We start from the raw sequence: 113,643 nt of genomic DNA on the forward strand, positions 1-113,643 counted from the left end.
AAATTTTCAATTGCCTTCTCACTCCCTCCAGCGATGAGGATGTCGTTGTCGCTGACAACGAAACCTGCACTCAGATCGGTTTTCAACTCATCATCTCTCTCGACAGCGATCACTGTACACCCGGTTTGTCTGCGAAGATCGACATCGCTGAGACTTTCTCCGACGAGAGACGGTGCTTTCGAGCGAATGAACTCGAAATTCACCTGTGGGGTGACGATTTCGACTTTGTCGATCAGGTACGATGCGAGTATCTCGCCAGTAATCGTCGGAAGTGATAAGACGTAGTCTGCACCAGCGTTGTACAATTTCCAGACAGTGTCTGGATCGTCTGCGCGAGCGATAATTTCGATATCGGGGGCCAACTCCCGGATGACTAGCGTCGAGTAAATTGTCGTCGTATCATCGTCCAAGGAAAGCACGATGGTCTCTGCGTTCTCGATGTCCACCTTCTCGTACGTTTCGGGGTCGGTAGCATCTCCGACCACGTCGACCGCATCCCGATTTTCACGGTCGATTATACTCGCTGAAATACCTGATTCCTCGAGCGTCTCAGCGACGGACCAGCCGACAGTGCCGTACCCGCAGATAATGACGTGAGAGGGGTGGTGATGCGTCGGAATTGATCGGGCAGTTAGACTATCGAAATCGCTGTGTTCGCCGGCGACGAGAAGAATTGTATTCTCTTCGAGAACCGTGTCCGGGTCCGGCGAGATAACGAACTTCCCGCCGAGCCATACCCCGATGATCGTGAGGTCGGTTTGGCCAAAAATATGCGCCTCTCTGATCGTTTGCCCCGCCAGATCGCTCTCCTCTTCGACTAACAGCTCTGTGATCTCGTAGTCATTTTCGACGTGAATGACGTTCCGAAGTTTCTCTGCAAAGGAGGTTGTCGCTCGTCTACCGAAGGCGTCTCCGAGTTGTTGACGAGCCAGGACGACCTCATCCGCGCCTGAATACTCGTGATACGATGCCGTCTTGTAGTCTCGGACGACGCTGATAATTCCCAGATCCGGATTGATCCGAAGCGCCGAGAGGATAACTGTCGGATTGGCTTCGTCGTTGACGTCCGCGACGAGGGAACGGGCGTCGGTTGCATTGGCGGCACGGAGGGTTTCGATCTGTTCTGGGTCTCCGTGAATCGCATCGATACCACTCTCTGCGAGTTCCGTAACGAGGTCTGGATCCTGTTCGATGAAGACGCATGGTATCCCGACTTCGTCGAGTTCTTTTCTCAGCACATCGTCTCGTGCCGAATGTCCACAGATAATGACGTGGTCGGTCAAGTCACTCGTCGTCGGTGGCTCGGTTTTGAGCCCTTGTCGGAGAAGTGGGATAGCGAACAAAGGGAGGCCTAAGAATACGAGCAAAACACCCGTGACATTCATCCCGATAACCAGGAAGTTCAATACAGTGCTTTCCCACGGTGCATGGCCGCCGAATCCAGCGGTGGTAAGCGATTCGATAACGACCTGAATCGACTTGTATATCGGAATCTCCTGCCCCTCGAACGTCAGCATTGCCCACTGGTAAATGACAGAATAGGTGAGTATGATGGCGGCGACAGCTGTAAGCGCCAACCCAATACGCCGTCTCCAATCTTCCATACGAACTCCACTCTCGAACGCTTCAATAGAACTTCTGAATAAGTATGGCTGACCGGCTGCTGTAAATTAGTTGCCTGAGCAAATTACTGACAACTGTATTGCCCATGTAGGAACGCATCCCTCCACTACATCCACCTAAGTCGCTCGGCAGACAGTGGGTCTCTACGATTGGAGGTGTATTGTACAGAATGCACAAAACCTTTAAACACTGTCGGCACATACGTCATCGTGATGGCAACTGAGACCCAAAACGACTCATCCGATCCGTCGGCCGACGAACCACTCCACATCGAGAGCGAAGCCCACCTCGAGGACGTCGTGGACGATCACGATGTCGTCCTCGTGGACTTCTTCGCGACGTGGTGTGGCCCGTGCCAGATGCTCGAGCCCGTTCTCGAGAAACTGGCGGCAGAGACCGACGCCGCGATCGCGAAGGTCGACGTCGACGAACACCAGCAACTCGCGGGTGCCTACGGCGTTCGCGGCGTGCCGACGCTCGCGCTCTTCGCGGACGGCGAGCAGGTCGAACAGCAAACCGGCGCGCTGCCGGAGGATCACCTTCGCGACCTGATCGAGCGCCACACCGAATAATGGAGGCGACCAACACCGAGGCCGTCCGCGACGTCGTCATCGTCGGCTCCGGTGTCGCCGGCCTCTCGGCAGCCGTCTACGCCGCCCGGGCGGACCTCGAGCCGCTCGTGCTCGAGGGTCCGGAGCCCGGCGGTCAGCTCACGCTGACGACGGAGGTCGAGAACTACCTCGGCTTCCCCGACGGCGTTGGCGGAATGGAACTCGTCCAGCGAGGGAAAGAGCAAGCCGAGCGCTTCGGCGCGACGTTTCGCCACGGCGTTGTCGAACGCGCCTCGCTCGAGGAGTCGCCGTTCGCCCTCGAGTTGTCTTCGGGTGACGTCCTCGAGACTCGCGCGCTCGTCGTCGCGTCCGGCGCGAGCGCCCGCTGGGTCGGCGCGACGAACGAAGACGAGATGATGGGCTACGGGCTCTCGACGTGTGCGACCTGTGACGGCGCGTTCCACCGCGGCGACGACGTGCTCGTCATCGGCGGGGGCGACAGCGCGATGGAAGAGGCGCTGTTTCTCGCGAAATTCGCCGACAGCGTCACGGTCGTCCACCGCCGCGACGAGCTCCGGGCCTCGGATATCATGGCTCGTCGCGCACGCGAGAACGAGTCGATCGAGTTCCGCTGGAACGCGGAACTCAGCGAAATACACGGCTCGCAGGAAACGGGCGTCACCGGTGCGACGCTCGTCACCCATCCGGCGGGTCATCCGAGAGCGCGACTCGAGGACGGGAAGTCCGTCGAAACCGAACGCGTCGACGTCGGCGGCATCTTCTACGGCGTCGGCCACGTCCCGAACACGGCGTTCCTGGCGGAAACGCCGGTCGAGCGCGACGAGACGGGCTACCTGCGGACGGAGCCCGGAACGGCGACGGAAACCGCCGTCCCCGGTGTCTTCGGCGCGGGCGACGTGATGGATCCCGACTACCGGCAGGCGATCACGGCCGCCGGAACCGGAAGCATGGCCGCGCTCGACGCCGAATCGTGGCTCGAGGAGCGAGCGCTCGAAGACGAACCGACTCCCGCTGCGGCACTCGAAGCGAGCCAGTAACCGACGGTCGGCTCAGTGCCCAGAACGCGACCGTCACCGCTCCGGTAATCTGTCTTGTACAAATGATACAATTTTTCTACTGCCGACCGCTCGTCACCGAATGAATCCTCTCGCGCTCGAGTTCACGGCGAGGGCTGTTCGCCCTCGAGGTTCTCGGTGAACGTCTCCCGGACTTTTTCGACTTTGGGAGCCGCGTGCATCGTACAATAGGCGTCCTGTGGATTCTTCTCGAAGTAGTTTTGGTGTGCTTCTTCGGCTTCGTAGAACGTCTCGAGTGGCTCGATTTCCGTCTCGATACCCTCGTAGAGCCCCTCACTCTCGAGTTCCGCGGCGAAGGCCTCGGCGGTCTCGAGTTGCTGGTCGCTGTGGGCGTAGATGGCCGAGCGATACTGCGTGCCCACGTCTGGCCCCTGTCGGTTCAACTGGGTCGGGTCGTGGACCGTGAAGAACACCTCGAGGAGTTTCTCGTAGCTGATCTCGGCGGGATCGTACTCGAGTTGGATGACCTCCGCATGACCCGTCTGGCCGGTACAGACTTCGCGATAGGTCGGGTCATCGGTGTGGCCACCGGCGTACCCGGAGGTGACCGACTCGACGCCCGCGAGCTCTTCGAACGCCGCTTCGATACACCAGAAACAGCCGCCGCCGAACGTCGCTCGTTCCATACGCTTTCCTAAGCGGTCCCCGAGGAAAGGTGTGACGGGTTAGCCAGCCGCCGCGTTTCGATTCGACCGATGCGAGGAACCTCGAGGCTGAAAGCGTAGGCGTGTCCGTCTGGACCAGCAACTGCAGGGGACGCGTACATATCGCTCACTAGTGGGAGACATTGAGTACTCGAGCCGTGTGGCCCACTGAGAGGGACGAGACGCCCCGACGGTCTGTTCGACGAACGAGGTTCGTCACAGCTCTAGTTTCAGCTCCCGTACCTACCGCGCCAACCGTGCGCCCGTCGAACGCCGCGGAGAGTCTCTCACTCGGTTTTCGTCCGCCCGAGCCACTCGAACACAGTAAATCACTATGAGCACTATACCACGTCGCAAACTCCTCTACGGACTCTCGGCTTTGACAGGAATCGGGTCGCTCTCTCTCGCGACGAGAGTGGGCCTTCCGTCGATATCGGATTCGGATTCGGACTCGGACTCGAGTTCCGGAGCTCGAGGAGGCGAGTTCGATCCGGCTGTCGACGGCTTCGGCTTCGACAACTTTTCGACGCCTTCCGAGCCACCGGAGCCGAGTGCGCTTCTCTCTGCCCGCGACGTTCGAGAGTATCTGATCGCATCCGAGAGTTCAGTCGTCCAACCGGTCGAAGCGAACGCCGGGTTCGATCGATCGATCGGAGCGATCGCTGACGAACTCCACGCGAACGCCAACCGGTTATTCGGGATACGAGGGTTTTGCTTCGGGATCGCGATGGCGTCGCAGTGGTACTTCGAAGCGCCATCGGCAGTCCCCGTCGAGCACGACTCGGTCAGCGAGATCACCGACGTCGACGAACCACTCGAGGAGTCCAGTTCGCCAGTCCGGGACGACATCGAACGCTTCCACCGAAGCCAGTTTCTGTACCCCGAAACCTGGGCCGAACGGTGGGTGCTTCTTCGACCGGAGTTCATCGACTACCAGCAACAGGCGAGCGAGATTCGTTCGGCGATCGACACGGTCGGATCAGCGGGGGTAACGATCAGCGGAAGTGAGGTCCTCGACGGTCATTACCTGCTCCTCTACGACTACGACGCGGACGATGACAGCATTACGTTCACCGCGTACGATCCGAACGACGACGCCGACGAGCACGCCGAGTTAGACGAGCCACACACGATCGGTATCGATACGACCCGTGGAGAACCGCTCATGGGAACGTACGAGGGGGAGTACGACCGATTTCTCTTCACTGATACAGATCGCTCCGTTCGACAGAACGTCGAGTCGACGTAGACGCAGTCTCACCGAGCGATTTCTCGAGTCCGACAGTGCGTTGTGCGAGTCAGTCCTCGACCGTCCAGCACAGTAACGCCCCGTCGTCGATCCGCTCGACGCGCTCGAGCGCGAGCGACGGAAAGTCTTCGACGAACCCCGCGCCGTCGGCGAGCGTCGGTGCGTCGCGCCCGCCGATGACGGTTCCACCGACGTACGTTCGGAGTTCGTCGACCAGTCCGCACTCGAACAGCGAGAAGATGAGTTCGCCACCGCCCTCGACCATGAGTCGCTCGAGGCCCTCCTCCTGGAGCGTGGCGAACGCACGGAGGAGGTCGACTCGGTCGTCGCCGGCACTCACGAGGGTTGCGTGGTCTGCGAGATTCGCTCGTCGGTCCACGGGAGCGTCGTCGCTCAGACAGACGTACGTCGGGGCCGCGTCGTCGAGAATAGCGGCGTCTACTGGCGTCCGTCCGCTCGAGTCGACCACGACCCGAGCAGGCTGTTCCGGTCGGTCGTTTTCGACCCGTCGCTCGCACAGGGCTTCGTCTTTGACTGTCAGGTGTGGATCGTCAGCGAGAACAGTTCCGACGCCGACCACAATAGCGTCGCTCTCGGCTCTGAGTCGGTCCATGCGGGCGAAATCAGGCTCACCGCTGATCGCAACCTGCTCGCGGCGTCTCGAGGAGAGTTTGCCGTCCGCGCTCGTGGCGGCGTTGACGACGACGTGCATACGCCTTGCTGCGTAGCGGTCCCTAAAGAAGCTACTGCGGACGCGATGGCGCTGTCGTCGGACTATCGCTGGCCGTTGGTGACAACCTGTGAACGGTCCCTCGGTTAGACCACTTCGACGTCACCGATCATCGTCGACTGGTGGGGCTCACAGACGTACTGGGTCATCTCGTCGGTCACTTCGTCGATCTCGAGCGTCTGCGTTTCTCCTTCGTCGCCCATCAGGTCGGTCTCGTAGCCGTCGACGACCTCGTCGTCATCGTCTCGAATCTCGATGTTGTGGTCGACGCCGTCGATGTTCTCCCACGTAATCTCGTAGGACTCTCCTTCTTCGAGGGTGAGCGTCGGGTTCTCTTCGTCGGCGATTTCGTCCGGTGCGACGCCAGTCCAAGCTTCCGTTTCGCCGTCGAGTTCGATCTCTCCCGGCTCGATCGGTTCGCCGTTTCCGTTCTCGTCGTCGTTCTCGTCGTTACCGTTCTCGCCGTTGCCGTTCCCGTTATCGTCGTTACATCCCGCCAGGGCTGCTGGAAGGGCGGCGACGGCACTCAGCTTGAGTATTCGCCGTCGGGTTGGTGACTCGTCTGGTGACATGCTGTATACACGTTATCCGCGCCATTTCCATAACCTGCTGCCTGGCACTCTCAGGGCTGCAAATTCCGGCATTTCGCTGTTCCAGATGGTGGTCCGTGTTGTGTAATACCACTCACCCGAAGCAGTACCGCGTTCGGCCACTCGTTTTCCTCACCCGCTCGCTCCGTTGCGCGAACGCTTTTTAATCCCCCACCCGAAAAGCCACTGATGGAACTCGATAAGCATGCTGAGGATCTTGCCTCCGACCTCGGTGTTGACAAAGAGGAGGTTACCGCAGACTTGCAGAATCTGGTGGAGTACAGCGTCCCCATCGATGAAGCCAAGCAGAGCCTTCGGCGCAAGTACGGCGACGGCTCGAGCGATGGTGGCGGTGCTCCCTCGAGCAAGGATCTCGGTGATGTCACGCCCGAGGACGGAAACGTCACCGTCACGGGCGTCGTGTTGACGGCCGGAAAACGCTCGATTCGCTATCAGGGCGACGACCACGTCATCGTCGAGGGTCGCCTCGCCGACGAGACCGGTGCGATCGATTACACCGCCTGGGAGGACTTCGGTCTCTCGTCGGGCGATACGATCACGGCGGGGAACGCGGGCGTCCGCGAGTGGGACGGCGAACCCGAACTCAACCTCGGCGAGAGCACGTCGCTATCCTTCGAGGAGGAATCGCTCGACGTCCCGTACGACTCCGGCGGCGAGTCCCAACTCGCCGACCTCCATACCGGCGACCGTGCCGTCACCGTCGAAGTCACCGTCACGGACTGTGAACGCCGGACGATCGACGGCCGCGACGGCGAGACCGAAATCTTGAGCGGCGTCTTCGGCGACGAGAGCGGCCGACTGCCGTTTACGAACTGGGATCCAGCACCCGAAATCGAAGCCGGCGGGACGGTTCGCATCGAGAACGCCTACGTCCAGGAGTTCCGGGGCGTCCCCGAAGTCAACGTCTCGGAGTTCTCGAGCGTCACGTCACTCGAGGGCGAGATCGACGTCGGTGCCGACGCGACGACGATGGACGTCGGCGACGCCGTCCGAACGGGTGGCATCTACGACGTCGAACTCAGCGGCAACGTGATCGCCGTCCGCGACGGCTCCGGGCTCATCCAGCGCTGTCCCGAGTGTTATCGCGTCGTCCAGAAAGGCCAGTGTCGAACCCACGGCGACGTCGACGGCATCGACGACATGCGGGTCAAAGCGATCCTCGACGACGGCACCGGTGCCGTCACCGTCGTCCTCGACGACGACCTGACCGAACAGGTCTACGACGGTACGCTCGAGGACGCCCTCGAACAGGCCCGCGAAGCCATGGATCAGGAAGTCGTCGCCGACACGATTCGCGACCGAATCGTCGGCCTCGAGTACCGCGTGCGCGGCCACCTCTCGGTCGACGAGTACGGCTCGAACCTCGACGCCGAATCCTTCGAGGAGCAAAGTGACGACCCGACGGCCCGTGCACGGGCCTTCCTCGAGGAGGTGGACGCATGAGCGCCAACGACGACGACGGCGAGGATATTCCCGGCCGAGAGATCGCCTACCGGCTGTTCGCGAAGGAGTACGACGACGCGTCGTTCTCCTACGCCGAGAGCGACGAGGAACGCGCGCCGAATTACGTCATCTCGCCGACGGGGGCGCGACTCAACCGCATCTTCGCCGTCGGCACGCTGACGGAAATCACGTCGGTCAACGACGAGATGGTTCGCGCCCGCATCGTCGATCCGACGGGTGCCTTCGTCGTCTACGCCGGCCAGTACCAACCCGACGAACTCGCCACCCTCGAGCAACTCGAGGCTCCCGAATTCGTCGCGGTGACGGGCAAGGCTCGAACGTTCCAGCCGGACGACTCCGATCAGGTCTACACCTCGATTCGTCCGGAGAGCATCGCGACGGTCGACGCCGACACCCGCGACCGGTGGGTCGTCAGCGCGGCCGAACAGACGCTCGAACGCATCGGCACGTACGCCGCCGCAGCCGACGTGGCCGCCCACGGCGACGAATTGAGCGATGCGCTCGCGGCCGTCGACACCGACGCTGGCCTCGCCGCGGGCATCCCGCTCGCCCAGGACCACTACGGAACGACGCCCGCCTACCTCACAGATCTTCGCGAGTGCGCCCTCGAGGCCGTCGAAGTCGTCGCGGACGAGCGCGACCAGGTCGGCACGCACGATTTGCAGCCGAGTGACTCGAGTCCCGACGCCGACGTGACGTTCGCCTCGCTCGCCCCCTCCTCGAGCGTCGACCTCGAGCGACTCGAATCGCTCGCGGGCACCGACACTGCCGATGGAACGCAACACGAAACGGCGGAGAGCGAACTCGAGGCCGATGGCGAGCCCGACGCCGAGGTGGCCGTCGCCGGCGAGAGCGAGTCGATCGATTCCGGATCGGCCGCCGGCACAGCAACCGCGACGGATCGGGAGGCTGCCTCTGAAACCGAATCCGACGCAGCCGACGAAGCTGCACTCGAGGCCGAATCCGACGCAGCCGACCCAGTCGAGGAGGCGCCACTCGAAACGGACGCCGAGACGACCGACGATTCGATCGAGGGCGACGACACCGTCACGGCCGACTCGAGCGACCCGTCCTCGGAATCCGAACCCAGCGATGCCGAGCCATCGAGCGGAGGTGCTGACGCTGAGGCGGATCCGGACGACGACCTCGGCGATTTCGACGCTGGCGACTCCGGAATGTACGAGATGGACGACGACGAGCGCGAACAACTCGAGGAGGAGTTCGGCACCGAGTTCACGACCGGCGGTGAGGTCGACGATCCCGGTGAGGCGGATATCGACGTCCCAGAACCCGAGGACGACGGGACTGACGACACATCCAGTGAATCCACTGCAGAGAGCGTCGACGCGTCGCCTGACGACGATGACGACATCGGCGAGCCACCGGAATCTGGACTCGAGACGGCGTCCGAACCCGAACCTGACCCAACGGACGAACTCGAGGAGGGAGCCGACGCTGCTGAGACCGAAGAAGAGACGGCGACGGACGCAGCCGACGCTGCCGACGCTGATGAATCTGTGAGTGAGGACGAACTCGCTGGCGAGGACGACGACCCCGCCGACGACGTCGACCTGCAGACGGCCGTCGTCGAGACGATGGAAGAACTCGACGACGGCGACGGTGCCGACCGATCGGAACTCGTCGAAACCGTCGCTGACGAGACGGGCGTCGCCGAAGGCGACGTCGAAGACGCGATTCAGGACGCGCTCATGGGCGGGCAGTGTTACGAACCGGACGACGAGACGCTCAAGGCGATCTAACTCCGTTCTCGAGCTTACTCATGTCCGACGAGTCCCGTCGATCCGCCGTGGCCCGCGTCGAACCGGTTCCCGACGAACCGGCGGCGATTGCGACCGTCGGTGACAAACGCGCACTGCTCGTCGCCGACTATCACGCTGGCTACGAAGCCGGATTGCGCTACGAACGCGGCGTCACGGTTCCGAGTCGGGCCACAGAGCGCCGCGAACGCCTTCTCACGCTCCTCGAGCGAACCGATCCCGACCGACTCGTCGTACTTGGCGATCTCATGCACTCGATTGGCGACCCAGGCGGGGCCGAACGCGGCGAACTCGAGGTCTTACTCGAGTCAGTTCCGCGGACGATTCCCGTCACGGTGGTGAAAGGCAACCACGACGGGGCAATCGAGACGTGGCTCACCGAGGACGAAGCTGAGATCGAGACGAGCGTGACGGTCGTCTCCGGTGCCGGCATCGACCTGGGGGAGGGTACCGTCGGTGTCTGTCACGGTCACACCTGGCCCGCACCGGCCACGCTCGAGTGCGACGTGCTCTGTCTCGGCCACGAACACCCCTGCGTCCGCCTCGAGGACGACGTCGGCGGCAGCCGCGTCGAACGCACGTGGCTTCGCGGCGAACTCGACCCCAAGCCGTTCCGACCGCGACCCGAGTACGAGGGGCTCTCGTGGCTGAGCGACGAGGCTGTCGAGCCCCCTCGAGTCGTGGTTCTCCCGGCGTTCAACGACCTCGTCGGTGGAACCTGGATCAACGTCCCCGGCCAGTCGTTTCTCTCGCCGTTCTTGCCGGCCGGCATCGCCAGTGGCGAAGCCTATTTGCTCGACGGAACGCGACTCGGGCCGTACCAGTCGGTGTAGCGTGGAAGCAATGCTGGTAGCTGCCCTCGAGTAAGATCGGACGGCACCGGGCACTGCCACGCCCGGCGGTTACCGCTGTACCGTCTTCGACTCGATTCGATCACTCTCTCGCCACTGATAGTAGTGATAGGTCGTCCCGGCGATTTCTTTGACCGAGACACTCGCTCGGTCTGGAACGTCCGCGGGATACTCGTCTGGATCGGGTTCGCCTTCACTCTGCTCGTCACAGCCCTCTTTTGAACTCGCTTCGGCCGTGGCCACCTTCCACGCCGCGAGTTCCTCGAGGTAGTCGCTGGCCACGCGAAGCGTCTCGACGTCGCTGGACTCGAGCGCTGCCAGTCGTTCCCGGACGTCCTGCTCGAGGGCAGACGGCGGGCGGGGTCGATCGTTCGTCGTCATCTTGTCGTCGACGTTGTGTCCCAGGGCCCAAACCGTCGGCGATCCGTGGGTGTGCTCGTTCGACGGAGTGACTGAAGTCGACACCACGCCCGTACTCACAACTCGGTGACGATCACGAGTCGACGATTGTCCTGAAAATACCCTACTCAACCCGTTAATCGAATATATACACTGTCGACGTGTGATTTATATACCCGAATCGGGTCAGTGATGACAATAAGTTCACAAGAACACCGACCCGCTCCGCTCATCGATCCAATTCCAAGCGATCTCGATTCGACCCAGGCCAAACTGGTGTATCTCTATCTCGAGGCGACCGACGGCGCGACCATCGACGACCTCGGCGCGACGCTCTCGATGTCCAAGCTGTCCATTCTGAGCATCCTGAACACGCTCTCGAGTGCTGGCTACGTTAACCGAACCGACGGCGAGTACGTCGTCTCGTAATCCTCGTTCTGGGGCCCGAGTTCGACTCGCTCCTGTCCATCCGTTGGCGTCCAGCGAAGTTCCTCAGCGTGGCGTTTCAGGTTCGTCGACCAGTATAACCCTCTCGATTACTGTACTCCAGAGTACGGTACTACAGAGTATGATATTCTAAAGTATGATACTTCAAAGTATCATTCGTTGGGTTTGGTGGCGAGGTAGCCCTCGAGTATCAGCTATCGATCTGTTCCAACGAGTGAGATAGCCGACCGAATCGCGTGAGTGACCAGTGAGCGACGACCGAGCGAAACGCGAGCAAAATCGAAACCTGCGGTGAGCCGGGACGCCGTTAGAACGTCTCGAGGTAGCGATCGAGTTCCCACTCGGAGACGTCGATGAGGTACTCTTCGAACTCCTGTGATTTGGCCTCGACGAACTTCTCGCCGATGTGTTCGCCGAGTGCGTCGTAGATAACCTCGTCTTCCTTGAGGGCGTCGACTGCCTTTCCGAGATTCGAGGGGAGCGTCTCGATGCCGTACTCTTCGCGCTTTGCCTCGTCGAACTCGTAGATGTTCTCTCGAACCGGATCCGGCGCCTCGAGTCCCTGCTCGATGCCCTCGAGTCCAGCCTGAATCATGACCGCGAGCGCGAGGTAGGGGTTACACGAGGGGTCGGGCGAGCGGAGTTCGACACGGGAGGCCGCGGGTACACGGGCGGCCGGTTTGCGGATTAGCGCCGAGCGGTTGCGATCGGACCAGGCCACGTAGACGGGTGCCTCGTAGCCGGGGACGAGTCGCTTGTAGCTGTTGACCGTCGGGTTCGCGACTGCCGTAATCGCCGGCGCGTGCTCGAGGATGCCCGCGAGGAACGAGTGGGCGGTGTCGCTGAGGTTGAACTCGTCGTCCTCGTCGTGGAAGGCGTTCTCGCCGCCCTCGGTCATCAGCGAGAGGTGTGTGTGCATGCCCGAGCCGTTGATCTTCGGGATCGGCTTTGGCATGAACGTCGCGTGTAGGTCGTGTTGGGCGGCGATGGCCCGGACGACGGTGCGGAACGTGCCGACGTTGTCGGCCGTCGCGAGGGCGTCGTCGTACTCGAAGTTGATCTCGTACTGCCCGCGGGCGACCTCGTGGTGGCTCGCCTCGATTTCGAAGCCCATGTCCTCGAGGCCGTAGATGATGTCGCGGCGCACGTCGGCGGCGAGGTCTTTCGGTGCGAGGTCGAAGTAGCCGCCGTGGTCTGCGGTTTCGGTCGTCGCGTGGCCGTCTTCATCCTCCTCGAACATGAAGAACTCCGGTTCGGGGGCGGCGTTGACCGTGTAGCCCATCTCGTCGGCGCGCTCGAGTGCGTTCTTGAGCACGCGTCGTGGATCTCCCTCGAACGGTTCGCCAGTCGACGTGTTGTAGACGTCACAGATCATTCTGGCGGACGATCCCCCCTCGCTCTGCCTCCACGGGAGGACGGCGAACGTGTCCGGATCCGGAACCAGACGCATGTCCGACTCCTGAATGCGAACGAAGCCTTCGATCGACGAGCCGTCGAAATAGATTCCCTCTGCGAACGCCTTTTCGGCCTGTCGAGCCGGAACTGAGACGTTCTTTACCGTCCCCAGAATGTCGGTGAACTGCAATCGAAGGAAATCGATGTCCTTCTCCTCAATTTCGTCCAGTACGGTTTCTTCTGCCGTGGTCAGACTTCCACTTGTCATCTTCTACTCGATTAGGACATCGGAATCTACTATTAAAGCTCTACTGTTGTGGGCGAATATACCTAAATTAGAATAAAGGTGGACATATGTCGATCAACACTCTTTGATCGGATCAGGCGGGCTGACATCGCCCGTAAAATATCGAGAGAAAGTGGATGTTCGTCTGGGTGATGACGTATCGGTGTGACTGCCTCGGGAGCAAATCGTTCGTCTCGTCGACGAATTAGTACTGTTCCTCGAGTCAGTTTGCCGTCGCCGTCGCGTCACCGACGGCCACTCCGGTTGGATGCCGTTGCTCGATGACTCGTGAGTCCGATACCGACGGTCACTCGCCAGATGTGAAGCGTCGCCCTGAGCGCGTGGTGCCAGGTGAGCGGTGACTGCGTCGAGGATGGGTCGATCGACTGGTGCTCTCGACGCGACCGTTTCATGATCGTCGTCTCGCAGACGGGACAGACGAACTCGAAGTGGTGGGGTCGCGTCCACTGATCCCAGTCGCCGTCGACCGGACTCACGTGATCGCAGCCCCAACAGAACAGGGTTGATTTTCGCGTCGCTGGTCCGCGCTCGTCGGGCGTCGGTGCGGGCCGGGTCATCGCTCGACCGTACCGGTTTGGGGTACAAATTCACCGGCCACACTTCAGTACCTTCCACAGGGTATCCACCGAATTACGCGTGAAACGAGCCGAAACGAAGCGGCGAACGACTACTGAGCTACCCGCAGCCGTTGTCCGCGAGACGCGACCGAACCGATCATCGCTTCCGAGACTCGAGCGCGCTTTCGACGGATTCACGCGAACAACTCGCGTGAACGGTCAGCGACGAGACCGGATTTCGTCGACTCCCGGTCGCTACCGATTTCACGTTTCGCGTGCGAAGGCGTGTATGAACGAGACGCCACCCCCGATGCACCTCGAGGACGGTGACGCGCTCGATCGATTTCTCGAGAGACACGACGTCGCTCTAATCGAGTTGTACACCAGCGGGTGTGGGAAGTGCCAGGCGATGGAACCCGTATTGTGAAACGTCGCGCGTGAAACCGGCGTTCCGATCGGACTGGTCAATCCCGGGGATGACCTCGCCCTGCTCGAGCGATTCGACCTCGAGTCGGTTCCGACGCTGTGTTGTTTCGAAGACGGAACGGAAGTTGGACGGATCGCCGACGGCTTCCTCGCTACTGCGGAGGTCGTCTCCTTTCTCGAGAGCAACTTCCAGAAGCCGTCGACTCTTCGTGAACGAAGCTGGCGGCTCAAATCGTGGTGTTCGTCGTGCGGGGATGCTCGGGTCCAGTTCTGCCGGAGAGTCGTTACCCGGTTGGGTCTGCGTCGTCTGCGTCGTCTGCGTCGTCTTCGCTGCCTTCGCTGTCTTCGCCATCGTCAGCGTTCTCGTCCGCGTCTTCGCCCTCGTCCTCGAGTGCGAGCTCGCTCGGGTGGACCTCGCCTGCGAGGAACTGCTCGCCGAGGTCCGTAATCTCGTACATGCCGATCGCTTGTCGCTCTAGCAGGCCTCGTTTCGTGAGTTCCCGACATCGATACGCCGCGTCCGGGCCGCGACAGAGCCCTTCCTGTTCGATGTGTTTGGGTGCGTAGATGTAGCTCTCTTGCATTAACTCGAGGATGTCGTCGTCGACGGGGGTGAGCCATCCCTCGTCGTCGTCCCAGTCGTCGGTGTCGTCCGGTCGGTCGCCGTCGGGTGGATTCGTGTCGTCCATACTCTCCGAGTTACGTCGTGTCCTCACCGAACCCGAAGCAATCGTGCTACAAGATCCTGTTGGATCCGTTCACCGCGTTCTCGTACGGTCTGTCGTGATTCTGTCCCGGTGATCGCTCGACCAGGGTAGCGATCACTGGTAACACGGCACACCGATCCGTGTCACGGCCGCGATTCCGGCGGGGCGGCGTAGTCGAGGTGCACGTTCGGCGCAGTTGCGGGTGAGACGCCCGTAATCTGCTGATCCACGAACGTCACGTCGGTGAGTTCCCCCGTGAACTCGAAGCGAATCGTCCCCTGTTCGATCGTTCCTTCGACGGCCGAACCGGAGATGATCGTGACGTTGGTGTCGCCGTGTTCGTCCCGAAGGTGAATTTCGCCGTCGACGGTCAACTCGAAACTCGAGGGTGTGCCGTGACCGATGATCGTGAGCGTGTTCGTCGCTCGATCGGTCGCTTCTCGATTCGATCCCGTTGCGGCGATGGTTACCGTCGGTTTTCCCGGTAACGGGGCGACGACCTCGGCACCCACCGTCGCGGGTTCCTCGCTCGTGTTCGATTCTCCGTCCGCAGGGGGATCCTGATTGGGTTCCATATACTGGGACCACCCGAGTATATCTTCATAAGCCTTCTCACTGAACTAATGGTCGGGGCCGTTGAAATACACGATGTCGTGGTTGTCAGTTGTTCCCACGAACTGGTACCGTTCCGTCGTGACTCGAGGACTCCTTCGAGTCGCTCGCTCCGACCTCGAGTCAGCAATTTCATCGTAGCAGCCGTCGCTACCGTTTTATTCGACGAAAAAATGCTATATATGTATGAATTTTCTCACAAACGACATTCGGGATAAACGAACACGAAACACTTATGGATGAATCAGTAAAATAATCGGTATCACTAGCCGATGAGTCTCTCTCGCTTACTATCTGATCTCTTTACCGGATCGGAGACGAGTACCGACTCGCCCGCATCGACGCAGGATTCCGACGCGAGCGAGTCGACGCCAGAGAGCGAGACGACTATTATCTACGAGTGTCGAAACTGCGGGACGAACGTCTCAGCGGAAACGACGTGTTGTCCAGCGTGTGAGAGCGACGATATCGTCCGCTACACGATCGATTAATATTCGTCGGCATCGCATTCGGCCGGCACGTGATTCGAGAAGCGACAAAACCGCCATATACTCGAGTTGTACGGACTGCTGTGACGAGTTATCGGCACGACCACGACCCGTCCTGCGGTTGCGTCGGAACTGACTCACAGCAGTCCGTATCAGGGTGCTTCTCGATACTGTTCCGTGTTCGTTGGTGACTCGGTGTACTCGTACTCCGTCACCTCGAGGTCGGCGCTCTCTTCGGCGTCGAACCAGATCCCGAGTCCGAGTGCGATTATCCCGAGCACCAACGCGACGAAGGAGCCAATCGCTCCGGCGAAGCCGTCGTTGCCGCGCAGCGTCCGCACGACCGATCCGACCAATCCGGCGCTTCCACCGGCCACCCCGATCGATCCCGCGCCGTACATGACGACGGCTGGGTGAAACTCGGAGACGACGTACTTGGTTTTCAGTCGCCAGAGGAAGTTTCGAAGCAACAACATCGAGACGAACCGGATGAACGGAACGTAACGAATGCTGCTCTCTTCGTCCCCGTAGATCGCCGTCATCGGTACGTCAGCGACGCGGCGTTCGTGGACGTTCAAGTGCGCGAGGAGGTGATTGAGGAAGCCGTGCTCGTCCGTGATCCCATCGAGGTCCAGTGATTCGACCGTTTCGCTCGAGATTGCCGTGTAGCCGTTCTGGGGGTCGCCGATGGCCCAGTAGCCGGAGGCGAACTTCGAGAGCCCGGTGAGCAGGGCATTGCCGAAGAACCTGAACGCCGACATATCCTCGCGGTCGTCAGGATGGAGGAGTCGGTTGCCTTTCGCGTAGTCGGCGTCGCCGTCGACGACGGGGTCGATGATCCGATGGAGGATGTCGGGGTCCATCTGGCCGTCGCCGTTCATCACGGCGATGACGTCCATGCCGTCGTCGACGGCGTTTCTGTAGCCCGTCTTGACGGCTGCGCCGTAGCCGCGATTTTCCTCGTGTTGGATCGGAACGACTCGCTGTCCGTCACCGCCGTCGGTAACGGCCGGCTCGAGGTCCCTGGCGGCGGTGTCGTTGAGTCTCGAGGCGACCTGCTGGATAACGCTCCAGCTATCGTCCGGCGAATCGTCGTCGATCACGTAAATTCGGTCGACGAAATCGGGAACCGTCTCGATGACGGTCCCGACGAACGGCGCTTCGTTGTACGCCGTGACGACGACGCCGATTCGACTTCCCTTATACATCGTCCCCTCCGTGTCGGCCGTCGGTCGTCGGCTCGTCGGCCGAGGAAACGCTGGTCGTCGTTCGATCACCAGCCCGTTCGCTCACGCCACCGTCTGCCGTGAGCGATCGCTCGCCACCTAATTTCAGCTCGTCGCCCGCGAGGCCACCCGCCGGTGACTGTCCGTCGACTTTCCCCGCGAGCGTGTACACACGGTGGTCGGTCTCCGCCAGATCGAGGGCGTCTCGGCCGTCGACGATCACCATCGGCTCGAGGTCGTCCCACGAAATCGCGTCGAACTCGTCGTGTGGGGTGACGAGCACGGCGGCGTCGAACGATTCGTTCGAAAGCTCGTCGATTTCGAGCGCTCGAGCGCCGTACGCTTCTGGATCGACGAGCGGATCGATTCCGGCGACGTCGGCTCCGCGCTCCTCGAGCGCGTCGATCACGCCCAGTGCCGGCGAGGCTCGCGTTTCCTCGATGCCTGGCCGGTAGGTCACGCCCAGCACGAGGACGGATGCTCCGTCGAGATCGGCGTCCTCGGCTGTGAGCACTCGCTCGAGGCGGTCGACGACGACCGTCGGCATCTCGTCGTTGAGTTCCCGGGCGGTCTGGGTCACGGCCATCGGCTCGTCGTTCTGAGCCAGCAGGAAGTGGGGGTAGTAGGGGATGCAGTGGCCACCGACTCCAGGGCCGGGGTCGTGGAGCTGACACATCGGCAGGTCGTTCGCCGTTTGAATCGCTTCGCGAACCGAAATGCCGAGTTCGTCCGCGAGTCGGCCCAACTCGTTCGCCAGCCCGATGTTGACGTCGCGGTAGATCCCCTCGAACACTTTGACGGCTTCGGCCGTCGTCGCGTCGGAGACGGGGTGTACTTCGTTGCTCGAGAGTTCGTCGTAGAGGAGGGCGGCCGCGCGGGTGCTCTCGTCGTCGATGCCGCCGACGACCTTCGGGTACTCCCCGCGGATGTCCCGGAGCGCCGTCGTGGACGACGTTCGCTCGGGACAGAACGCGAGGCCGAACTCGTCGCCCGACAGGCCGCTCTTTTGCTCGAGGTGGGGCTGGATGACGTCACGACAACTCGTCGGCGGCAGCGTCGATTCGGCGACGACGAGATCCCCCGGCTCGAGGCCGGCGGCGATGTCGTCGACGACCGACTCGACCGTCGTCAAATCCGGCTGCTGATCGTCGTCTAGCAGCGTCGGGACGATGATGACGTGAATTCGGGCCATCGAGGCTGCCCGCTGGCCGTCCGTGGTCGCCTCGAGTCGGCCGGCGTCGACCTGGTCGGCGATCAGCGTCTCGAGACCCGGTTCGCCGACGATGTGGCTCTCGCCGTCCGCGATCCGCTCGACGACGGCTGGGTCGATGTCGACGCCGGTGACGTTTCCGAACCGTTCGGCGTAGACGCCAGCGAGGGGGAGCCCCATCTTCCCGAGGCCGTAGACGGCCACTGGAGTCTCGCCCGACGTGAGCAACTCGCGCTGTCGGTCGCTCGAACACGAGGCTCGATAGAGGCCGATCGCCGAGTCGTCGCCGTTCGTTCCGCTTTCGGCCGATCCGGTCGTTTCCTGCTCGGCCGTCTCTCGGCTCATTGCGCTTGCACCTCCCGTTTGGGAGTCTCGTCGTCGACGAGTGCAGAGATCGTCTGGACCGTCTCGAGGGCGGCGATCCCGTCTTCGGCCGTCACGACCGGTTCGGAATCGGTTCTGACGGCCTCGAGAAAGGCCTCGAGTTCGTGACGAAGCGGTTCGCCGTTGTCGACTCGTGGGCGTTCGATGACGCTCTCGTGGCGATAGCGTCGTTTCCCATCGTCGACGACGTACTCGGGGTAGGAGTTTCGGTGAATCAAGACGGATTGTTGGAGGTAATCGACCTCGAGAAGGCACTCTCGAGCGGTTACGGTGAGCCGACGGACTTTCTTTTGCGTGACGCGACTCGCCGTCAGCGAGGCCACCACGTCGTCGTACTGGAGTGTGGCGGTGGTGTACTGGCCGTCGTCGGTCCCCATCGCGGTCATGGCGTCAGGCTGGCCGTCGAGAATGGCTCTGACGATGTCGATATCGTGGACCATCAGGTCCGAGACGACGTTCCCGAGCGAGGTTCGCTCGAGTGGCGGGCCGAGGCGTTCGGCCTCGAGGCTGATGACCTCGAGGTCGTCGATCAACTCTGAGACCGTCTGGACGGCCGGATTGAACCGTTCGATGTGACCGACTTGCAAGACGAGTCCGGCGTCGGCTGCCTGTTCAGCCAGCGCTCGGCCTTCCTCGACGGTCTCGGCGATCGGCTTTTCGACTAACACGTGGACGCCCGCGTCGAGACACTTCGAGACGACGTCGTAGTGGACGCTCGTCGGCACGGCGACCGTGACGACGTCACAGCGCTCGAGGACGGTATCGAACGCGACGGCGTCGGTGTCGTACTCGCGGGCGACTCGCTGGGCGACCTCGTCGTCGTTGTCGCTGACGCACGCGAGGTCGACCGATCGCAGTTCACTGTAGACGCGCGCGTGGTTTTCGCCCATCGAGCCGACGCCGATGACGCCGGCGCTGATCGGTCGTGCGGAGGGTGTTCGGTTCATGAGTGGAAGTGGTCGTAAATCGCGTCGACGACGGTTCGTCGATCGGCCGCCGTAAGATCGGGATGGACGGGCAACGAGAGGACGCTCTCGCTCGCCCGTTCGGTCTGCGGAAGCGTCGCTGCGGCCGTACTCACCGTCTCGTAGGCGGGCTGTCGATGAATCGGCGTTCCGTAGTAGACGCCGGTGTCGACATCGTGGTCCGCCAGCGTCGACGCGAGGGCGTCTCGCTCGTCCGTCGAAATCGTGTACTGGTGGTAGACGTGACGGTAGCCCGCCGGTTCCGTCGGCGTCTCGAGTGCCAGCGATGCCAACTCGTCGTTGTAGTAAGCCGCGTGTTCCCTGCGGGCGCGGTTGAACTCGGGGAGTCGCTCGAGTTGGGCGCGGCCGATCGCGCCGGCCATGCTCGTCAGTCGGTAGTTGTGGCCGAGACGGACGTGGTCGTAGTTGCCGTCGGAGCCGACGTCTCGCCCGTGATTGACGAAACTCGCGGCGCGGTCGGCGACGTCGGCTCGATCGGTGGTGATCACGCCGCCTTCGCCGGTCGTCATGTTCTTCGTCGGATAGAACGAGAAACACGCCGCGTCGCCGAACCCGCCGACGCGCTCGCCGTCGATCGCCGCCCCGTGGGCCTGACAGGCGTCTTCGACGACGAACAGGTCGTGTTCGTCCGCGATCGCACAGAGGTCGTCCATCGGTGCGGCGAGCCCGTAGAGGTGGACCGGCATGATCCCGACGACATCGTCTCGGTCCTCGAGCACTCGCTCGACGGCAGCGGGATCGAGGGTGTACGTTTCGGGGTCGATATCGGCGAAGATCGGCGTTCCGCCGGCGAGTCTGATCGCGTTCGCGCTCGCGACGAACGAGAACGACGACGTGATGACGCCGTCACCCGCTTCGAGGCCGAGCGCCTCGAGCGCCGTGTGGAGGGCCGTTGTCCCGTTCGAGGTGGCGACGGCACGATCCGTGCCACAGTAGTCGGCGAACTCGTCTTCGAAGGCTCTGACTTCCGGGCCGTCGGCGAGCATCCCGCTCTCGAGGACGGATTCGACTCGCTCGAGGGCGTCCGATCCCAGGTCGGGGGCCGCGATCGAAACGGATTTCGTCGACTCGTCGGCCGGCGGATTCGCGTCACTCGAGCGGCCAGCGGCATCGTCAGCATCACCAGAAGCGTCGGATTCTGCGACGCCGCCGTCCGCTCGAGCGTTCGATCGGGCCTCACTCGTCTGCTCCGTTCGCTCGGGGTAGTCACCCCCTGAGCCGGGGTTCGTCCCGGTCATACGAGTTGGTTCGCCCCCTCGAGTGGCTTCGGTAGTGGACGTTCTTTCGCGGGCGTCCCGACGGCGAGCGTGTTCGGCGGAACGTCTTCCGTAACGACGGAGCCGGCGGCGACGAACGCGTTTTCACCGATCGTCACGCCGGGCAACAGCGTCGCGTTCGCGCCGATCGACGCGCCGTCTTCGATCGTCGGTCCCTCGAGGCCGTTGTCCGTTCTGATCGGGTACTCGTCGTTCGTCAAGGCGGCGCTCGGGCCGATGAAGACGTTGTCGCCGATCGTCGTCTCGGTCGGAATGTAGACGTTCGTTTGCAAACTGACATGGGAGCCGATCGTCGTTTGGCCGTCGATAACCGTCTTGGTCCCCACGAGCACGTCGTCACCGATCGTCGTCGCTTCTCTGACCAAAATGTCGTGTCCCGTCGTAAATTCGTCGCCGATAGTGACGTCTCCGTAGAGAATCGACCCGGCTCTGATGGTCGCGTCGTCGCCGACTCTCGTCGGCTCCTCGAACTCACCGTGACCGAGCGTCGTCTCGTCGTCGACCGTACAGTTCTCGCCACAGACGAACCGACTCATTGGCGTTCACCTCCGCCACTGTTCGTCGAGCCCGTCGCATCCTGTCGACTTGCTACGCATCGTAGATATCTCATTGATTCACCGATACCCGCGTGGGCAATCGTCCAAATACAGCCGGGAATACGGCTTTGTTATCCCCGGCCTGCGACGGCTGTAACCACCAACTATACCGATCTCACGCCGCAGTGTCTGTAACCCCCCTCGAGACAGCCCAAAATCGCCGCGTTCGGCCACTCGAGTTGGATACTCGAAAAGAAATATTGGATTATTCGTCAATCACGAGTCCCGACTGGTACATCTCCCTTTCGTCCGGGTAGACGAGAGATAGTAAAGTGCCATAGTCTGGCATTCGGTGTCGTGAGGTATCCAAACAGACCCGGGATGCGGGAATGGGAGTCATTTGGGAACCGCGAGGACGCTCATGTCTGAACACGAATTGTCACAAGCGCAGTTGTTCGACGTCTTTAGCAACGCCCGGCGACGCCGAACCGTCCAGTATCTCAAGCAACAGGGTCGACAATGTGATCTCGCACCGCTCGTCGAGCAGGTTGCCGCCTGGGAGAACGATGTCGACCCGAGCGAGGTCACGCGAACCCAACGCCGACGCGTGTACATCTCGCTCTATCAAACCCACCTTCCGATGCTCGAGGAACACGGGATCGTCGACTGGAACCCCGACGAACACGTCATCAGGCTCCTCCCGGGCGACGAGGTCTTCGATCCGTACCTCGACCACCGCCTCGAGAGTCAGCGACCGTGGCATCGCTTCTACGCGGTCGTCACGTCACTCGGCGTGATCGCGTTCGCACTCACCGTCTTCTCGGTCGGGCCACTGACGGTGACGGCCGCGCCGCTCGTCGCATTAGTCCTCTGTGTGCTCGTCCTCGCTGTCTCGGTCGTCCAGCACCTTTCCCGGCGACCGAAACTCGACCCACCACTGGCACTGTAAGTCCGAGCGAACCGACGACCCGTCCGACTGCCCTCGAGATACCACCGCTCCATTCTCCGTCCACAGTCGTCGATGCGACGAGTTTCCGTCTGAGTTACTCCTCTGGATTCGACTTCGGTTCGATTCCGGTTCGACTTCAGCGGTTCTTCGTGCCCTCCGCGTCGACCGCCACCAGCTTCGTCGAGAGTCACGTGAACGTCGCGATCAGCCTTCGTCTCCGAGTGGCCCGAGCGTCCGGTAGTCGCTGTTGCTAGGGAGTTGCCGTCGCTAGGGGCGTCGAAATTGCACGGACAGACGAACGCGAACCAAGAAGATGAACGCCGCGGGGCTCACGCGAGTCGCGAGCGCCTATCGAGCGATCACTCGAGCGTGACCCAGAAGTACGTGTCCTCGTCGGCGTTCTCGTTCGTCGGTTCGTCGGGCACCTCGTCGGCGTACAACAGGACGCTCATCCGGACCGTCTCACCTTCGTCCGCGGTCGGCGTCACGGTGAGTTCGTCCGTCCCGGTCGTTCCGTCGTCGAGGGTCGTCTCGAGTTCCTCGAGATCGCTTCGCTCTTCGACGCTGTCGTCTTCGACGACTTGCTCCTGGATCACGACCGTGTAGTCGGTCTCTTCGCCTTCCTGGTTGTCGATCGAGACGGTCGCCGTCACCGACTCGCCCGCCTCGATCTCGTCGTCGATCTCCCCTGCGACGAGGTCGCCGTCGTCGTCCTCGCCGTAGAGAGCTAACTCGGTGAATCCGCCCGTCGATAATGGGGCGAGGAAGGCAACGAGGAGGGCTCCCGCCGCCAGCCCGACTGCGAGAACGAGCACGATCGACGACGCCGTCGCAACGGCGCTCTCGTCTCGTCGAAGCTGTGAGAACGACTCGAGTGGCGAGCCGATAAATCGCTCCGGCTTCGGCGTTCGCAGTCGGCGGACGACGCCCAGTTGCGCCAGCACGACCGTGATGATCACGAGGCTTGCGGCGATCGGTTCGGTCGTGAGTCCCCACTGCGTAAACGGTAATGCGATGGCGACGAGCGGGACGATCGCGAGCGAGATCGCGAACGATAGCCCGAGTCGCTCGAGCCAATCGATTCCGCGGACGTAGCCTGACGGTCGGTGGGGGTCGGTTGGGTCGCCGCCCGCCGTCCTCGGCTGTCTCGACGTTCGCTCGGCGGCTGGAAAGAGCACCGAGACCAGCGCGTATCCCGGCAGGAACAAGGCGAGTGGGAAGGTTGCGAGTAGCCTGAGAACGCTCCCTTCGGCGTAGGAGGTGACGAGTACGTACGCTATCACGGCGACGATCGAGACCGCCGCCAGATCGATCGGGTACTGTCGGACTGCGCTGAACCGCGTCGGCGTCGTGGTTTCGTGACTCATCGCTTGACTCGGTAGTGATACTGGTCAGTTCGCCGCTTCGCCGGTGACAGGACGCCTCTCATTCTCGAATCGTTGGCTCAATGCACGCTCTCGGGTTTTGTTATGCCCGTATTACCGCGGATCCATCTCTCGATTGCCACTTCCCACAGCAGCGAGGCTCTTCCGGCAACCCACGAGTGACCTAGAAGTCGAGATACTGTTCTTCCCATTCACGACGCTCGTCGATTCGTTCACGACCACTGTCAGTGATCGCATAATAGTTCGTTCGCCGATCGAGTTGGCCCTTTTCGACCAGCTCTTTGTTGACGAGCGTATCCAGATTCGGGTACAACCTCCCGTGATTTATTTCCGAGCTATAGTACTTCTCAACCTCGTCTTTGACGGTCTGTCCTGACGGTTGATCAGCACCTGCGATTACGTATAGGAGGTCTCGTTGGAAGCCGGTCAGATCGTGCATTGCTCAATCACAAAGACCATTCCCCTGAGTAGATATTTGTTATCCGTATCATACAGCAGCGTTAGAACTCCTTTCAAAAGATGTTTCACGAATTAAAGTGGGTATTCGAGCGACTGTGTCTCGAACCAGTGGGTCCACTCGGTCCTGACAGTCGACTCACCCATTACGTTCGTGTACTCCGCTTTCGCTACAGATAGAGACAGGCTACGGCCGTGATACGCACTCGAGTCTCGAAATCAGTCGTCGATTTCCGACACCGAGACGTTGATCCCATCCCCACCGATCTGTACTTGAAGCGTGTCGATCGTCGCCTCGTACGCCGTCGTGTGTGAGCCATCGTCGTCGAACCGAACGCACTCGGCTAAGAGATTGCTCTCGAGAAGGTTGTTGATTCGTCTGTACACCGTTGCTGAGGAACTGTCCGTCCGTTTGGTGAGTTCTTTTGCTGTTTTCGGCCCATCTCGTGTCGCGACGAGGATTGTTCGCGCACACTCGTCCCCGAGGACGTCGAGCTGGGCGGACGGTTCTGGCGTCGATTCGGAAGGCGTGTTACTCGCTTGCATTGACATCGTCGAAATCACTCGGTTGTCGCAGATTGTCGCCGTCCACTCCTGTGAGCGGTGGCCTCGGCTCGGACCGACTGGCAGACCGACTGATTCTTTCGGCCGTTCCAGTACGTTCCAACACGACGATGAGTAAGCGATAGTGGTATTTTATAACGATGTACCTTATATCCCGAAATAAGATCATTCTCGACCGAAATTCTCCGTTTCTAGCTGGAAATGGGTGCTTTCGGACCGTCCCAATAGCGCTAATCGACTGTTTGATCGTGAACTGCACGAAAAGACACGTGAAGTCACCCAGAGGTTCACACTGTTCGCTCTCCCAACACGTCCCCACTTTCACGTCAGTGAAGGGGAGCGAGTCTCATCCGCAGGCGTGTCGTCGTCGCCAAATCGGCGACACTCGAGGGTCGGGTGAATCACTGGTTATCTCGGGATACAGACTGGAAAACCGCTATTTCGCGACACTCACCGAGACGTTTGAAGTGAACGGTCGTCGTCCTTTATTCGCGTTTACACTCGCTGTTGGAGTGACGCCCGGGCGAGGTCGGTTGCGGGACGCGACTCGTCTGGCCGCGACTCGATGGAGCGGCCGTCGCAGGTCACGGCCAGCCGAAACTCGTCGCCGTCACTCGTCCGAGTTCACTCCCAACCATGAAAACCCCCCAACACGACTGGAAACCGATGGAATCGTCGACTGCAGGTGCACGCTGTCGGAACTGCGGAACTCACGTCACCCAGCAGTTTGCCCGCGTCTTCGGTGACAACGGCGATGTGGTCCACGGCTGTCCGGGCTGTACGACCTATCGAGAAATGCAATCGGGCGGCCACCTCCCGCGTGAGTAGTTTACGTACACCCCCTCGAGTCGTTCCCGTTCCGTTCCATTCGTACCGGTTTCTCGCGTAACCCACGACGGTAGGGCTGGCTCTCACTCGTCGACGAGCTACCGCTCCTAGACGGCTAACCACCGTCCGAAACGAGCCACCAGACGAACCGTCTACCTTCGTCGGTGTACGGGTCCAATAGCGTACACCGCACGTCCGTTCCAGTCCGCTCGAATTCCGGCCTGAATGATTCCACATCGAACGAACAGCAGTGTATCCTCAGCTTACTTCGACCATCGCAGCGGTGGCTGTGACGGCTGGTGAATTCCCGAGACCTAGTCTGCAAAAGTTAAAGTTAGTGGTCTACGAACGAGCGAGGTGTATGGTAGCTGGTGGTGGACACTTCGTCAAAAATACGCGCTCTTCTTGATCGATGTCTGTTCAGACTAACCGCAGTGAGTCACTCGCAGAAAGCGAGGTGTTCCACATCCTCGGAAACGATAGACGTCGGGCTATCGTTCAACTGCTCGCCGAAGACGGTGGACAGGTCGACGTTTCCGACGTCGCCTCCGAGATCGCTGCAACCGAGACCGACACGACGCCAGTCCCGAACAATCTCTACAAGAGCGTCTACGTCTCCTTACAACAGACTCACCTCCCCCAACTGCAAGAAGACGACGTTATCGAGTACGACTCCGAGGCGAAGACGATCCAACCGGGCCCACACTTCGAGGACGTATTACAGTACATCAACGGCCACGGTGCAAGCGGCCCGACCGTCCTCCAGTTACACTTCGCCATCTGCGTCATCGGACTCGCCGTCATCGCGTTCGCCGGAATCGGTGCACCGGTCGTCTCGAGTATCGATCCCGTCTTCGCGAGCGTGATCGTCCTGTTAGTCGTCGCTGCCAGCAGTCTCTACCGATTACTGGCGTAAGGACAGTCGACCGTTCTCTCTCGTTCTAGTGTGCCCGCGACTTCTAGAGCGTCTCGTTCGGCGGCGAAAAAGGGGTGAATCGTCTGGTTAGCCAAGGGTCGGCTGCTTAGCTCGTTGCAACGACTGCTGGCTGTGGCTCGGCATAGTCATCGTCCGCAGGCCCGTCATCGACGGGCTCGTCCGCAGCGTCGACATCGTCTTCGACGCCATCGTCAGCGGGCTCATCGTCGACAGCATCATCTTCAGGGGCATCATCGACCGGGTCGTCGTCAGGCGCATCATCGACTGGATCGTCATCAGGTGCGTCCTCGAGCATCTCGTCGGCGTCGGAGATGAAGACGAAGAGCGTCGCCTGCTCGATCACGATGTCGTAGTCGTCGTCATCGACTTCGGGCGTCGACTCGTCGTCAGCCGGGCCGTCGTCGGCTGGTGCGTCATCGTCGTCCATCGGTGGGCCGTTCGGACCGTCCTCACCTGGCGGACCGTCATCGTCGTCCATTGGTGGTCCGTTTGGACCGTTATCGGCTGGTGGTCCGTCCTCACCTGGTGGGCCATCATCGTCGTCCATTGGTGGGCCGTCTGGACCGTTATCGGCTGGTGCGTCGTCATCCATCGCTGGACCGTTTGGTCCGTCGTCAGCCGGAGCATCGTCATCGGCTGGCGCGTCGTCGTCAGTTGGCGTGTCCGCTGGTGAGTCCATGCCGTTCGCCACGTCCTCATCGGTCACCGGAATGATCGTCACTTCGTCGATAGTCACGGTGAGTTCGACATCAGTGAGCGTGTAGCCGGCATCCTCGAGTTCGTCGGTCACGGCATCTTCAGGGACGTCGTCAGCGGCGGGGTCGTCGCTGTCGATTTCGACGTCGTTTGCGTCGTCCGCGCCGTTGTAGTCGTCGTTGTCGTCGACGCCGTTGTGGTCGTTGTCAGTGTCGTACTCGTTGTCAACGTCGTTATCGTCGACTCCGTTTACGTCGACGTCGTTGTCGTCGACATCGTTCATGTCCACGTCGTCACCGTTGGTTGGCATCTCGTCGACGTAGACGAAGACGAGAAGCTCTTCGACGAGCACGTCGATCGTGTCGTCGGGTGCGTCATCGGGGTCTTCTTCGACAGCATCGTCATCCGGGTCGTCGACCGGAGCGTCGTCGTCAGGGTCGTCTGCATCAGGTCCGTCCGCTACAGGTGGTTCTTCAGCAGGGTCGTCGACCTCAGGAGCGTCATCATCTACCGGTTTGTCGTCGTCATCGTCCGCTTTGTCATCATCGGGCTTCTCTTCGGCAGGTTCGTCGTCCTCAGGCGCATCGTCTACCGGTTTGTCGTCGTCATCTGCCTTATCGTCGTCATCTACCGGTTTGTCGTCATCGTCTGCCTTGTCGTCGTCATCTACCTTGTCATCATCTGCTTTATCGTCATCGGGCTTCTCTTCGGCAGGTTCGTCATCGTCAGGCGCATCGTCTACTTTGTCGTCATCATCTGCCTTGTCGTCTTCAGGCGCATCGTCTACCGGTCTGTCGTCGTCATCGACTTCGTCATCATCGACGTCCGCTGGTCGATCGTCATCGTCTGGCCGGTCTTCAACTGGGTCGTCGTCAGGGGCCTCGTCATCAGGGACCTCGTCGTCATCTACTTCGTCATCATCGACGTCCGCTGGTCGATCGTCATCGTCGACCGGATCGTCGGCTGGTGCATCCTCAGGGGCATCGTCCACAGGAGCGTCGTCATCGACTGGTGCATCATCGTCGTTCGGATCGACATCGTCACCGACTGAGACGACTGCCTGGTCAGCGATTGGCTCGCCATCCTCGGTAACGTACGGGCCGTCTTCGTCTCCGTCACTTTCGACGTAGTCGAACTCCTGGTTGTCGTTCGTATCGTGGTGGGCCATCGCGACGAGCGTCTCGTCCTCCTCGAGTGACTCGTCGAGGGTTACTTCGACGTCATCGTGCGTTCCCTCCTCAAGGTACTCCGAGGAGCCGATAACGCTATCGAGGACGTTTCCTGCGAGTACGCTGCTGTCGTGAATCGCGACGAAGCCACCGTCTTCGAGGGCGACCTCGTCGACGACGACCGTGTCGTCCTCGAGTTCTTGGTCGCTGAACGTCACGGCTGCGTCGGCATCGTCGTCAGGTGCCTCGTCGTCGAGGGCGTCGTCAGGCGCGTCATCGTCATCGACGTCGTCGACGTCGTCATCGTCAGGCGCATCGGGATCGTCGGCGTCGTCGTCGTCAGGCGGTCCGACCTCGTCCGCGTCGTCATCTGCGTCCGGTGGTGCATCGTCGGGTTCGTCGTCCGGTGCTATGTCCTCGCCCGCTTCTGAGTCGTCGTACCCATCGTCTTGCTCGTCGACGGTTGCAGGTGTGGCACCTGCGACCATCGCCCCGCTCGAGCAAATCATCATCAAGACGGTGAGTACCACGAGTAGCTGATTACGTGTAGTCATGTCTGTGCCGGAAGGCATCGGCTAATGGCTGGAGGCTCGCTTAAACCGGCACAACCATTGCGAGTCGAAATCGGATACTACGGGCCAGCAGGCGCGGTTCGAGTTCCCGTTTGACGCTCGAAATCAACGATTGCTGATACGGTTCGGGCCAACGGTGTATCGGTGTAACAACAGGACGGTCGGTGTGGTTCCTGAACCGAGTCACCACAGGCCGTCACTCGCTCGTCGGTCGCTCGGGTGATTGTGACGCTGTCGGCTCGTGTCCGGGCAAGCAGACGAGGTTCTCTCTGCCGAGTCGGAGCTTCGTAATGCGTCCTTCCTCCTCGAGTTCGGCGAGTAATCTGCTGACTTTGGCCTTCGACCAGTCGACGGAGTCGACGATCCGAGATTGCTTCATTCGGCCGCCGTTGTCCTGAATTAGCTGTTGAACCTGTTCTCGATCGGTCAGGAACTCTTCGGTGTGCGTACTCGAGTCGGCTGAGAACGAGTCGCGACTACCCAGTCGGTTGCGGACGACGAGAACACCACCGAGGAGTGCGAGACCGAGGATGCCAAGGAGCGCAGCGATGTGTGGACTCCACTCGAGTTGCGCTGGGTGGCCGACGCCGGCGGCCACGAACGGCGCGGACCAGATGGAGATGTCGGTGGTTACTGATTCGATGCCTGCTGTCTCAGGAGAGACGAGTGTCGTGGCGGATCCGTGGAACTGACTGGTCATGTGAGATAGACTGGTCTGGCTTCACTCACGCTTCTCTATACCGTCGATACCGCTTCTCAAATCATTTTTCATCGTGTTTTTATTCGTATTATTTCATATTTCATGATGGTTGATAGCTCCTCGATAGTGCGATTGAACGCAACTCAGGGAATGGCGCGCGTGGCACGTGAGGAGGCGAGGCGATGATCGGCTTCCAACCACGCTCGTGGCGTGGGTCAGGAACGCGAGTGTGCGACGTGTGGCCTCGAGTCGACAGCCTGTGCTGTCCCGGCGAGCACACGCCAATACGTGGACGACGCGAGTACCATGCGAGCAGTGTCGCGGTGGAGTGGGGTAGGTTCACGCCTTGAATACCCACGGTCGGTTGCTCGAGGTGCTCGTGAATCAGCGAAAAATCACACGCCGGGGACGCCGACGGCGTCGAATCCCGTGACGCCGATGAGCGCCAGCACGTAGAGGACGATCAGGACCGATAGCCACGCGACGATCGTGATCGCGGCGGCATCGACCCAGCCGCCTGGATAGCGTGCGTTGACGACTGCGAGGTACGCGAGCAGTACCAGGAGCGGACCGAGTAGTGGGATCCAACCGAAGAAGAATCCAACGACGGCCCAGATAACGGCACCTAACAGTGCCGTGATGAGCGCATACGTGTAGTCTTCGGCGTCGACGACCACCTTCGCGCCGGCGTAAATGCCAACGGCACCGATGAGCAGGCTCACGACGAAGACGATGAGGCTTTCGATCATACATTCTTTCGAGGCCACGACTACCGTTAGTTATCTTTCACCTACACTCACGAAAAGAGCAGTGTACCGCGACGAAACGTCGGTTTTCGACATCGTTTCCGCCAGAAATTTCGTCGTCGTTTCGTCGGACACTCGCGGTTAGGCCGACCGTTCGAGGAATTCCGGTTCGCTCCCGGTCGGCGCGAGTCGCGTTTCCTCGACGAGCGAGTGAATTCCACGCTCGAGGTCGACTCGAGATTCGAAGCCGAGCGTCTGGGCCGCCTTCGAGACGTCGGCACGGCTGTGTCTGATGTCACCGGGACGGGGGTCGCGGTGAACGATCGACGAGGACGACCCCGTCGCGGTTCGGATGGTCTCGGCGAGGTCCGTAATCGACGTTTTGGCACCCGTGCCGATGTTGTACGCCTCCCCGACGTCGTCGGTCGTCGCGGCGTATAGATTCGCGCGAACGATATCGCTCACGTGGACGAAATCTCGGGTTTGTTCCCCGTCGCCTTCGATCGTGATCGGCTCGTCGGCTCGGGCCTGCTCGAGAAACGTCGAAATAACGCCACTGTAGGGCCCCTGCTGGCGGGGACCGTACGCGTTGAAGTATCGCAACGACACCGTCGGCAGGTCGTACAACTCGGCGTAACGTCGCGTGTACTGATCGAGTGCGAGCTTCTGGATGCCGTAGGGCGACATCGGTTCGGTCGCCGACGCTTCCGTCACCGGCAACTCGTCGGGATGGCCGTACACCGCAGCGCTCGAGGCGACGACGACTCGCGCATCTTCCTGTCGGGCCTGTTCGAGGACTAAGAGACTCGCCTCGAGGTTCGTCTCGTTGCTTCGGCGCGGGTCGTCGACGCTTCGCGAGACGCTGACGATCGCCGCGTGGTGGAAGATGATGTCGACGCCGCGAGCGGCCTGCTGGAGCGCGATCGGATCACCGACGTCGCCGTCGATGACGGTCACATCTTCTGGGACGTTCGCTGCGTCCCCCGTCGAAAAGTTATCGAGGATTCGCACGTCGTTGTGTGGCGTCAACGCCTCCACCAGGTGACTGCCGATAAAGCCTGCCCCACCGGTCACGAGTACCGTCTGATCGCGAATCGCTGACGAGTCCATCTACTCGCTGGAGCACCTCTCCACCGTTTAGTATACGATTCGTACGCTGGCGTATTCACGCCCTACGAATCGGGAAATACGTCGTGTCTCGCCAATCCTGATGCAGGTCTCGAGCAGTACGACGCTGTTTCTCGGCCGGTGTGAGAGCATTCGAGTGTCCGTCGAGATCGAAACCGAATGCGCGGAATGATGCCACCAAATCGGCCAACAGAAGCTATATGCGGCCCCCGTGACAACCCCCGTCAATGACCGTCGACCTCGTCGTGAGCAACTGTACCGTCGTCACGCCGGCCGGGCGAACGCCCGACGCGGGTGTCGCCGTCGAGGACGGTGAGATCGTCGCCGTCAGCCGCAGTGACCAACTCCCCGACGCCGACCGGGAACTCGACGGCGACGGGAACGTACTCGTTCCGGGGCCCATCGACTGTCACATTCACAACCGGGAACCCGGCCTCGAGTACAAGGAAGACTGGGAGTCAGCGACGCGGGCGGCCGCCGCCGGGGGCGTGACGACCGTCGTCGGCATGCCCAATACGGACCCCGTCATCGACCGCCCCGAACACCTCGAGCTCAAGTTCGACCGCGGCGAGGCTTCGGCGCACGTCGACTTTCAAAGTTACGTCGTCGTCACTTCGGAGAACCTCAAGTTGATTCCCGACCTCGACGACGCCGGTGCACTCGGGTTCAAAATCTTCCTCGGTTCGACCGTCGGCGACGTGCCACCGCCGAACGACGGCGAGATTCTCGAGGCGATGGAAGCGATCCGAGAGACGGGCAAGCGTCTCGGCTTCCACGAGGAAAACGGCGAGGTTATCGATCACTACACGGCGCAGTTTAAAGCAGCGGGAAAGAACGACCCGATTCACCACTCTCACTCCCGGCCCGTCATCGCCGAACGCGAGGCCGTCGAGCGGATGATCACATTCGCCGAGGAGACGGGCGTGAAGATCCACATGTACCACGTTTCCTCGGGTTCGGCGGCCGAAGCCGTCGCACGCGGCAAGGATCGCGGCGTCGACGTCACCGCCGAGACGACGCCCCACTACCTCTGGTTCACGGAGGAAGTCATGCGAGAGAAGGGGAACCCGGCCCGCATTCAGCCGCCGATCCGCGATGCCGAAGAACGCGAGAAACTGTGGAACGTCGGTATCGACGACGGCGTGATCGATTGCATCGCCACTGATCACGCCCCCCACACCCCCGAGGAGAAGAAAGTCGACGACCCCTTTGGCAACACGTGGGACGCGATTTCCGGCTTCGTCGGCCTCGAGACCGAGATTCCAGCCATGCTCACCTTCGTCGATCAGGGCCGACTCACGCTCGAGGAGTGGGTTCGTCGCCACGCCGCCCGACCCGCCCAGGTCTGGGGGATGTACCCACAGAAGGGCTCCTTGCAGGTCGGGACCGACGCTGACTTCACGATCGTGGATCCGGACGAGGAGTGGACCCTCGAGGACGCGTCGGCGCTTCACTCGAAAAACTGCGTGACGCCGTTCGAAGGCGAGTCCTTCACCGGAAACGTGGTGTCGACCGTCGTCCGCGGCGAAGTCGTCTACGAGGACGGATCCGTCGTCGGCGACTCCGGGCACGGAACGCGAGTCACACTCGAGTAGCGACCGTTCCCGACGCAAACTGTCGTTTGCCGCGAGGATTATCAGAACCTGAAATCAGCAATCGGTTTATAAGCAATATCCAACCCTCCGCCACGGATGAGGACCTCCCGCAATGTCAGATTCCGACTCCGATGCGGACGACGCCGACGCCCAGCAGGCGAAACGACTCCGGTCAGTCTACCTCTCGGTAACGGACGGCGATACGGACCCAGTCGTCGAACCCCAGCAAGAAGACTCGAAAAACCGAGAAATTAGCGAAGATCGCGTGAACGAAGCCGTCGGTCCCGCGGAGTTACACGGACTCGACGATGCGATCGACGACCCGGAACCAGCGGACTAACGCTCACCTGCCACGTATTTTTTCACTGCGTCTCTCGAGTTGCCGGAGCGAGCGCTTCGAAGCGCTCGCTCACTCTCGCTCGTTGATCTCGAGGACCTTGCCGGCCGCGATGGTCTGACCCATGTCACGGATGGCAAAGCTCCCGAGTTCTGGGATCTCGCTCGAGGGCTCGATGCTGAGTGGCTTTTGTGGTCGGATGGTGACCACAGCAGCGTCACCAGACTGGATGAAGTCGGGGTCTTCTTCGGCGACTTCGCCGCTTGCGGGGTCCATCTTCTTGTCGATAGACTCGATCGTACACGCGACCTGTGCCGTGTGGGCGTGGAAGACCGGGGTGTAGCCAGCCGTGATGACCGATGGGTGTTGCATGACGACGACCTGGGCCTGGAACGTCTCGGCGACGCTCGGTGGGTCGTCGGCCGGGCCACAGACGTCACCGCGGCGGATGTCGTCCTTGCCGATTCCGCGGACGTTGAATCCAACGTTGTCACCCGGCGCTGCTTTTGGCACCTCTTCGTGGTGCATTTCGATCGTCTTCACTTCGCCGCCCACGTCGCTGGGCTGGAAGGAGACGGTGTCGCCGATGTTCATGACACCGGTCTCGATTCGGCCGACTGGGACGGTCCCGATACCCGAAATCGTGTACACGTCCTGAATTGGGAGCCGAAGCGGCGCATCTGTGGGGGGCTGTGGCTCGGGGAGATCGTTGAGTGCCTCGAGCAACGTCTCGTCGCCGTACCAGTCCGTCTCGTCCGACGACTCGGCGACGTTGTCGCCCTCGAACGCCGAAATCGGGATGAACGAGGCGTCGTCGGTGTTGAATTGCACCTGTTTGAGCAGTTGTGTGACTTCCTCGAGGACCTCGTCGTACGTCGATTCCTCGTAGTCGACGACGTCCATCTTGTTGACGGCGACGATGAGTTCGTCGATACCGAGGGTCCGAGCTAGGAAGACGTGCTCCTGGGTCTGGGGCGCGACACCGTCGTCGGCGGCGACGACGAGTACGGCGTGATCGGCCTGAGACGCCCCGGTGATCATGTTCTTGACGAAGTCGCGGTGTCCGGGCGTATCGACGATTGTGAAGTCGTACTCGTCGGTGTCGAACTCCTGATGGGCGATGTCGATGGTGACGCCCCGCTCTCGCTCTTCGGCGAGGTTGTCCATGACGTAGGCGAACTCGAAGCCGCCTTTGCCCTTCTCTTCGGCCTCCTCGCGGTGTTGCTCGATGACGTGTTCGGGGATGTTCCCCGTCTCGTAGAGGAGTCGCCCGACCAGCGTGCTCTTCCCGTGGTCGACGTGTCCGATGATGGCCAGATTTTGGTGGGGTTTGTCACTCATAGTGTGTCTCGCACCCACGTACTACGGTCGCCGGACGTAAAAACGACTACGTATGCTCTCTCGAGTGAACTACCGGCTGTGGTAGTACTACGCGGGATTCGCTGATGCGCCACGTACCGCGAGAACCGTCGACAACGCCACCTGTAGCGTGCTACACACATCTCGAATGTCACGAAATCGTCCATCGGTGCGCAGTACTGACCGCGCGTCAGCGTTCACCTCTCCCCTTCGAAACTCGCGTCGACAGGGATTCCCGAGCGGGCTCGCGGTCGCTAGAAGCCGCCACCGAAGAGTACCTCGAGGAAGTCCTGGACCGCGAAGACGGCGAGGACGAACGCTAGCAACACGAGAAACGCGTTGACGACGTTCAGCGCCGTCGTGTTCCGGTGTTGTCCCATCGTCTCGCGGTCGTTAACTGCCCAGTACAACAACAACGCCGCGAGCGGTAGGCCGAAGATGCCGTTGTACGTCGGGAACAGGATGACCATGTCGACGACCTGCAGGTCCAGGAGGTGACTGACCAGCGGCGAAGCGAAACCTGTCGCGGTGACGGCGACGAAAACGAGTTTGAAGGCGCGAGTGCCCTGGTCGACGTCGATGTCCATCGCCTGTGGAACGATGTACGCCGGGGTCCACATAATCGGGATGATACTATTGAACGCCGCGACGGTGACGCCCGCGACGAACAGCACCATCGCCCACGTACCGAACACTTCGACGAGCGCCTCACCCGGCGTGATGAAGGACTCGAGTTCGGTGTACCCCATCGGCCGCAGTATCGCGGCGGCCACGATCAGGATCGCGACCGTGGTAATCCCGCCGACGGTGAATCCGATCGTCAGGTCCCGACGGGCGTTCGAGACGTCGCTCTCGTCGGCCCACCCCTTCTCCTCGACGAGGATCGACTCGAGGAAGAAGTTGGGCCATAGCGCGGTCGTCCCGAGCAGGCCGGCGGCGATCGTCAATGCGCCGAGCGTGTCCGACGTCGGAACGAATCCGAGCGCCACAGCACCCAGGTCGGGATTGCTCGGTCCCGCAACGACGAGGTAGAGCACCATCAGCGACAGCATCATCACGACCATCAACTGTTCGATCCGCTGGTAGTCCAGCAAGCCGACGCCGATGGCGAGGACGGTCGTCACGATTGCGACCGGCTGCCAGGCGATGGCGCCGCCGGTCAGAAAGGAGACGCCGGCGCCGACGGCGGCGACGAGGCCGAGACACCAGGCGATGCAGCCAATCGAGAGAAAGACTGCAATCCCCGTCGCGAGGACGCGTCCCAGTTTTCGTCGGACGAAGACCATGAGCGGTTCGCCGTGGATCCCCAGGCGCGCGCTCATGTCTTGGGCCATGATGCCGAGCAGTACCGCGCCAACGACGGCCCACAGGAGCGTGTAGCCGTGCATTACGCCGGCCTGACTCGCGATGAAGACCGATCCCGAGCCGAAGTAGCTGGCGACCATAACGAACGCCAGTCCGTACTCTCCAATCGCTTTCGACAGCTCGTCAGCGAGCTGTTCCGGAACGGATTTTGTTGCGCCCATTGGTTATTCGTATCGATATACGATATGCGAGCAATACGAGAGACAGACGATACCGTGCACGTAACTGAATATATTCACCGCTCGGAAAAGGGTCAGCGCTTCAACTGCACGGTCGGTTTACTCGAGGCCGGCACCGACGGCGTCTTCGACCGTGTCGAAGCCGTCGCGCTCGAGTAACTGGACGAGTCCGCGATTGATCCGCTTCGCCGTCGACGGGCCCTCGTAGACGAAGCCGGTGTACAACTGGACGAGGGACGCGCCGGCTCGAATCTTCGCGTACGCACTCGTCGGCGAATCGACCCCTCCGACGCCGATAATCGGCAGGTCGCCGTCGGTGTGTTTCGCGATCGATCGGATGACTGCCGTCGACCGATTTTCGATCGGCGCGCCGCTGAGCCCGCCCCACTCGCTTCGTTCCGGGGACTCGAGTCCCTCGCGACTCGTCGACGTGTTTGTCGCGACAATGCCGTCGAGGTCGAATTGCCGGACGATATCGACTAACTCGAGCACCGACTCCTCGGGTTCGTCGGGGCCGATCTTCACCAGCATCGGGACGTCTCCGTCGTTTTCGGCCTCGAGCGTCTCGAAAATCGCACGAAGATGCTCGGGCGAGGCCTCGTCGAACTCGTCGGGCGTGTTCGGACAGGAGACGTTGACGACGACGTAGTCGGCGAAGGGCGAGAGTCGGTCGAAGACGCGCCGGTAGTCCTCGATCGCTTCGTCCTCGCTCGAGGAGTTCATCTTCCCGATGTTGACCCCGAGTGGGAAGCCCGGAGTGCCGTCGGCCTCGAGTCGGTCGCGAACGCGGTCCATTCCCTGACCGTTGAATCCCATTCGGTTGACCATCGCCTCGTCCTCTCGGAGACGGAACAGCCGCGGCCTGTCGTTGCCCTCCTGAGAGTAGGGCGTAACGGTCCCGATTTCGACGAATCCGAACCCGAGCGCCTCGAGCGCGTGTGTTACTTCGGCGTTCTTGTCGAAGCCGGCCGCCACGCCCACCGGGTTTGAAAACGTGGTTCCGAACAGGTCGACCTCGAGTGCCGGGTGTTCGTACTGGTAGGCACTCGAGAGCGCCGTCCGCGTCGGCCACGTGGATTGGGCGGCCCGGAGCGTCCGTTTGCCGAGGTCGTGTGCCGTCTCGGCGGGGAGTGTGAACGCGAGGGGCCGAACCCGCGAGTACAGCGTCATTGCCCGAACACTCGAATCGCTGGTACCTAAACGTCCCGAAGCCGCGACGGAGTCGAGCGCGTCTCCACTCTCACCCCGTGGCGACGCTATCAGGAGTCGAACCGATCTCGAACGCGCTCGCGCAACGTTCCCTTCTGGACTTTCTCCCCGTTCGGTCCCGGCGTCGTCGGGAACGCCTCGACGAACTCGAACGCGGCCGGAACCTTGTAGTCCGCGACTCGGTCGTCGAGAAACGTCTCGAGGCTGTTGGCGGAAACCCCACCCTCACTCTCGCCGGCCTCGCGGTTACTCTCCCCGACCTTGCCGTTGCTCTTCCCAACCTCGCCGTTACTCTCGAGGATGACGAACGCGACCGGCACCTCGCCGTGGCGTGGATGGGGTGCACCGACGACCTCACAGGAACGGACGGCAGCATGCTCCTCGACGGCGGCTCCGATCTCTCTGGGCGCGACGAGGAAGCCCCGCGTTCGCAGCGCGTCGTCGAGCCTCGAGCGGTAGTAGACCGAACCGTCGGCCTCCCGAACGCAGAGGTCGCCGGTGTAGAACCACCCCGACTCGTCGAACGCCTCGGCAGTCGCGTCGGGCTTGCCGAGGTAGCCGTCCGCAACCGGATAGCCGCGAAGGGCGAGTTCGCCCGCCTCGCCCGCTGGGCGTTCCGCTCTCGACTCCGGATCGACGATCCGAACGTCTATCTCGGGGTGAATCGGTGGCCCGCCGACTCGTTTTCGTTTCGCCATCGGCGCTGCCGGATCGCCGACGAAGAGTTGGCTGTTCGCCTCCGAGAGGCCGTAGGGTTGGACCACCGGAAAACCGAACGCGTCTTCGATACGTTCGAACAGCGGTTCGTCGAACCCCTTGCTGATGAACCCGACGACGCCGCGCTCGAGCGTGTCGACGCGCGAGCGAGCGAAGTCCGCAATTGCGAGCATTCGTTCGAACATCACGCCCAACCCGGAGAGGGAGGTCGCATCGTGGCCGTCGACCAGGTCGATTGTCCGCTCGGGGTCGAAGTGCGTCTGCGTGACGAGCGTCGCGCCCAAAAGGAGGTGTGCGAACACCGTGTTGTACCCCCAGATGCCACAGAACGGCAGCGTCGCGACGCCTACGTCGGATTCGTTAATCTCGAGGTGGGCTGCGACGTGTGCGCTATGGTTCACCAGCGAGCGATTCGACTGGAGACAGCCCTTCGGGTCGCTCGTCGTCCCGCTCGTGTAGAAAATCGCCGCCGTCGCAGCGGGGTCGCTCGCTGGCTCGAGGTCGGCGTTCGATACTCGACTCCGTCCCTCCTCGACCACGTCCTCGTAGTCGCGAATGGCTGGTCGTCGTGGATCCGACTCGAGGCTCACGACGGCATCGAGCGTCGGAATCGAGTCCGGGTCGAACGTCGATGGCGACTGCGTGGCGACTTCCGGCACGATCGATTCGACCATCTCGTGGTAGTTCCGTCCGAGTAGTGACTCTTCGGTCACGAGGACGCTCGCGCTCGAGTCGGTGAGCATGTACTCGAGTTCGTGGGTTCGATAGCGGGTGTTGACGGCGACCATCGCGGCCCCGAGAACCGAGGTCGCGAGCTGGCAGGCGACCCACTCGGGTCGGTTCCCGAGCCAGACCGCGACGACGTCGCCCGCACCGACGCCGAGGTCCGCTAGCCCGGCGGCGAGCGATCGACTTTCCTCGAGGAGAGTTGCGTACGTCCAGTCGGTGTCGGGACCGACGACGGCCGACTTTTCTGGGTGCGTCGATGCGACCGTCTCGAGTGCCTCGTATATCGTCTTCTCCGGCCATGCGAGCATTTTTCCTATCCCAGCAGTCGGAATCCGTCGATAAAATCGTTGTGCCGTGTGGGCATTTCACAACTCGTGTGGCTGCTCGGGTCGCTCGAGCAGGACTACTCGGCGGCCGTCGTGTCGTCCGTTGGAGCGTGGCGCTCTGACTCTCGGCTGACTCGTTGGGCATCGGGGCCGAACTCGTTTTCGAGAAGGGTGGGCACGTCCTCGGGTGTCACGTCCGAATACCACTCGTTTCGAGGGTGGATCGCGATTGCGGTTCCCTCCTCGCTACAGAGGCCGAGACAGCCGGTTTCCGTCACGGAGATCGGACTCCAGAACGCGTTGCGTTCGCGGAGCCACGATTTGACGGCCTCGAGCGTCTCCTGCCCGCCGACGTCGGCACAACAGGCGTACTCGGAGTCTCGAGCATTGGTGCAGACGAACACCTGTGCGGCGAGGCGGTCGCGTTGTCGGTCAGTTTGTCGTTGCATTCGTTATGGGTTCGCGGTGAGTGGGTCGTTCGATCCGCTGGCAGTTGTCTCGCCAGTGGGGGCCGTTCGCCGTCGAAGTGCGTTGAACGTCCCTGCGAGCAGCACCCAAATTGCGGCCTGGCTGAGTGCGGCGAGCGCCTGGTACGTCGAGACCAGGTCGCCGGAGAGGTCGGGGTGGGTAATCACCGTCGGCGTCGCGAGCGGGACGATGGTGACGACTGCTGCAATCGGCACTGCGGCGACGAGGAGGCCGACGACCGGATGTCGCGGTGCGCCTCGCTTGTACGCGGCGATCGACGCGGCCGCCACGAGTGCGCCGAGTGCGATCAAGCCGACGTAGACCGCTAGCCGGCCATTGATCGTGTACAACTGCTCGGCACCCGGAGCTGCGGGTGGCAGAACGAGCCACGGTGAGAGCGAGACGGCGAAGAATCCGGCTCCGGCGAGCACGTACGCTTTCACGCTCTCAGAACCGGGGAGTGCTGGCTCGAGGAAGTAGAGCGCGATCGCGAAGAGGCCGCCGAGGAAGATTGCCCAGAGGACGCCGCTCCCGGCACTGACGATGGCTGTCGTGGTTTCGGAGACGGCGTGTTCGTGGCCGTGGTCGCCGTGTCCGTGCCCGTGATCGTGGCCGTGGTCGTGTTGTGCGTCGTGAAGGTAGTCGCCGAGTGGATTGCCGACGAGCACCATGTACATGCCGTAGGCGAGTCCGGCGACGACGCCGGCGAGAATTCCTCGTTGGAGGTAGTCAGCGATCATCGTTAGTGACACGCGATTCCCGCAGCGTGGCGGAAGTTGTGCATTGCGTCGTGAGCGAGGGGCTCTTGCAGGAAGACGAGCGTGAACGCAATTGCTGCACCGAACAACAGTCCGCTCGCGATCTGCAACGGAGAGAGTTGATTCTGTGCCGATTCGAGTCGATTGTGAACGCTATCGTTCGTCGCAGCCATGCAATTCAATTTGGACTAACGAAAGTATACTTGTAAATGTACCGGTCGGCGCTACTGAATTGAATACAAACCGGAACACTCGCTCGAAAGAGCCCGTTGCAACCATCACGAATAATGTAAAAATATAGGCTCGATGGACGGTCACGCCGTCGGATAACGAAATTGTTTTCCTACGTCTGCCGCTTGACTCGACTAACGACGAGCGATATGACTATTCAACGACGGTTACCTGGAGGGTTGTTCCGTGGCGGTTGAACGAGTGCTCGTACCGCTGTCGGATACGGTGACCGTTCGACAGACGGTCGAGTACGCTGTGCGCTCGAGTCTCGAAGACGCGACCGACCTCGAGGTCCACCTGGTGGTTGCCCTGCCACACGAAGCGAAACACCTCGAAGGGCAAGCGAAGACCGACGAGGCTGAAACGCTGCTGGCGAAGGCCGAAAATTGGGTTAGTGAGGACGCTGGCGACAACGCCGTGACGACCGAAACGTCCTTACTCGGCACCGAGGAGTACCTCTTCGGCCCTCGAGACTTCGCAGAGACGTTCGAACGCTACGCGGACGATCACGACATCGACAGGGTGGTTCTCGACCCGGAGTACCAACCCGGCGCGACAGCACAGATGCTCCAGTCGATCGAGCGCGAGCTCGATGCGGTTGGGCTGGCCTACGACGAGGCGCCAGTTGAACGACCAGCACGACACGAACGACTCGTTGGAAGCGGTTCCGAACGATTCGATCGCCTGTTCGCGATGTTCTGGATTTCCTATGGTTTCTACCTGATCCTCGGCGATCCGACCTACTGGTTCGACCTCGTGACGGGTGCCGCAGTTGCCGGCATCGTCTCCGTTTCACTCGCGCACGTGACGTTTACGTTTCCGCTCGACCGAATTGGCTCCCCCCTTCGGACGCTTCGCTTTGCGGTCTACGTGCCCTATCTGATCCTCGAAATTATCAAGGCGAATCTCGCTATCTCGATCGTCATCCTCCGACCGTCGATGCCGATCGATCCCACGATGACGCGGGTCAATGCACGCGTCAGAAGTGGTCTCCCACTGCTCGCGTTAGCGAACAGTATCACGCTCACACCGGGGACGCTGACCGTCCGAGCGAACGATCAGCGACTGCTCATTCACACGCTGATCCCGACGGCCCGCGACGACCTCTTCGACGGCTCACTCGAGCGAGCCGTTCGGTTCGTCTTCCACGGTCGTGAAGGGGCCAACATTCCGACGCCCCGCGAGCGCGGTGACACCGAAATTCTGGGAGGTGAGGACGGATGATTCCGAGTGGCGTGACGATCGAGGACATCTTCCTCGCCGCGGCGGCGCTGTTCATCGTCCTCGCGATTATGATGTTCTATCGCGCCGTTGCCGGTCCGACGACGCAGGATCGCCTGCTCGCGGTGAACGTTCTCGGGACGAACACGGTCGTGATTCTCGCCTTGCTCGCGGCGGGACTCGACGAGCCGTGGTTCCTCGACGTGGCCCTCATCTACGCCCTGCTCAACTTCCTGATGGCGATCGCCATCTCGAAGTTCACGGTCGAGCGAGGTGGTGTACTGTGATCGAAGCGATTCGCTTCTGGGCCATCGTCGTCCTCATCGCGTTCGGACTGTTCTTTACGTTCGTCTCCGCGGTGGGGGTGCTTCGACTGCCGGACATCTACGCACGTGCACACACCGCCTCCCAGACGGACACGCTCGGTGCGGGACTCGCACTGGCGGCCGTTGCGATCGCCCTCGGCTGGGACAGTATGACGATCTACGCCGTTTTGTTGCTGTTCTTCGTGTTCATCACGAACCCGACCGCTGCCCACGCGATCGCTCGCTCGGCGGCCGAGACCGGAATCGATCCGTGGACGACGGACTCCGACGAGGAGGGTGAGTCGAAATGAGCGCCATCGCGTACACGCTGACGGTGTTCATCTTGCTCGCCGCGATTTTCACGGCGCTATTCCGTGACGTGCTCTCCGCGATCGTCGTCTTCGGCTCCTACAGCCTCGGGATGGCGATCCTCTACACCTATCTGCTCGCACCCGACGTCGCGATGACCGAAGCCGCGATCGGTGCCGGCGTGACGACCATTCTGCTCCTGTTGACCATCGCGCGCACGACCCGTCCGCCGACGGATCGCGTGTTCGAACGGATCAACGTGGCGGCCGTCGTCGTCGTCGGCGCGTTCGTCCTCGTCCTTCTGACGTTGCTTCCGGATATGTACGCCGTCGGGACCGCGGACGCACCGATCTGGGGCGAGGGCGTCCTCGCCGAGACGCCGTCGCTGTACTACCTGCAAGAAACCTACGCCGACACCGGCGCACAAAACGCAGTGAGCGCCGTCTTGGCCTCCTACCGTGGGTTCGACACCTTCGGTGAGGCCGTCGTCGTCTTCGCGGCCGGATTGGCCGTTCTTCTCGTCTTGAAACGGGAGGTGTTCACATAATGTCGAACGCAGATTCCTACGACGATACGTACACCGAGAGCCAGGTGATCATGACCTCGGTCAAGATCATCGCACCGTTTATTCTCACCTACGGGATGTTCATGAGTCTCCACGGTGCCGACACGCCCGGCGGCAGTTTTCAGGGTGGCGCGATCATCGGCGTCACCGTCCTCATGCTCGCCTTCGCGTTCGGCATCGAACCGACCCGTCGGTGGCTGAAAAACTCCTTCGTCGTCGGCCTCGTCACCGGTGGCGTCGCCATCTTCATCGGAACCGGGTTCGCCACGATGGCACTCGGCGGAAACTTCCTCGAGTACGACGCTATCGCCGACACCTTCGGCATCGCTCACTACTGGGGGATGGAACTGATCGAGGTCGGCGGCGTCGCGTTGATCGTCGCCGGCGTCGTCATCACGCTCTTTTTCGCCACCGCGGCTGGCTTTACGCCAGACCGCCAGGTTGGCGGAGAGGACTCCCTCGAGTCGGAGGTGAGCGACGATGATTGAAGGCGCTGTTGACGTGCTCGCGACGCGCTACGCGTACGCGTTGATGTTCGTCGTGATGGGGATCGGGATGTACATGATGATCGCGAACGAGAATCTCGTAAAGAAGCTGATCGGGGTCAACCTCTTCCAGACCGCGATCTTCCTGTTCTTCGTCGCGGTCGCGTTCGTCGAGGGCGGCTCCTCACCGATCGTCCCTGCGACGGAGAATCCCGGCGAACTCGCGATGGCGAGTCCGCTCCCCCACGTGATCGTGCTGACGGCGATTGTCGTCGGCATCGCGTTGACTGCCGTGGGACTCGCACTGATCGTCCGGATTTACGCGGAGTACGGAACGCTCCGCGAGGACACCCTTCGGGAGGTGCGTGCCGATGAGTGAACTCGCCGAAATGCTGCCGGCCCTACTGGTCGCCGTCCCGATCTTGCTCGCGGCCGTACCCATCGTCCTCGGATTGCGATTCGAGCGGACGGGCTGGTCCGTCGCCGCGATTACGACAACCGCCCTGACCGCCGCGACCGTCTACCTCGCCACAGCCGTCTACGAGACCGGACGCGTGGTCCACGTGCTCGGCGGCTGGGGTGAAACCGAAAACCGTCCACAGGGTGTCGGAATCGAACTCGTCGCCGACGAGTTCTCCGTGCTGATCGCCTTACTCGTGACTATCACTGCCGCTGGTGCCCTCGCGTACATGCGTGCCGGTGGCCCGCGCGGGAACACGTTCTACGGCGGCTACCTGCTGCTCGTGGGGGGGCTGCTCGGCCTCTCGCTGACCGGCGACGTGTTCAACATGTTCGTCTTCCTCGAGATCGTGGGGCTGGCGACGTACGCGATGATCGCCGCTGGCGACGGTCCCGAGTCGGCCGTCGCCGCCCTCAAGTACCTCATTCTGGGGACTGTCGGCGCGTCGTTGTACCTCATCGGCGTCGGATTCCTGTTCATGGCTACCGGAGCGTTGAACATGGAGGTCCTCGGCGAGGCGATCCCACAGATCGCCGAAGAGGGCGGAAGCGACCTAACGCTCCTGCACGCGGCCTTCGCGTTCATCTTCGTCGGCTTCGCGCTGAAGGTGGCCCAATGGCCCCTGCACACGTGGCAGCCAGACGCCTATCAGCACGCCCCTGACGGCGTGACGCCCGTGATCGCGGCGCTCGTCTCGACCGTCTCCGCGTACGCGCTCGGTCGAATCATGTACAACGTCTTCGGCCCCGAGTTCCTCACGGCCACGCCGTACCTCACCGAAATCGTGGTCGCCGTGGGCGCTGTGAGCGTCGTCGCCGGAAGTACGCTCGCGGTCATCCAGCGCGACGTCAAACGGATGTTCGCGTACTCCTCGGTCTCGCAGTTCGGCCTCGTCGTCGCCGCCTACGGTCTCGTCACGCAGACGGCGTTCGTCGGCGCGGTGATCCACCTGATCGGCCACGGCGTCATGAAAGCCGGGCTGTTCATCGCCGCCGGACTCATCGCCATCGGCTACGGCGCTCGCACGGTCGACGAGTACGCCGGCCTGGCGAAGAGCCGCCCGTTCGCAGCCGGCGCGACGGCCTTACTCTTGATCGCACTGATCGGAATTCCGCCGTCCGCCGGCTTCATCGGCAAGTGGTACATCGCCGTCGGTGCCGTACAGGCTGAAGCCTGGACCGTCGCCGCCGTGATCTTCCTGAGCACGATGTTCACGCTCGCCTACGCCGCTCGCTTGCTCGAGAAGATGTACTTCACGCCGGCGACGCCCGTCGAATCGCCACACCCACCGGGGCCGGTCGCGGCCGACGGTGGCGAACCAGCCGGTCGCGATTCGATCCGTCGGGGCTCCCCCGAGGCCGTCTCGTTCGGCATGCTCGCCATCCTCGTCACCATCGCACTCTCCGCCGTCGTCATCGGCTTCGCCGGTGGTACGTTCTTCGAGTGGCTCGAGCCGTTTACCTCGGAGGTGTTTACTGAATGACTGAAGTTGCCGATCCACGTCCGTTAGCCGCCATACTCGTTTCGGCGGTCGCGATGTGTCTGATCATCGCGTCGTATCGCTATCCGAACGTCCGCGAGGGCTGGTCCGTCGTCGCCGCGGTGGCGAAGTTCGGGATCGTCGCGAGTATGATCCCCGGTGTGATGGACGGCACCGTCTACGAGTGGAGTCTCGCGGACTCTCTCGGCGTCGAGTTCCTCGCCGGAATCGACTTCGTCCTGCGAGCCGACCCGCTCGGCTTGCTGTTTGCCCTGCTCGCGAGTTTCCTCTGGATCTTCACGTCCTTCTACGCCGCGGGCTACATGCGCGGACTCGACGAACACGCACAGACGCGGTTCTTCGCGTCCTTCGCGGCCAGTCTCTCGACCGCACTGGGGATCGCGTTCGCCGGGAACCTGGTGACGATCTTCATCTTCTACGAACTGCTGAGTCTCGTCACCTACCCGCTGGTCGCCCACAACGAGGACGACGAAGCCCGAATCGCGGGCCGCAAGTACCTCGCGTACACGTTCTTCGGTGGCGGGGTCTTCTTGCTCGCCGGGACGGTCCTCACCTACTGGCTGACCGGACTGGTCGGCGATCCGACCACCGCGTTCGAAACGGGCGGCATCGGCGCGCTCGCCGAGGCCGCACAGGTCGAACCGGTGTTCGCACAGGCTGCCTTCTTCCTGCTGATCGCCGGCTTCGGCGTCAAGGCGGCCGTCATGCCACTTCACTCGTGGCTCGCCGACGCGATGGTCGCGCCGACGCCCGTCTCCGGACTGCTCCACGCCGTGGCAGTCGTCAAATCCGGTGCCTTCGGCGTCGCTCGAGTCATCCTCGAGGTGTTCGGTCCCGGTCTGATCCACGATCTGCCGTTGAATGTGCCCGGAATCGGCGAGGTGGGGCTGAACGTTCCCGTCGCGATTCTCGCGGCGTTCACGCTGACGGCGGCGAGTATCATCGCGCTACGAAAGGACCACCTCAAACGCCGACTGGCGTTCTCGACGACGGCCCAGCTTTCCTACATCGTGTTAGGGCTCTCGATGCTCCATCCCTTCGCGATTCTCGGGGCGCTGTTTCACATCCCCGCCCACGCGTTCGGGAAGCTCACCCTGTTCTTCTGTGCGGGGGCGGTCCACGTCGAGACCCACACCGACTACGTCAGCGAGATGGCCGGTATCGGCAAGCGGATGCCGCTGACGATGTCCGCCTTCGCCGTCGGTGCGGCCGGCATGGCCGGGATTCCGCTCATCGCCGGCTTCGTCAGTAAGTTCTACATGCTGATCGGCTCCGGTTCCGTCGGTGGCGGCTACTGGATTTTCGCGACGGCGCTGATCGTCTCTGGCGTCCTCAACATCGCCTACCTCTGGCCCGTGGTCTACACGGCCTTTTTCGAGAGCGAGGACCGCCACGACGCGAAACCACTCCTCGAGTTCCCGCCAGGTGGCAAACGAGAGTCCTACTTCGGTGACGAGGAACTTCGAGCCGACGGTGGTGAGCCAGAGGACGACCAGCCCGAAAGCGGCCAGCCCCAGCCGACCGACGACGAAGGCGAGGCCAAGGGGGCCGGCACGCCGACGGAGGCTGAGGAGGCGACTGCAGACGACGAACCTGAGTACGCCGTCGACAAGTACCCGAGCGACCACACCATCCCGGAGGAGACAGAGCCAGCTGACGATGACATCGACGACGGACACACTGATGATCACGACGACCACGCCGACGAGCACCACGACCACGGCGATCACCACCACGGCGGCCCGCCGGCCGGCGGCTGGGAACGTCACTCGCCGTTCAGCGAGAGCACGTGGCTCATGATCGTCCCGATCAGCATCATCGCGACCGGTGCGATCACGCTCGGCGTGATCCCCGATTACGCCATCTTCCTCGAGCTCGCGATGTACATCGTCGAGGGCGTCTTCGGCGTCGAGTCCTTCGGTGAACTACACGACCTCTCTCTCGAGGAGGCCATGGAGGTGATGGACGAATGATCGAAGCGGACCTCCTGACGATAGCGTACCCGCCGCTGCTGGTCTTCGTCGCAGCGCTGCTCGTCCTCGTCTTACCGCGCACCCTCGGCTTCGCCGTCGGCGCGCTCAGTCTCGCAGCCGTCGTCGCCGTCGCTGCGTTCGCCCCCGAGGGTGCCCACCTCACCGGCACGTTCCTCGGATTCAGCGACGTCAGGCCGTTCTACATCGACGAGTTCACCCGAATGATGGGGATCGCCCTCGGCTTCCTCGGCACCTTCGCCGTGATCTACGCCTACTCGAGTGAGGCCTCGAAGACGATGGCCGCATTCGCCCTCGCGTACGTCGCGTCGGCGATCGGTGCCGCGTTCGCGGGCGACTGGCTCGTGCTCGTCTTCATGTGGGAGATCATGGCCATCACGAGCACGCTGCTCGTCTGGCACTACGGCGGCGACGCCGTCCGGGCGGGGTATCGCTACGCCATCGCACACGGTATCGGTGGCAGCCTCGTCCTCTTCGCGGTGATCGCCCACTACGCGCAGGTCGGGACGTTCGTCTACGGCGAGGGCGTCGACTATCCGAACGCGCTGCTCGCTGGCGGATTCGCGGAGGGGCTGCCGATGTTGCTCGCGATTCTCGGTATCGGCGTCAACGTCGCGTTCGTCGGCTTCCACACCTGGCTGCCCGACACCTACCCGCGACCCCACTTCGCGGCCTCGGTGTTCCTCGCAGCGTTCACGACGAAGACGAGCGCGTACATTCTCCTGCGAGCAGTGCCAGAGGGCAACATCTACCTCGCGTACATGGGCGGTCTGATGGCCGTCTACGGCGTCGTCTTCGCGCTGCTCCAACACGATATGCGCGCGCTGTTGTCCTATCACATCCAGGCCCAGCTGGGCTACATGGTCGCCGGGATCGGTATCGGGACGACGATCGGTGCCGCCGGCGCGATGGGACACCTGTTCAACAACGTTCTCTACAAGAGCCTGCTGTTCATGGCCGTCGGGGTCGTCATCTACCGCACTCGAGAGAACGACCTCTACAAGCTCGGCGGACTCTGGCGCGAGATGCCCCTGACCGCCATCGCCTTCTTCATCGGCGCGCTCTCGATTACCGCCGTTCCCGGATTCAGTGGCTTCATCAGCAAGGGGATGGTGCTCGACGCCGCCGATCCGAGCTACTACGGCGGCTCGGAGTACCAGGCGCTGTACTGGTTGCTCTTCATCGGTGCGATCGGGACCTTCCTCTCGTTCATTAAGCTCGGCTTCTACGTCTTCTTCCACGGCGAGAGCGACCGATCGGTTCGAGACTCCAAGCCCGGTCAGACGATGGCGATGCTCTCCGTCGGTGGGGCCTGTGTCGTCCTCGGACTACCTGCGATCGGATGGCCCGTCTTCACGGACCTGCTGCCACTGATCGACGGCACCGAGTTCCTCGGTCCCGGCGGCGACGAACACACGCTCACGCCATACAGCACCGGCCACCTGCTCGATGCGCTCATCCTCATCACGGTGTCCGCAGTCGGCTTCAAACTCATCCGCAAGCCGCTCTCGAAGATGGACTACTCCGACCCGGCACTCGTGGTCAACCCGGCGTCCTACCACATCGGCCGCGGATCGATGCGCGCCGTCACCGCGACGTACGCAGCCGTCGACAACGCCGTCGTCGGTCTCGTCAAACGCAGCTACTGGGTCGGCAATAATCCCGTACTGGCGGTCGATGCCGCGGCTCGGCGAGTACCAGTTCTCGAGGTCGAAGAACAACGACCCGCCGACGGTGGCCGCCCGTCGACGATCCACCTGCGCACGAGCATCGGGACGACCGTGCTCTTGCTCACGATCGTGCTAACGGTTATCGTCTGGTTGCTCATCAGCTGAGACGCGTTTTTTCTCTTCGTGGCGAGAACCGTCCTCCGGACACCCTGTGGACTGTTGGTACCGGGTAGTGAATCCGAGCACTGCGTCGTGACGTTTTCCGCTCTCGCCGGTCACTCGTCGAAAAGAGAAACGGGAGTGACGGCAGTACCCAATTAGTCGTCTCGCTCGCTCGAGTCCACGTCGATGACCGGCTGGGACTCGGGAACGGCGATCGTCCGTTCGAAGATGGACGCGCGTAACGTGGACTTCGTCGTCGACGCCTCGCGTCTGAACTGGCTGTCGGTGTCGTCGACGTTGCCACGCACGCCTCGAGGCGTGAGGTACTCGCCGTCGACGTCGACGTTCGCTTCCGCACAGAGGCGTTTGAGGACCGAACGCGCACCTTCGGTCGTGATCGCCGGCGGCGCGATGTCGCGTTCGCGGGCGAGTTCGACCGACGTCGCGTCCGCGAACATCGCGTCGATCTCTTCGTCCGTGTGGCCACGCTCGGCGAGCGTCGTTCGCACTTGCGCGGCGATCGACGGCGCGTGACGAGTCGGAAACAACGGCCACTCGTTCGACGGCGGATCGAGCACGACGCGGTAGCGCCGCAGCGGCGTTCGGGCCGGGGCCGGAAGCGGCACCTCCTCGAGTCGCTGGGATTTTCCGAGGACCCGAATCGTTCCCGTGTAGAAGTCGACGTCGTCCCAGGTCGCCCCGCTGCGTCGCTCGTCGTCGGGAACGCGAAATAGTTCTGAGCCCCGGACGTCTGAGTGCGCCAGCAATGCGACGATCGCGTACTCTCGGAGACGATTGCGTCGTTCAGCGTCGCTGGATTCCGTGCTGGTCGCCTCGAGTGCGCGCTCGCGGATGGTCGTCACGAGTCGCCGTCGCTGCGTCGGCGACCAAAATTCGGAGTTCGCCGTCGACTCAGCGGTGGGGAGTGCGGATTCTGCTCGCTCGCTGGCGGCTGGATTTGCCTCGATGATCCCCCCACGGACACACCACGAACAGAACGCGCGGACGACGGCGTAGTACGTACTCGCCGTCGAAGCCGTGTACTCGCCACGATCAGTACGTGTGCGAAGCTCTGTCGCGTACGCCCGGAGAGCCGTTTCGTCCAGCGTCGCAAACGTCGTGACGTCGTGGGTGTGCTCGAGCCATTCGGCCCAGCGGCGAAGTATCGACTCCGCGTTCGACGCGTACGTTCCCGCACCGGGGCCGTCGGGGTCGCCGACGGCTTTTCGCTGGAGATAGGCGTCGACTGCGTCGGCGATCGTGACGCGGTTCCCGTCCGTGCTCATCCCTCGATCACTCCATCCGCTTGGTGGTGTAGAGCGAATTCATATTGGCGTCCCTCCGCCGGTTCCCGTCGTTCGCGGCTCTCGTGACGAATTCGTTCGACAGTCGTCTCGATACCGCGGTTCATCTACGTGTACGCTACTCCTCCACAACCCTAAATCTGTGTTTCGATCTCGAGCCTGCGGAAAGAAACGTGTAACTCACGGTAGGATACGCGAAACGGTTCGACGACTGGACTGTCATGGGTCTGTCACTGTCGGTAAAGGCCCAAGGCGACCGTCGTCGAATCTCGGTCCATGATGGACCGATCGTTCGACCCGAATACACATTTCGAGGCGGTAGCCAACTGCGCTCGAGATGCAATTATTATTCTATCTGCAGACAGCACGATTCAATACGCAAATCCCGCCGTCGAATCGATTTTCGGGTACGAACCGGAGAACGTGATCGGTGAGTCCATCTCGGTACTGTTGTCCGAGGACGATGCCGAAACGTTGCTCGAGCGGTTCGACCAGTATCTCACGACCGGAGACCGATCGACGGACTGGGGTGATATTCGCCTGCAAGGAGTGTGTCGAAGTGGAGAGACGATTCCGTTGAGCATCTCGCTGAGTGACTTCACTCGAGACGAAACAACGTACTTCAGCGGCATCTTTCGCGACGTCTCCGAGCAACAACGACGCGAGATTCGACTCACCGAATTGAACCGCCTCGCACAGGATCTTACCAATGCGGAGTCGTTCCAAGACATCTGTCAACGAACTGTCGACGCAGCACAAGCGATATTCGATCACCCGATCGCCTCGATCGAACTGTACGACGCCGACGATGGGCAACTCGTTCCGTGCGCGTGGACGTCCGATGTCGACGGACTGTCCGACGAAGAGCAGCTATTTGCCTCCGAACGGTCGGTGCCGTGGAACGCGTTCGTTACCCAGGAGCGAACCCTAATCCCCGACCTGGAGTCGGAACCGGACGTCGAGCGCGACGAGACGCCCCTTCGGAGTGTATACGTTCAACCGCTCGGCTCGTACGGCGTGTTTGTCGCCGGTGCAACTGAGACGAATGCGTTCGACGAGTCGACCGTCGACAGCGCGAACATCCTGGTTGGAAACGCGTATTCGTCGCTCGAGCGAGTCGACAGAGAGGAATCGCTGCGTGAACAACGAGACCAACTTGCAGACAAAACGGCCTCGATCGATCGCGTTCGACGGATCAACACCGTCATTCGAGATCTGACGAAAGCGCTTACGCAGGCGAGCAGTCGGAAGGAAATTCTCTCTGAAGTCTGCACCCGACTCGCAGCGTCTGAACCGTACCAGTTCGCGTGGTTCGGTTCTGTGGATCAGACGGACGCTGAGATCGTCTCCCAGGCGACGAGCGGCGGGGAAAATGGGTTTCTCGACGAGTTCGAAGGTACTGACAACGACGGATTCGATCACGGACTGATCGACCGAGTCGTCGACACCCGTTCACCACAGGTCCAGAACTCGATCTATCAGGATCCGCCGTTCGAACCGTGGCGACAGGCGGCAATCGAACGCGGCTACCGAGCAACGATCGGCGTTCCGGTCGTCCATCAGGATACCTTCTACGGTGTGATCAACCTGTACGCCGCGGAAGAGGACGTCTTCGAACAGATGGAAGTCACCGTACTGAAGGAACTCGGCGAGACGATCGGATACGCACTCAACGCCGACGAGCGAAAACAGGCGTTCACGAGCGACCGATCGGTCGAATTGGCCTTCGAAGTAACCAACTTCGGCGAGTCACTGCTCGGGCTGGGTCTCGATTCGGACGGCTCGTTCGAACTCGAGAACCTCGTCGAGCGCCGCGACGGGACAGTGACAATGTTCTTTACGGCCGACGAACCGGAGCCAGACGATATCCTCGAGTGGCTGTCGAACCAGCCACAGGTCCTCGATTCGCGACTGGTTACCGATCGAACTGACGACCGTCTGTTTGAGTCACGCCTCGAGCGGTCGACGATCTGGGCACAACTCCTCCAACGCGGCAGTATCGTGTGCGAGGCACAGGCGTCCGGCGACTCGGCTCGACTGGTGATCCGAATCCCACGAAGCGCCGATCCGCGCTCTTACGATGCGTTGCTCGAAGAGTGGTTCGACGATGTCGAACTCGTTGCACGCCGAGAGTTCGACGAACCGGTGATGGCACCAGAGGAGTTCGAGGCGGAGCTTCACGATCGGTTGACCGAACGTCAAGAGGAGGTCCTCGAGACGGCGTACTACGCTGGATACTTCGAGTGGCCTCGGGAGACGGACTCGAAAGAGTTGGCAGAGACGCTCGGAATCGCCCAGCCGACGATGAGTCGACACCTTCGCTCGAGCGAGCAGAAGTTCCTCTCGATGCTCTACGATGACACGTAGGCCCCGGTGCTAGAATGATAGCAACGCGTTCGACAGGGGGATAGCCTGATACTCGTAATACCTACCCGGCGGGGGCCGCTTTAGGCTAGTGTAATGACTTCCTCCAATCTCACGCTACCAGACTCCGCGCCAGTAAGCCAGCGCGTCGTGTCCGCAGTTGCAGACGCGACAGACACGGATCCCTGTGAACTCGAGCCGATCTTCAACGCGATCAATCCGGAGAGCCTGGATTCCCTCTTCGAACCGACGAACGGTGGGGCGTCTCGATCCAGCGGGACGATAGCGTTCGAATACGCGGGCTGTGACGTTACGGTCTCCGCCGATGGCGCTATCGACGTCTCGGTCCGAACGCCACGAACGACGCCCCAGGCCGAGTCGATCAGCACGGACTAATCAGATCGAGAGACGACATTCACTCATGAGTCTCGATCAACGATCCACGTCCGATTCGCGGTGTCACTACTGCGGAGACGAAATTGAGACGGACGAGTGGCACCCTGCAGTGATCGACAAAGACCGTGATCCGAAATTGTTCACTTTCTGTGAACAGTCCTGTAAAGAACAGTGGCAGTCGAACCACGAGTAATCGATCCGAATGAAATACTGTCTTCACTGCGACTGGCAAACCCAACCCGGCATCGCGCGATTCGACCAATCCAAATCCGCCGTCGAACACTTCGTCGAAACCGGCCACGCGATCGAAACGGTCGAAGCGGTATCGGTCGGAGAGACCACGGCCGCTTCAGACGCTGGAACTGACGGATCAGACGGGCTCACGTCCGGTTAGTTCCTTGACGCGCCGCGTACGTTGTGTCTCTCGTTAGCAGGAACGCGATTCTAACGATGATTCTCAGAATATAATAATAATGACATATATGTCCAAACTACTTTCATCGTAGAATATAGATTTATTTGATATGGTGCTCACATGGCCGTATGAACGTTGAACACGCAACAGAACAGGTTCGGGATGCGCTTCAACGGTTTGGCATGAATCCGGACGAGATACGGTATGCCGAGTCGCGAAATCTCTTTTATGTACGTATCGGCGTCAACGGGACCGCGGAGCGGTACTTTGCCGATGTGGGCGAATTGGGCGGTTCGGATGCGGTCAGTGCGGTCGTAGACCCGACTCGCCTCCAATCGGCAGTGCGACAGATCGATGGGACGGAGGTATCTGACGGCCGTATTCATATCGACGGGTCGACGCGCGAGGCCCACTTTCAGATCCGTATCGAGTAATCGCTCTACTGGGACGGGTGTGGGTACGGGCTGTGTTCTGTTATTTCGCGTGTTTTACTGGCGGAAAATCGGTCGGTGGTCGTCGATGCTGTGTGTGCTGTTCGTAGGAGTACGCGAGTTCGAAGAGCTTCGGTTCGGCGAACGATCGCCCGAGGAGTTCGAGACCGACGGGCAACCCGTCGGGGGTGAAACCCGCTGGGAGCGCGATCGCAGGAAACCCGGTGTGCGCGGCTAATTCACACGGTAGCTCCTCGAACGGTTGGTTCTCAGACATCGGAACTGGCGGCACCGTCGATGGTGGATAGAGTAGCGCATCGAGGTCGTGTTCGGCCATTTGCTGTAGCGTGTACTCTCTGATCACCTTCCGCTTTTGTAGCCGTTGGAGGTAGTCAACGTTCTCATCTAACCCCTCTGCATTGATGTCGAGTGCACCCTGGTCTAGGATTCGCTCTTTCACTTCGGGGGCAACCTCGCTCGAGTCGACGACCGCTTCGAGCGAACTGTACGGTGCCGCATCTCCTAACTCCGCTAGATATCGATCGAAATCCCGTTTGAACTCATGTTCGGTAACGCGGGCGTCGGCTACAAATTCCGTCTCGATCATGTCGACCGGATCCACGATTTCAGCTCCTGCCGCTTTCATCTCGTCAATTTCTCGATCTATAATTTCGGTAATGGTGTCGGCCGCCGCTTTCGGCACGCTCTCGACTTCTTGTCGGCCGAAAAACGCTCGAACGACGCCGATTCGGGCACCCTCGAGCCCGTCCGGATCGAGGTGAGAAACGTAACCCGATTCGGGAACGTGTTCGACACCCGTTGCCGTGACCGGATCCCCCGGATCGTACCCCACCATGACGTCCATCATCCGTGCTGAATCCGCGACCGTTCGAGTGATCGGCCCGGCGGTGTCTTGAGTTTCGCTCAGCGGAACGATACCTGTTCGACTAATCAACCCGACGGTCGGTCGAAGGCCGACCAGATTGTTGAATGCTGGCGGCGATCGGTTCGACGAACACGTGTCCGAGCCTGTGCCGATCGCTCCGAGATTTGCAGCGATTGCCGCTGCAGTCCCTCCACTCGAACCCGACGGTCGGCGATCGGATGAGTACGCATTTCGCGTTTCACCGCCCATTGAGCTGAGCGTATCGACTCCGTAGGAGAATTCGTGCAGATTCGCCTTCGCGAGGATGATCCCGCCGGCATCGCGAAGGGCTTTGACAAGAAACGCGTCTCGGGGCGGAACCGAGTCCGCCAACGCCTTCGAACCCGCCGTCGTCGGCATATCGTGCGTGTCCTGATTATCCTTGAGAATAATTGGAACCCCGTGAAGCGGACCGGCGAAACCACCCGATTCAAACTGCCGATCTAACTCTCGGGCGCGTTCTCGAGCGTCAGCGTTGACCGTGATAATCGACCGTAACACGTGGTCGTATGCGTCTATTCGTTTCAAATACTGACCGACGAGTGATACAGCCGTCACTTCTCCCGATTTCATCGCACTGTGAATGTCACCGATTGTCGCCTCACGCAACTCGAACGACGAGTCGTCGTTCCCTGCAACCGCTGCCTGTGAACTGACGATGGAAGCGACACCTAACGCGCCGAGGCCTTTGAGGAGCGGACGGCGGTCGAGCGATCGAACAGTGTTCTCGACTGTCCTCGGACAGTACTCGTACTGATTGTTATCGACTGGCATACGAACATCACTTTTCTAACTGTGTGTAAGAGTATTACTTAACCGACGCTGAGTATTATCAACTCGACAGTCTAATCATTGCAAGTACGAACGAGCGTATATTACAGGCGGTATCAGCGAGTACGAACTTTTGAAGTCCGTCAAAAGGCGCTTTGAAGATATTCCCGATCAGACTGCTTTTTCCGTTCGTCGTCGCTGGATTGAGCGAGAAACCTTTGAGCGGAGCGATGCCATCTACGCAGGCGACTCGTTCAACGGTGAGTAAACTGCTCGGCCTCGACTCGTCCTCTGAGCCATCACGGCCCGTTTCACGGCGACCAGTATACTTCCCGAACGACGATATTTCATATAGCAGTATAGGATTCATTAATCAGGGTCTCCTTTTCTCAATGGCTCTCGAGGCGAAAACCGGCGGAATCAGAGATAACCACATTCACTTTGCTAAATGCCAGTTTGACCAAGTAGATTTACCTGGGTCGGCGCCCTCCCCCACAGCAAAGATCATGCCAGGCGAAAACCCCAGGGGTACGACCGTCCACGAGGCCGTTGAGCGCTACCTCGAGAAAAAACTCGAGTCGGGCGGCAGTCGATCGACGATGAAACCCGTCCTCGAGTCGTTCGCCACGTTCTGCACTCGAGAGGATGTCGAATACGTCGGCGACCTGAACTCGAATGACTGTCGAGAGTTCGGACTCGAACTTCGCGAGCACTATATCGACGGTGAGATTGCCGGCTCGACCGCCAACACGTACTTCGCGTACGTGAGAGCGTTTCTCTCGTTTTGCGTCCGCGACGAACAACTGGACACAAACCCCGCAGCGACCGAGAGTGCCGAGGAGTTCCTTCCTGAAGACAGGCCGTCCCGAGAGACGCAGTTCTGGGAGCCCACACAACGCGAGCGACTCCTCGAGTACGCCGACGAACGTGTCCGCATGGCTCGCGAGGAGACCATCGATGTAACGGTCGAGCGCGCCTATCGCGACCGAACGATCGTCGTCCTCCTCGCCGAACTCGGGCTTCGCGGGGCCGAAATGTTCCGCGACACGACCGACGACGAACGGGAGGGGTTGCGATGGGCCGACGTCGATCTCGAACGCGGCCGTCTCGAGGTTCTGGGCAAGTCCCGCGACCGCGAACCCGTCGGACTCACGAAAGCCGCTCGCAACGCCCTCGAGCGCCTCGAGCGCGTACAGGACCCGCCGATCGACGACTGGCCACTGTTTCCGACCGGACACGCTGCGAGCAAGTACGCCGCCGTCGAGGAGGCGACCGGCGAGCGTCCCGAGTCCGGCAGCGACATCGACGCAATCTGTCGCGAAGCGGGGGTCTCACCCCCGTCGATCACCAAAGAAGCGGGTCGCCAGATCCTCAAACAACTCACGAACGAGGCAGGCATCGAACTCGAGGGCGACGCCGACTATCTCCAACCCCATGGGGCTCGGCGAGCACTCGGTGCCGAACTCTACGAAAAAGGCCACTCGGAACTGGCACAGAAAGCGCTGCGACACGCGTCCATCGAGACGACTCACGAGGCGTACAGCGACATTCAGGCCGAAGATGTCGCAAAGACCATGGATAACATTCGCGAGTGAGTAGCGAGTAGCGCTGTAGCCGCCTCACTCGACACCGTTTTCGTCGTCTGAGTCGTCTGAGTCGTCTGAGTCGTCTGGGTGGCCACCGGTCGGCTCTTCAGCCTCGCTCGAGCCGCCTGCACCACCGCCGTCTTCGTCGTCGACTTCGTCGGGGTGTTCGGCCTGATCGTTCTCCTGGTCGTCTTCCTGATTCGGTTCCTCTTCACCCTCGTTGTCACTGCACCCGGCGAGTGCCGTCGTCGTTCCGACTGCCGCGATTCCGGTGAACTCGAGCAGTTGCCGTCGATTGTACTGGGTCACGGTATCGACCCGTAGATGAGACGACCGAAAACCACTCGTGCTTGCAGGAGTGCGGACGGTGGGGTGCTTGAAGCCCAGCGGTGCCTACGAGGGGTGTTGATGGCGAATTCGTTCGGCTGTCATTCCGGGAACTGGCGTTCCACACTCCCGGCACTTCCACGTCGGGGAGACGCCGGCGGATTCCTTCTCGAGGTCCTGGTTGAACTGGAGGAGCGCCCCACAGGTACATCGATGGGTCGTCGCCATACTGGGATACTGTACTCCCCTCACGGTAAACGCTGTGCTGGCTACCGAGTGGATAGCGGGGCAACGACTACGGTGGTACCGACGAACAGTGAGACAATGTCCGAGACGACGCACCGAATTCCCGTCGCGAACGACGAATCGGTCGCCGCCGTCCACCACGAAACGACCGGAACCGACTGGATCGTTTTCTGTCACGGCTTTCTGAGCGACAAATCTGGGAGCTACGAACAGCGATGTCGCTACGCCCTCGAGCACGGGTACAACGCCGTTAGATTCGACTTTCGCGGCTGTGGCGAGTCGGACGGAACGTTTCTCGAGCAAACGCTCAGTTCGAAACTCGCGGATCTTCGGGCGGTCGTCGACTACTTCGATATTCCGTCGTACGTCTGCTTTGGCTCGAGTTTCGGCGGCAAAGTCGCGTTCCACGCGGCAATTGACGACGAACGAATCGAGGCACTCGTGACGCGAGCGCCCGTAACGGCCAACGAGGCGTTCGACAGCTACCGATCGTCGGTCGAGCGCGGCGGCGTCCTCGAGTTCGAAACGGGTGATCGAATCGACGGTCGGTTCTTCGACGACCTCGAGCGACACCGATTCGGTGCTGTCGTGGACGGCCTCTCGGTCCCCGTCGCGATTTTCCACGGGAGAGCGGACGACTCGGTCGGTATCGAACACAGTATCGACGCAGTATGTCGTCTCGAGACGGACGTGCTGCTCGACGCGTTCGCTGGCGAAGGTCATCGATTTACTCGAGCGGGGGAGCGACGGCTTCGACAACGGATGATCGACTGGCTCGATACCCTTGCGTGAGTCGTGGGCGGTAAACCATATGACGATATACAAACTCGAAATTTCGCTGCTGTTGAGACGGTGGGGGCTATCGTAGCGCTGTGCCGGCGAACGGATACTTTGACTGTCGAATGCGTGTTCTCTCGTTCAGAAAAATCGGACTGTTTTTCATATTGTTGCCAGAACGATCAGCTACCAGTGAGTGAGGATACCGATCTTTCGACAGTACTCGCGGTGCTCGACGACGAGTACGCACGTAAAATCCTCACCCATACGAGCATCGAACCCATGTCTGCCAGTACCCTGAGTGAGCGGTGTGATGCATCCCTGCCGACGATCTATCGCCGACTCGACCGCCTCGAGGAGTGCCAACTCGTCTCCGAGGAAACCGAACTCGCACCCGATGGTAATCACTACAGCGTCTACAGTGCGAACCTCGAGCACCTCGAACTCACCCTCGAAGACGGCTCGTTCGAACTCGAGATCACGTATCGCGAAGAGGACGTTGCCGACAAATTCACCCGGATGTGGGAGGGGATGCGATGAGCCAGGACGTCGTTCGAGTCGACGAAGCACCCCTGTTCGAACTGCTGACTATCGCCAGTCTCTTTCTCGTCGCACTTCTCGGGACGATCATCGCGTATCAGGCCTACCGAGGCTACCGTCGAAACGGGACGCCGTCGATGCTCTATCTCGCTACTGGGTTACTGTTGTTGACGCTCTTTCCGTTCGTAATCAACGTCGTCGTGACGACGCTCACGAGCCCGGGACAGGTCGTGACGGTGTTTCTCGAGAACGTGAGCCGATTGTGCGGGCTCGTCGCGATCATGTACTCGCTGTACGGTCGTCACTGAGTCGAGTGTTGTCACTGCGGTCGGTGGATCAGTTGGCTACGACGTTGAAGAGACAGCGCACACCTCGAGCCGAAGCGAAAGTGGGGACCGCGCTGAGGCAGGGTGAGTCGAACCGAGATGGGGCGGGGACCCAACTGGCTATCGACTCGAACCCAAGTCAGCGATGTGGCGATGTCTGGATGACATGCGTGATGAAACAACACCAGCTAGCGACGGTGCATTTCATCACCTATGACTTTCTCCCGTTCACTAATAGTTTCACGAGTGGATTTTCCGAGTTGGAAAATCCGCTCGGAAACTGGGACGAGCCTGGCCGTGATATCCTTGCCCAAGAAGACAGCTATTCGGCGGCCGAACGAGTGGCTCTGGCATGCACTATTTGATCGTGACGATGGGTGTTCACGAAATGGCAGCGTGCTGTGATTACCTCGCCGAACGAGCGACGTCCGACGATACCGTTACAGTCGTTGGTCTCGCTCCCGGTGAAGAGACACACGCAACACGAGACGCACAGGAGGCACTGAACGTCGCAGCCGTTAGACTCCCAGCAGTCGGTGACGTACAGACGACCCTGTTAACGGATGTTGACGACCCTGCCTCGTCGCTTCTCGAGACGGTAGCGACGGCCGACGCAAACGAACTGCTCCTCTCTCCGAACGACGACCAGTCAGCAGGTCTCGCGACTACTGGTTCGGTCGTCCAGCGACTGCTCGAGCGATCACCGGTCCCCGTCGTCGTCGTTCCCCGAACCGATCTGTAACCGTTGTGCCACAACCATCGATTTTTGCTGTGTTCGGCGGTACGGTGTGCAAATCTGATCGCGTCGGCGACGTCGCGACGAACCGCGTTGTTTGTCGTTTTGAACTGTCGGTCTGTAGGCGGTCATGGATTTTCCGTCGACAGCATGACGAATGCGCAAGCGAGCGCCGACAACTCACGAAGATCAGTTACCGTCACCGGCTTGTGATCGTCTCGCGCGGTGCCGAGAAATCGCTGGACTGGGCTCGAGAACGCTAACTACAATCACGACGGCAGTTATCTCGGGCGTTGGGCCGTTAGACGTCCGGGAACGCCGATCCGATCACGTTGCCGTCGTAGCGCAGCGAGACCGACGGCGTCATCTGTTCTGTTTCGACGTTTTCCATCAGCGTGACACGCTCGCCTTCCTCGAACGTCTCGTCGACTTCCTCCTCGAGGTCGATTTCGGTCGTCTCGCCGTCCGCGAAGACGTCGATCTCGAGTGACGAAACGGGGAGTGATGGGCCGTCTTCGTACTCGAGAACGAGGGAATCGCCGTCGATTTCGGCGAGGATATCGACGTTCGGTACCGCAGAGCTGCCACCGATACGGAAGTCTTCGTCCCAGAAAACACCGATCTGCGCACCGGTTTCCACGTCGTCCAATGTGAGCGTCGATCCGTCGGAGACCGTGTCACCGTCGTCGCTCCACTGGGTCGATGCGGGTTCGTCGTCGATCCGAAGTTCGTAGTCGTCCGCTGGCTCGGATTCGTCGTCTTCGAACGTCAGTTCGACGGTGAGCCTGTTCGCCTCGTACTCGTACTCGATCAGAGGCACGCCCGGCGGCTGGACCGTTCGTTGGGCGAGGGAGTTCTCGATCGTTGGTTCTTCCCAGCCGACGACGACGGTCTGGCCGGGTTCGATCGAGTCGAGTGTGACCTCGGCACCCTCCTCGAGCGTGTCTCCCTCCCACGGCGTTTCGGACGTAACCGGGTCGTCTTCGCTGTCGAAGTTGAGTTCGTCGTCGTACACGCCGACGACGAGTTTGTCCCCGTCGAGTGCGTACTCGTCCTCGTAGCGAATCGTCATCGTTTCAGCATCCGCGTCGTACTGGAGGTCGAAGATGAAGTTGTTGAAGATCGTCGTCCCAAACGAGGATCCAAAGCCGTCGCCTTCGTGAGAGACCGTTACGGAAAGATTCGGCTCGAGGACGTCCATTTCGAAGCGAATCGTGTCGTCCTCGCCGACCTCGGTTTGACCGTCTGCCCAGATTTCGTCGTCGTACTCCTCGTCCTCGAGTTCGATCGTCAGTTCATCGACGGGTGTTGGATCGCCGCTCGTGAACCGAACGTGGACGTACTCGTCGTCGGGATCGAACGATTCGACCTGTAGTCCGCTCGGACTGTCGTGATCTTCGGCCTGCCGTTGTGCCTCGAGGTCGGTCGTCCAGGAGAGCGTCACGACGTTGTCGTCCGTTTCGATCGTCGGCTCGTCTCCGAGATGTGCCGGTTCCTGTGCCAGTTCGTCTTCGAAAGCGGAAACGATCTCGTCGGTGACCAACGATTCGGACGCTAATCCGTACACGTACGTGTGCTCGAGCGTGTCGGCATCGACGACGGTCGTCGCAAACGCTACGTAGTCGATGTCGTCGCCATCGAGGTCGAATTCTGGCACCTCGTCGTCTACGTCCGTGATGGCCGTTCTCGTGTCGGCATCGGAAATGTAGTCGAGACCCTCGCTCAGTGCAGGCTCTTCGTCGAGTAGCGTCGGTTCGTCGTCACCGACGGTCTCGAGTGCAGCGTCGATGGTCGACTCCGACTCGGCAAAGAGGGCAACGTCGTCGACGACGGCGACGGCGTCGTCGCTGTCGCCGTGCGTGGCGTACTCGTAAGAGACTCCGCTATCGTGGTCTTTCGACTCGAGGGAGACGTCCGTCTCGAGGTCGAGCGTATCGAGATCACCGTCCTCGAGGGAGATGACGGTAAGCGGAACCGAAAAGTCGTCTGCGTCTTCGACGACGATGCCACTCGAGACGGCCTCGGCGTCGCCGCCCCACTCTTGTAGCGCGGCGGTTCCGAGGCCGAACGCGAGGCCGTATCCGTCCGGCGTGTCTGCCGTCTCGAGTCGGTCGATGTCTGCGGCCGTGAGTGTTATTTCGGTGTCGAAGGCGTCCGGTACGTATTCGAACAACGTCTCGACGTCGACGTCGACATCGTCGTCAGAGCCGCCATCTGAGGGGGCTGAATCGTCAGTCAGCGAGAGGCAGCCAGCGGTCGTCGCCGCGACTGCCGCTCCGATCCCACCGAGTAGCGCTCTGCGGGGACAATCGTCCATACCATCGTATGGTCCGATTCGATATAAGTATATTTTGATGACATTCTGGGTCAGTTATTTATCTCGCTATTATTTTCCCTAGCCAACGATGAGGACCGGCACGGATGCATCCGGCGCGACTTGTTTCGTGAGACTCGGTCGGCGAAGTCGCTCGAGGCCGCGGTGTCGACCCATGACGAGGAGGTCGACTTCGTGCTCCGACGCGTACTCGAGGATCGACCGCGCACGAAGGCCGTGTGTGACCGTCGTTCGAACGTCGTCGAGGCCGTTGTCCGCGGCGAGAGTTGCAACGTGATCGACGGCGTCCGTGCCGATCGTCTCGAGGTCCTCGAAGTCGATTCCTGGCGCGATTTCGGCGGAGTTGATGACGTAGAGCACGTGGAGCGTTGCGTCGTGGACGGCTGCCAACTCGAGTGCCTCCTCGATCGCTCGGTCGGTGTTTGGCCGCCCGTCGGTAGGGAGCAAAATCGCGTCGTACATACGCGACGGTTACGGTAACGGGGGACAAAATGCCTGAGGAACGTCCCGCGATGTGAGACTGTGGCGCTGTTGTGTCATTCACGGAGTGCGATGTGATCGGTTCGATCGGCTATCGGACGAGTGCGCACCCGAAAACATGTAGAACGGCCGAGTAGAAGGGGGTGATTTCGCTGTGGGTAGTAGACGGCTACTTAATCCATAGTTTCGTGAACGATCGGTCGATGAGCGACGAGATTCCGTTGTTCGAAATTCCGTGGGACGAGACCGATATCTCGAATGCGGTTGACTCGATCTCGAGAGGTGCGTACTGGGCAAACGGACCGTACATCGACGCGTTCGAACGTGGACTCGAGGAGTACCTCGGCGTCGAGCACGCAGTGACGGTCAACTCGGGGACGACTGCGTTGGTCGCCGCGTTGAAGGCGTACGGAATCGGCGAGGGCGACGAAGTGATCGTCCCGTCGTTTACGTTCATCGCGACGGCGAATGCGGTCCGTCTCGTCGGGGCGACGCCGGTGTTTGCCGATATCGACCGACGGACGTACGGACTCGATCCCGAGCACGTCGAGACGCAGGTAACGGACGACACGGCGGCGCTCTTACCGATCCATCCCTTCGGTGCAGCCTGCGACGTCGATCCGTTGGCGGACATTGCAGCGGAGCTCGAGGTGCCGCTGATCGAGGACGCTGCCGAGGCGTTCGGTGGCGACTATCGCGGACGAACGCTGGGAACGATCGGCGACGCAGGGGTGTTTAGCTTCTGTCAGAACAAGGTCCTGCCCACGGGTGAAGGCGGCGCGGTCGTCACCGACGACGACGCCGTCGCACGACGACTCGAGCAGTTTCGGTCGCACGGTCGGTCGTCGTCGGATTACTTCGACTCGGCCAGCAGCGGCGAGTACACGGCCCTCGGGACGAATATTCGTATGTCCGATCTCGTTGCGAGTATCGGCTGTTCCCAACTCGAGCGAGTCGAGACGCACATCTCGAATCGTCGTGCCGTCGCGGCGCAACTCTCCGAACAGCTACGTGCGCTCGAGGGCGTCGAGCCACACACTGCCGGCGGATACGGTCGGCACGTCTATCAGCTATACACGGTGACACTCGAGCCGGAAATCGACCGAAAATCCATTATCGACGCCCTAGACCGTCGGGGAATCGCATCGAAGGTGTACTGGGATCCCGGCGTCCACCTCACCGAAGCCTACCGCGAGGAATACGGGTACGAGGCGGGAACGCTCCCGATAACGGAGGAGATTACGAGCCGAGTACTCTCGCTTCCGATGCACCCGGATCTGGAATCCCACGAGATCGATCGCATCGTCGAGGGTGTCGCAGCCGGCCTCGAGTAAGCGTCTAACGAAAACCGAGTAGACACTGTCATCTGATTGATTTTCACCATCGTCAGTATGTGTACCCCGTGTTTACCGCTGTCTCGAGCGTGTTCGGTCAGTGACCTCCCTCGAGTCGCCCAATCGATTCATAACAAAGGGGTGTCCGCCGGTTTGAGTGGGTAAGCCGCCCGTCGTCGGCTTCGCGGTCGACGATACGGGGCAGTTGGAGCCGATTTGTAATCATGAAATGGCCAGTCACAGCCGATTCGCGTCTATCGATCCGTGAGGCGATCGGACGGATCGAACGATCTGAATCAGGGGGTATCGTACTCGTCGACGACGAACACCGACTCGTCGGGACCGCGACAGCGACCCGACTGAGACGGCAGTTGTTCGAGGGCGTTTCGCCAGACGCCGAGCTGTCTACCGTCGTGGATACGTCGCCGGTCGTCGTCGAGTCGGACGGAACGACACGCCCGTACGGAGACACCGATAACACCGACGAACGTGCGTATCAGACCCGACCGACTGTCGCTCCCGTCATCGACGACGACGAGCGAGTGGTCGACGTCACGATCGTTGGCGAGGCGAAGAATCGATCACAGCCGGTCGAACACGAATCCAACGGGGTCGAAACGGTACTCGTCGTCGGTGGCGCGGGCTACCTCGGCTCGGTTCTGTGCCGACAACTTCTCGCGGACGGATTCCACGTCCGGATCCTCGATCCGATGATGTACGGCGACGCTGGCATCGTCGATCTCGTCGACTCCGAACGGTGTTCGGTCGTTCGAGACGACGCACGATCGGTCGAGACGGTACTCTCGGCGATCGACGGCGTCGACGCCGTCGTGCATCTCGGCGGAATCGTCGGCGATCCGGCCTCAGAAATTTCGCCGAAGAAGACCCTCGAGTACAATCTCCACTCGACGCAACTGCTCGCGTCGCTGTGTAAGTACCACGGCATCGATCGATTCGTCTTCGCGTCGACGTGTAGCGTCTACGGACGTGCCAGCGCTGCCACGGGACGGTTGTCCGAGGAGTCAGCGCTGAACCCCGTCTCGTTGTACGCGCGCCTGAAGATCCAATCCGAACGTGTGCTCCGCGACCTCGCCGACGAGAACTTTTCGCCGACGATCCTCCGAATGGCGACGGTCTACGGACAGTCGCCGCGGATGCGATTCGACCTCGTCGGTAACATTCTGCCAGCAAAGGCCTACACCACGGAGACGATACCCGTCTTCGGCGGCGAGCAGTATCGCCCGAATGTCCACGTCGAAGACGCCGCTCGAGCGTACGTGACGTGCCTGAACGCTCCGCTCGACGCCGTCGCCGACACGGTGTACAACGTCGGCTCGAACCAGCAAAATTACCGTATCGACGAACTCGCGACCATCGTGGCCGACTGTTTCCCCGACGCGTCGATCGAGTACCACGACAACCACACCGACGAGCGAAGTTACCGCGTCGAATTCGAGAAGATTCGGACCGAACTCGGCTTCGAGCCCGAGCGCTCGATTCGCGATCACTGTCTCGAGTTACGACGATCGTTCGAGGCTGGTGCCTACGACGAGTACACGAGCACCCGGTACAGCAACTACGAAACGCTCGCTCGAGCGCCGAGCTACGAGGAGACGGCGGCCGTCCTCGAACTCCCGTCGTCCGGACCCAACCGACCGGCGGAAGAGCTCCCGTCGAACGAGATCTGAGCGAAAGAGAGTACGAGAAAAACGAGTACGAAAGCGCGCGGGAACGGGGAGGAGACGAGAAAGACTATGTGGGTCCGTTGGCTTCATCGTGACAGTTCACTCTCCTGCGTAATATGCAGCCAACACGTCCCTATCGAACGAATCGCGATCTGTTTTCGAATCACTACCTCGACGAACAACTCCCCAAAACCGACGCGTGGCGTGACGTCGACGACGACGAGTTGCAAGCCGCGTTCGACGCCGTCTCCGACCTGTGGGAACGCGAGCGAGCGACGGCCCCGAAACGCAACGAATCGCAACTCGAGGAGACGTTCATCCGGCCGATCTTTCGACTGCTGGGGATTCCATTCGAGGTCGAAGCGAAGACGGATCGGACCCGGAGACGCCCTGACTACGCGTTCTTCGACACCGAAGAAACCGCTCGAGACGCGTACGATCGACGAGCGGAAGGGGGAGATTTCTACGCGAACGCGCTCGCAGTCGCAGACGCCAAACGCTGGGGTCGGCCACTCGACACCCGCGGCAGCGGCGACCACCGGCGGGATTTCGAGAATCCGAGCTACCAGATCCACGTCTACTTACAGGAGACGCCGGCCGAGTGGGCCGTCCTCACCGACGGAAAGACGTGGCGACTCTACTACGGGCCGACGAGCCACCGACTCGACTCCTACTACGAGATCGACCTCCCGACGCTCCTCGAGTGCGGCGATCTTTCGGACTTCAAGTACTTCTACCTCTTCTTCCGCCACGAGGCATTCCGTGCGGACGGCCGCGGCGACCGGTTTCTCGACGACGTCTACGCAGAATCGAGCGTCTTCGCGCAGGAACTCGGTGCGGACCTCCAGGACAACATCTACGAGGCGATTACGGTCCTCGCAGCGGGCTACCTCGAGTATCCCGAAAACGACGTCGGCGAGGCGGACCTCGAACTCGTCCACGACAGCTCGCTCATCTATCTGTATCGCCTGATATTCGTCCTCTACGCGGAGAGCGACGGCCGCGACCTACTCGATACGTCCAACGAGATTTACGAACGATCGTACAGCCTCCACTCGCTCAAACAGACCGTGGCCGCCGAACTCGACGGGGCGACGAACACGTATCACAGCTGGCAAAACACGCTCGAGTCGCGGCTAGCTGACCTGTTCGCGCTCGTCGATCGGGGTAGCGAATCGCAGGGAATTCCCCCCGGAGAGCTCTCCGTGCCGGCGTACAACGGTGGCCTGTTTCGCACCGATCCGGACGAGACCGATAGTCCGGAAGCCCGATTCCTCGCGGCGAACTCCATCGGCGATGAGCACCTCGCGACCGTCATCGATCTGCTCACGCGAAGCGAGGCAACCGAGGGCGACGGGAAGACCTTCGTCGACTACTCCTCGCTCGACGTTCGCCATCTCGGCAGCATCTACGAGGGGTTGCTCGAGTACCAACTCTCGATTGCCGACGAACCGATGGCCCTCGAGGACGGCGAGTACGTCGTCGCCGAGGCGGACGCCCCAGCCGAGGAAATCGCCGTCGCTGCGGGCGAGGTGTACCTCTCGACCGACAGCGGCGAGCGCAAATCGACGGGATCGTACTACACCCCTGAACCGGTCGTCGAGTACATCGTCGAGGAGACACTCGAGCCCCTCGTCGCGGAGATTCGTCGGGACCTCGTCGGCCAGAGCCCGCACGGAGGCAATCGAGGCTTTGCCGACGAGTTCGCCGAACGGGTGTTCGAACTGAACGTCCTCGATCCCGCAATGGGCAGCGGGCACTTCCTGACGAACGCCGTCGACTATCTCGCTCGAGAGATCGTCGACGCCCAGGAGCGCCAGGCGGGCCAGGACGGCCTCGAGACGGTCGACGACGACCACGACATCAACTGGGCGCGCCGGCAGGTCGCCCAGCGGTGTATCTACGGCGTCGATCTCAACCCGCTCGCCGTCGAGTTGGCGAAGGTGTCGCTGTGGCTCCGAACGCTCGCTGCGGAGCAGCCACTGGCGTTTCTCGACCACCACCTGAAGGCCGGGAACTCACTGGTCGGAAGCGACATCGAGTCGATCGAGGGACTGGAGTCAGCGGGCCCGGGCGATGGTCAAAACGCCACGTTAGCCGACTTCGGCATCGCACGAAAGGGGACGATCGAACAGTTACTCCACATCTATCAGGACTTCATCGCCATCGAGAACCGAGACCTCGCCGACGTCAAGCAGATGGAAGCCAAGTACGACGAGTTCGAGCGGAACAAACTTCGCCAGCGACTCGAAGCGATGGCACACGTCCAGACGGCGGCCGACGTTGGCCTGTCGGTCCCGGACGGAGCGTACGAGCGGATGGCCAGGGCGCTCGAGGACGACTCCCGCTGGGCCGACCTGGAGGGAACGGAGTGGTTCCGGACAGCACAGGAGTGGGCCGCTCGCGACCGGTACTTCCACTGGCGACTCGAGTACCCCGAAGTCTTCTACACCGACTCGGGAGCCGAACGCGAGTCCGGCGGATTCGACGCCGTCATCGGCAATCCGCCGTGGGTCAGGAGCATCACACTCAAGCGGGCCGATGTCGACCTTTGGAACTATTACGGAACGCAGTACGAGGCCGCCTCGAGCGGGGAGTTCGACAGCTATCTCTGTTTTATCGAACACGGACTCGAGTTACTCGCCGACGACGGCGAGTTCGGGTACATCGTCCCGAACAAGTGGCTCACGTCTCAGGCGGGCGAATCCCTCCGATCGTACATCGGCGAGCGAGGCGGCCTCGAGCAACTCGTCGACTTCGGCTCCTACCAGTTGTTCGACGGCATCACGACCTACTCCTGCGTGCTTTTGGCGAACGGCGACGAGACGCAAGGTGTCGATATCTGGCAGTTAGTGGCGCCCGCATCCGAAGGGGAGACGCCACTCCCCGACGACGACAGTGAGTGGCAAAACGGCACGGTCGACCACGAAACGCTCGACGGTAATCCGTGGTCGTTCGACATCGGCCCCGTCGGTGCACTCTTCGATCGACTATCCGAGAATCCGACGCTCGACGATATCGCGAGCGTTTTCAAAGGAATCGGCACGAACGCTGATCCGGTGTACCTGCTCGAGCGAACCGAGGAGGGCTACTACTCGAGCGAACTCGAGCGAGCCGTCGCTATCGAAGAGGAACTGCTCGAACCAGCGCTCAAGGGGTCGGATATCGATCGGTACGCATTCGATCGGGATCGCGTACTGCTGTTCCCATACGAGACGACCGAGGCGGGCGTCGAACTGTACTCGAAGGAGACGCTCGAGACGGAGTTCCCCGAGGCCTGGTCGTATCTGCGTGAGGTGCGAGAGACGCTCGAGGACAGGGAGAGTGGCCGGTACCGCGACACGCCGGAGTGGTATCAGTTCGGTCGGCCACAGAATATGCGTCGGGCCCGGGAAGCCAAAGTCGTCGTCCCCGACGTGGTCGACGAGGGGACGGCAGCGATCGATACGGACGGCCGCGCGATTCTGGACACCGTCTACGGCATTCAATCCGAGGCGTACGACAGGCGGTTTCTCACCGCGTTGCTCAACTCGGATCTGTTGAGCGCGTTCTTGGCTCACGCCGGCACCGACCTTCGTGGCGGGTATGTCCGGATGAAAACCGCCTACCTCAACCCGTTTCCCGTGCCATCACTCGAGTTCGACGGGGCCATCGACTCGCTTTCGGCCGACCGTCTCACCGATCTCGAGGCGTACGCGACAGGAGAAACCGAGTCGTTGCCCCTCGAACGAGCACGGCCGCGAGACCTGTACGAAGTCGTCTGTGGCGCGGTTGACCGTCGCCAACAGTACACGGCGCAATTTCGCGAACTGAACCTGCGCCTGCGCGACTATCTCGGTCGGTACGACGACGGGAACGCGCTCGAGGAACTGCCCGAGTACCAGCCGCCGGCCGGCATCGCCGACTCGATCCTTTCCGAAACGACGGCGACCCGAGACGGGCTTCGATTCGGCTCCGTCGATATCGAGGAAGACGAGTCGACGCTGACCATTTACCTGAGCGCGAGGTACAAACCTGACGACGACGCGGCGTTCGACACCGACCGCTGGGGGTACACGGAAACAGCGCTCGAGCCGGCGATTACGTTCGTCGGCCTCGACGACGTGACCCGGGTGCTGGTCCGAGAGTTCGTCCCAGTGGCGCTCGAGGAAGCCGGCGGATTCGCCAACGTCCGAGAAACGGCGACGAAGACGAACTCGCTGATCGACCGACTGAACGCGCTCACCCTCCCCGCTGTCGGGGACGTCGAAACCGGCCTCGAGCAGTTCCGGCAGACGAAGTCGGCCGCCGAAACACTCGAGTACCAAATCGAGCGAATCGATCACGGTATCGAAGACAGTTTGTACGACCTGTACGGCCTTACGAACGAGGAAATCGCGGCGCTCGAGCAGGCCATCGGTGAGTGACGGTCACTACACGCAGAATACCATTCCACTATCTGATAGTTTGCGCTCTCCGATCAGTGGGTACGGATAGTGATCACGCGTCATCCTCTGCTACACAAGACAGCGGGATCGAACGGCCACCACTCCCGATTTTTGATCCCGATGTGAATTTGGGCGATAATTCCTAAGAGTGGGAGCTCTAACAGCGGCCCGATGACCAGTGCCAGTGGAATGAGTGGTTCGTGTGGAAACGCGACAACCGCAATCGCAAGCGCTGTCGGGGAGTTTCGTGAGAGGATGGTGTTGTTGAAGCAGACCATTTCTTCGTAGGAGAACGACAACAAGCGACCCACGCCGAAACCGATCCCGAGGGTAATTGCATAGAAGGCGATCACGGGAACAGCAAGCAGTGCGAGCAGTCCGGGGTTTGCAAGGATAACTTCGCCCTGTGAGGCGAACATCGCCCCGATAGCGAGGCTCAAGAAGACGATCTGGATCGGACTGAGTTTTGGAAGAAACCGTTGTGTGAACCACTGTTGTCCCTTTGTCCGAACCAATCCAATACGGGCAGTCCCACCGAAGACGAGTGGCACGACGAGGACGAGTAAGACGCTCTCTAGTAAGATATCCAACGGCAACGCAATCAGTTCTCCTGCGAATGCGTACAGGTAGATCGGAAGCAAAATCAGTTGGAGGACGAGATTATACGGGAGAACGGAGGTCGCTAGTGGAACGTCCCCATCGGCGATATCGGTGAAGATGAGATACCAGTCCGTACATGGCGTGACCATCAACATGATGAGACCAACCCACAGTGCCGGATGGTCGCGAAGGAAAAGGGCCCCCAAACCAACGGCTAACAATGGACTCCAGATGAAGTTAATCAGGAGGCTCGACCCGACGACACGCCGGTTTCTGAACGCCGACCGGAGTCGTGAAAGTGGAATCCCAGTGAACGCTGCAAACAGCATCACCATCAAAAACGGCAGAATCAGTTGATCTGCGACGGTAGGGACACCAGTCACTTGTCCGAGCACCAATCCACCAACGATGGCGACCAGAACAAACACCGACTGGTATTTTTCGACGTACTTCATCTGATCAGAGATATCGTCTCTTGTGGCTTATGGGCTGTGTCTCCCGGAAAATCCGCTCTTCGGTAAATAACTGTAGCCACGTGAAGACGAAGATGGATACACAGTGACAACGCCTGTGTTCGCGTGCGTTGGAAACGCTGGCGTCGGTGGTCGGTCACGGTTCATATCTTCAATACCAACCAACTGCTCAATAACCGGACGGTTCGGCGACAGCGGTGTTCTCAGCAATGTTGATTGCGGATCGCGCGATACACGCGCTCAAAATTCATGCCACCTATTCTCACGCTGCTCGGCCTTGTTCAAATAGACAATATCCAATGTGCGAACAGATAAAACACCAATAGCTATACCATTGGTTCTCTTATAGTGGTAAGATTCTTTTTCTATGGCACCATAGCCACAACTATGTCAGCAGAAACGGACGGGCAGGGGAGGTTGTACATCCCCAAAGATGTGCGAGAAAAATACGGGGAGAAGTACCACATCGTCACGTACGAGGATAGAATTGAACTCGTTCCGGTCGCGGACGACCCACTCGCTGCAGTCCGCGAAGCGGCAGGCGAGTTACGTGACGCGTCCGTCAACGATGTTCGAGCCGACATCGAAGCAGAAGCGAAAGCTGAGGCCCGCAAGAAAGGGGACGATAGATGACGGTTTACGTCGAAACCGACTTTTTACTCGCGCTCGCCAAAGACTCAGACTGGTTGCAGCAATCAGCAGAAGAAGCCCTCAACGAGTACGACGTAGAAACGTCGGCCTTCTCCTATCTCGAACTCCTTCTCGCCCGCGAACGGTACGAGTTCGAGTACGTACCACTCGTGGCAAATCTACTCGAACTCGTCCCTGTCCGAAACGAGGAAGAGCGACAAATCGTTCTGAAGGCCGTCAACTACTACGACGAGGGAATGACGTCGTTCGATGCGTTCCACGCCGCAACTGCAGAAACACGGACGTTGAACGTGCTCTCATCGGAGAAAGACTACGAAGACATTGAGGTGGAGCGAGTCCCGCTCGAACCTGCTGATGAATGACGTAGCAGTATCTTCGTCGCGGGCTACCGATTCTCACATTGCTCAACCTTGTTCAGGTCTTAGACTGATGTTACAGATTTCGCCTACTTTACCGGTTTCTGGTATATCTACTCAGTCGTCGTCAGCGGTATACGCGCCTCCACGACGTTTGATTCGAGCAACGACCATTCGGTACTCGTCTTGATCGAACGTGACCGCGAGACGGAACTCACCAATACGTACCTTACGGCGTGGACTGTTCTGGAGCGGTTCGCCATAGTCCGGTGGGTCTCGCCACGGAGAATCGACGATTTCGTCGAGTTTGTCGATAATGCGTTGCTGCTCGTTCGGATTGAGTGCATCGAGGTCGTCCTGTGCTTTCGATGCGAGTTCCCACGCCCACCCGTCGTCACTCATTCGTGTCGCTAGTGCCGAATCGTTCACGTGCTTCTTCGGCGCTCATCGTCCGTTCTTCACGAACGTCTTCTTCAGCTTTGAGGAGCGCAACGAGTTCATCGCGGTCGAACGTAGGGTGTTCGACGGCATCGCGTAAGGTATACCGAATAAATTCGCTCCGACTGTTGAATCCTCGTCCTTGCCACGTGTCTTCGATCTCGTTGAGAAACGACCGTGTGACTTTGAAGTTTACCGTGACGATCTCGTCGTCGCCGTTGTTTGTGGCCGCTTCGGACATACGCCTGTATTACCTGCGTGTTACTGTAGGTGTTTCGGCGTCCGAACGCTGAAGCTGTTGGCGAGGTGAAACAGTAGTAGATCCGTAAAATTAGTGCCGTTTGCTACCGGTTCTCACGCTGCTCTACTTTGTTCAGTTCGATCAACAGTCGGAAAATCGCCTTGACGAGGTTCGCATCGACGTCGAATTGTTCCGCGTTCGTCCCTGCCCGATCCATCACCTGTTGTTCTTGTGACTCGTCGGTCGTTGGAAGGCCCTGCTCGTCCTTGACCTGTGCTATCGTGTCCGCAACGTACGTTCGTTGGGCGATGAGTTCGACGATCTCGCGATCGATCGATTGAATTTCCTCGCGCAGTTCGTCGAGGGTCATCTCGTCGGGCGTTCGGGCATCCGTTCCACCGTCAGTTGCTGTCTCAGATTCTCGAGTCATCGTACCTGTGTTCCATCGGTTCGTGTTTGCAGTAACCGTGTCGTTCCGTCACGCTCGGCCCAGTCTGTCTGGACCGCCTCGAGCGTCTCTCTGTCACCGACGGCGACGTAACTCGGGCCCGTCCCCGAAAGAGAGACGCCTGCAACGTCGGGGAGCGCGTCGATCATGGGTGCCGTCGAGTACTCGAGTGCACCGCAGAACGCGAAGCCGTTGACGGTCATCGCCTCGCCGTAGCGGCCGTCGAGCGCCAGTTCGGCGACGAGGTCCGCCATCGGTGCAATTTGCTTACACGCCGTGACGTCGGCGTCGGCGCTAAACGACTGGACCGGTGGGGTGTACACCAGTGCGTGCCAGTCGATTTCTTCGTGGGCGAGGAGTTTCTCGGCCGAGTTATCAGTGACCGTCACGCCGCCGAGCATGCTCGCGCTGGCGTCGTCGAACGCACCCGTAACCGTCACACCCGCGTCGCGTGCGGCCTGAACACCGACTCGACACGCCGAAATCCGCTCGACCGCGTCCGCAATCTCGAGTGCGTCGAGCGTCGCGAGCACGGTCGCGTTCGCCGCGGCGCTCGAGCTTTTCAGTCCGGATGCCATCGGGACTTCGCTGTCGGTCTCGACGCGGGCACCGACGGTCGATGGCTCGAGGCCCGCAGTTTCTGCGTACTCCTCAATCGTCAGTTCGACGCAGCGCTCGATGAGCGTCGTGTCGGCCTCGGGTTCGCCAGCGATGGCCGCATCGATGTCTCCATCGTCGGTGAGGTCGACGGTAGCTGTCGTCTCGAGGTCGATCGCGAAGGCAGAGCCCGTTCCGGTCGCGAGTGCGTTCAGAACCGTTCCGGCTGCCGGAGCGACGGCGCGGCCGTCCATACTCGCACACTCTCAAAGCGTCTATTTACGGCTGACGGTCTCGACGACGCTGTGCAGTAGTATTCAAATTCGGACACGAGCGGCTGAGGACGATCAGCGAGTGACACCAATCACTCTCCGTGCCGGACGACAGAACGGACCGTTTTTCCGAGAACCGACCGAATAGCCACCCAATGAGTGCACGCAACAACGTCGCGCCGAGTACGATCGGTGTCGATTTCGTTGAGGGCGGCGTCGTAGTCGAGTACCTCGACGGGCGAGACGTCTTCTATCACGGCCCGCCAAAACCCGTCGAGAACGCGATCAAAACGCCGCCCGGCAAGGAAGTGCACGTGCTCGTCACCGATCCCGACGGCATCGAGGGCGTGATGACCTACGTCAACGACCGAAACACCCACGACGACATCCTCGAGGTGACGGGCGTCGGCCGCGTCATGCTCGAGGGAGACGACGAGGAGGAACTGTTTCCAGGCGTGGCAGTCTCGACTGAGGCGTACTCCATTCGCGTGGAGGCCGACCTCTCGCTCGTCGACGGCCGGGTGTTCGTCTTTGCCGAGGACGAGTTGAGCGAGCACGCGTACGAACTCGTCGAAGACGTCGAGGACGAACGAAACGACGCGAGCGCCGAGGCGAGAAGCACGAAGGCCGGTGAGCACGCCGACGCAGAGACACCGGACGGTGACTAACCGATGCCGCTACAGAAACCGTGGCGCGACCTCGAGCGCGGGACCCTCTCGAGCGTTCCCGATCGACCGGGAATCTACGAATTGGGCGATGGCTCGGGGACGGTGCAGTCAGTGGGTCACGGCGTCCTTCGCGACGAATTGAAGACGGCCATGGCCTACGGCGACGCCGAGTCCGTTCGCTGGGAAGAGACGCACACGCTCGAGCAGGCTAAATCGCTCGCCGACGAGCACCGCGAGCGACTCGAGTAACGTCTGGAGGAGCGGGATCCGATTCACTGAATGTACGTAGGCTCGGAAGCGTCACACCGCTTTTCGTGCTCCGAAGCGTCCGATTTATCGTCGAAGAGGAGTCCGCAGTCCTCACACTCCCACCAGGTACCGTCGTCGCGCTGGCTTTGAGCGACCATATGATAGCATACACCACGAAGGACAAAATGCGTTTCTCCGATCGTGAACACTCCATACCGAGGGCAACGTCACCACGGAAAGTACGGCTCAATAGCCTCCTTCGCACACCGCTGCGTGGATCCCACGACACCTGCCGAACGAGAGAGTCGGAGAAGATCGTTTCGTGGACTCGACTCGAGGAGACGACTCAATCCTCGAGTTCAGTTAGCTCCTCGACGTCGGGAATCTTCTCGCTGGCGGTCGTGATCTGCTTCATTCGCTGCTCGTGCTTGTTGTAGGCGTACTCCGAGAGGTCCGTCGGACTCGGACCCGGCCCATCCGAGGAACTCGCACCGTCGTCGGTCACGAGACTCTTCTGGACCAGGGGGACCAGATCGCCGACCGTTTCGCGCAGGAGATCGGCCTCGACCTCGCCATCGATGACGAGCGATTTGAGCTGTGCCATGCCGAAGCCGACGTGGCGACCCTCGTCGCTGCGGATCAGCTTGAGCCCCTCGACCAATCCCGGAAGGTCGGGCAGTTCGGGCTCGTTCTTCCCGTACGCGAGCGTGAGTCCGTAGTATCCGGTCTGGGCGAGAATTCCCTCGATCGTCAGGTGGTAGTGACAGTGTGCTTTCGCCCGGTTTTCGGGAGAGTCGTCCTCGAGCAGGCGCGCCATCGCCCGTTCGTTTCGCTCGAAGAGTTCGTCGTAGGGCTCGTTGAACCACTTCTCATCACTCGGCGAGGAGAGCGACTGGCCGCGACGCTCTTCTTCGGCGTGGATGACCTCGCGCCAGTATCGATCGAAGAAGTCCGTGTGTTTGGACTCCTCGTAGAGTTGGGTCGTGATGAACATCTGGTCGCCGATATCGTCGAGTGCGACCGCAAGCGGTGCCAGATCCTCGGTCACCGATTCTTCGCCAGCGCCAAACAGCGCGAGCGACTCCTTGAGCGCCTCGAACGCGACATCGTGGAGTTCGGTAATTTCCTCCCGGTCCGTCTCGAGGTCGATTTCGTGGGGGTCCCAGTGTTTCTCGACGGCGTTTCGGTAGTATCGGTGTGGTCGAACGGTGTGATCGAGTTGCATCTTGGGCCGACTGTCAGTTGCCATCGAGTCACAGATACGGCCGACGCGCCGTTGAGGATATCTCTCATACAGTAGGGTGTTTAAGTGAGGGGTGCGACGGGTGTCGTATGGGACTCATCGCGGAGTTTCGCTTGACGTCGCTGGAACTCCCTCTGACGAATGCTGTCGCCGCGGTACCGTCGGTGACGGTCTACATCGAACGAATCCTCGTCGTCGATCCCGACCGGCCCGTCGCCGTTTGTCGCGTCGTCGACGATCACGACGACGAATTTCGGGACGCAGTTACAGCCGATCCCACAGTCGCCGACGCCGTTGCCATCGACGATGCGGACGAACACGCCCGTTATCGAATCGAACTCCGTGACCCGCCGGTTCCAATCTACCGCAAGTACATCGAACTCGGCACCATTCCGCTTGGCGGCATCGTCACCGTCGACGGCTGGTGGGCTCGTGCCCGATTCCCCGACCGGGACGCACTCGCCGCCTACCGAGAGTTCTGTCTCGAGCGAGGCGCGACGTTCCACCTCGAGCGACTGACTCGAGAGTCCGCTGCCGACGATCCGCCGTTTTCGCTCACGAACGAGCAGTACGATGCACTCGTCGCCGCCCGGGATATCGGCTACTTCGAAGTCCCTCGCGCAGCGTCGACGGAAGCTGTCGGCGAGCAACTGGGGATATCCGGCCCGTCAGCGTCCGAACGCATCCGGCGTGGAATCGACCGATTGCTCGAGAACGCGTTGTAACCGCACGGTCGGAGGCTGCTGGCAGGACAATTCTCAAGGTGGCTCACACGAAAGGAACGCGTATGAGTCAGGCGGATTCGGACGGCGTGTCGCTGACTGTTCGTGCTGCTGAAAAGCGAGACGCCGGGCGAGGTGTCGCGCGAATCCCGGAGTTAGCGCGTCGACAACTCGGCGTGTTGAGCGGCGATACGGTCGTCATCGACGGCGAAAAGGCGACCGTCGCGAAGATGTGGCCCGCGGATTCCGCCGTCCCTGAAAACGTCATCCAGATCGATGGCGACACGCGTGCGAATGCCGGCGCACACGTCGGCGATACGGTCACCGTTCGCACGAAGGATACGTCGACCATCGCCGAAGCGCGACGGGTCACGCTCGTCCCCCCGCCGACGTTCACCGCGAATCAACAACAGATCGCCGAACGAAAAGCCGCCAAAACCCTGCGGAATCGGCCGGTTCGAGCCGGCGAGCAGATCCGTCTCGAGGGACTCGGCCAGGAACCGTTCAAGGTCACCGACACTGACCCGGACGGCGACGTTCGCATCACCAGCACGACGACGATCAGAATTGCCGGCACCGCCTCGAGCGGGGGCCGGAAGTCGGGGACCGGAAGCGCGTCGGCGAACCAGTCCTCGAGCGACACCGACTCGTCGTCGACAGCTGATCCACGTCCGTCGACGACCACCGAAACGGAACCCGCCTCCGGCGTCACGTACGAGGATATCGGCGGCCTCGACGAGGAACTCGAACTCGTCAGAGAGATGATCGAACTGCCGCTTTCGGAGCCCGAACTCTTCCAGCGTCTGGGCGTCGAGCCGCCCTCCGGCGTCTTGTTGTACGGCCCGCCCGGAACCGGGAAGACCCTGATCGCTCGAGCGGTCGCCAACGAGGTCGACGCCCACTTCGAGACGATCTCCGGCCCGGAGATCATGTCGAAGTACAAGGGTGAGTCCGAAGAACGCCTGCGAGAGGTCTTCGAGACGGCCGAAGACAACGCCCCAACGATCATCTTCTTCGACGAGATCGACTCCATTGCGGGCGCTCGAAACGACGAGGGCGACGCCGAGAACCGGATTGTCGGGCAGTTGCTGACGCTGATGGACGGTCTCGACGCGCGCGGCGAGGTGATCGTCATCGGTGCGACGAATCGCGTCGACTCGATCGATCCGGCACTCCGACGGGGCGGACGCTTCGACCGCGAGATTCAGATCGGCGTCCCCGACGTCGACGGCCGAACGGAGATTCTCGAGGTCCACACCCGCGGGATGCCGCTCGCGGACGACGTCAGCACCGAGAAAATCGCGCGCCGAACGCACGGCTTCGTCGGGGCGGACTTAGACGCCGTGGCGAGCGAGGCGGCGATGGCCGCGATCCGTGCTCGGCCAACCGACGCCGACGAGCGCGACGAGTGGAACCGGGATCCGACGGTGACGAAACGCCACTTCGACAGCGCGCTCGCGTCCGTCGAACCTTCGGCGATGCGCGAGTACGTCGCCGAGTCGCCGAACACGGACTTCGACGCCGTCGGCGGACTCGAGGACGCAAAGCAGATTCTCCGTGAGTCCGTCGAGTGGCCCCTCACCTACGACCGACTCTTCGAAGAGACGAACACCGAACCGCCCTCCGGCGTGTTGTTACATGGTCCACCCGGCACCGGGAAGACGCTCCTCGCTCGAGCGCTCGCGGGCGAGACCGACGTCAACTTCGTCCGCGTCGACGGGCCCGAAATCGTCGATCGGTACGTCGGCGAGAGCGAGAAGGCGATTCGGGAGGTGTTCGAGCGGGCTCGACAGGCCGCCCCCTCCATCGTCTTCTTCGACGAAATCGACGCCATCACGTCGGCTCGAGGCGACGGCAACGAGGTCACCGAACGCGTCGTCTCACAGCTCCTGACCGAACTCGACGGCATGCGAGAGAATCCGAACCTGGTCGTGCTCGCCGCGACGAATCGCAAAGACCAGATCGACCCCGCTCTGCTCCGGCCGGGCCGACTCGACACCCACGTGCTCGTCCCCGAACCCGGGCAAAAAGCTCGAGAAAAGATCCTCGAGGTCCACACCCGCGGAAAACCACTGGACGACGAGATCGACGTCGAAGAATTGGCCGCCGAACTCGAGGGCTACACCGGAGCCGACCTCGAGGCGCTGGTGCGAACCGCCTCGATGAAGGCGATTCGGGAAGTCGCGGACGAGTACGACCCCGAGACGGCGAACGAGAAAGCCGGGGAAGTGGTCATCGAACGCCGGCACCTCGAAGCGGCTCGAGCGAACGGGAAACCGACGCAGTAGGACGAACGAAATCGGTTTACCCACACCACCGTTAGCCACGAGCAGTGACCGACGAGAGTGCCGACGAGTCCCCGAAGCAGCCGCTGAGCGAGTCACAGGAGCAACCGACCGACGAGTCGGCTGACGACGAAAGCGCAGCCGACACGTTCTCGCTCGCGGATTTTCACGACGCCTCCCAGGAAGCCGAACGGCCCGTCCTCACCGCCGCGGCCGCCGCTCGAGCGCTGGATATCACGCAGGACGACGCTCGTGAAGGGCTCGAGGCGTTAACTGAGCGAGGTGACGTCGAGCGGTTGTCCGTCGAACCCGATCCGGTCGTCTGGTACCCGAGCGAACTCGAGGATCTGACCGACCGAGAACGCGTCGTCGTCTTCCCGAAGCGACGCGAGGTGATCGTGGATCGGCCCGACCAGTTCACTCGCGCACAGTTAGCGCAGTTCGCACACCTCGCGGATGGGAACGGCGAACAGGGATATCGATACGTCCTTCGAGCCGAGGACATCTGGCAGGCGCCCCACGACACGTTCGAGGGGCTCTGTCGAACGATGCGCCAGGCGTTAGGCCAGCGATCCGACCCACTCGAGGAGTGGGTCGAGAGCCAGTGGGATCGCGCCCACCAGTTCCGGCTGACGACCCACGAGGACGGCTACACCGTACTCGAGGCCAAGAGCCCCGAAGTGATGGGCAACGTCGCACGCCAAAAGCTGGACGAAGAGCACGTTCACGCGCCAATTTCGGATACCGAGGACTGGGTTCGTGAGGGAGCCGAAGCCGCGATCAAACGGCTGCTCTACGAGGCCGGCTATCCGGTGCAAGATCACCGGGAACTCGAGTCCGGCGAGGACCTCTCGATCGATCTCGAGATCGAGTTACGCGGGTACCAGCAAACGTGGATCGATCGATTCGCGGAGAGCGGCGAAGGAGTCTTCGTCGGCCCGCCCGGAAGCGGAAAAACGGTCGCCGCGATGGGTGCCATGGCCCACGTCGGTGGCGAGACGCTCGTCCTCGTCCCCAGTCGCGACCTGGTCCGCCAGTGGGCCGACGCCGTCGTCGAGTACACCTCGCTCGAACCCGAGCAGGTCGGGCAGTACCACGGCGGGCGAAAAGAGGTTCGGCCGGTGACGATCGCAACGTACCAGATCGCCGGCATGGACCGCCACCGTTCGCTGTTCGACGACCGACAGTGGGGCCTCGTCATCTTCGACGAGTGCCAACACGTTCCCTCGGACGTCTACCGACGGAGTACCCACCTGCAGTCGCGCCACCGTCTCGGCCTCTCGGCCAGCCCGATTCGCGAAGACGACCGACAGACCGAGATCTTCACGCTCGTCGGGCCGCCGATCGGCACCGACTGGGAGGCCCTCTTCGACGCCGGATTCGTCGCCGAACCCGAACTCGAGATCCGCTACGTCCCGTGGGGCGACGACGAACAGCGAAACGCCTACACCTCCGCCGACGGGCGAGAGCGGTATCGGATCGCCGCGAAAAACCGCGGCAAGATCGACGACGTGCGTTATCTCCTCTCGGCACATCCAGACGCCAGGGCGCTCGTCTTCGTCGACTACCTCGAGCAAGGCCGTGAACTCGCGGCTGCACTGGACGTTCCGTTCCTCAGCGGCGAAACGCCACACCACGAGCGTCGACGCCGACTCGAGGAGTTCCGGACGAACGAACGCGACTTGCTCGTGATCTCACGAATTGGTGACGAGGGGATCGACCTCCCGACGGCCGACCTCGCCATCGTCGCCTCCGGACTCGGTGGCTCTCGACGACAGGGGACCCAGCGTGCCGGACGAACGATGCGCCCCGCCGGTGGCGCGCTCGTGTACGTACTCGCGACGCGAGGGACGCGAGAAGAGGACTTCGCGCGCAAGCAACTCCAGCACCTCGGTCGCAAGGGGTTGACGGTCCGCGAGCAAACGCTCGAGACGACGGAATCCGAATCGGCAGAAAAAGGGGAGTAACCGTCACGAACGCGTCGCCGTCGACGACGCGTATCCACCTACTCGTCTCGAGCGTCGAGAATCTCCTCGATCAGCCCGTCCGTATCCGCGGCTGCGTACCGGAATACGGCATCGTAGAACTCCCGGCCGGTCAGGTTCCGAACGTCGTGTTGGGTTCGCAGTTGCGCGTCGACGAGCGCGCGGGCGTCCTCGAGTTCCTCGAGGGTTTCTGGGCGCACGTAGACGGTCTTCTTCTTGGTCGCGTCGAAGGGGAACGCGCTCGGATCACTCGAATCGCTCGAATCGCTTGAATTCGCACCCTCGTCTGCAGTGTCGGCGTCGTCAGCGGAATCGTACTCGACCGTTTCCGAAGTAGATTCACTGCTCGAGTCGTCACCCGACGGTTCGGTTGCCGATTCCGCTTCGAGGTTCTCACTCGAGTCCTCGTCATCGACCGCCTCGCCCAAACCGGCGAAGCGGTTGTCCTCAGGCATCGCCGACACCTCCGCGTTCGACGACCGCCGCCAGTTCGTCGAGGCGGTCCAACATATCGCTCTCCGAGTCGTGTGCGGCGAGTGGAACGCCTTCACGCCACGCGCGTCGGAACGCGATTCGTTCGCGTATTCCGGGTCCGGGTGAGTCCGGGTCGTCGAAGTGCGCCGAGCGAGCGAACTGTGGCAAGAACTCGCTGAACTGCGAGTCCTCGAGGTCACCGATGATCCGCTTTTCCTCGTTGTCGCCGGCCAGCGAGTTCGGAACGATCGCGAGGATATCGAGATCGATCTCCTTGCGAATCGGGCCGATCTGTTGGGTATACATCCGTTCGAAGCCGCTGACACTCGGTTCGCTCATCCGCAAGGGGACGATGACGTTTTGCGTCGAAATCAACGACGCGTCAGCCAGCGGCCCGAGGTTCGGTGGCGAGTCGACGACGACGTAATCGTACTCGTCGCCGAGAACGGGATCGATGATCTCGTTTCTGATCCACAACTCGCCGAACGTCGCACTCCGGATGCTGTTCTCGACACTATCGAGGTCCTCGTGGGCCGGCAAGACGTCGAACGAGTCGACGGCATAGATGACGTCCTCGAGCGCCGTCTCGGTTCCGTCCTCGAGCACGTCGCCGATGTGCTGGGAGGCCGTGTACGCATCGCTCAGGCCGACACCCTCGGTTGCGTTACCCTGTTGGTCGAGATCGACGAGCAAGACGTCGTTCGATCGGTTTGCGAGTCGTTCGGCGAGATTGATCGCGAGCGTCGTTTTGCCAACGCCGCCTTTCTGAAGGGCGACGCTGACGGCACGTGGGGTCGTTGTCATTGCTGAGAACACCTCTGTCGCCGTCTCCACTGACGCGACCGGTGCAGGCGAAACTGCGTACACGTCCGAGACGGTTTCGAACGTGTTCGAAGCCCACACTGGCCACACTGCCCGAGACGTCTACACTGTGTACACCGTTTCAGCGGTCCACACCGTCTGCGCGGTTCGAGCGGTGTGGGAGGCTCAGACGATCCACGAGTAGGCTGGGGTCCGGCCAACGGTAGATGGTTGGGCGAGTTGGACCGTCCAACGCGTGTGAACGGTTCGAACTTCGCACGCCGTTCGAGCTGTGTACACAGTGTACAAGTTCTACACGGTGTAGAATGTGTGCAACGGTTCCAACTACGATCCGGGTGGGATCTGGTCGTCCAAATACGGTGACGTGAGCCCGCATACCATCTTCGCTGTGTACACAGTGTGAACATCGTTCGGTAGTCGCTAGATTGTGAGCGCGTGGACACGGCGAGTGTCACGTCTATCATCCGACCATCGTGACTTAACAGTAGCGGAACGTTTACACATTTCACACATTCCACACAGTTCACCGAGGAGTAGGCCGAGGGAGTGTTTAGACAGTGTACAATGTGTGAACTGTTTGGACTACGGTCGTACGAAGGAGCGTGAGCCTCGAGAGAATCGAAGACAGCCTACAGCGTTTAGAATGTTTGAGCAGTTCACACAGTGTGGGCCGTTTTCGAGGTTGACAACGTCCAAAGCGTGGGGACAGTGAAAACGGTTCGGTGCTCGAGCCCACCCCAATCAATACGTTGCCCACCCGATCCAACTATACAGTGTACACCGTTCAAACGGTGTGGGCATTTCTCGAAGTGTGCACCCTGTAGACGGTGCAGACGGTATCCACTGTACACGAATCGTACAATGTCGATACAGTGTGAGTGACTCAAGTCGCGTACACAGCAACAGTAGTTGCCACAGTGCACACAGTGTACACAGTTTGAATCGTGTGGATAATGGGCACTGTGTAAACAGTCTGCTCGAACGAGGGGCGAGACGAGAAACGTACTCGAGTCGAGTGACTCACAATCACAGCCGCGGAACCGTCTGGAATGTAGTGACGGTGTGGGCGGTGTAAACGGTATGAACATTCTACACAGTGTGGACAGTAACGTTGGAACGCACCGCAAATCGATTGCAGACGCCCGAAATTGATCACGACTCGAGGCCAATATTCAAGGTCCAGTATTCGAAGAGTACGTATATATGATCATATCGCACGCGGAACGAGAGGTGAGTCGGTGAGCGACCAGCGGGAAATCCTCGTCGGCGAGACGGCCGACAGTTCGGATCTTCAACTTCCAGTCGTCGAACTTCTGACTGGCCGCGGATTCGTTACCGGGAAATCTGGTTCCGGGAAGTCCAACACGGCGTCGGTGATCGCCGAAGAGTTGCTCGAGGCGGGATTTCCACTTCTCATCGTCGACACGGACGGCGAGTACTACGGGCTAAAAGAGGAGTACGAGATGCTCCACGCGGGAGCCGACGAAGAGTGTGACATCCAGATCGGCCCGGAACACGCCGAACAGATGGCGACGCTGGCACTCGAGGAAAACGTTCCCGTCATCCTCGACGTGTCGGGGTACCTCGACGAAGACGTCGCAGACGAACTGCTCCGGAAGATCGCCCGGCAGTTGTTCGTCAAAGAAAAGAAGATGAAAAAGCCGTTTCTCCTAGTCGTCGAGGAAGTCCACGAGTACATTCCGGAGGGTGGGGGCGTCGGCGAAACGGGGAATTTGCTGATCAAAATCAGTAAGCGCGGACGCAAACACGGGCTGGGAATTCTCGGCATCAGTCAGCGCCCGGCGGACGTCAAGAAGGATTTCATCACCCAGGCGAACTGGCTCGTCTGGCACCGGCTGACGTGGGACAACGACACGAAAGTCGTCGGCCGAATCATCGATACCGAGTACTCCGAACTCGTTTCGGATCTCAACGACGGACAGGCGTTCGTCCAGACGGACTGGACCGAGCGGGACGTGCGAAAGGTCCAGTTCCGGCGCAAGCGAACGTTCGACGCCGGTGCGACACCCGGACTCGACGACTTCGAGCGGCCGGAACTCAAGTCGGTCTCCGATGCACTCGTCGGTGACCTCCAGCACATCTCCGAACGAAAGGAACGCGAGGAAAATCGGGTCGTCGAACTCGAGAACGAACTCGAGAAGAAAGAAAAACGGATCGAGACCCTCGAGGACGAACTCGAGTCGGCACGGGACGTCTCCAGTGCGGCGAAGCAGATGGCAGACGCGCTGACGCGAAAGGAGACGATGCAGACCAAACTCGGTGGTGGCGGGAACGACGAAGAGATGCGTCGGTTGCACGAGGAGATCGTCGACCTCGAGACCGAGCGAGACGAACTCGCAGAGACGGTCGAAGCGCGCGAGGAGCGAATCGAAACGCTCGAACAGACGCTCGAGTCTCGAACGGACGCGGTGGAACGACTCCGCGAGGCGAACGACCACTTACAAGATCGCGTGCGCGACCTCACGCACAAACGCGAGCGCAGCGAGCAGGTGGCGAACGCCGAGACGGACGGGGCCGAGTCGGAGATCGTGTTGGCAGATGGCGACGACATCGAATTCGGGTACACGTCGGTCGAGCCCCAATCGAGCGCGGACGACCCCGAGGAGATCACCACTGCGACGCCACCGGAACCACCCGAAGCGGTCTTCGAAGGCGAGTGGATCGACGAGACGCTCGATCGAGTGGCCGATCAATCGCAGTGTTCGGTGACGACGGCTCGCCGGGCGCTCGTCGTGTTGGCTCGAGAGGATCCACTCGAGTCGAAAACGGTCGCCAGTGCGGTCGGTCGATCGACGGTTGCAGTCCAGGGGATGCTCTCTGAGTTGCGAACCGAAGGGCTACTCGATCGGCCGGCGGAACGAACCTACACGCTCAGTACGGACGTTCGGTCGAAACTGCACACGATGGCGAGCGAGGAGTAACGCTGGGATGCGAACGACTAGTGCAACTGTTCACCGACGACGTCGATCGACGTCGGATCGATGTGCTGGTGGACGGGAAGGACCACGACCTCACTGGCGAGTCGAGATGACAGTTCGTAGGTGGGGTCGTTTTCGACGGTACTCGAGAGTCGCGGCCAGGTGTGTGCGCCACCGACGCCGGCTTGCTCGAGCGTGTCGAGGAGTTCTTGTGGGTTCGGCGTTCGAACCGGGAACACCTGCGGGCAGAGTCCATCTGAAAGCGACTCGAAGAGGACGTCGACGTCGGATCGGTGATCGAACAGTCGGAGCCAGGCCCGGTAGTTCGCCCGCCGAGAAGCGCGGATCGAGTCGGGGTTCGCCTTCTCGATGACGCGTGCCGAGAGTTTCGACATGGTCGTTTTGCTGGCTTCGTAGCGGGCGCTCGGATTCGGACTGACCGACGAGTGACCCGCGACGAGCGTATCGACCGACCGTCGCACGACGGTGCTCTTATTGAGCAAATCGAGTGCGAACGACTTGGCGATGAACTGGTAGTCGGACAACCGAAACGTCTCGGAAACGCCAGCGAGCGAGGACGGTTCGAGCGCGTCGGCGACGGCGTCGGTATTACAGTAGAGCACCGAACCGTTCGGAATCGGGAGGATCTTCCAGAGACTCGTGATGCCGAGGTCGCCGCGAGTACCGAGTAATGTTCCATTGTCGACGCTCAGCGGCGCGTGGGCGTTGTCGTCGATGTGATAGCAGTCGTACTCTTCGAGCAACGCGGTGAACTCCTCGAGTCCCGGTTGTGGGAACCCGAAGTAGTTGACCGACATGACTGCGGCCGTCTCGTCGTCGAGGCGCCGTTCGACGTCGGCAAGATTCGGTGCGAGGGTTTCCTCGAGTCGGTAGTATCTGATCTCGAGGCCGAGTTCCTGAAACGGCTCGCAAACGGCGTCTGGAAGGTACGCCGGGATGAGCACGTTTTCGCCGGGTTCGACGAGTCCGGCGAGTCCGTCGCGGAGGGCAGACTTCCCAGAGCCGTAGGGCGTCATCGCGTTCGCGTGGTGGTTGAGGAAGGACTCGATACCGGCCGGTCGGGGCTCAGAAAGCGACCAGACGAACAACGATGGGCTCTCACTGATCATCTGTGTACCATCCACGAGAGTATGTGTCTACCAACACAGTTTCCGGATCGAGAACTAGACGAAGAGGGGTTTAGTGATTTGGACGTTACTGGTGGTTGGACGGGCGAAAGGCAATGATTACTGATAACGGGTAGGTGTCGCTTTTGTTCGGCAACACAACGACAGTCACGGCTTACATGAAAACAACAGTCAAATAACAAAAACGGGGTGGGATGTCATAGACGTGTATGGACGATTCGACGGACGACAGAGACATGCAATTACTGGTAATTGGACTCGATGCTGGCTGCCGGTCGATTCTCGACCCGCTGTGTGAAGACGGGAAGATTCCAACGCTGGCGGACCTCATCGACCGAGGGACCAGCGGCCCGCTCGAGTCACAGATCCCACCGTGGACGGGCAGCGCCTGGCCGTCGATGTACACGGGGAAGAACCCCGGCAAACACGGCGTGTACGATTTTCTCTCTTTCGACGGCTACGAGTGGGACGTGGTGAACGCGACCTACGTTCGAGAACGACCGGTCTGGGAATTATTGAGCGAGCACGGCCTCTCGAGCGTCGTCGTCAACGTGCCGGTGACGCACCCGCCCCGGGAGTTCAACGGGGCCCTCATTCCGGGGATGACCGCGCCGGAAGACCCACCGTGTCACCCTGAGGGGATCCTGGAGGACGTCAAACTTGCGTGCGACGACTACCACGTCTACCCACAGAGTACGGACGCGCCGGAGCAATCCATCGAGGGCTACGAACGGACGATCGAGTGCCGAGGTGAGGCGTTTCAGTACCTCTGCCGGCGGGAGAATCCCGACTTCGGTTTCGTGCAGTTCCAGCAGACGGACACCGTGTTCCACGAGCGACCGGGTGACAAAGCGGCGATCGAAGCCGTCTATCAGGCCGTCGACGAACAGGTGGCAGATATCCTCGAGACGACCGATCCGAAGAACGTGCTCGTCGTCAGCGACCACGGAATGGGCAAAATCACGGGAACGGAGTTCCGCGTCAACGAGTTCCTGCGGGATCACGGCTACCTCGAGGCCAAGAAAGGCGGTGAGGGGATGCCCAACTGGTCGAAATCCTGGGAGAACGACCTCCTCGAGGGAGAAGACGCCGGCAATCACGACGATGGTTCCCTCGCGACCGTCATGAACGTCGCCGCGAAGGCTGGGATCACGACTCAGCGAATCGCGAACGCACTCGATACGGTCGGACTCAAGGAACCGATCGGGAGACGGGTGCCCAACGAGATGATTCGTGCGGCGAGCGAGCAAGTCGACTTTCCGGAGTCGAAAGCCTACGTTCGCTCGAAGAGCGAACTCGGCATCAGAATCAATCTCGAGGGGCGAGAGCCAAACGGGCAGGTGGCATCCGCTGAGTACGACGAGGTTCGCCAGGAACTCATCGACTTGCTCTCGGACGTGACGACGCCCGACGGCGAGGCGATGTTCGAGGTCGTCGCACCACGGGAACTGTACTTCGACGGACCACATCTCGAGGACGCCCCGGATATTCTCACCGTCCCGGACGACTTCGACAACGCGATCGTCGCCGACGTCGGGATGGACCACTTCGGCGAGCCGATGGAGCCCTGGAACCACAAGCAAACCGGGTTCGTCGCGGCGACGGGTGAGGACTTCGAGGAGGGGGTCCCGCTCGAGGAGGCGACAATTTTCGACGTCGCACCGACGATCTGTACGTTGTTCGACGTGCCGATCGACGTCGAAATGGACGGCATTCCACTGCCAGTCGTCGAAGGGAGTACGGAGGAATCGTATCCGGATTACGAACCGGACCCGATCAGTGTGACCGACGACGACGCGGTCGAGGACCGGCTTTCCGATCTGGGGTATCTCTAACGATGGCTATCGAAGTGACGACACTCGATCCACGAACCGACGCAGACGAGTGGAACCGCTACGTCGAGCGATCAGCTGGAACGAACCCGTTCTTTCGGGCGGAAGCACTGCGGCTTCAGGCGGATGATACGGGATCCGACGTCCACCTGCTGGCCGGCTTCAAAGGCCAGGAATCCGTCGGACTGTTTCCGGTCTTCGAATACGCGAAGGGGCCGATTACCGGCGTCTTCTCGCCAGCGCCACACTCGTGGTCGTGTTATCTCGGCCCGGCGATGGTCAACGTCGACAAACTCAAACAGCGAAAGGCCGACCGACGAACGAAACGGTTTCTCGACGGCTGTCTCGAGTGGATCGATCGCGAGATTTCGCCGCTGTACACGAAGTTCGTCGCCTCGGCGGAGTTCGACGACGTTCGGCCGTTCATCTGGAACGGCTACGACGTGAAACCGGGGTACACGTACATCGTCGACCTCGAGGGGTCCGAGGAGGACCTCTTGAATCGTTTCAGCAGTGACGCGCGGAGCAACGTGCGCAACGCCGACGAAGACGCCTACGTGATCGAAGAAGGAACGAACGACGATGTCGAACGGATCGTCGAACAGGTGGCAAATCGGTACGAAAGCCAGGGCCAATCGTTCAGACTGACGCCGGAGTTCGCCCGCTCGGTGCACGAGCAACTCCCCGACGGCGCGATCCGACCGTACGTTTGCCGCGTCGACGGCGAGTTCCTCGGTGGGATTCTCATCGCCGAATCGAAGACGACACGCTATCGCTGGCAGGGTGGCGTCAAGCCCGACACCGAAGTCGACTTGCCGATCAACGACCTCCTCGACTGGCACGCGATGCGAGACGGGCTACGGGACGGCCTCGAGACGTACGATCTCGTCGGGGCCGGCGTCCCGAGCATCAATCGCTACAAGGCGAAGTTCAACCCGCGACTCGAGACGCACTACGAAATTACGTCGGGAGCGTTCGGGGTGGACTTCCTCGTCGATCAGTATCAAAAACACCGCTAGCGTCGAGAACTGGCGGCGAGAAACGTACTCCGAGCGTCCCAAGTTCGTCGTCGCAGTCTTACTCGTCGATACGATACTTCGACTGGCGAGCGTCGGCCAGCGAAACCCGACTGGCGACGAGGGCTTCGCTCTCGAGTTTGCCGAGTGCGTAACGGACGGTCCGCGGGCAGAGGCGGGACTCGGTTGCGATCTCCTCTTGGGTCATCGAGCCCTCGTACTCGAGGACCTTATAGACCAGTTTCGAACTCGGCGGAAGCTCGGATAACGGAGTTGGGTCGGCTGCGTCGGTGGCCTCCCCATCCGCGTCTGTCTCGAGTTCGGAGTCGGATCCGGTTGCGCTCATCGGCCACCTCCGTGACTCCCACCGCCGATACGTGAGGGTGGAGAACGGGTCGGTAGACGCCGCGTCGATGCTGGTGACCGTCGGTGCTGCTCGCTCGAGGACGGATCGCGCTGGGACAACGTCGCTGTAAGCATTCTCGCGGGTGACTATGTGAGCGGTTCGTATATACGATGTCGACAGTTCAACGAAATAGGACGTGACTAACGCGACTTCACCAGCCGTCTACGGGTGAAGGAACGGGGAGAAGATTGTACTGAATGGGGAAGGAGTGAGCTCGAGGCGAGCAGACGCGGACTCGAGACGGGGCGGGTCGGGTTAGGGGGATTGGGATCGGTTGGGCCGTTTGGTATCAGGGTACAGTAAGTGGCCAACGAGAGAACCAAGTGGGGACTGGCGAGTGGACTCGCACGGGCCCCGATTAGTTCACCGGTGGGAGCAGCCACCGGAGAAGCGACGGAGTGGAGGTGACGACGCTGGCAAACGGAGTTGCTACCGTCCGAACGACCGCGAGGGACGGAGACGAGCGGTCGCCGGCATGGGAGAGCAGCGTCGTCGTAATCGCGAAGCGGGACCGACGACACGTATTCGCGGATTACCAGCGTCGGCGGGATCGATCACAGCGGTGTCACGTCAGGGACTCTGTACTGTCAGGAGGACGCTATCGGGATTCCTTCGGGATGAAATCGGACGTTTTCATCTCTCGGTACGTCGCACAGTCGGGGCAGGCGTGGACCACGTCACGATTGTCGCCGAACACGCGGGAAAATTGTCGGGTGACCTGGTTCCCACAGTTGACACAGCGTGGGGAGGTCGTTTGTTGGCCAGACATCATCGGCGTCCACTTCGCGTCGGTTGGTTCCGTCGACATCATCAATTCGTAACCACAGAAGGGTATTTACTATAGACCGCATAATCTGCTTCCGGCCGGATTCGTTCTTGCCTCGAGTGTGAGTAGCAGGTGATAAAAACGAAATCGAGAATGACCGCGTTACCCCCACGATCTGCGGAAATTCAATATTTCTATCCAGTAATGGTTCGTTTGAGCCCGCGTAGCTACCGAAGGCTAAGCGAACACCCCCACCACTCTGGGCTCGGTAGCGAAGACGAATTTCACACTCGCGTTCGAGGCGAGAACCCGTGGCGATTGCAAGTGTTGTTCTTACGTGTATGACTATTGTTAGCACGTTTGGAGAGGGTCGATTGAACGATTGACACACCACGCGACACTCTCCGGAACAACTTCCGACTCGAACGGTCGAGTCACGGTCGGGACCCGACGCGACCAACGGATCCGAAGCCATGGGGGGAGTTTCGGTTCCGACGGCGTCGGTGACTCCTTCCCGGCGGAATCAACGAGCAAACGATCCGTGTAAAACAGTTGTACGCGATCCGAACGTCCTGCGAAACAGTAGCGATAGGCGTGTTACCGTTTCACTCGTTCCACCCTCTCCCATATTCGTGTTGGCGAACCCTCACTCGACGGTCACGCTCTTCGCGAGATTACGTGGTTTGTCGATCGGCCGGTCGAGCGCGTCCGCCGCGTAGTAGGAGACGAGCTGGAGTTGGACGTTCGCGAGCAACCCGGCGAGATCCGGAACCGTCTCGGGAATCTCGAGGTGAGCGTCCGCTACCTCGAGGGCGCGGTGGCCCTCCGGACAGACGGCGACGAGCGGAGCGCCGCGGGTCTGCGCCTCCGACGCGTTTTTCAGCGTCTTCTCGTCTTCCTCACCCGTGAACACCGCGAACACGGGCGTCTCCGGGGTTACCAGTGCGAGCGGCCCGTGTTTGAGTTCGCCCGAGGCGAATCCTTCCGCGTGCTCGTAGGTGATCTCCTTGAATTTGAGTGCCCCCTCGAGTGCAACCGGGAACCCGAGTCCACGGCCGATGAAGAAGTACGATTGGCTGTCCTCGTATCGGTTCGCGATCGCTTCGGCGTCCGAGCGAACGAGGATGTCGTCGAGTGCACTCGGCATCGTCGCGAGTTCGGGGAGGAACGTCTCGAAGTCGACTGCGGGTTCGCCAAAGCGATCCTCCACGATTCGCTGGCCGAGCAGCGTGAGCATGACGGCCTGCGAGGAGAACGTCTTCGTCGCGGCGACGCCGATTTCTGGGCCGGCCCGGATGAACAACGCCTCGTCGGCCTCTCGAGCAGCAGTCGAACCGACGACGTTCGTCACGGTCACGGTGGTCGCCCCCTCGGCGGCGGCGTGGCGCAGGGCGTTCAACGTGTCTGCCGTTTCGCCACTCTGCGTCACCGCGACGACGAGCGTCTCCTCGTCGATCGGTGGCGCGGAGACGCTGTACTCGTTCGCGAGGAGTGCATCGGATTGGATTCCAGCCTGTTTCAACGTCAGCGAGCCGTACAACGCGGCGTGATAGGACGTCCCACAGGCGACGAACTGGACGCTCGAGATGTCGTCGAACGTACCGGGTTCGAAATCGCCGAGCGAGATGCGGGCGTTCTCGGGGTCGATGCGCCCCTCGAGCGCCTGCGCTAACGCGGTTGGCTGTTCGTGAATCTCCTTGAGCATGAAATGGTCGTACTCACCCTTCCCCGCCTGTTCGGGATCCCACTCGACGGTTTCGGACTCTCGAGTGACCGGGTTGCCAGCGAGGTCAGAAAAGGTCACACCGTCGTCGTCGACGATGACGACGTCGCCGTCCTCGAGATAGACGACGCTGTCGGTGTACTCGAGGAACGCGGGGACGTCGCTCGCGAGGAAGTACTCGCCGTCTTCGATACCGACGACGAGTGGCGAGCCCTGTCGGGCAGCGTAGAGGACGTGCTCGCCCGACAGCATGGCCGTGACGGCGTAACTCCCCTCGAGGTCGTCGATAGCCTGTCGAAATGCCGCTTCGTTGTCGAGTCCGTCGTCGAGGTAGTACTGAATGAGATGCGGAATGACCTCGGTGTCCGTATCGCTCGTGAACGTATGCCCGTACTCGGCGAGTTCCGATTTGAGGTCGGCGTAGTTCTCGATAATGCCGTTGTGAACGACGGCCACGTCTTTCGTTTCGTCCGTATGCGGGTGGGCGTTCTCGTCGGTCGGTGGCCCGTGGGTACTCCAACGAGTGTGGCCGATGCCGACCTCGCCTTCGATCGGGGTGTCACCGATCGATTGTTTCAGTTCGTCCACCTTCCCGGAGCGCTTTTCGACGTCGATACCAGCACCGTTTTGAACGGCGATACCAGCCGAATCGTAGCCGCGGTATTCGAGATTCTCGAGCCCGGTTAACAACGGTTCGAGAGCGTTTCCATCACCGACGCGGCCGATTATTCCACACATGAATAGCTCACTCTCCAAACGACTGTCCGAACACGGACGGTGCTCCAGATGTCAGGGTGGGTTCTGGACGCGACCTCGAACGAACGCACGTGTGACATCGAAACACGTCTCGTGACGGTCGTGATCGTGTCATCAGTAGTCGTTCGTCCGTGGCGACTGTTCGAGTCGGCGAACGGTGCACGGACATGATACAGTGGTGCCCACCGGCACCCATTACTATAGACGGACTACTACCTGCGGTAGCTAGCCGGTAACAACCCCGTACGGGCGCTGTCTACGCCCTGTTAGCAAAGGCAACGGTAATCAGGAATACGATTATTTTGGGAAGACACCCCATATTTCGGACTCGAAGTGTAAATTGAGTTCTCATCAGCAGGCATTAGTTCCGGTATGTAAAGCAAACAAGCGCTCAAGGAACTGATGAAAATAGCGCTCGAGGTGTCCCACGAACGGGACGGTCGGCGACTGTCAGCGGCCATCCGAAAATGCCACGATAGGTGGTGATTTTCGGGGCCATCTGAACGCGACGACGACCGAAGAACGATCTCGAGACGAACAAACGTGAACATATTTTTCTAAATACTGTGGAAATGCGCTATTTCTGCATCATTGGCAGTCGATACGAAAGCAAATTGAACGCGTATCCGAATCCACCGTTCCGAATCACACATTTTATTACCTTTCCAGCCATTTTTTCGCGACGATTACGCTGTTACGAGTCGAAATCGCACGAAAGCTGCATCGTTTGCCGGAACTGTCGTTCGGTCCACCGGCCAGGCGATTTCGCCTCCGATGGGCCGATTACCGCACCTGTAGGCACTCACAACACCGATGAACACCCCTCTCGTCATCAATAGCTTCGACGTCCCACTCGAGGACCCAGTACTGGTCTTTACGATCGCCATGGCCGTGTTCCTCGTCGGGCCGTTACTGGTCAAGCGACTCGGCCAGCCGGGTATCGTCGGCATCGTCCTCTTCGGCGCGGCGATTGGCCCGGGTGCGCTCGAGGTCGTCGAACACTCGGACGCGATCGAACTCCTCGGCGAGGTTGGCTTGATCTATCTCCTGTTCACGGTTGGACTCGAACTCGACATTCAAGGGTTCAAAGAGGCACCGGAGAACGCGGCGCTGTTCGGCCTGGCGAGTTTCTTCATCCCGTTTACGATCGGGACGGCAGCAACGCACCTGATTCTCGGGCTCGACATCTGGGCAGCGCTTTTGCTTTCGTCGGTATTCGCCTCGCACACGCTGCTCGCGTACCCGATCGTCAATCGATTAGGCGTCACGAAAAACCGCGCCGTCACGGCGGTTTTCGGCGGGATTCTCTTTACGGATACGCTCGCGCTCGTCGTACTCGCGATCGTGACCGGTGCCGTCGACGGCGGACTCACCGTCTGGTTGTTCGTGCAAGTCATCGGCTCGCTCGCCATCCTCTTTGGGAGCGCATTGTTCGTGTTGCCGCCGGTGTCTCGGTGGTTCTTCCAGAGTTTCAGCGAGGAGAGTTACTTCGAGTTCCTGTTCGTGATGGTCGGTATCTTCGCCGCAGCGAGTCTCGCCGAACTACTCGATCTCTCTGGCATTCTTGGGGCGTTTATCGCCGGAATCGCACTCAATCAGATGATCCCACAGGGCGGCACGCTGATGAACCGAATCGAGTTCGTCGGCAACGCTTTCTTTATCCCGTTCTTCCTCTTGCACGTCGGCATGCTCGTCGACCCGAGCGTGATCCTCGACGGGCCGGAGACATTGCAGATCACCGCGCTCATCGTCGTCGTGATGGTCCTCGGCAAAGGCGCCGCGGCGTGGCTCGTCGCCGAGATTCAGGGATACACGACCAACGAGCGAAACGTCATCTTCGGCCTCTCCGTCGGGCAGGCCGCAGCGGCACTGGCGATCACCCTCATCGGTTTCGATGCCGGACTCTTCGGTGCGGAAGTGCTCAACGCCGTCGTCCTCATGTTGCTCGTCACGGCACTCTTGAGTCCGTGGGTAACCGAGCGCGCGGCGAGAAGCGTCGCACTCGAGCGCGAGGTCGGCGACGGAGACGACAGCGCCAAAGACCCCAACATCCTGTTGCCGCTGTCGCACAACGCCGAGTTACAACAGCGCCTCCTCGAGCTTTCCTTTATCCTCAAGGGTGAGCAAGGTGGTGAACCCGTTCACGTGATGACGGTCATCCAGCCAAACGGCGACCGGGCGACCGAGACGGAAGTCGCCTCCGTCTCCGAGGATCTCGAGGGGCTCGCGGCGGCAGGCAGCGCCGCCGAGGTCCCAATCGAAACCGAAACGCGCGTGAATCACAATATCGCGTCCGGGATCGTCCAGGGAGCAGTCGAGGTGCAGTCGAACCAGATCATCATGGGCTGGGACGCGAGTTCGACGTTCCGCCATCGGATCTTCGGGAGTACGATCGATCAGGTGCTCGAGCAGACGACGCTCCCCGTGATGATCTCACGACTCGGACACCCGATCAACACGACGAAACGGATCTTCGTGGTCGTCCCGATCGGGGCCGATCACCACGAAGGATTCTACGAGGCCGTCCACAGCGTCAAGCGAATCGCCACGAGCCTCGGTGCGGAGTTGAACGTGATCGTCGTCGACGGCTCGGCCCACCAGTTCGAGCAACTGTTCAGCCTCGTCGAAGAAGACGTCCCGGCGGATTTCGACGAAATATCCGACTGGAGCCAACTGCTGACGAGCCTCGAGGACAAAACCGAAGACGACGACCTGGTCGTGACGATCTCACCCCGTCGCGGCGACGTCGGCTGGCACGAGGAACTCGAGGATCTGCCGGCGCGATTGAGCGAGTTGCCACCGGAGTCGTTCATCACGATTCATCCGCGACAGGGCGAACCGGAGTACGACCGACAGTACCTGCGCCTGAAATAGGCTGCGGGGTGTCGGATTCTGCGGGCGGCCTGTGGCGTCGGGTGGGTCGGTCGGTTAGGCGGCGTCGCCGGCTGGTGAACACACCACGGTTCCGGTCCAGACCCCACGCAGGGACGGTGTCGGGGTGGGTGCGGAAACGACGTCCCAGCGTGCGCGGTCGCGAGTCTGTCACTCGAGTGCGTGTCCCGGCGACGCAGAAATTGAGAACGAATCGCCACACCTTTGGCAGTTCCAATGAACTACATGGTATGGGTTTTGGTAGCTACGATGAATCCGAGCAGCAGCAACAGACTGCCGACGACGAGGACGACGTCGAAGCAGTGAACGTTCACGAAAACGATCACGACGGGAAATTGTCGTTCGAATCCGATGCGACGACCGACGAACTCGTCTCGCAACTCGGCTCGATGAAAGACAGCGACGAAGAGTAATCGGCGACGCGGTGGCGAGTGTTTTCTGCATGTCCTCGAGTGTGTGTTGACTATGCTCTGTTGAAATGCTTGAAACATGACATATCTCAGGAGCCCTGCTGAATACAAGGCGCGAATGTGGCACGGATCTGAGCGTGATCAACGCAGTGGGTTGAACGATCAGTACAGGCGAACCTCTTTTCGCCTCGGGTGCGCTTGGCGCTCCGCTCGACGAAAACCCGTTCATGCCAAAAAGCCGGTCTCGCTTCGCTCGACCGGCGAATCGCGCTCACTACCGGGTCCTTCGGACCGCTCGTTCGCGCGAATGCTCGTGTTCGATTCGCACGTATAGTGAGCGGATGGTTCACTGATTTTGACGTGGAACAAACGAAGTCGGCGTGCTGCACTAATCCTCTGTATTCAGCAGGCGACTTCTATCAGCTGTTAAGAATTTTAACAGGGCCTGTCAACTACCGTTGACACAGCGTCGACGTACAAAGTTGACCAATTGCCCGACGTAACCGCTGTGAGACGGCGGATTTCGAGACACCGAGTCGCTCGGCCAATTCGTCCTGTGAGATGCCACGAGGCACCTCGAAGTAACCCTCCTCGTAGGCGACGGCGAGGAGTTGTTGTTGTTTGTCCGTCAGTGCGACGACGCCGTCGTCGTCGTCGTCCGACACCCGAAGATGATCGACGGAGACCGAAATCTCTCGCTCTCGGCAGCACTCGTTGAACGAAATTAGTCGGTCTCGGCTGGGGAAGTGAAACTGCGCGAGCCAGCCGTCGCGCGAACTCGAGAGGTCGAGCAGGCGGCCGCCGACCGACGCGGCTCGAGCGATAATTGGGATCGTCTCGTCGGTTCGAACGAGGCGATAGATCCGTCGGTCGGGGTAGCGGTCAACGAGCACTGGTTCGGTAACCGTGGGGTCGACCGCGAGGGCGGTTTCGAAGGCGTCGAACGACTCGCCGGAGACGGAACAGAACACGAGCGTGCGCCCCGTCTCGACGGTCGTCCAGTACTCCGGCGTGACCGTCACGGTCGGTACGCGACGCAGCGTTGGCCCGAGCAACAGCGAAGGGTGCTCGAGTCGGAGTTGGGTGACGATGCCGCCGTCGGCCTGCGACTCGAGAACCGTCCCGTCTCGGTCGTATTCTTGGTGCTCGGTGCTCACAGAGAGATCTCCCATCCGGAGAGACGGGTGCTGTAAGTGCTCGTTACCGTAGACTCACTCATCGAGTGTCACATTCGACGCCGCGCGCATGGTGATAGACGCTATACAGCAAATCGTATCGGCTTTCGATGCTATACCTATTCAGGCGTCGTTCCTGCTGAGTGTTCGCCCCTGAGAGAAATAGTCGATTACCGAGCGCAGACGCTGTCGTTCGCGAAAGTAAGACGGCGATACCGGATACAGAGGTGAATCCTCGAGCCAAACGACGGCGATCCGTCAGCTCGGATCCACCAGCTGCGACCGCGGTGGAGAGACCGCGCTCACGCCCGGTCGTCGAAGAGCGACGAGAATACCTTCCCCTGTGCAACCCGGAGGTGACGGCTGAACGTCGGTTGGGAAACGCCCAGCGAATCGGCCACTTCCTCGCCGGTGCTCTCCCGGGGCCACGCGAAGAAGCCGCCGTAGTACGCCGCCTCGAGCGTTCGGAGCTGTCGCTCGGAGAGCGTCCGGCGAAGGTCGGCGTCGAATGGTTGGCCGGAGTGAATCGAGCGGTCGCGGTCCCGACGAGCCAGCAAATCGACGTCGCCACTGGTTCGCTCGAGCACCTCGAGGATCGATCTCACGTCGGTCGATCTGGGCACCTCGAGCACGAATCGGGTTCGATCGCCAGCGGGTGCCACCGACTGAACCCTGGCCCCGTGAGTTGCGAGTGACTCCGCGACGGTTGGCTCGGCGAGGACGAACTCGTAGAGCGGTTCCGACTCATCGCCGACGCGCCGACCGGTTTCGACCGATTCGATGGCGTCGACGACGGACTGGGCGGTACCGGCCTCGTCATCCCGGACGGCACAGTACACCGTCGACGCACCCGTCGCTCGCGGAACGATGGCCTGCACGGTGAGTTCTCCGCCGACCTCGTGAGCGATGGCCGAGAGCGCGTCACCGTCGCCGTCGTCATCGCGTCGAACGGCCACCTCGAGTTCGGTGAGGCGATCCGCGAGGAGCGCTCGTTTGCGTTCGTCCGCGGCGAGCGCGTAGCTCGTGACCGTCGCGAGTTCCAGATAGCGCTCGCGAATGGAGTCGTCGAACGCCGACGGCGTGTCTGCGAACGCGGTGAGCATGCCATAACAGCGTCCGTCGACGACGAGTGGGACGGCCAGCGCGGATCGTCGACCCTCCTCGAGCGCTCGTCGCCGCCACCCCTGATCGGGTTGCGTTCCGTCGGCGTCGATTGCGTCGACGACGACCGGTTCGAGCGTCGTCGCAGCGAGCGCGGCCGGGTGCGTCCCCTCCAGGCTCGCGTCGTCGGTCTTCGAACGGCGGGGATCGACAGTGTCGGCCGGAATCGCCACCGGCTCGAGGTCGTCGACGTCGTCCCCCGCCCACGCCTCCGGCACGATTCGTTCGGACCCGGTGTCGATGCGACCGATCCACGCCAACTCGACCGCTCCGGCGGACTCCTCGAGGGGGATCGAAGTCGCGGCCTCACAGCACGTTCGTTCGATCTCACCGCGAGAGTCACAGGCCAGGATGTCCCGTTCGTGTTCGCGGAGACGCTGGCAGCGCTCGAGGGCCGTCTCGAGTCGGCGGTTCTCGGCGAGGGTTGCCCGGCGATCCGCCGCGGACTCGAGGGCGTCGAGTGCGGTGGCACCGACCCGGCCGATGGCGAGGAGTGGCTCTCGATCGATTCGCTCGAACGCTAACGGATCGGAACTGGCCACGAGAGCGATTCCGTGTGGTGGGAGGGGGACGACGAGCAACCGTTCGGCACGGAGCCCTCCCTGCGTGAGGAGCGACTCACACTCCGCGCGGTCGAAAACGGTCGCGGTGATTTCGGGTGGATCCACTGTTCCCGACTCGCCTCGCCCGCTCGAATCGGACCCGTCCGCCCCGTGCTCGAGCAAACTCGAAAGGGGAGGCGTGTCGCGGTCGATCGACGCGAGTTCGCCAGGAGAACGCGAGGTCGGAGTGACGACCGTTTCCGGTCGAAGGGCGTCGTCGTCGAGTCGGTACCAGGCACCGAGGTCGCCACCGCTGTACTCGAGGATGGCCTCAAGAACGGCCGACGTAACGTCTGAGAAACTCTCGGCGTCCCGGATTTCGTCGGTCGCCGACTCGAGTGTCTCGAGCGTGCCGGCTGGCGATCGGGTTCTGTCGCGGACGACGCAGAGCGTTCGGTCGTCAGCCGAGAGTGGTGTGACGAATACGTCGACCGGCACCGAATCGTCGCCGGCGGTGAGTGTGCCCGTAAGCGGGTCCATCCACCGGACGAGCGGCGACCTCGCACGCTCGTGAATCGCGGCCGCGAGCGCGTCGTCGAACACGGCCTCGAGTCCGCGACCGACGAGCGTGTCGTCCTCGGTCAACTCGAGTGTTGTGGCGTTCGCGAACGAAATCGTCTCTCCCTCGAGGACGAGAACGCCGTCGCCGAGCGCGTCGACGACGGACTCGAGCAGATCGAATCGGGTTCGGTCGACGGCCGTGGAACCGTCGGGCGGAACCGCCCGTGCGTGCACGGTGAACCCAGTGTTCGTGTCCGTATCCGAGTCTCCGTCTGTGTCTGTCTCCCAGCCTGTCTCTGTATTTATCTCTGTTTCTGTACCTTCGTCAGCGTCGACCACACCGGCTTCGTGGGGAGAGACCGTGACTGCGAGACGTGTCTCGAGGGATGGATACGGCGTCTCGAACTCGACGGCCGAGTTCGTCCGGGCGGCCTCGAGCGCTCGCTCGTAAAACGTCGACCTGACGCGTTCGTCGAGGAGGTCCCAGATGACAGTTCCCGTAGGCGACGAGTCCGTCGTCTCGAACAGGTCGCGGGCCGCGGCGTTCGCCTGCCTGATCTCCCACTGCGGGCCGAGGGTAAACAGCGGGTCGTCGATCGAATCGAGGACGGTCTGGGTCGAATCGGCTGCGCCAGTCGCTGGACTCGAGACGGGCAAGAGCGTGAGGACGACGCCCGTCACTCGTGGATCCGCGAGTCGGTTTCGAGCCGAGAGTTCGGCGGCGCTCCAGGTGCCGTCGCCGCGTCCGATTCGCGCCGACACTCGCTCGTTCGCTCCGAGCGCCCCCCTCGAGACGCGTTCGAAGACAGTCTGCACCCGCTCGCGGTCGTCCGGGTGGACGAGTTGGGCGAGCGGCGTTCCCTCGAGTTCCGCGGGTGTGTAGCCCAATCGCTCGTCGACGGCACCGTTCGCGGAGACGATCGTCGCCGACTCGTCGAGGACGCACACGAGGGCGTCGGATCGCTCGAGAATCGACTCCGTGGTGCCGTCGGATTCCATCGCGTGTTGATACTGTCGCGCAGCAGTTTTCACGCGCGTGCCGACGAGCGACGCGGGATCCTCGGAATCGACGACGACGCTCGCGCCCGCCTCGAGGGCTCGCTCTTCTCTCCTCGCATCCGCCGCGTGGCCGGTGACGGCGACGATCGGAACGCTGTCACTTCGCGTGCGAATCCCTGCGATCGGGGGTGGCTCGCCCGAGTCGGGGTCGAACTGACAGACGACGCAGTGAATATCGAGGCGGGCGAGTCGCTCGAGGGCGCTCGCGAGCGAGCGTTCGCGAACGAGCGAGACCGAATCGAACTGCGAGGAGAGCGTGGCCATCGTGGCGTCGATCTGACTCGAGTCGCCGACGACGAGAACGCGAAGCACGTCGCCCGTGGGGACGGGGGAGTCACTCACCGACGGCACCTCCGGAATCGGGCGTGAGTAGCGAGAGCGGAGTGCTAGAAGCGACCGCGCGGAATCGTGGATTGTGGACGGTCGGCGGCCGATTACGTCCGCTCACGGACGGTGACGACCGGCACCGGTGCGTTTCGAACGACCTCCTCGGCGACGCTTCCCACCACCAGGTGATCGAGTCCCGTCCGACCTGCCGTACCGAGGACGACCATGTCGATCGCGTTCGTCTCGGCGGCGTCGACGATCTCTTCCTGTGGCACGCCGTGGCGAACGGTCGTCGTCACCTCGAGGTCGCGCTCGAGGGCCGCTCGCTCGGCGTCCTCGAGTGCGCTCGTGGCGTCGCTCTCCGGGTCAGAACGCATCTCGTCTTGCTTTTCCGAGCTGTGAGGACCGTCTTCGGAGACCGAGACGATGTGGAGACTCGCGCCGAGTTGCTCGGCGAGAGTAATTGCGTGATCGGTGGCCTGTCGTGCGCCGTCCGTCCCGTCGGTCGCGAGCAAAAGTGAGCGATACATGGGCACAACTATCGTCAGACTGACTGATACATCTCGCACTTGCTCGTGCCGGGTGTGGATAGTGAAGCTAAGAACGGACGCGAGTGCTCGAGAGCGGAGTTCAGAATTAGATCTGCGGTCGATCGTGGCCCTTCGCCTGCAAGGCGCCACGCGTCGACGAACTGAGTCGATCGATGGAACCACGAGATTCGGCGACGTCGACCAACAGTTCGGAGAGGTTCACGAGGTCTGCGACGTACTCCTCGCGGCGTCGTCGCCAGCGTTCGGCCGTGCCGTCGTCCGCGAGTAACTCGAGTGAGTGCTCACAGAGCGAGTCGTAGTCGTCGAACTGTTTGGCCAGGTCGGCGCGCTCGAGTTCCACGAACTCGCCGTACTCGTGGTCGTCGGTTCCTCGATACCGGATCGCGGGCGTGCCGAGCAGGGCTGCCTCGTTGACCATCGTTCCCGTATCCGCGACGAGCAGCGACGCTTCGGCCATCGCGTCGTGGATCAGGGCCGGGTGGAGGTCGTACCACTGGGCAGAGAGGTCCTCGAGGTCCATGTCGTCGCCCTCGTCCGAGACGAAGACGGTCGCGTGCTCGCTCAGTCGGCGGATCAGGTCACGTCGCTGCTCCGGTTCGAATCCCTCGAGGCTGGTGTCGTGCAGCGCGTCGAGAGCGTTGAACCGGACGATTGCGAAGGGTTCGTCCGGGTCGACGCCGAGTAGCTCCCGGACGGGTTCGTCCCGTTCGAAGACGGCGGGGTGGAGGTACGCACACTCTTTGAAGCCCTCGAAGGTGTAGTGGGCGTCCCCGAGGTCGCGGCGGGTGACCGCCGGCGAGAGGATACAGTCGGCGAACGGCCGAGAGACGGCGTAGTTGAAGTCACCCGGTTCGTCGTCGAGGACCAGGACGACCGGCGTTCGGGTGAGCGTCCCGGCGAACGCCGCGTACGGGCCGCGACCGAAGACGACGTCGGGGCCGAATCGGCGGGCTTCGCGCGCGATCGTTCGAATCTGTCCCCCCAACTCTCGAGCGAAGCGAAGTTTCGAGTAACGGTCGGTGCCGTGGCCGCCGTAGACCCGATACGGCAGCTCGAAGTAGTCGAGTAACGCCGTCGTACAGGCGTAATCCCGAGTCAATACGAGGACGTCGTGGCCCGCGTCCTCGAGGCGGTCGACGACGTGTCGATACAGGTGGACGTGTGCAGGCGTGTTTGCAAAGACGAGGATCCGCATCGACAGACCGTACGCCTGAGTGATCCTTTGTAATCACACAGCTACCTGATACACCCGTTCGCGAAGAATTTCTCGCCGAGCGTGAACGAGCGCGCCGACGGAGAAACGGGCGTGAAACCCGCCCTAACGCGTAGCTACCGTCTCGAGTCGGTGGCGTTCCTCGAGCCTACCGACGAACGACCGAGCGCGACGCGACGACGGAACGAGGTCGCCGTCGCCGATAACATCCGTGTCGTGGCGGCGACCCTCGTGCTCCCAGCGACGACTAATGGAAGCCACAGGCGGGCCACATCGATCTATAAGAGTACGTGAAGAAAACCACGGTCGCCGTGACGACGAGCGTCGTTCTCGAGGAGTGATAACGCGGAAGCTGGTGATTTCGGTCTGCCGGCCGATCGCAGTTCTGTTTATAACAAAACGCCGGGTGCTGGTAGCACGCAGATAGTCGGCTAATGCACGTCCTCACGATCACGAACAGCGCCGACGCACCGTTTATGAATCAGCAGATGGACGCTCTCGAGCGCCACGGGGTCACGTTCGAGATTGTGACGGTCGACGGGACCGACGACGAAACCGACCGCACGGCCCTCGATTACCTCCGCACGATTCCGTCGGCGGTCGCCGAGGCGAGCAACGGCTACGATCTGATTCACGCACACTACGGACTGACGGCACCGATCGCGCTCGCACAGCTTCGAACGCCGGTCGTCCTCTCGCTGTGGGGTTCGGACGTACACAGTCCCGTCAAACCACTTAGTCAACTGTGTGCGCCGCTGTGTGAGGAAGTCGTCGTCATGTCGGATCGAATGCGTGAGGCGCTCGGACAGGACGCACACGTCATCCCCGACGGCGTCGATCTGACGAAGTTTCAACCGGAGTCACGAGAGCGCGCTCGAGCGAAAATCGACTGGGAGACGGGCGACGCCTACCAGGTCCTCTTTCCGTACTCGCCAAAACGTGGGGTCAAGGATTTTCCACGAGCGCGCCGAATCGTCGCCGCGGCCAGCAACTTTCTCGAGCGCCCGATCGACCTGCGGACGGTCTCCGACGTGCCCCACGAGACGGTTCCCGACTACATGAACGCTGCAGACGCCCTCCTGTTGACCTCGAAAAGCGAGGGCTCTCCGAACTCGGTCAAGGAGGCGATGGCTTGCAACCTCCCCGTCGTCGCAACCGACGTCGGGGACGTTCGAGAGCGACTAACCGGCGTCACGCCCTCTTACGTCGGGCGCACCGACGAGGAACTCATCGAAGGCCTGATCAGCGTCCTCGAGCGCGAATCGCGTTCGAACGGTCGCGAGGCCGTCCGCGAGGTGAGCCTCGAGGAAACGACGAGTCAATTACTCGAGATCTACGAACGCGTCGCTGGAACGTCAACTCGACGGGTCGAAAACGTCGCACAGCAAGAGTAAGAGACGAAATCTATTTCGCCGTCATCAGCTGCTGGTGGGATTCGCTTCGAGCCGACGATCCCGCGAGGCTCAACGAGTTCGACGATCCACCGTAGAAACCGTTTCGACGGTCAGCACAATTGCACTTTCATCGGTTGCGGACTGTGAGGATCAGACTTCCTCGCGGTACCAGGCCATCGTCTCAGGAAGGTGGTCCTCGAGCGGCCGATACTCGTAGCCGAGTTCCCGCTCGGCCTTTCTCGAGGTGTAAAAGAGGCGCTGCGTGGCGAGAGACGCCATCTGTCGGTCGAAGGGAAACATCCGAACGCCGGCGACGGCGCTGGCGGCTTCGGCGACCGGACCGGCGGCCTGAATCGCCAGCGACGGCACCTGAATCCGGGCAGGCGTGCCGTCGGCAGCATGTGCGATGCGCCTGACGGCCTGATTGTAGGTCAGGTTCTCCCCGCCGAGGACGTAGTGCTCGCCGTTCGTCCCCCGTTCGTCGGCCAACAACAGGCCGTCGACCACGTCGGAGACGCCGACGATGCTCAGGCCACCGGGGAGGTACGCCGGCATGGTCGGCTCGAGGCCCATCGCGAGCAGTTGCGCGGTGAACTCCTCGTCGCCGGGGCCGAAGATCGACGTCGGATGAACGGTGACGGCGTCTCCGCCCGTGGCGGCGTACTCGTCGACCATGCGCTCGGCCTCGGCTTTCGAGGCCTGATACGCGCCGATCGGTTCGGCCACGTCGGTCTCGTCCGCAACCTCCGCCCCGTCCGGTGGACGACGCGTCCCGGAGGTGCTGGTGAAGACGAGTCGGCCGACATCGCCCTGCCGGCAGGCCTCGAGCACGCGCGCCGTGCCGTCGGCGTTGACCCGGTAGACGGTCTCCGGGCCGGCGCTCCAGAGACCGATCCCGGCGAGGTGAAAGACGGTATCGACGCCGTCGACGAGGTCCGCGAGCGTCTCATCGTCGAAGAGGTCCCCGACGTACCACTCCACGCCCTCGAGGTCGCCGCGATCCGACGTAGGACGGCTCAGTCCGCGAACGTCCCAGCCGTCCGCGAGCAGGCGTTCACAAAGGGCAGACCCGAGGAATCCCGTCGCGCCGGTGACGGCGGCGGTAGTCGACCCGGTCATGGTCCCTGCTCGAGTTGTGGTGGGACGGCGTCGCCGGAAACCGTCGCGTAGAGTCTGTAGGCAGCCGTCACGGCGGGGTGCATGTCGTCCGGCGGCGGCAACTCGCCTTTCGGCAGTCGGCGGCGAAGCGAGTCAACGTCGACGCTGACCCCGTCGTTCGGCGTCTCGACGGTGATCGAGGGCACCGACACGCCGAAGGCGTTCTCGAGGGCCGAATCGTCGGCGATCGAACGCTCGAGCAGCGACGAGGCGAGCGCATCGACTTGCGGCGTCGGTCCGGCCAGCAGGGTGTCAGCAGCGACCGGATCGCCACCGTAGGCGGTCGTCGCGTCGAGAACGGTGAGCACGGGTTCGGCGGCCCGCGTCGCCGCGAGCGCGGTCAGTTCGGAGTCGTCGACGCTCGAGACGAATCGCTCGAGCGTGCGCATCCCGCCCGCCACCGGGCCGTCCTCGGTCGGTCGGAGCGTCGGCACGACGACGACGGTGCTCTCGAGAAGTCGTTCGGGGACGGTGAGCGACAGTCGGTCGCCGTCGACTGAGACCACCTGATTTCGCCGCGGTTCGTCCGCCAGGTCGACGAGTGTCGCGTCGGTGGACTCGAGGATGGTCGGATAGCCGAGGTAGTCAGCCGTTCGATCGAAGCCGATTCGATCGTCGCTGATTCCGGCGACGGCAATTTCGGCGGTCGTTCGCCCCTCGAGGTGGTCGACGAGGGCGGCGACGACGGCGGGGTCGGTGACCATCCCAGAGGAGGGATGGAACGGATAGTGGGTATCCGGAACGAGCGTGAGTCGATCGGCAGCGGTGAGCGTGCCCGCGTGGGACTCGAGCAGCGTCCGAATCGGCGACTCGAGTGTCGCCCGTCGACCGTCGCTGTCGGGGTCCCAGCCGCCGCGTCGCTCCGAGGCGTCGACGCCGGCGAGACAGACGCTCACGAGACCACCTCCGGAACCTCGAGGGCGGCGTCGTCGCCCTCTGCGGCTAGTTCGTAGGCCTGTTCGGCCAACTCGAGCGTTCGCAAGCCGACGTCGCCGCCAACGGGCGGGGCCTCGTCGTTTCGGATGGCATCACAGAAGTCCTCGAGCGCGTCGTAGTGGGCCTGCAAGTAGAACGTCGGCCCGAATACGTCGGGATCGCTTCGGCGCAGCCGACTCGTGGCGTTCGTCAGTGCGGATTGAGCGGCGTCGGCGTAGAAGTTCGCCGGCAGGTGATCCTGATTCGTGATCGTGCCCGTGATCCCCTCGAGGCGCAGTCGCGTGTTGACCTCGGGCAGTTGCTCCCACTGGTAGGAGCCACAGTGGAGCGTGATCGTCGTCTCCGTCTCCGGCGCGCGCAAGAGCACCGTCGCGGCGTCCTCGACGGGCACGTCGAGCGTCTGCCCCATCGAGGCGCTCTGAACCTCGAGGTCGCCGAAGAGCCACTCGAGGACGTCCAGACAGTGGACGCCTAACTCGAGCAAGGAGCCGCCGCCGACGGCCTCCGGATCGAGGGGCCACGCTGGCGGCGCTTCGGAGGCGGGTGGCCGACCGAGCGGCCCGTCGTTGAGCCGCGTGATCGAGGCGTAGGGGACGTGTCCGACCCGCCCCTCGTCGAACTCGTCTTTGACGCCGACCATGTCGGGCTGGTAGCGAAGCGTGTGATCGACGCCGAGGGCGATATCGGCTTCGCGAGCGGTTTCGATCATCTCCTCGGCCTCCTCGGCCGTTCGCGCGAGGGGTTTTTCGACGAAGACGTCGACGCCGGCCTCGGCGGCGCGTTCAACCGCGTCCGCGTGAAGAAACGGCGGCAACGCGACGACCACCGCGTCGAGGTCTTCGTGCTCGAGGAGCGTCGTGTAATCGTCGTACGTTCGGGCTACACCGGCAGACTCGGCTCGGTCGCGATTCGACGGCACCGCGTCGGCGGCCGCGACGGGAGTGACCCCCGGCATCGCGCTGGCCGATTTCAGGTGTACCATGCCGATGTTTCCGACGCCGAGGATGCCGAGCGAAAGGGCACTCGAGTCGGACCACCGGCCAAGAAGTGTTGCAGGCATCTGCTCGCAACCCGACTGCCAGCGGGCTTTGTTATCGCCGCCCTACCCGTCTTAGTCGGGTCGTAGCAGCGCCCTTCGGTCGTCGGGTGCTGCATCGAAAACGCTCTGAAAGGACTCAGATGAGCGTCTCGAGAAGGGACACGGTTGACCAGGTGCGTACTCGAACGCACCCGGAAGCCTAGAAGAGTTCGTCGAACGGCCGGTCTGCACCGGATTCAGTCTCGACGTCGTCATCCGGCTCGATTGGCGGCGCATCGAAGAGCCCGTCGCCACCTCGTTCTCGAGCAGCGAGCGCGTCATCGATACTGGCCTCCGTTTCGTCGTCTATCTCTGGAATTTTGAGGGCGGCGCGAACGTCGTCTGGCAGGTCTGGTCGCGACGCGTTCCGATGCCGTTCGATTTTCTCGGTGGTATAGAGATTCTCCTGGAGGGCACGCAAAACCGGGACGTACCGGAGGTAGCTGTACTCATCTAAGAGGGTGATTCCGTAGCTGGTGAACCCCCAGAACTCCCGTGGATCGTTACGCTCGGCCTCATCTCCACGGTATTTGTACTTCACCATCACCTGCTTCTCTGCGAGCCGGTCGAGATGCTCCCGGATGGTGGAGCGATTCTTGGGCACGAGGTATTCGAACTCGTCGAGCGTCACCAGAGACCCCGGGTGCCCGAGCACAGCCTGAACGATATGGTAGCGGGTTTCTTGCGTGAGGAATTGGTGTACTCGTCGCTGTTTCTCGATCGGCAGAACGTCATCGCCACCAAATGAGTCTGACTCGTCGCCGCCCAGATTTCGTGGGCTCCCCACACTATCACTCATTACGTGTCCATTCCGTCTCCGCTCACGTAACTGTTCGGGATAGCCAGGTTGGGAAATAGTATTATTCCCAACCTGAATAAGAACGGTTAAGGCGAACACATCTATAGATTAGAATATGAGTGGCCCACGGGTCCCACGCAATTCGTATGCCATCTACCGGGCCGTCGACCGAATTTTCGAGGGAATACACTCCCCACCACAGGGAGACTACCACGAAGTCGTCCGCTATATGAACGAAGAGCTTCCTCGGTTCGAGCAAGCCGATAGGAGCTATCTGATTCTCGGTAGCTACCGCGGCGCGTACGGACGACGTCTTCGAGCGTTCGCTAACTGCCTCAACATGCCAACAAACGCCGAATCGATCGTTCTCGGGGATACGATCGACTTGGATACTGCGGTTATCCCCGAATTCGACGTCAAGCTCAACCTCCTCGGCGAGGCGGCAGATTACATTGCAGGCGTCTACGAGAAGGAAGACGGCGGAGAGAGCCCGGAGCTCGGGGTCGTCAGAGCACTCTTCGTAAACAAGACGGTCGTGTTTCCGCGCGACTACACTGGCCTCACTCGCGATAGTCTAGAGACACGAGAAGACGTCATCCAGGCTGCACTGGCGGTGTACTACGCTGCTGTCGATCATACTGAGAGTGAGCAGCGAGTCGCCGAGAAGAAAAAAGCGGAACTCGCATCCCTGCTGAGGACAGCCCAAGAGGAAGGCGTCGATATCACCGAGCGAGAACTTACCGACCGCATCAAAGAGCGTCAAAGCGACATCGACGAACCGCCCGCCGAATACAGCTGGGTCCATCTCAGCTTCTTCAAACGGTTCGAGGCGATGGATCAGTGTTACCCCTGGACGACGATGGACGAACTGCGAGACTGTGCCGATGAAATGCCGGGCCCAGAACGTCCACAGTGGGAAACTGAGTTTAACGTCGGGCTGTTCCGTGACGAATAGCCGCTTTCACGGACGTGCCCGTCTGACCAGCAGAGCGTTTCACCGATCAGTTCCCGCCGGCGCTACTCGCCCCACCCGCAGTCGCCTGCCCGTCGACGTGTGTCGACACGCTGTCGAGGCCATCGAGGCCGTGTGATCGATGCAGTCGGTTCGCGACGTCAGCCATCGTTTCGACCGTGAGGTCCGTCTCCTCGCGACGACGAGCGAGGTGGGCGAGGATCGCACGCATCCGCTGGTCGTCTCGTTTCGACGTCAGATTGTTCGGATGAAGCCACATGTGGAACACGCCATCGGTCTGGACCGCCTCGTCGATCCCGCGACGGGCTAACTCGAGCATCGGATCCGCCCAGACGGACTCAGCGACGGTCCGTGCGGGGCCCTCGAACCCGAAGAGGAACAGCGAGGCCGGAACGTTGACCAGCCCGAACTCGTCGATTTCGGGCTCGACGAGCATCGACTGGTCTCGTAGCGTCGAATCGAAGAGGCCTCGAACGCCGTCTCTCGTCGGGGATTTGCCGCGGTAGGCGCTCACGCCGTGCTCTGCGAGTACGTCCCGGTGCCCGACGTCGTTTCGGGGATAGATGAACGAATCGACGGTCTGGCCCCACTCGGCGGCAATCTCGGTCGCTCGCTCGAGTTCGGCCGTGGCGAGGTCGTGATCCGTCGCGGAGTCGCCGAAGAGAACGTGCGAGAAGGAGTGGCTGGCGAACTCGTGATCGACGTCCGACTCGAGGACGCGTCTAACGAGGTCGGGGCCGAATCGGAGGTCCTCGCGATCCGCCCAGCTGTTGCGTTCGCGCTCGAACCAGCCGGGAGGTGCCGGGTGGTCGGCGTGCGTTCCGTCACAGGACTCGAGCATGAGGTGGCCGACGACGGCCCAGGTCGCTTCCACGTCGAACTCCTCGAGCAGATCGCACATGACGCTCCAGCCGCGGCGACCGGCTTCCAGGCGGTCCGTCGGCGGATCCTCGAGGTCGTGAAAGCCCCAGCCGAGTTCGGCATCGAGAGAGAGGACGACGCTACCCACGCAGGCCACCACCAGCGACTACCCAATAATTCCATGCCATACCTCAGTACCTGCGGGAGACATCGTTTTGTTATGGATTGCCTGTCGGCGGAGACAGCCAGTGGCCGCATCTATAGTGACATGATACGATCGGCACAAATCGTGTGATGAGAACCCACGACATTCCTCACTAGCACAATCAGATTGGCGGGTTACCATCCCGAACAGCCGTGAAATCTCCCCATAACAAAGCCGCCATCCCGGTACCACCGAGACAGCAGACGTCCCCGACGTCTCAAATACCAATCATGAGCAGGTCTTCCCCAGCCGAGCGCGCATTCGTGCTCGGATTCGACGGCGTTCCGTGGAGACTCATCGAACAATGGAGCGAAGAGGGGGAACTCCCCAACTTCGCTCGGATGCGCGAGGACGGTGCCTCGGGCACTCTCGAGAGCACGCAACCGGCGACGACGCCGCTCGCGTGGCCCTCCATCGCGACCGGCGTCTGGCCGGACAAACACGGTCTCTACGGCTTTCAGAATCTCTCGTCGGGGTACTCCCACGAGATGTACACAAGCTACGACATGCAACAGCCGGCGCTCTGGGATCTCCTCTCGCCAGCCCACGTCGGCAACGTCCCGATGACGTACCCGCCCCAGGAAATCGACGGCTCGATGGTCACCGGCATGATGACGCCGTCGACCGACAAGGAGTACACCCATCCGCCGGAACTGAAAGCCGACATCGAGTCGCAGATCCCCGACTACACGATCAGCCTCGACTATCCGGAGTACGCCGATCGCCTCGAGGAATTCGAGGTCGCCGTCAACGACATGCTCGAGAACCGACGGACGGTCATGAACCTCCAGATGGCCGAAGCCGGCGACGACTGGCGGCTGTTCTTCTTCGTCTTCACCGCACCTGATCGGTTCCAACACCTCATCTGGGACATGGACCGACTGCTCGCTCACTACAAGAAACTCGACGAGATCCTCGGCGAAGTGATGGACTACACCGAGGAACACGACGCCGACCTCTACGTCACCTCCGACCACGGCTTCGGGCCGATCGAGGAACTCGTCTACGTCAATCACATCCTCGAGGAGGAAGGCTACCTCTTCAGGGAGGAAGACGACGGCACGCGCGGCGCGCTCGCGAGCCTCGGTATCTCCCGAGACCGGATTACGGACGCCCTCGAGCGCGTCGGGATCTCCGAGGAGTTGATCGTCTCGACGCTGCCGCGTTCGCTCGTCGATTCGGTCGCCGAGCAGATTCCGGGAGACCACGCCCTTTACGACGTCGATTACGAGCGAACGGCCGCGTTCGTCCACGGCGCCGGCTGTCTGTACATCAACGACACCGAACGATTCGATAGCGGCGTCGTCGAGCCACGGCAGGTACCGGCGCTCAAAGCGGAACTCACCGACCTCTTCGAGTCGGTCACGAACGACGAGGGAGCGCCGATGCTCAAAGTCCTCGACGGCGACGAGTTGTTCCCGACCGACGACGGTTCGCCGGACCTCATCGTCAACGGCCACGACGTCTACGAGGCCCGCAACGCAATCACCGACGAGGCGACGGGCCCGACCGGCACGTACGCGGCGAGCCATCGGAAAGAGGGAATCGTCCTCTGTCGCGGCCCGTCGATCGAGGCCGGAGCGACGCTGCGCGGGGCCCGAGTCGTCGACATCGCCCCGACGCTCTTACACGGCATCGGCGAACCCGTCCCGAAAAACGCCGACGGCCGCGTTCTCTTCGACGCCTTCGACACGGAGACCGAACCCGCGTCCACGAAAGTCGAACGGACGGGCGTCACGCAATCTGACACCGACGGAAGCGTCGACGACGACTTCACGGACGTCGAGGATCGTCTGAAAGGCCTCGGCTACATGGAGTAAGTACCCGCGCTCGCTCTGCGCTCCGCCACGGCGAAGCACGCACAGCGGATCCTGCGACAATCTCTCTCCACACAGTCGTCATCGATTCATCAACTTCCATCCCGCTCGTTCTCGGCGGCTACCTCGCGACGGACGTCGTTCCGACAGTGACCGACCAACCTGGCAGTGACCAATCAACCAGCGCCTAGTCGAGATAGTAACAAATTGTCACACCGAAACGATACTCGAGTCTTCGCCAGATCGGCGCGCTGATCACGCCAACAGCCTCGTTTCCGTCGGTAGTGGTGACTTCCGAGACGATCAGGAGACGCGGACTCAAGTGCCACGTTCGAACGGGCGTCTGCTGCCTGGCCAGACTAGGACGGAATCGAACGGAGCACTCGCGA

At 61.4% G+C, this 113,643-nt stretch carries 108 protein-coding genes (1 of these 108 running past the window's edge); 50 read left to right on the forward strand and 58 right to left on the reverse strand.

Going from position 1 to position 113,643, the window contains the following annotated elements; all coding sequences use genetic code 11:
- Positions 1-1,604: the 5' portion of a potassium channel family protein gene (locus BLW62_RS16905; RefSeq protein WP_090508212.1), read on the reverse strand. The gene continues 22 nt to the left of window position 1, outside the view; 1,604 of the gene's 1,626 nt are visible here — the first part of the coding sequence; the start codon lies at positions 1,602-1,604; the stop codon falls past the left edge of the window.
- A 231-nt stretch (positions 1,605-1,835) separates the two neighbouring features.
- On the opposite strand from BLW62_RS16905, the gene trxA reads away from it, so the two are divergent.
- Positions 1,836-2,195, forward strand: a complete 360-nt coding sequence (gene trxA / locus BLW62_RS16910; RefSeq protein WP_090508213.1) for a thioredoxin — start codon at positions 1,836-1,838, stop codon at positions 2,193-2,195.
- Positions 2,195-3,232, forward strand: coding sequence for an NAD(P)/FAD-dependent oxidoreductase (locus BLW62_RS16915; protein WP_175459789.1), 1,038 nt, complete (start codon positions 2,195-2,197; stop codon positions 3,230-3,232). Before trxA ends, BLW62_RS16915 begins: the two co-directional genes overlap by 1 nt.
- Before the next feature lie 122 nt (positions 3,233-3,354).
- On the opposite strand, the gene msrA is transcribed toward BLW62_RS16915, so the two are convergent.
- Complete coding sequence (gene msrA, locus BLW62_RS16920) at positions 3,355-3,897, reverse strand: peptide-methionine (S)-S-oxide reductase MsrA (RefSeq protein ID WP_090508214.1); 543 nt, start codon at positions 3,895-3,897, stop codon at positions 3,355-3,357.
- A 352-nt stretch (positions 3,898-4,249) separates the two neighbouring features.
- Between msrA and BLW62_RS16925 the strand changes: the two genes are divergently transcribed.
- On the forward strand, positions 4,250-5,164 hold the full coding sequence (locus BLW62_RS16925; RefSeq protein ID WP_090508215.1) for a hypothetical protein: 915 nt from the start codon (positions 4,250-4,252) through the stop codon (positions 5,162-5,164).
- Between the two features lie 49 nt (positions 5,165-5,213).
- On the opposite strand, the gene BLW62_RS16930 is transcribed toward BLW62_RS16925, so the two are convergent.
- Positions 5,214-5,876 carry a 2,5-diamino-6-(ribosylamino)-4(3H)-pyrimidinone 5'-phosphate reductase gene (locus BLW62_RS16930; RefSeq protein WP_090508216.1) on the reverse strand — a complete coding sequence of 221 codons (663 nt, stop codon included), beginning with the start codon at positions 5,874-5,876 and terminating at the stop codon, positions 5,214-5,216.
- A 104-nt stretch (positions 5,877-5,980) separates the two neighbouring features.
- Positions 5,981-6,466, reverse strand: a complete 486-nt coding sequence (locus BLW62_RS16935) for a cupredoxin domain-containing protein (protein WP_090508217.1) — start codon at positions 6,464-6,466, stop codon at positions 5,981-5,983.
- Positions 6,467-6,673: 207 nt separating this feature from the next.
- Between BLW62_RS16935 and BLW62_RS16940 the strand changes: the two genes are divergently transcribed.
- The 3 genes from BLW62_RS16940 to BLW62_RS16950 are packed head-to-tail and all read left to right on the forward strand — an operon-like array spanning position 6,674 to position 10,580.
- The gene (locus tag BLW62_RS16940; protein ID WP_090508218.1) at positions 6,674-7,948 is read left to right on the forward strand and encodes a Single-stranded DNA binding protein; all 1,275 of its coding nucleotides are present in this window, start codon (positions 6,674-6,676) and stop codon (positions 7,946-7,948) included.
- Positions 7,945-9,729, forward strand: coding sequence for a hypothetical protein (locus tag BLW62_RS16945; protein ID WP_090508219.1), 1,785 nt, complete (start codon positions 7,945-7,947; stop codon positions 9,727-9,729). The genes BLW62_RS16940 and BLW62_RS16945 overlap by 4 nt, the downstream gene beginning before the upstream one ends.
- Positions 9,730-9,749: 20 nt before the next feature.
- On the forward strand, positions 9,750-10,580 hold the full coding sequence (locus BLW62_RS16950; RefSeq protein WP_090508220.1) for a metallophosphoesterase: 831 nt from the start codon (positions 9,750-9,752) through the stop codon (positions 10,578-10,580).
- A 69-nt stretch (positions 10,581-10,649) separates the two neighbouring features.
- Here the strand turns inward: BLW62_RS16950 and BLW62_RS16955 are convergent, their stop codons facing one another.
- Positions 10,650-10,979, reverse strand: a complete 330-nt coding sequence (locus BLW62_RS16955; RefSeq protein WP_090508321.1) for a hypothetical protein — start codon at positions 10,977-10,979, stop codon at positions 10,650-10,652.
- 210 nt (positions 10,980-11,189) lie between these two features.
- Here BLW62_RS16955 and BLW62_RS16960 point away from each other — a divergent pair, with 210 nt between their 5' ends.
- Positions 11,190-11,426, forward strand: coding sequence for a helix-turn-helix domain-containing protein (locus BLW62_RS16960; protein WP_245726741.1), 237 nt, complete (start codon positions 11,190-11,192; stop codon positions 11,424-11,426).
- Positions 11,427-11,751: 325 nt separating this feature from the next.
- Here the strand turns inward: BLW62_RS16960 and glnA are convergent, their stop codons facing one another.
- From glnA to BLW62_RS16985, 5 genes are all read right to left on the reverse strand, one after another.
- Positions 11,752-13,107: a type I glutamate--ammonia ligase gene (gene glnA / locus BLW62_RS16965; protein WP_090508221.1), complete on the reverse strand. Its 1,356-nt coding sequence runs from the start codon at positions 13,105-13,107 to the stop codon at positions 11,752-11,754.
- A 263-nt stretch (positions 13,108-13,370) separates the two neighbouring features.
- The gene (locus BLW62_RS16970) at positions 13,371-13,703 is read right to left on the reverse strand and encodes a DUF8106 domain-containing protein (protein ID WP_090508222.1); all 333 of its coding nucleotides are present in this window, start codon (positions 13,701-13,703) and stop codon (positions 13,371-13,373) included.
- Positions 13,704-14,070: 367 nt separating this feature from the next.
- Positions 14,071-14,481: a hypothetical protein gene (locus BLW62_RS19250; protein ID WP_175459790.1), complete on the reverse strand. Its 411-nt coding sequence runs from the start codon at positions 14,479-14,481 to the stop codon at positions 14,071-14,073.
- Complete coding sequence (locus BLW62_RS16980; protein ID WP_245726742.1) at positions 14,414-14,818, reverse strand: hypothetical protein; 405 nt, start codon at positions 14,816-14,818, stop codon at positions 14,414-14,416. Before BLW62_RS16980 ends, BLW62_RS19250 begins: the two co-directional genes overlap by 68 nt.
- A 161-nt stretch (positions 14,819-14,979) precedes the next feature.
- Entirely contained in the window at positions 14,980-15,411 is a 432-nt protein-coding gene (locus BLW62_RS16985; RefSeq protein ID WP_090508223.1) for a hypothetical protein, read from the reverse strand.
- A 309-nt stretch (positions 15,412-15,720) separates the two neighbouring features.
- On the opposite strand from BLW62_RS16985, the gene BLW62_RS16990 reads away from it, so the two are divergent.
- Positions 15,721-15,939 (forward strand): hypothetical protein, encoded by a 219-nt coding sequence (locus tag BLW62_RS16990; RefSeq protein WP_090508224.1) that lies wholly within the window; start codon positions 15,721-15,723, stop codon positions 15,937-15,939.
- 149 nt (positions 15,940-16,088) lie between these two features.
- Here BLW62_RS16990 and BLW62_RS16995 read toward each other — a convergent pair whose 3' ends face one another.
- Genes BLW62_RS16995 through BLW62_RS17015 form a run of 5 tightly spaced genes read right to left on the reverse strand, consistent with a single transcriptional unit; the run spans position 16,089 to position 21,555 of the window.
- On the reverse strand, positions 16,089-17,144 hold the full coding sequence (locus tag BLW62_RS16995) for a glycosyltransferase family 2 protein (protein WP_090508323.1): 1,056 nt from the start codon (positions 17,142-17,144) through the stop codon (positions 16,089-16,091).
- Complete coding sequence (locus BLW62_RS17000) at positions 17,137-18,717, reverse strand: nucleotide sugar dehydrogenase (protein WP_090508225.1); 1,581 nt, start codon at positions 18,715-18,717, stop codon at positions 17,137-17,139. The genes BLW62_RS16995 and BLW62_RS17000 overlap by 8 nt, the downstream gene beginning before the upstream one ends.
- On the reverse strand, positions 18,714-19,703 hold the full coding sequence (locus BLW62_RS17005) for a Gfo/Idh/MocA family protein (RefSeq protein ID WP_090508226.1): 990 nt from the start codon (positions 19,701-19,703) through the stop codon (positions 18,714-18,716). The genes BLW62_RS17000 and BLW62_RS17005 overlap by 4 nt, the downstream gene beginning before the upstream one ends.
- Complete coding sequence (locus tag BLW62_RS17010) at positions 19,700-20,980, reverse strand: DegT/DnrJ/EryC1/StrS family aminotransferase (protein WP_090508227.1); 1,281 nt, start codon at positions 20,978-20,980, stop codon at positions 19,700-19,702. The genes BLW62_RS17005 and BLW62_RS17010 overlap by 4 nt, the downstream gene beginning before the upstream one ends.
- Complete coding sequence (locus BLW62_RS17015) at positions 20,977-21,555, reverse strand: acyltransferase (protein WP_090508228.1); 579 nt, start codon at positions 21,553-21,555, stop codon at positions 20,977-20,979. Before BLW62_RS17015 ends, BLW62_RS17010 begins: the two co-directional genes overlap by 4 nt.
- Positions 21,556-21,976: 421 nt before the next feature.
- Here BLW62_RS17015 and BLW62_RS17020 point away from each other — a divergent pair, with 421 nt between their 5' ends.
- Entirely contained in the window at positions 21,977-22,504 is a 528-nt protein-coding gene (locus BLW62_RS17020) for a DUF7344 domain-containing protein (protein WP_090508229.1), read from the forward strand.
- Between the two features lie 359 nt (positions 22,505-22,863).
- Here the strand turns inward: BLW62_RS17020 and BLW62_RS17025 are convergent, their stop codons facing one another.
- From BLW62_RS17025 to BLW62_RS17035, 3 genes are all read right to left on the reverse strand, one after another.
- A complete protein-coding gene (locus BLW62_RS17025; protein WP_090508230.1) occupies positions 22,864-23,871 on the reverse strand; it encodes a DUF1616 domain-containing protein in 1,008 nt (335 codons plus the stop codon).
- 181 nt (positions 23,872-24,052) lie between these two features.
- Positions 24,053-24,328 (reverse strand): PadR family transcriptional regulator, encoded by a 276-nt coding sequence (locus tag BLW62_RS17030; RefSeq protein ID WP_076583509.1) that lies wholly within the window; start codon positions 24,326-24,328, stop codon positions 24,053-24,055.
- A 236-nt stretch (positions 24,329-24,564) separates the two neighbouring features.
- A complete protein-coding gene (locus BLW62_RS17035; RefSeq protein WP_090508231.1) occupies positions 24,565-24,897 on the reverse strand; it encodes a winged helix-turn-helix domain-containing protein in 333 nt (110 codons plus the stop codon).
- Between the two features lie 678 nt (positions 24,898-25,575).
- Between BLW62_RS17035 and BLW62_RS18850 the strand changes: the two genes are divergently transcribed.
- Both BLW62_RS18850 and BLW62_RS17040 read left to right on the forward strand, forming a co-directional pair.
- The gene (locus BLW62_RS18850) at positions 25,576-25,737 is read left to right on the forward strand and encodes a DUF7563 family protein (RefSeq protein ID WP_168170974.1); all 162 of its coding nucleotides are present in this window, start codon (positions 25,576-25,578) and stop codon (positions 25,735-25,737) included.
- A gap of 412 nt (positions 25,738-26,149) precedes the next feature.
- The gene (locus tag BLW62_RS17040) at positions 26,150-26,653 is read left to right on the forward strand and encodes a DUF7344 domain-containing protein (RefSeq protein WP_090508232.1); all 504 of its coding nucleotides are present in this window, start codon (positions 26,150-26,152) and stop codon (positions 26,651-26,653) included.
- Positions 26,654-26,759: 106 nt separating this feature from the next.
- Here the strand turns inward: BLW62_RS17040 and BLW62_RS17045 are convergent, their stop codons facing one another.
- The 4 genes from BLW62_RS17045 to BLW62_RS17060 form a co-directional block, all read right to left on the reverse strand.
- On the reverse strand, positions 26,760-29,093 hold the full coding sequence (locus BLW62_RS17045) for a DUF7282 domain-containing protein (RefSeq protein WP_139305425.1): 2,334 nt from the start codon (positions 29,091-29,093) through the stop codon (positions 26,760-26,762).
- 214 nt (positions 29,094-29,307) lie between these two features.
- The gene (locus tag BLW62_RS17050; protein WP_090508234.1) at positions 29,308-29,811 is read right to left on the reverse strand and encodes a helix-turn-helix transcriptional regulator; all 504 of its coding nucleotides are present in this window, start codon (positions 29,809-29,811) and stop codon (positions 29,308-29,310) included.
- A 395-nt stretch (positions 29,812-30,206) separates the two neighbouring features.
- Positions 30,207-30,560 carry a hypothetical protein gene (locus BLW62_RS17055; RefSeq protein WP_090508235.1) on the reverse strand — a complete coding sequence of 118 codons (354 nt, stop codon included), beginning with the start codon at positions 30,558-30,560 and terminating at the stop codon, positions 30,207-30,209.
- A 138-nt stretch (positions 30,561-30,698) separates the two neighbouring features.
- Entirely contained in the window at positions 30,699-31,667 is a 969-nt protein-coding gene (locus BLW62_RS17060; RefSeq protein WP_090508236.1) for an NAD-dependent epimerase/dehydratase family protein, read from the reverse strand.
- 245 nt (positions 31,668-31,912) lie between these two features.
- On the opposite strand from BLW62_RS17060, the gene allB reads away from it, so the two are divergent.
- Both allB and BLW62_RS17070 read left to right on the forward strand, forming a co-directional pair.
- Entirely contained in the window at positions 31,913-33,280 is a 1,368-nt protein-coding gene (gene allB, locus BLW62_RS17065) for an allantoinase AllB (RefSeq protein WP_090508237.1), read from the forward strand.
- Positions 33,281-33,392: 112 nt separating this feature from the next.
- The gene (locus tag BLW62_RS17070; RefSeq protein ID WP_090508238.1) at positions 33,393-33,620 is read left to right on the forward strand and encodes a hypothetical protein; all 228 of its coding nucleotides are present in this window, start codon (positions 33,393-33,395) and stop codon (positions 33,618-33,620) included.
- 69 nt (positions 33,621-33,689) lie between these two features.
- Here the strand turns inward: BLW62_RS17070 and tuf are convergent, their stop codons facing one another.
- From tuf to BLW62_RS17105, 7 genes are all read right to left on the reverse strand, one after another.
- The gene (gene tuf / locus BLW62_RS17075; protein ID WP_090508239.1) at positions 33,690-34,958 is read right to left on the reverse strand and encodes a translation elongation factor EF-1 subunit alpha; all 1,269 of its coding nucleotides are present in this window, start codon (positions 34,956-34,958) and stop codon (positions 33,690-33,692) included.
- A 272-nt stretch (positions 34,959-35,230) separates the two neighbouring features.
- Positions 35,231-36,502 (reverse strand): NRAMP family divalent metal transporter, encoded by a 1,272-nt coding sequence (locus BLW62_RS17080; RefSeq protein WP_090508240.1) that lies wholly within the window; start codon positions 36,500-36,502, stop codon positions 35,231-35,233.
- A gap of 117 nt (positions 36,503-36,619) precedes the next feature.
- On the reverse strand, positions 36,620-37,690 hold the full coding sequence (locus BLW62_RS17085) for a quinone-dependent dihydroorotate dehydrogenase (protein WP_090508241.1): 1,071 nt from the start codon (positions 37,688-37,690) through the stop codon (positions 36,620-36,622).
- Positions 37,691-37,779: 89 nt separating this feature from the next.
- Positions 37,780-39,483 carry a class I adenylate-forming enzyme family protein gene (locus BLW62_RS17090; protein ID WP_090508242.1) on the reverse strand — a complete coding sequence of 568 codons (1,704 nt, stop codon included), beginning with the start codon at positions 39,481-39,483 and terminating at the stop codon, positions 37,780-37,782.
- Between the two features lie 95 nt (positions 39,484-39,578).
- Complete coding sequence (locus BLW62_RS17095; RefSeq protein WP_090508243.1) at positions 39,579-39,950, reverse strand: (2Fe-2S) ferredoxin domain-containing protein; 372 nt, start codon at positions 39,948-39,950, stop codon at positions 39,579-39,581.
- 3 nt (positions 39,951-39,953) lie between these two features.
- Positions 39,954-40,709: a CbtA family protein gene (locus BLW62_RS17100; RefSeq protein WP_090508244.1), complete on the reverse strand. Its 756-nt coding sequence runs from the start codon at positions 40,707-40,709 to the stop codon at positions 39,954-39,956.
- Positions 40,710-40,711: 2 nt separating this feature from the next.
- Entirely contained in the window at positions 40,712-40,900 is a 189-nt protein-coding gene (locus tag BLW62_RS17105) for a CbtB domain-containing protein (RefSeq protein WP_090508245.1), read from the reverse strand.
- 244 nt (positions 40,901-41,144) lie between these two features.
- Here BLW62_RS17105 and BLW62_RS17110 point away from each other — a divergent pair, with 244 nt between their 5' ends.
- The 9 genes from BLW62_RS17110 to BLW62_RS17150 are packed head-to-tail and all read left to right on the forward strand — an operon-like array spanning position 41,145 to position 49,630.
- Positions 41,145-42,182 (forward strand): monovalent cation/H+ antiporter subunit E, encoded by a 1,038-nt coding sequence (locus BLW62_RS17110; RefSeq protein ID WP_090508246.1) that lies wholly within the window; start codon positions 41,145-41,147, stop codon positions 42,180-42,182.
- Positions 42,179-42,466: a cation:proton antiporter gene (locus tag BLW62_RS17115; protein WP_076583475.1), complete on the forward strand. Its 288-nt coding sequence runs from the start codon at positions 42,179-42,181 to the stop codon at positions 42,464-42,466. Before BLW62_RS17110 ends, BLW62_RS17115 begins: the two co-directional genes overlap by 4 nt.
- Positions 42,463-42,795 (forward strand): monovalent cation/H(+) antiporter subunit G, encoded by a 333-nt coding sequence (gene mnhG, locus BLW62_RS17120; protein WP_090508247.1) that lies wholly within the window; start codon positions 42,463-42,465, stop codon positions 42,793-42,795. The genes BLW62_RS17115 and mnhG overlap by 4 nt, the downstream gene beginning before the upstream one ends.
- On the forward strand, positions 42,792-43,340 hold the full coding sequence (locus BLW62_RS17125; protein ID WP_090508248.1) for a DUF4040 domain-containing protein: 549 nt from the start codon (positions 42,792-42,794) through the stop codon (positions 43,338-43,340). The genes mnhG and BLW62_RS17125 overlap by 4 nt, the downstream gene beginning before the upstream one ends.
- A complete protein-coding gene (locus BLW62_RS17130) occupies positions 43,340-43,846 on the forward strand; it encodes an MnhB domain-containing protein (protein ID WP_090508249.1) in 507 nt (168 codons plus the stop codon). The genes BLW62_RS17125 and BLW62_RS17130 overlap by 1 nt, the downstream gene beginning before the upstream one ends.
- Complete coding sequence (locus BLW62_RS17135; protein ID WP_090508250.1) at positions 43,839-44,222, forward strand: cation:proton antiporter subunit C; 384 nt, start codon at positions 43,839-43,841, stop codon at positions 44,220-44,222. The genes BLW62_RS17130 and BLW62_RS17135 overlap by 8 nt, the downstream gene beginning before the upstream one ends.
- Complete coding sequence (locus tag BLW62_RS17140) at positions 44,215-45,786, forward strand: proton-conducting transporter transmembrane domain-containing protein (RefSeq protein ID WP_090508251.1); 1,572 nt, start codon at positions 44,215-44,217, stop codon at positions 45,784-45,786. The genes BLW62_RS17135 and BLW62_RS17140 overlap by 8 nt, the downstream gene beginning before the upstream one ends.
- Positions 45,783-47,777, forward strand: coding sequence for a proton-conducting transporter transmembrane domain-containing protein (locus tag BLW62_RS17145; protein ID WP_090508252.1), 1,995 nt, complete (start codon positions 45,783-45,785; stop codon positions 47,775-47,777). Before BLW62_RS17140 ends, BLW62_RS17145 begins: the two co-directional genes overlap by 4 nt.
- The gene (locus tag BLW62_RS17150; RefSeq protein ID WP_090508253.1) at positions 47,774-49,630 is read left to right on the forward strand and encodes a Na(+)/H(+) antiporter subunit D; all 1,857 of its coding nucleotides are present in this window, start codon (positions 47,774-47,776) and stop codon (positions 49,628-49,630) included. The genes BLW62_RS17145 and BLW62_RS17150 overlap by 4 nt, the downstream gene beginning before the upstream one ends.
- 152 nt (positions 49,631-49,782) lie before the next feature.
- Here the strand turns inward: BLW62_RS17150 and BLW62_RS17155 are convergent, their stop codons facing one another.
- Positions 49,783-50,913, reverse strand: a complete 1,131-nt coding sequence (locus tag BLW62_RS17155) for a tyrosine-type recombinase/integrase (RefSeq protein ID WP_090508254.1) — start codon at positions 50,911-50,913, stop codon at positions 49,783-49,785.
- A gap of 294 nt (positions 50,914-51,207) precedes the next feature.
- On the opposite strand from BLW62_RS17155, the gene BLW62_RS17160 reads away from it, so the two are divergent.
- From BLW62_RS17160 to BLW62_RS17175, 5 genes are all read left to right on the forward strand, one after another.
- Positions 51,208-53,298, forward strand: coding sequence for a bacterio-opsin activator domain-containing protein (locus tag BLW62_RS17160; RefSeq protein WP_090508255.1), 2,091 nt, complete (start codon positions 51,208-51,210; stop codon positions 53,296-53,298).
- A gap of 93 nt (positions 53,299-53,391) precedes the next feature.
- Positions 53,392-53,691 carry a DdfA family disk-determining factor gene (locus tag BLW62_RS17165; protein WP_090508256.1) on the forward strand — a complete coding sequence of 100 codons (300 nt, stop codon included), beginning with the start codon at positions 53,392-53,394 and terminating at the stop codon, positions 53,689-53,691.
- 25 nt (positions 53,692-53,716) lie between these two features.
- Positions 53,717-53,884: a DUF7576 family protein gene (locus tag BLW62_RS19300; RefSeq protein ID WP_449289559.1), complete on the forward strand. Its 168-nt coding sequence runs from the start codon at positions 53,717-53,719 to the stop codon at positions 53,882-53,884.
- Between the two features lie 9 nt (positions 53,885-53,893).
- Positions 53,894-54,085, forward strand: a complete 192-nt coding sequence (locus BLW62_RS17170) for a hypothetical protein (RefSeq protein ID WP_090508257.1) — start codon at positions 53,894-53,896, stop codon at positions 54,083-54,085.
- 149 nt (positions 54,086-54,234) lie between these two features.
- Entirely contained in the window at positions 54,235-54,540 is a 306-nt protein-coding gene (locus BLW62_RS17175) for a DUF952 domain-containing protein (protein WP_139305426.1), read from the forward strand.
- A gap of 40 nt (positions 54,541-54,580) precedes the next feature.
- On the opposite strand, the gene BLW62_RS17180 is transcribed toward BLW62_RS17175, so the two are convergent.
- Positions 54,581-56,236, reverse strand: a complete 1,656-nt coding sequence (locus BLW62_RS17180; RefSeq protein WP_090508259.1) for an amidase family protein — start codon at positions 56,234-56,236, stop codon at positions 54,581-54,583.
- A gap of 503 nt (positions 56,237-56,739) precedes the next feature.
- On the opposite strand from BLW62_RS17180, the gene BLW62_RS17185 reads away from it, so the two are divergent.
- Positions 56,740-57,828, forward strand: coding sequence for a tyrosine-type recombinase/integrase (locus tag BLW62_RS17185; RefSeq protein ID WP_175459791.1), 1,089 nt, complete (start codon positions 56,740-56,742; stop codon positions 57,826-57,828).
- 24 nt (positions 57,829-57,852) lie between these two features.
- Here BLW62_RS17185 and BLW62_RS17190 read toward each other — a convergent pair whose 3' ends face one another.
- Together BLW62_RS17190 and BLW62_RS18855 are read right to left on the reverse strand one after the other, a co-directional pair.
- The gene (locus BLW62_RS17190; RefSeq protein WP_090508260.1) at positions 57,853-58,128 is read right to left on the reverse strand and encodes a hypothetical protein; all 276 of its coding nucleotides are present in this window, start codon (positions 58,126-58,128) and stop codon (positions 57,853-57,855) included.
- A gap of 84 nt (positions 58,129-58,212) precedes the next feature.
- Positions 58,213-58,374, reverse strand: coding sequence for a hypothetical protein (locus BLW62_RS18855; RefSeq protein WP_175459792.1), 162 nt, complete (start codon positions 58,372-58,374; stop codon positions 58,213-58,215).
- A 96-nt stretch (positions 58,375-58,470) separates the two neighbouring features.
- On the opposite strand from BLW62_RS18855, the gene BLW62_RS17195 reads away from it, so the two are divergent.
- The 4 genes from BLW62_RS17195 (at position 58,471) to BLW62_RS17215 (ending at position 60,777) form a co-directional block, all read left to right on the forward strand.
- Complete coding sequence (locus BLW62_RS17195; RefSeq protein ID WP_090508261.1) at positions 58,471-59,184, forward strand: alpha/beta hydrolase family protein; 714 nt, start codon at positions 58,471-58,473, stop codon at positions 59,182-59,184.
- 177 nt (positions 59,185-59,361) lie between these two features.
- Positions 59,362-59,709 (forward strand): ArsR/SmtB family transcription factor, encoded by a 348-nt coding sequence (locus BLW62_RS17200; RefSeq protein ID WP_090508262.1) that lies wholly within the window; start codon positions 59,362-59,364, stop codon positions 59,707-59,709.
- Entirely contained in the window at positions 59,706-60,017 is a 312-nt protein-coding gene (locus BLW62_RS17205; RefSeq protein ID WP_090508263.1) for a DUF7521 family protein, read from the forward strand. The genes BLW62_RS17200 and BLW62_RS17205 overlap by 4 nt, the downstream gene beginning before the upstream one ends.
- 370 nt (positions 60,018-60,387) lie before the next feature.
- Entirely contained in the window at positions 60,388-60,777 is a 390-nt protein-coding gene (locus tag BLW62_RS17215; protein ID WP_090508265.1) for a universal stress protein, read from the forward strand.
- A 295-nt stretch (positions 60,778-61,072) separates the two neighbouring features.
- Here the strand turns inward: BLW62_RS17215 and BLW62_RS17220 are convergent, their stop codons facing one another.
- Positions 61,073-63,088 (reverse strand): hypothetical protein, encoded by a 2,016-nt coding sequence (locus tag BLW62_RS17220; RefSeq protein WP_090508266.1) that lies wholly within the window; start codon positions 63,086-63,088, stop codon positions 61,073-61,075.
- Positions 63,089-63,166: 78 nt separating this feature from the next.
- Positions 63,167-63,568 carry a universal stress protein gene (locus tag BLW62_RS17225; protein WP_090508267.1) on the reverse strand — a complete coding sequence of 134 codons (402 nt, stop codon included), beginning with the start codon at positions 63,566-63,568 and terminating at the stop codon, positions 63,167-63,169.
- Positions 63,569-63,789: 221 nt separating this feature from the next.
- Between BLW62_RS17225 and BLW62_RS17230 the strand changes: the two genes are divergently transcribed.
- The 3 genes from BLW62_RS17230 to BLW62_RS17240 all read left to right on the forward strand — a co-directional run bounded on the left by BLW62_RS17230 (position 63,790) and on the right by BLW62_RS17240 (position 71,011).
- Positions 63,790-64,920, forward strand: a complete 1,131-nt coding sequence (locus tag BLW62_RS17230; protein WP_090508268.1) for a DegT/DnrJ/EryC1/StrS family aminotransferase — start codon at positions 63,790-63,792, stop codon at positions 64,918-64,920.
- Positions 64,921-65,144: 224 nt separating this feature from the next.
- Positions 65,145-66,608, forward strand: a complete 1,464-nt coding sequence (locus BLW62_RS17235) for an NAD-dependent epimerase/dehydratase family protein (protein WP_090508269.1) — start codon at positions 65,145-65,147, stop codon at positions 66,606-66,608.
- A 113-nt stretch (positions 66,609-66,721) separates the two neighbouring features.
- On the forward strand, positions 66,722-71,011 hold the full coding sequence (locus tag BLW62_RS17240; RefSeq protein WP_090508270.1) for an Eco57I restriction-modification methylase domain-containing protein: 4,290 nt from the start codon (positions 66,722-66,724) through the stop codon (positions 71,009-71,011).
- 80 nt (positions 71,012-71,091) lie between these two features.
- On the opposite strand, the gene BLW62_RS17245 is transcribed toward BLW62_RS17240, so the two are convergent.
- Positions 71,092-72,087, reverse strand: coding sequence for an arsenic resistance protein (locus tag BLW62_RS17245; RefSeq protein ID WP_090508271.1), 996 nt, complete (start codon positions 72,085-72,087; stop codon positions 71,092-71,094).
- Positions 72,088-72,492: 405 nt separating this feature from the next.
- Between BLW62_RS17245 and BLW62_RS17250 the strand changes: the two genes are divergently transcribed.
- Both BLW62_RS17250 and BLW62_RS17255 read left to right on the forward strand, forming a co-directional pair.
- Positions 72,493-72,738, forward strand: a complete 246-nt coding sequence (locus BLW62_RS17250; protein ID WP_090508272.1) for a hypothetical protein — start codon at positions 72,493-72,495, stop codon at positions 72,736-72,738.
- The gene (locus BLW62_RS17255; RefSeq protein WP_090508273.1) at positions 72,735-73,118 is read left to right on the forward strand and encodes a PIN domain-containing protein; all 384 of its coding nucleotides are present in this window, start codon (positions 72,735-72,737) and stop codon (positions 73,116-73,118) included. Before BLW62_RS17250 ends, BLW62_RS17255 begins: the two co-directional genes overlap by 4 nt.
- A 111-nt stretch (positions 73,119-73,229) precedes the next feature.
- Here the strand turns inward: BLW62_RS17255 and BLW62_RS17260 are convergent, their stop codons facing one another.
- The 4 genes from BLW62_RS17260 to BLW62_RS17275 form a co-directional block, all read right to left on the reverse strand.
- Complete coding sequence (locus BLW62_RS17260) at positions 73,230-73,514, reverse strand: type II toxin-antitoxin system RelE family toxin (protein ID WP_090508274.1); 285 nt, start codon at positions 73,512-73,514, stop codon at positions 73,230-73,232.
- A complete protein-coding gene (locus BLW62_RS17265) occupies positions 73,507-73,791 on the reverse strand; it encodes a ribbon-helix-helix domain-containing protein (protein ID WP_090508275.1) in 285 nt (94 codons plus the stop codon). The genes BLW62_RS17260 and BLW62_RS17265 overlap by 8 nt, the downstream gene beginning before the upstream one ends.
- A 103-nt stretch (positions 73,792-73,894) precedes the next feature.
- Positions 73,895-74,221 carry a chorismate mutase gene (locus BLW62_RS17270; RefSeq protein ID WP_076583435.1) on the reverse strand — a complete coding sequence of 109 codons (327 nt, stop codon included), beginning with the start codon at positions 74,219-74,221 and terminating at the stop codon, positions 73,895-73,897.
- On the reverse strand, positions 74,218-75,090 hold the full coding sequence (locus tag BLW62_RS17275) for a shikimate kinase (protein WP_090508276.1): 873 nt from the start codon (positions 75,088-75,090) through the stop codon (positions 74,218-74,220). The genes BLW62_RS17270 and BLW62_RS17275 overlap by 4 nt, the downstream gene beginning before the upstream one ends.
- Before the next feature lie 173 nt (positions 75,091-75,263).
- On the opposite strand from BLW62_RS17275, the gene BLW62_RS17280 reads away from it, so the two are divergent.
- Positions 75,264-75,776, forward strand: a complete 513-nt coding sequence (locus tag BLW62_RS17280; protein ID WP_090508277.1) for a DUF5796 family protein — start codon at positions 75,264-75,266, stop codon at positions 75,774-75,776.
- Between the two features lie 3 nt (positions 75,777-75,779).
- Positions 75,780-76,025, forward strand: a complete 246-nt coding sequence (locus BLW62_RS17285) for a DUF7508 domain-containing protein (RefSeq protein WP_090508278.1) — start codon at positions 75,780-75,782, stop codon at positions 76,023-76,025.
- Between the two features lie 23 nt (positions 76,026-76,048).
- Here the strand turns inward: BLW62_RS17285 and BLW62_RS19140 are convergent, their stop codons facing one another.
- Both BLW62_RS19140 and BLW62_RS17290 read right to left on the reverse strand, forming a co-directional pair.
- Entirely contained in the window at positions 76,049-76,183 is a 135-nt protein-coding gene (locus tag BLW62_RS19140) for a DUF7128 family protein (protein ID WP_281246658.1), read from the reverse strand.
- A gap of 188 nt (positions 76,184-76,371) precedes the next feature.
- Positions 76,372-77,274, reverse strand: a complete 903-nt coding sequence (locus tag BLW62_RS17290; protein ID WP_090508279.1) for a ribonucleotide-diphosphate reductase subunit beta — start codon at positions 77,272-77,274, stop codon at positions 76,372-76,374.
- An 83-nt stretch (positions 77,275-77,357) separates the two neighbouring features.
- Here BLW62_RS17290 and BLW62_RS17295 point away from each other — a divergent pair, with 83 nt between their 5' ends.
- From BLW62_RS17295 to BLW62_RS17305, 3 genes are all read left to right on the forward strand, one after another.
- Complete coding sequence (locus BLW62_RS17295; protein WP_090508280.1) at positions 77,358-77,993, forward strand: helix-turn-helix domain-containing protein; 636 nt, start codon at positions 77,358-77,360, stop codon at positions 77,991-77,993.
- A gap of 62 nt (positions 77,994-78,055) precedes the next feature.
- Positions 78,056-80,278 carry an AAA family ATPase gene (locus tag BLW62_RS17300; protein WP_090508281.1) on the forward strand — a complete coding sequence of 741 codons (2,223 nt, stop codon included), beginning with the start codon at positions 78,056-78,058 and terminating at the stop codon, positions 80,276-80,278.
- 44 nt (positions 80,279-80,322) lie between these two features.
- The gene (locus BLW62_RS17305) at positions 80,323-82,242 is read left to right on the forward strand and encodes a DEAD/DEAH box helicase (RefSeq protein WP_090508282.1); all 1,920 of its coding nucleotides are present in this window, start codon (positions 80,323-80,325) and stop codon (positions 82,240-82,242) included.
- 38 nt (positions 82,243-82,280) lie between these two features.
- On the opposite strand, the gene BLW62_RS17310 is transcribed toward BLW62_RS17305, so the two are convergent.
- Positions 82,281-82,715 (reverse strand): DUF7970 domain-containing protein, encoded by a 435-nt coding sequence (locus tag BLW62_RS17310; RefSeq protein ID WP_090508283.1) that lies wholly within the window; start codon positions 82,713-82,715, stop codon positions 82,281-82,283.
- Positions 82,708-83,538, reverse strand: a complete 831-nt coding sequence (locus BLW62_RS17315) for a ParA family protein (RefSeq protein WP_090508325.1) — start codon at positions 83,536-83,538, stop codon at positions 82,708-82,710. The genes BLW62_RS17310 and BLW62_RS17315 overlap by 8 nt, the downstream gene beginning before the upstream one ends.
- A 1,256-nt stretch (positions 83,539-84,794) precedes the next feature.
- Between BLW62_RS17315 and BLW62_RS17320 the strand changes: the two genes are divergently transcribed.
- The gene (locus tag BLW62_RS17320; RefSeq protein ID WP_175459793.1) at positions 84,795-86,498 is read left to right on the forward strand and encodes an ATP-binding protein; all 1,704 of its coding nucleotides are present in this window, start codon (positions 84,795-84,797) and stop codon (positions 86,496-86,498) included.
- Positions 86,499-86,515: 17 nt separating this feature from the next.
- Here BLW62_RS17320 and BLW62_RS17325 read toward each other — a convergent pair whose 3' ends face one another.
- A complete protein-coding gene (locus tag BLW62_RS17325) occupies positions 86,516-87,625 on the reverse strand; it encodes a DegT/DnrJ/EryC1/StrS family aminotransferase (RefSeq protein WP_090508284.1) in 1,110 nt (369 codons plus the stop codon).
- Between the two features lie 227 nt (positions 87,626-87,852).
- Between BLW62_RS17325 and BLW62_RS17330 the strand changes: the two genes are divergently transcribed.
- Complete coding sequence (locus BLW62_RS17330) at positions 87,853-89,478, forward strand: alkaline phosphatase family protein (RefSeq protein ID WP_090508285.1); 1,626 nt, start codon at positions 87,853-87,855, stop codon at positions 89,476-89,478.
- A gap of 2 nt (positions 89,479-89,480) precedes the next feature.
- Positions 89,481-90,494 carry a lipid II:glycine glycyltransferase FemX gene (locus tag BLW62_RS17335; protein ID WP_076583414.1) on the forward strand — a complete coding sequence of 338 codons (1,014 nt, stop codon included), beginning with the start codon at positions 89,481-89,483 and terminating at the stop codon, positions 90,492-90,494.
- A gap of 58 nt (positions 90,495-90,552) precedes the next feature.
- Here BLW62_RS17335 and BLW62_RS17340 read toward each other — a convergent pair whose 3' ends face one another.
- The 3 genes from BLW62_RS17340 to glmS all read right to left on the reverse strand — a co-directional run bounded on the left by BLW62_RS17340 (position 90,553) and on the right by glmS (position 94,124).
- Complete coding sequence (locus tag BLW62_RS17340) at positions 90,553-90,837, reverse strand: sigma-70 family RNA polymerase sigma factor (RefSeq protein WP_090508286.1); 285 nt, start codon at positions 90,835-90,837, stop codon at positions 90,553-90,555.
- Positions 90,838-91,495: 658 nt separating this feature from the next.
- Positions 91,496-91,705, reverse strand: coding sequence for a DUF7563 family protein (locus BLW62_RS19045; protein WP_076583640.1), 210 nt, complete (start codon positions 91,703-91,705; stop codon positions 91,496-91,498).
- A 604-nt stretch (positions 91,706-92,309) separates the two neighbouring features.
- The gene (gene glmS / locus BLW62_RS17350) at positions 92,310-94,124 is read right to left on the reverse strand and encodes a glutamine--fructose-6-phosphate transaminase (isomerizing) (RefSeq protein WP_090508287.1); all 1,815 of its coding nucleotides are present in this window, start codon (positions 94,122-94,124) and stop codon (positions 92,310-92,312) included.
- Between the two features lie 831 nt (positions 94,125-94,955).
- Between glmS and BLW62_RS17355 the strand changes: the two genes are divergently transcribed.
- Both BLW62_RS17355 and BLW62_RS17360 read left to right on the forward strand, forming a co-directional pair.
- Positions 94,956-97,016, forward strand: coding sequence for a cation:proton antiporter (locus BLW62_RS17355; RefSeq protein WP_090508288.1), 2,061 nt, complete (start codon positions 94,956-94,958; stop codon positions 97,014-97,016).
- A gap of 248 nt (positions 97,017-97,264) precedes the next feature.
- Entirely contained in the window at positions 97,265-97,447 is a 183-nt protein-coding gene (locus BLW62_RS17360) for a DUF5786 family protein (RefSeq protein WP_090508289.1), read from the forward strand.
- 449 nt (positions 97,448-97,896) lie between these two features.
- On the opposite strand, the gene BLW62_RS17365 is transcribed toward BLW62_RS17360, so the two are convergent.
- The 5 genes from BLW62_RS17365 to BLW62_RS18860 form a co-directional block, all read right to left on the reverse strand.
- Positions 97,897-98,616, reverse strand: a complete 720-nt coding sequence (locus BLW62_RS17365; RefSeq protein WP_175459794.1) for a helix-turn-helix domain-containing protein — start codon at positions 98,614-98,616, stop codon at positions 97,897-97,899.
- Between the two features lie 305 nt (positions 98,617-98,921).
- A complete protein-coding gene (locus tag BLW62_RS17370; protein WP_245726743.1) occupies positions 98,922-102,284 on the reverse strand; it encodes a bacterio-opsin activator domain-containing protein in 3,363 nt (1,120 codons plus the stop codon).
- A gap of 92 nt (positions 102,285-102,376) precedes the next feature.
- The gene (locus BLW62_RS17375; protein WP_090508290.1) at positions 102,377-102,799 is read right to left on the reverse strand and encodes a universal stress protein; all 423 of its coding nucleotides are present in this window, start codon (positions 102,797-102,799) and stop codon (positions 102,377-102,379) included.
- A gap of 106 nt (positions 102,800-102,905) precedes the next feature.
- Positions 102,906-104,015, reverse strand: a complete 1,110-nt coding sequence (locus BLW62_RS17380; RefSeq protein ID WP_090508291.1) for a DUF354 domain-containing protein — start codon at positions 104,013-104,015, stop codon at positions 102,906-102,908.
- A 123-nt stretch (positions 104,016-104,138) separates the two neighbouring features.
- On the reverse strand, positions 104,139-104,294 hold the full coding sequence (locus tag BLW62_RS18860; RefSeq protein ID WP_175459795.1) for a hypothetical protein: 156 nt from the start codon (positions 104,292-104,294) through the stop codon (positions 104,139-104,141).
- A 173-nt stretch (positions 104,295-104,467) separates the two neighbouring features.
- Here BLW62_RS18860 and BLW62_RS17390 point away from each other — a divergent pair, with 173 nt between their 5' ends.
- Positions 104,468-105,427: a glycosyltransferase gene (locus BLW62_RS17390; RefSeq protein ID WP_090508293.1), complete on the forward strand. Its 960-nt coding sequence runs from the start codon at positions 104,468-104,470 to the stop codon at positions 105,425-105,427.
- A 150-nt stretch (positions 105,428-105,577) separates the two neighbouring features.
- Here the strand turns inward: BLW62_RS17390 and BLW62_RS17395 are convergent, their stop codons facing one another.
- From BLW62_RS17395 to BLW62_RS17410, 4 genes are all read right to left on the reverse strand, one after another.
- Complete coding sequence (locus BLW62_RS17395; protein WP_090508294.1) at positions 105,578-106,546, reverse strand: NAD-dependent epimerase/dehydratase family protein; 969 nt, start codon at positions 106,544-106,546, stop codon at positions 105,578-105,580.
- Complete coding sequence (locus tag BLW62_RS17400; RefSeq protein WP_090508295.1) at positions 106,543-107,481, reverse strand: DUF362 domain-containing protein; 939 nt, start codon at positions 107,479-107,481, stop codon at positions 106,543-106,545. The genes BLW62_RS17395 and BLW62_RS17400 overlap by 4 nt, the downstream gene beginning before the upstream one ends.
- A complete protein-coding gene (locus BLW62_RS17405; RefSeq protein ID WP_090508296.1) occupies positions 107,478-108,581 on the reverse strand; it encodes a Gfo/Idh/MocA family protein in 1,104 nt (367 codons plus the stop codon). The genes BLW62_RS17400 and BLW62_RS17405 overlap by 4 nt, the downstream gene beginning before the upstream one ends.
- Before the next feature lie 178 nt (positions 108,582-108,759).
- Entirely contained in the window at positions 108,760-109,398 is a 639-nt protein-coding gene (locus tag BLW62_RS17410; RefSeq protein WP_090508297.1) for a hypothetical protein, read from the reverse strand.
- Between the two features lie 115 nt (positions 109,399-109,513).
- On the opposite strand from BLW62_RS17410, the gene BLW62_RS17415 reads away from it, so the two are divergent.
- Entirely contained in the window at positions 109,514-110,353 is an 840-nt protein-coding gene (locus BLW62_RS17415; RefSeq protein ID WP_090508298.1) for a DUF8170 family protein, read from the forward strand.
- Positions 110,354-110,399: 46 nt separating this feature from the next.
- Here BLW62_RS17415 and BLW62_RS17420 read toward each other — a convergent pair whose 3' ends face one another.
- Positions 110,400-111,380: a polysaccharide deacetylase family protein gene (locus BLW62_RS17420; protein ID WP_090508299.1), complete on the reverse strand. Its 981-nt coding sequence runs from the start codon at positions 111,378-111,380 to the stop codon at positions 110,400-110,402.
- Between the two features lie 287 nt (positions 111,381-111,667).
- On the opposite strand from BLW62_RS17420, the gene BLW62_RS17425 reads away from it, so the two are divergent.
- Entirely contained in the window at positions 111,668-113,257 is a 1,590-nt protein-coding gene (locus BLW62_RS17425) for an alkaline phosphatase family protein (RefSeq protein WP_090508300.1), read from the forward strand.
- Positions 113,258-113,643: the final 386 nt, after the last annotated feature.

The sequence above is a fragment of the Natronorubrum sediminis genome (genome assembly GCF_900108095.1).
Taxonomy (GTDB): domain Archaea; phylum Halobacteriota; class Halobacteria; order Halobacteriales; family Natrialbaceae; genus Natronorubrum; species Natronorubrum sediminis.

Bases quoted from the DNA above. Each gene is read 5' to 3' on its own strand.
- BLW62_RS16960 (WP_245726741.1), top strand. From the start codon at position 11,190: ATGACAATAAGTTCACAAGAACACCGACCCGCTCCGCTCATCGATCCA.
- BLW62_RS17000 (WP_090508225.1), bottom strand. From the start codon at position 18,717: ATGAGCCGAGAGACGGCCGAGCAGGAAACGACCGGATCGGCCGAAAGC.
- BLW62_RS17140 (WP_090508251.1), top strand. From the start codon at position 44,215: ATGAGTGAACTCGCCGAAATGCTGCCGGCCCTACTGGTCGCCGTCCCG.
- BLW62_RS17375 (WP_090508290.1), bottom strand. From the start codon at position 102,799: ATGTATCGCTCACTTTTGCTCGCGACCGACGGGACGGACGGCGCACGA.
- BLW62_RS17125 (WP_090508248.1), top strand. From the start codon at position 42,792: ATGAGCGCCATCGCGTACACGCTGACGGTGTTCATCTTGCTCGCCGCG.
- BLW62_RS17005 (WP_090508226.1), bottom strand. From the start codon at position 19,703: ATGAACCGAACACCCTCCGCACGACCGATCAGCGCCGGCGTCATCGGC.
- BLW62_RS16955 (WP_090508321.1), bottom strand. From the start codon at position 10,979: ATGACGACGAACGATCGACCCCGCCCGCCGTCTGCCCTCGAGCAGGAC.
- BLW62_RS17055 (WP_090508235.1), bottom strand. From the start codon at position 30,560: ATGATCGAAAGCCTCATCGTCTTCGTCGTGAGCCTGCTCATCGGTGCC.
- BLW62_RS17105 (WP_090508245.1), bottom strand. From the start codon at position 40,900: ATGGCTGCGACGAACGATAGCGTTCACAATCGACTCGAATCGGCACAG.
- BLW62_RS17160 (WP_090508255.1), top strand. From the start codon at position 51,208: ATGATGGACCGATCGTTCGACCCGAATACACATTTCGAGGCGGTAGCC.
- BLW62_RS17045 (WP_139305425.1), bottom strand. From the start codon at position 29,093: ATGACTACACGTAATCAGCTACTCGTGGTACTCACCGTCTTGATGATG.
- BLW62_RS17060 (WP_090508236.1), bottom strand. From the start codon at position 31,667: ATGGACTCGTCAGCGATTCGCGATCAGACGGTACTCGTGACCGGTGGG.
- trxA (WP_090508213.1), top strand. From the start codon at position 1,836: ATGGCAACTGAGACCCAAAACGACTCATCCGATCCGTCGGCCGACGAA.
- BLW62_RS17280 (WP_090508277.1), top strand. From the start codon at position 75,264: ATGAGTGCACGCAACAACGTCGCGCCGAGTACGATCGGTGTCGATTTC.
- BLW62_RS16930 (WP_090508216.1), bottom strand. From the start codon at position 5,876: ATGCACGTCGTCGTCAACGCCGCCACGAGCGCGGACGGCAAACTCTCC.
- BLW62_RS17260 (WP_090508274.1), bottom strand. From the start codon at position 73,514: ATGAGTGACGACGGGTGGGCGTGGGAACTCGCATCGAAAGCACAGGAC.
- BLW62_RS17030 (WP_076583509.1), bottom strand. From the start codon at position 24,328: ATGCACGATCTGACCGGCTTCCAACGAGACCTCCTATACGTAATCGCA.
- BLW62_RS16935 (WP_090508217.1), bottom strand. From the start codon at position 6,466: ATGTCACCAGACGAGTCACCAACCCGACGGCGAATACTCAAGCTGAGT.
- BLW62_RS17360 (WP_090508289.1), top strand. From the start codon at position 97,265: ATGGGTTTTGGTAGCTACGATGAATCCGAGCAGCAGCAACAGACTGCC.
- BLW62_RS19140 (WP_281246658.1), bottom strand. From the start codon at position 76,183: ATGGTCGCTCAAAGCCAGCGCGACGACGGTACCTGGTGGGAGTGTGAG.
- BLW62_RS17040 (WP_090508232.1), top strand. From the start codon at position 26,150: ATGTCTGTTCAGACTAACCGCAGTGAGTCACTCGCAGAAAGCGAGGTG.
- BLW62_RS16940 (WP_090508218.1), top strand. From the start codon at position 6,674: ATGGAACTCGATAAGCATGCTGAGGATCTTGCCTCCGACCTCGGTGTT.
- BLW62_RS17145 (WP_090508252.1), top strand. From the start codon at position 45,783: ATGACTGAAGTTGCCGATCCACGTCCGTTAGCCGCCATACTCGTTTCG.
- BLW62_RS17025 (WP_090508230.1), bottom strand. From the start codon at position 23,871: ATGAGTCACGAAACCACGACGCCGACGCGGTTCAGCGCAGTCCGACAG.
- BLW62_RS17205 (WP_090508263.1), top strand. From the start codon at position 59,706: ATGAGCCAGGACGTCGTTCGAGTCGACGAAGCACCCCTGTTCGAACTG.
- allB (WP_090508237.1), top strand. From the start codon at position 31,913: ATGACCGTCGACCTCGTCGTGAGCAACTGTACCGTCGTCACGCCGGCC.
- BLW62_RS17050 (WP_090508234.1), bottom strand. From the start codon at position 29,811: ATGACCAGTCAGTTCCACGGATCCGCCACGACACTCGTCTCTCCTGAG.
- BLW62_RS17180 (WP_090508259.1), bottom strand. From the start codon at position 56,236: ATGCCAGTCGATAACAATCAGTACGAGTACTGTCCGAGGACAGTCGAG.
- BLW62_RS17310 (WP_090508283.1), bottom strand. From the start codon at position 82,715: ATGCCTGAGGACAACCGCTTCGCCGGTTTGGGCGAGGCGGTCGATGAC.
- BLW62_RS16990 (WP_090508224.1), top strand. From the start codon at position 15,721: ATGAGTCTCTCTCGCTTACTATCTGATCTCTTTACCGGATCGGAGACG.
- BLW62_RS16915 (WP_175459789.1), top strand. From the start codon at position 2,195: ATGGAGGCGACCAACACCGAGGCCGTCCGCGACGTCGTCATCGTCGGC.
- BLW62_RS16995 (WP_090508323.1), bottom strand. From the start codon at position 17,144: ATGTATAAGGGAAGTCGAATCGGCGTCGTCGTCACGGCGTACAACGAA.
- BLW62_RS17365 (WP_175459794.1), bottom strand. From the start codon at position 98,616: ATGGGAGATCTCTCTGTGAGCACCGAGCACCAAGAATACGACCGAGAC.
- BLW62_RS17095 (WP_090508243.1), bottom strand. From the start codon at position 39,950: ATGCAACGACAAACTGACCGACAACGCGACCGCCTCGCCGCACAGGTG.
- BLW62_RS17225 (WP_090508267.1), bottom strand. From the start codon at position 63,568: ATGTACGACGCGATTTTGCTCCCTACCGACGGGCGGCCAAACACCGAC.
- BLW62_RS17235 (WP_090508269.1), top strand. From the start codon at position 65,145: ATGAAATGGCCAGTCACAGCCGATTCGCGTCTATCGATCCGTGAGGCG.
- BLW62_RS17380 (WP_090508291.1), bottom strand. From the start codon at position 104,015: ATGCGGATCCTCGTCTTTGCAAACACGCCTGCACACGTCCACCTGTAT.
- BLW62_RS17405 (WP_090508296.1), bottom strand. From the start codon at position 108,581: ATGCCTGCAACACTTCTTGGCCGGTGGTCCGACTCGAGTGCCCTTTCG.
- BLW62_RS17100 (WP_090508244.1), bottom strand. From the start codon at position 40,709: ATGATCGCTGACTACCTCCAACGAGGAATTCTCGCCGGCGTCGTCGCC.
- BLW62_RS17185 (WP_175459791.1), top strand. From the start codon at position 56,740: ATGCCAGGCGAAAACCCCAGGGGTACGACCGTCCACGAGGCCGTTGAG.
- BLW62_RS17240 (WP_090508270.1), top strand. From the start codon at position 66,722: ATGCAGCCAACACGTCCCTATCGAACGAATCGCGATCTGTTTTCGAAT.
- BLW62_RS17335 (WP_076583414.1), top strand. From the start codon at position 89,481: ATGGCTATCGAAGTGACGACACTCGATCCACGAACCGACGCAGACGAG.
- BLW62_RS17085 (WP_090508241.1), bottom strand. From the start codon at position 37,690: ATGACGCTGTACTCGCGGGTTCGGCCCCTCGCGTTCACACTCCCCGCC.
- BLW62_RS17330 (WP_090508285.1), top strand. From the start codon at position 87,853: ATGGACGATTCGACGGACGACAGAGACATGCAATTACTGGTAATTGGA.
- BLW62_RS17315 (WP_090508325.1), bottom strand. From the start codon at position 83,538: ATGACAACGACCCCACGTGCCGTCAGCGTCGCCCTTCAGAAAGGCGGC.
- BLW62_RS17250 (WP_090508272.1), top strand. From the start codon at position 72,493: ATGTCAGCAGAAACGGACGGGCAGGGGAGGTTGTACATCCCCAAAGAT.
- glmS (WP_090508287.1), bottom strand. From the start codon at position 94,124: ATGTGTGGAATAATCGGCCGCGTCGGTGATGGAAACGCTCTCGAACCG.
- BLW62_RS19045 (WP_076583640.1), bottom strand. From the start codon at position 91,705: ATGTCGACGGAACCAACCGACGCGAAGTGGACGCCGATGATGTCTGGC.
- BLW62_RS16950 (WP_090508220.1), top strand. From the start codon at position 9,750: ATGTCCGACGAGTCCCGTCGATCCGCCGTGGCCCGCGTCGAACCGGTT.
- BLW62_RS16925 (WP_090508215.1), top strand. From the start codon at position 4,250: ATGAGCACTATACCACGTCGCAAACTCCTCTACGGACTCTCGGCTTTG.
- BLW62_RS17295 (WP_090508280.1), top strand. From the start codon at position 77,358: ATGGGACTCATCGCGGAGTTTCGCTTGACGTCGCTGGAACTCCCTCTG.
- BLW62_RS16980 (WP_245726742.1), bottom strand. From the start codon at position 14,818: ATGGACGACACGAATCCACCCGACGGCGACCGACCGGACGACACCGAC.
- BLW62_RS17230 (WP_090508268.1), top strand. From the start codon at position 63,790: ATGAGCGACGAGATTCCGTTGTTCGAAATTCCGTGGGACGAGACCGAT.
- BLW62_RS17150 (WP_090508253.1), top strand. From the start codon at position 47,774: ATGATCGAAGCGGACCTCCTGACGATAGCGTACCCGCCGCTGCTGGTC.
- BLW62_RS17265 (WP_090508275.1), bottom strand. From the start codon at position 73,791: ATGTCCGAAGCGGCCACAAACAACGGCGACGACGAGATCGTCACGGTA.
- BLW62_RS17410 (WP_090508297.1), bottom strand. From the start codon at position 109,398: ATGAGTGATAGTGTGGGGAGCCCACGAAATCTGGGCGGCGACGAGTCA.
- BLW62_RS17245 (WP_090508271.1), bottom strand. From the start codon at position 72,087: ATGAAGTACGTCGAAAAATACCAGTCGGTGTTTGTTCTGGTCGCCATC.
- BLW62_RS17175 (WP_139305426.1), top strand. From the start codon at position 54,235: ATGAACGTTGAACACGCAACAGAACAGGTTCGGGATGCGCTTCAACGG.
- BLW62_RS16970 (WP_090508222.1), bottom strand. From the start codon at position 13,703: ATGACCCGGCCCGCACCGACGCCCGACGAGCGCGGACCAGCGACGCGA.
- BLW62_RS17010 (WP_090508227.1), bottom strand. From the start codon at position 20,980: ATGACCGGGACGAACCCCGGCTCAGGGGGTGACTACCCCGAGCGAACG.
- tuf (WP_090508239.1), bottom strand. From the start codon at position 34,958: ATGAGTGACAAACCCCACCAAAATCTGGCCATCATCGGACACGTCGAC.
- BLW62_RS17290 (WP_090508279.1), bottom strand. From the start codon at position 77,274: ATGGCAACTGACAGTCGGCCCAAGATGCAACTCGATCACACCGTTCGA.
- BLW62_RS16945 (WP_090508219.1), top strand. From the start codon at position 7,945: ATGAGCGCCAACGACGACGACGGCGAGGATATTCCCGGCCGAGAGATC.
- BLW62_RS17020 (WP_090508229.1), top strand. From the start codon at position 21,977: ATGTCTGAACACGAATTGTCACAAGCGCAGTTGTTCGACGTCTTTAGC.
- BLW62_RS17135 (WP_090508250.1), top strand. From the start codon at position 43,839: ATGATTGAAGGCGCTGTTGACGTGCTCGCGACGCGCTACGCGTACGCG.
- BLW62_RS17215 (WP_090508265.1), top strand. From the start codon at position 60,388: ATGCACTATTTGATCGTGACGATGGGTGTTCACGAAATGGCAGCGTGC.
- BLW62_RS17270 (WP_076583435.1), bottom strand. From the start codon at position 74,221: ATGACTCGAGAATCTGAGACAGCAACTGACGGTGGAACGGATGCCCGA.
- BLW62_RS16985 (WP_090508223.1), bottom strand. From the start codon at position 15,411: ATGGAACCCAATCAGGATCCCCCTGCGGACGGAGAATCGAACACGAGC.
- BLW62_RS17415 (WP_090508298.1), top strand. From the start codon at position 109,514: ATGAGTGGCCCACGGGTCCCACGCAATTCGTATGCCATCTACCGGGCC.
- BLW62_RS17090 (WP_090508242.1), bottom strand. From the start codon at position 39,483: ATGCTCGCATGGCCGGAGAAGACGATATACGAGGCACTCGAGACGGTC.
- BLW62_RS17325 (WP_090508284.1), bottom strand. From the start codon at position 87,625: ATGATCAGTGAGAGCCCATCGTTGTTCGTCTGGTCGCTTTCTGAGCCC.
- BLW62_RS17195 (WP_090508261.1), top strand. From the start codon at position 58,471: ATGTCCGAGACGACGCACCGAATTCCCGTCGCGAACGACGAATCGGTC.
- BLW62_RS19300 (WP_449289559.1), top strand. From the start codon at position 53,717: ATGAGTCTCGATCAACGATCCACGTCCGATTCGCGGTGTCACTACTGC.
- BLW62_RS19250 (WP_175459790.1), bottom strand. From the start codon at position 14,481: ATGGCGAAGACAGCGAAGGCAGCGAAGACGACGCAGACGACGCAGACG.
- BLW62_RS18850 (WP_168170974.1), top strand. From the start codon at position 25,576: ATGGAATCGTCGACTGCAGGTGCACGCTGTCGGAACTGCGGAACTCAC.
- BLW62_RS17390 (WP_090508293.1), top strand. From the start codon at position 104,468: ATGCACGTCCTCACGATCACGAACAGCGCCGACGCACCGTTTATGAAT.
- msrA (WP_090508214.1), bottom strand. From the start codon at position 3,897: ATGGAACGAGCGACGTTCGGCGGCGGCTGTTTCTGGTGTATCGAAGCG.
- glnA (WP_090508221.1), bottom strand. From the start codon at position 13,107: ATGACAAGTGGAAGTCTGACCACGGCAGAAGAAACCGTACTGGACGAA.
- BLW62_RS17035 (WP_090508231.1), bottom strand. From the start codon at position 24,897: ATGTCAATGCAAGCGAGTAACACGCCTTCCGAATCGACGCCAGAACCG.
- BLW62_RS17395 (WP_090508294.1), bottom strand. From the start codon at position 106,546: ATGACCGGGTCGACTACCGCCGCCGTCACCGGCGCGACGGGATTCCTC.
- BLW62_RS18855 (WP_175459792.1), bottom strand. From the start codon at position 58,374: ATGGCGACGACCCATCGATGTACCTGTGGGGCGCTCCTCCAGTTCAAC.
- BLW62_RS17425 (WP_090508300.1), top strand. From the start codon at position 111,668: ATGAGCAGGTCTTCCCCAGCCGAGCGCGCATTCGTGCTCGGATTCGAC.
- BLW62_RS17255 (WP_090508273.1), top strand. From the start codon at position 72,735: ATGACGGTTTACGTCGAAACCGACTTTTTACTCGCGCTCGCCAAAGAC.
- BLW62_RS17220 (WP_090508266.1), bottom strand. From the start codon at position 63,088: ATGGACGATTGTCCCCGCAGAGCGCTACTCGGTGGGATCGGAGCGGCA.
- BLW62_RS17285 (WP_090508278.1), top strand. From the start codon at position 75,780: ATGCCGCTACAGAAACCGTGGCGCGACCTCGAGCGCGGGACCCTCTCG.
- BLW62_RS17130 (WP_090508249.1), top strand. From the start codon at position 43,340: ATGTCGAACGCAGATTCCTACGACGATACGTACACCGAGAGCCAGGTG.
- BLW62_RS17015 (WP_090508228.1), bottom strand. From the start codon at position 21,555: ATGAGTCGGTTCGTCTGTGGCGAGAACTGTACGGTCGACGACGAGACG.
- BLW62_RS17275 (WP_090508276.1), bottom strand. From the start codon at position 75,090: ATGGACGGCCGCGCCGTCGCTCCGGCAGCCGGAACGGTTCTGAACGCA.
- BLW62_RS17155 (WP_090508254.1), bottom strand. From the start codon at position 50,913: ATGAGCACGGACGGGAACCGCGTCACGATCGCCGACGCAGTCGACGCC.
- BLW62_RS17340 (WP_090508286.1), bottom strand. From the start codon at position 90,837: ATGAGCGCAACCGGATCCGACTCCGAACTCGAGACAGACGCGGATGGG.
- BLW62_RS17300 (WP_090508281.1), top strand. From the start codon at position 78,056: ATGAGTCAGGCGGATTCGGACGGCGTGTCGCTGACTGTTCGTGCTGCT.
- BLW62_RS17080 (WP_090508240.1), bottom strand. From the start codon at position 36,502: ATGGGCGCAACAAAATCCGTTCCGGAACAGCTCGCTGACGAGCTGTCG.
- BLW62_RS17355 (WP_090508288.1), top strand. From the start codon at position 94,956: ATGAACACCCCTCTCGTCATCAATAGCTTCGACGTCCCACTCGAGGAC.
- BLW62_RS17115 (WP_076583475.1), top strand. From the start codon at position 42,179: ATGATTCCGAGTGGCGTGACGATCGAGGACATCTTCCTCGCCGCGGCG.
- BLW62_RS17165 (WP_090508256.1), top strand. From the start codon at position 53,392: ATGACTTCCTCCAATCTCACGCTACCAGACTCCGCGCCAGTAAGCCAG.
- BLW62_RS17170 (WP_090508257.1), top strand. From the start codon at position 53,894: ATGAAATACTGTCTTCACTGCGACTGGCAAACCCAACCCGGCATCGCG.
- BLW62_RS17070 (WP_090508238.1), top strand. From the start codon at position 33,393: ATGTCAGATTCCGACTCCGATGCGGACGACGCCGACGCCCAGCAGGCG.